Genomic DNA, 114,637 nt, shown 5'->3' on the forward strand with positions numbered 1-114,637 from the left:
GCGGCGACGTTCATGAAGGCGCTGGCCGGCCAGGACTGGGACCTGCTGCGCGGGATTCTCACCGAGGACGTGACCTGGACGCTGCCGGGCGACAACCAGGTCTCCGGAACCGTGACCGGCCAGGACGGCGTGGTCGACCGGGTGCGGCTGATCAGCGGCTTCGGCGTGGACTTCGCCCTGCTGCACGTGCTGGTGAGCCGGGACAACGTCGCGCTGAACCTCCACAACACCGCGACGAGGGGCGAGGTCGTGCTCGACGAGCACCTCGCCACCGTCCTCACGCTGGCGGACGGCAAGGTGTCCCGGATCGAGACGTTCCTGTCCGATGTGGACGGTATGAACCGCTTCTTCGCCTGACGAGCTGCGGGGGATGCTCACGCTGTGACCGGTCTGGTGGCCGAGCTCGGCGTCGAGGACCCCAGCAGCTCGTCACCCTCGCCGACTGCGCGATCAGCCGCGCCGTGCTCCTCAACGACCCTGATTACCGGCGGCACGCCCGTGCCGCCGCGGAGGTCCTCCTCGACCACGCACCCCGCAGTGATCGGAGGTGAGCGGCCGTCAGTCCTGCGGCGTCAGGTAGCCGCGGGAGAACGCGACGGCCACGGCGGCCGCCCGGTCGTTGACGCCCAGCTTCGCATACACGTGCAGCAGGTGCGTCTTCACGGTCGTCTCGCTGATGAAGAGCCGCTTCGCTGCCTCGCGGTTCGTCGAGCCGCGCGCGATCAGCTCCAGCACCTCCAGCTCGCGCTGCGACAACGGTGCCGGAGCCGGTCTGCGCACCTGCCCCACGAGCCGGGTCGCCACGGCGGGGGAGAGCACCGCCTGCCCGCGTGCGGCGGCTTCCACCGCGCGGACGAGCTCCTCCCTCGGCGCCTCCTTGAGCAGGTAGCCGGTGGCGCCGGCCTCGATCGCGGCCAGCACGTGGCTGTCCGTGTCGTACGTGGTCAGCACCAGCACCCGGGACGGCACCCCGCGCTTGGCCAGCTCCCGGATGGCGGCGACCCCGTCCGTCCCGGGCATCCGCAGGTCCATGAGGATCACGTCGGGCCGCAGGCGTTCCCCGGCCGCGATCGCCTCCGCACCGTCACCGGCCTCACCGACCACCTCGAAGCGCGGGTCGGAACCGAACATGCCGCGCAGCCCGTCGCGCACCACGGGGTGGTCGTCGACGATCAGCAGCGAGATCACCGCACACCTCCCGCAGGGATCGCCGGCACCGCCACGGTGATCGCGGTGCCCCCGCCCGGCTCGGACTCGACGTCCAGCCGCCCCGCGAGCAGCTGCACGCGCTGCCGCATGCCGGCGAGCCCGAAACCGCCGTCCGCGGAACCGCCCTTGCGCTGGGCGTCCGGTGCGAACCCCACCCCGTCGTCCAGCACGTCGAGCGTCACCAGGTCCTCCATGTACGACAGGGTCAGGGCCACCCGGCCGGCCCGCGCGTGCTTCGCGACGTTCGCCAGGGCCTCCTGGGCGGTCCGCAGCAGCGCCACCTCGACGTCGGTGTGCATCGGCCGGGCCTCACCGGTCGTGGTCAGCACCGCCTCCACCCGGTTCACCCGCGACCAGCGCCGGGCCACGTCGCCGATGGCGTCCGGGAGGCGCGTCCGCTCCAGCGCGGCCGGCTCCACCGCGTGCACCGTCCGCCGGGCCTCGGTGAGGCTCTCGCGGGCCAGTTCCACCGCGTTCGCCACGTGCCGGCGCGACACCACCGGTTCGTCCGCGGCCTGCTCGGCTGCCTGCAGCTGGGTGAGGATGCCCGCGAGGCCCTGGGCGAGGGTGTCGTGGATCTCCCGCGCCATCCGCTGCCGTTCGTCGAGCACACCGGCTTCGCGCGCCTGCGCCAGCAGCTGGGCGTGCAGGCCCGCGTTCTCCGCCAGCGCGGTCTCCAGCTCGGCGTTCGCCCTGTGCAGCTCCACCAGCGCCCGCTTCTGCCGGTGGTTGCGCCGGTCGGACATCACGTCGGCGGAGAAGGCCGCCGTGGCCAGCACCGCCGTGACCGCGCTGACGGCGGGCCACTTCCACCACTCGTCGGCACTGATGCCGTTCGCCCCGCCCACGTAGGAGATCGCGCAGACCGCGGCCGTGACGACCACGCCGACGTAACGCCACCGGCCCTTGAGGTACTGGAACGCGTGCACGTAGCCGATGAAGGCGAAGAAGCCGAACCACGGCGTGACCAGCACCAGGCAGGCGGTCAACGCCACGAGCCCCGCGTAGTACCAGGCCATCCGCGCGCTGTCGCCGTGCCACTGCGGGTGCGAGGTGTGGAACCACACCACCCACGCGGTGAGCACGGCCGAAAGCACCAGCACCTCCGGCAGGTGCAGGGGAGCGCCCCAGAGCGGTTGCAGCAGCGTGAACACGACGCTGACCACCAGCAACGGGTACGGGAGCAGCTGCAGGACCGCGGTCTCCCTGTGCTCCCAGCGGTCGAACTCCTCGCGCAACTCGGCCTCGACCCCCACCCCGGGAATCATCGCACGACCGTTCCCGGGGCGAGGGGAGCCGTTGCTAGACAACCGCACGCACAGCGCGCACCCGGCGCAACGCCCCCGGGACCGCCCAGCTCGCGGTCGCGGCGATCACCAGTGCCAGCAGGAACTTCGGCACGGGCGCCGCGTCGAGTGGCTGCAAGACCGCCACGACACCGACGATGACGGGCGCGTGCACGAGGTACACGGCGAAGGCGTTGTCGGCGAGGTACCGGCTGAACCGCGACGAGCCGGCGGCGAACCGGGCGAACACCCGCAGCAGCACCAGGACGACGCCGACCGCGAACGCCGACTCCCACAGCGCCAGTGCCAGGTGCGGGAGGTCGTACCCGGCCAGCTCGCCGGCCGCCACGAACCCCCGGTACCCGCCCAGCGCCAGCGGCACGAACGACGTGACCACCAGGACCACGCCGAACCAACCCGTCCGCTGCGGCAGCGACTCCAGCCACCGGCGCCGGTACGCCACGACACCGGCGAAGAAGAGCAGCACGTACTGCGGCAGGTAGGAAGGGCTGGGCAGCCCGAGCACCGGCTCGTCCGTGCCGAGCGGGACGAGGATGCGCCAGCCGTACGTGGCCACGGCGAGCACGAGCGTGAACACGAGCAGATCCCGCCGCCGCAACGGTTGTGACCGCACCGGCGCAGCGGTCCCGCGCAGGTGCAGCGACAGCGCGTATACGAGCGAGAAGATCAGCAGCACCTCCAGGAACCAGGCGGGCCCGACCTCCCAGGCCGTGAAGTAGTAGGCCACGAACGACGGCCGGGTGCCGGCCGGCAGGGCGAGGTAGGTCGGCAGGTCGAACAACGGGCGCAACAGCACCACGAACGCGAGCAGCGGAATCCCGAGCCGCCTCAGCCGCTCGACCGCGAACGCGCGTGGCCCCCTGCGGTCGGCCGCACCGGGCGCGAAGTACCCGGACAGCAGGAAGAAGAACCCCATGAAGAACGACTGGTTGACCACGAGCAGCAGCGTCAACGGCACCGCTTCGGCCTCCGACGCCGGCGGTTGCCAGTTCGGCCAGACGTCGATGGTGCTGTAGGGCGCCGCGCAGTGGTGCACGACCACGAGGAACGTCAGGAAGATCCGGAGGTTGTCGAGGTAGCGGATGCGTGCCGGACGAGAGGTGCGGACGACATCGGACAATGCCATGCGGACAGCCTGCCGCTGCCGCCCGCGCACCGGATCGACCACGCGGACGCGGATCACGGCGGGCGCGGTAGACCCCGTCCATCCTCCGATCGGAGGATGGACGCCGTCAGCACGGCAGGGTTCGACGCTCCTCATCGGACAGCCGCAGCGCACGGGCCAACGCCGGGCACACCTGTGCTGACGGCGTCGCCACCGGTCCCTGCTCGAGACCCGCGGGTGGTTTCATCGACGTCGGAGATGTCACACCGGAGCCCGGTCCGCCGATGTCTTCCAGGGGAGGTCGATCATGGCGAGGGATGCGAGGCGCCGGCCGCTGGCCGGTGGGATCGTCGTGGGGATGTTGTTGCTGCCCAGCGCGGTCAACATCGCCACGGGGGCGTTGCCCGACACCTGGGCCCGGTTCGCCTGGGTGGGCGTGCCGGTCGCGGTCGTGCTGACCGCGGTCCTGGTGGTGCTGGAAAGACGCGCCCGCGCCGAGGCCGCCCCGGAGGAGCCGCGCGGCGGCAACCAGTACTACGTCACCGGCCCCCAGAGCACGCAGATCAACTCCCCGCAGGGCACGGTCAACGTCCAGTACGGCACGCAGCAGCAGCCCGAGCGCCGGGAACCATGACCGGCGACCAGCACTTCGTCACCGGGTCCGGCAGCGTCCAGATCAACCACCCGCAGGGGCCGGTCACCGTGACCGGAACGCCGCCGGCGCACCGGCTCGAGCCGTTCTCGTTCGTCCCCGCGGTGGACCCCGCGCGGCTGGCCCACCAGCCCAGCCGGCTGCTCGACGCGCGCAGCCAGGTCGTGCCGTTCAGCGGGCGCGACGACGAGCTCGCCGCGCTGGCGAGGTGGAGGGACACCGCGGTCGCGCCGATGTCCGCCCTGCTCGTGCACGGCCCCGGCGGACAGGGCAAGACGCGGCTGGCCGCGCGGTTCGCCGAGGTGTCCGCCTCCGCCGGCTGGGAGGTGGCGCTGGCCCGTCACGCGTCCGAGGCGGCTCGGTCCGGCGCGACGTTCGAGCCGCGCACGGCCGAAGGTCTGCTGGTGGTCGTGGACTACGCCGACCGGTGGCCGCACCTGGAGCTCGTCGCGCTCCTGCGGGAGCTGGGGCAGGTGGACAGACCCGTGCGGGTGCTGCTCGTCGGCCGGACGGTGCAGTGGTGGCCCGCTCTGCGCGGTGAGCTGCGGGAGATCGGTGCCGACGTCGGCGACCTCCTGCTGCCGGACTTCGCCGACGGCACTGACGACCGCGAACGCGCCTTCGCCGCCGCCCGCGACCGGTTCGCGGCCGTGCTCGGGGTGTCGGCGCCCGTCGACGAGGTCGCGCGCGGCCTGGACGGCGACGAGTTCGGGCAGGTCCTGACCATCCACATGGCCGCCCTCGTCACGGCCCTGCGCGCGCGGCACCCCGGTGGGCCGGTGCCCGACGGCGTCGAGGGCATCGCCGCGTACCTCCTCGATCGGGAACGCATGGGGTGGGAACGCCTGCAACCGCGTCCGGGGTTCAGGACGACGTCGGCCGACATGGCCCGCGCCGTGTTCACCTCCGTGCTCAGCGACAGCATGTCCCACCGCGACGGCCTCGCCCGGCTCACCCGCCTGCGGCTCGAACCCGCCCAGCAGGTCCTCGACGACCACCGGTTCTGCTACCCGCCGCACGACCGCTCCCGGGTGCTGCAACCGCTCCAGCCGGACCGCCTGGCCGAGGACTTCGTCGCACTCATGCTGCCGGGGCACGACATCACCGGCTACGACCCGGACCCGTGGGCCGGTGACGTGCCCGGCGTGCTGCTCGGTGTCGACGAACCGGACGCGGCGGTGCCGTCGACGGTGGCCAGGACGATCACGGTGCTCGCCTCGGCCGCCGGCCGGTGGCCGCACGTGGGCCGGCAGCTCGGCGCGCTGCTGGGCGAACGCCCCCAGGTCGCCGTCCACGCCGACAGCGCGGCGCTGATCGCGTTGGCCGAGGCCAGGCACGTCGACACGGACGTGCTGCTCGCCGTCGAGGTCCACCTGCCCGATGATCGCCAGGTCGACCTCGACGAGGGCGCCGCCGCGGTCACCGAGCGGCTCGTGCGCGAGCGGGTGACCGACACCGCCCGGCTCCAGGACGTCGCGTCCTGGTGCTCCCGGCTCGGGACCCGCCTGGGGCACGCCGGCCGCAAGCAGGAGGCGGTCCGGTACGGCCTCCAGGCGCTCGCGGCGCTGAGCCGGCTCGAAGAGCTCGACCCGCGGACCTACGGGGTCGACGTCGCGCTGTGCCTGATGCGCGTCGGCGCCCACCTGTCGGACCTCGGCCGGCACGACACCGCGGTCGGCTTCACCGGTCGCGCGGTCGAGCTGCTGCGCGCCAAGACCGAGGACTCGGCCCGCGCCGGCCTGGCACTGGCCCTGTCGAACTACGGCAACCAGCTGCAGAACGTCGGCCAACGCGGGAACGCCGTTGCCGCCGCGGAGGAGTCCGTTGCGCTGCACCGGGTTCTGGAGGGCACCGCCGCCGCGGACCCGCCGATGTTCGCGTTCGCGCTCACCGCTCTCGGCACGAGGCTCATGGCCGTCGGCGAGGACGAAGCGGCGCTGCGGGCGCTCGGCGAGAGCGTGGAGAGGTACCGGAGCCTGGTGGACTCGGCCCCGAAAGCGCACCTGCCCGGCCTCGCACGGGCGTTGACGAACCTCGGCACCGCCTGCTTCCGGCTCGAACGTTCGGCTGAAGCACTCGAAGCCTCCGCGGAGGCCGTGGACATCCGGCGTGACCTCGTCGCGGTGAACCGAGAGGCCTACGCGCCCGATCTGGCGCTGTCGCTGATGAACCACGCGGGTCGGCTCTGCGACGTCGGCCGGGACGCGGAAGCCACGGCCACCGCCGACGAAGCCGTGGCCTCGGCCAGGAAACTCGCCCAAGCCGACCCCGTGCGCCACACAGCCCTGCTCGCCGCAACGCTGTCGAGCCGCGGCAGCGTCTACGCGCAGGTCGACCGCGACCGCGCGGTGGACTCGTTGCGTGAAGCGGTCGCGTTGTACGAACGCCTGGTGGTGAACAACGAAAGCCATCGATCCATGTTGGACACAGCCCTGCGCAACCTGCGAATCCTCGATTCCACACCGGCGGCCGGTGCCTCCCGGACACCGCAGCCGGAGACCGTCGAGTTGTTCAACCGCGGTGTGCTGCTGGAGAAAGCCGGTCGCACGACCGAAGCGGAACACTGCTACCTCGGAGCCGCCGACGCGGGTCTCGCCGAGGCGATGTTCAACCTCGGTCATCTGTACCGCGCCGACGGTCGGCCTGCGGACGCCGAGCGCTGGTTCACCGCCGCCGTCACCGCGGGCATGACCTCGGCGTGCTTCAACCTCGGCGCGCTGTGCCTGCACCAGGGGCGCCGGGACGAGGCCCGCCGGTGGTTCCACGCCGGCGCCGACGCGGGCATGGCGATCGCCATGACGGTGCTGGGAAGCATGTACCGCGACGACGGCGCACCGGCCGAGGCCGAGCGCTGGTTCATCGCGGCCACCGAACGCGGCGAACCGGAGGGCCACTACCGGTTCGGCCTGACCCTGGCGGAACAGGGCCGGCACGCGGAAGCCGCCGTCCAGCTCGCCAAGGCGGCCGAGGCGGGCCACGTCGACGCCGCCAAGGAGCTCGCTGACCACCAGATGCGGCACAACCAGACGCACCAGGCCCACAGGTGGTGGCGCATCGCCCGCGCCGGAAGAGCTCCCGCGCCACCGCCACCGACCGCCGCACCGCAGTCGGACCACCCCCTGGTGCAGGCGGCCCTCGACCGCGACATCCCGACGCACGTCGTCTCCCCGGCCGGTAGCGTGTCCGTGGCGGCGGAGCTGCGCGAAGCCCACGTGAGGCAGCTCCTCGACGCCGGACGGCTCGACGACGCCATCGACACCTACCTGGGCGCCGCACGGGATGCCGAGGCGCTGCTGGCCCACAGCCCCACCGGCTCCGACCTGACCTACAGCCTGCTCAGGCAGCGGGCCGTCGACCTCTCCAGGGCGGCAGCCCTCCAGCAGACCGCGGGCCGCACCACCGAAGCACTCGCTGCGAGCCAGACGGCGGTCACCGCACTCGGTGAGCTCGCGGCCCGCTCCGGTGACACGGCCACCCACGCCCGGGCCCAGCGGATCTTCGCCGCGATCCGCGCCGACGCGCGCACCGAGCTGGACCGGGCCGTCGTCGAGGTCGAGGAGGCCATCGCGACGTTCTCCCAGCTCGGCGGAGCGGACTACGCGGAGGGTGAGCTCCCGGTTGTGCCGGATCGTCCTGAGCGCACTGCGGTCAGGACCGCGGAACTAGGGCCTGTGCCGAGGTCCGTGTTCGCGACAGCCGGGCCTGAGGCGGCCCCTGGGGGCACGGGCGGACAGCCCACGTACAACACCGCGGTATGCGGGCTGTCCGCCCGCACCGCCAGGAACCACCTCAGGCGCGACTCTCATCGAACGGGACCTCGACACAGGCCCTAGTCGTCGAGGCACCGGCCGTGGGGCAGGAGCCCTCCCAGGAAGCTCCCGCCCCCTCCACCCGGCACGCTCGTGACGTACCCGACGAGGCAGGCGTTCTCCGCGACGGGCACCGCGTAGAGCAGGGCCCCGGAAGGCGCGGGGTCGTCCGGGCGGGCGATGCGCACCACGCTGTTCACGAACCCGGCCCGTTCCAGGGCCGTGCGGCGGCGATCCGCGTCGTCGGTGACCGGTGGACGCCTGGAGGGCACGACGCACCTGTCGTTCGGCGCGGAACTGCAGCGCGAGTCGACCGACATGGCGCGCTGAACGTTGTTGTAGACCTGTTCAGCGGCGGTGCGCTGCGCGGAGGTGAGGGGCGTGCGCCGGGCGATGTCGGCCGCGACCCGCCCGCAGTGGTCGTCCTTCTCGTCCTGCGCCGTGATGCACGAGACCGAGGTCCCCGACGACGAACCCGTCGGCCGGTGCCGGGTGCTCAGCCACCACGCGCCTGCGAGCAGGCAGACCGCGAGCGCGAAGCAGACGACCAGCGTGGCCTGGCGGCGCCGTGATGGCATGACCCGTGTCACCGCGGCTCGCGCGGCGGGGCAGCCGGCCCGGTGCGAGCCCACCGGGCCGACGCCCGTGCCCCGAGCAGCAGTCCTGTCGCGACGGTCAGCAGCTGGACACGCTGCACCAGACCGGCACCGGGGTGGTTGACCAGCACCGCGGACAACACCCCCGTCACGGCCAGCAGCACCGCCACCACCCAGGCGCTCCACCAGCGTGTGCTCCGTGCGAAACCCACGGCGGCAACCAGTGCGCTGAGGAACGTCAGCACGCTCGTCACCTGGTGCAACTGATGTCCGAGCGACACCGACCCGCTGCTCTCCCGGGCACGGCACACCATGTCGACGCTTGGCGCGCAGTCCAGGGCGAGCGCGGTGTCGGCGAGGGTCGCGCCCGCGAAGACGAGCACGGCGGCGACGACCAGCCGTCCGCGCATCCCGCGGGCGGCGAGCAACAGGCAGCAGGCGGCCAGCGAGTCGGTGACGCGGAACAGCCACCGGTACGGCTGGTCGTCGGCGAGCAGCTCGCTCACGTAGCTGTCCACTGAGGACAACCCGGTCGGCAGGACCAGCTCCAGCAGCCAGCACGAGTACAGGACCGCGGCAGCGACCAACCACCCGTGCGGCCGGCGGGAGAACAGTTCCCGCATCACGCCCGCCTCATCCTTGCGCCATGCTGTGTCCCGTGGCCAACGTCGTGGGATCGACCCTGCACCTGCTGGTGGACGGACCGGCGGACGCGCCGCCGGTGGTGCTCACCTCGGGCCTGGCCGGCGCTGTCGCCGACTGGGACGCCGTGACCCGCCTGCTCACCCCGTCCGCGCGGGTGCTGCGCTTCGACCGGCCCGGCACCGGCGCGAGCACCCCGTCGTCCGAACCCCCGTCGGCCCGGCGCGAGGTGGCGGTGCTGGACGCGGTCCTCGACGTCGCCGGAGCCCCGGCCGTGCTGGTCGGGCACTCGCTCGCCGGCCTGCACGTGGAGGCGTACGCGCGGTTGCGTCCCCAACGCGTGCGCGGCGCGGTGCTCGTGGACCCCAGCCTCGTCCCGCCCGGAGTCGGCCGCCCGTTCGACCTCTCCGCCGTGTTCGCGCAGGCCCTGCTCCGGGTGGGTGCCGCAGGACCGGCCGCACGCTGCGCCGGTCCGCTGCTCCGGCTCTTCGGCAGGCCACCGGCCACCGCCGCCGTGGTCGAAGAGCTCGCCGGTTATCCCGCTTTGGTCGTGGAGGTGGACGCGTTGCGCACGCACCCGTTGCCGGACGTGCCGTGGCAGGTGCTCACGGCGGGAGGGACGCTGGGCGGTGCGAGGTCGGCGTTGCACATCCTCACCGCCCACGGATCGATGGCCTCCCTTTCCGCTCATGGCCTTCATCGCATCGTGCCAGAAGCGTCGCACATGGTGCAGTTGGACGATCCCGGTGCGGTGGCCGATGCGGTGCGGCGCTGCCTCTCGTCGTCCTGACAGTTCCCGGCCGCGTGTTCAAGATCGGCGTTGCACGCGGCGAGCGGATGCCGGGTCACCGGCGGATCTCGCGCACGGGCATGACGGCGATGTCGTGCATGCGCCAGTCGGCGTCGCGCAGCCGGTGGCTGAGCCGGTCGAGCCGTTCGACGAGGTCGTCGGTGCCGGGCCGGGGTACGACGAGCATCTCGCCGACGAACACGTGGCCTTCTTCCCGCAGCCGGATCCAGGCGTCGGTGACCCAGGGCTGGTCCAGGGCGAGTGCGGTGAGCTGAGCGGGCAGGGGGTGCGGTTGGTCGTCGGTGACGGTGCGGGGCCGGCGGTCCATCAGGTCGGCGACGGCGGTGCGGGTGGTGCGCAGGCCGTCGCGGACGATGTCGGCGGAGATGATGATCGCGGCGACGGCGTCGGCCCACCACAGCCCGGCGCCGATGCCGAGGATGCCGAGGACGGCGGCGCCGGCGGTGAGCCAGTCCGCGCGGTTCATCTCCGCGTCGGCGTGCAGGACCTTGTCGTGCAGTTGTGCGGCCAGCTTCGTCTTGGCGCGGCCGAGCAGGATCGCGGGGACCATGGTGGCCAGCAGGACGGCGATCATCGGCCACCCCAGCCACACCGCGTGGTCGAAGACCTCGATCAACCCGATCGGCGGGCGCTCGCCCTGCACGAGCCGCAGCACGGACTCGACGAGGATGTAGCCGCCGAGGATCAGCAGTGCCAAGGCGGAGGCCAGGAACGCGATGGCCACCGAGCGGTGATGCCCATAGGGGTGTTCCTCGTCGACGGGCCGGTTGCGGTAGCGATCGGCGACCAGGAACGCGATGGGCGGCGCGAGCGCGAGGATGTCCTCCACCCAGGCCGCCTTCATGGCCTGCGACTGGCCCAGCACGACGGCCAGCACGGTGATGGCCACGACGAAGAACGCGACCGTCCACCACTCCAGGCGCACGGCCCGGCGGTGCAGCGCCGCCTTGTCGGGCGGAAGCTCGAAGCTGTCGTGGATCGCGGCCATGTCACGCCCCCTCACGGCGGGCGTCGAGCAGCAGCCGGCGCACCTCGTCGGGCTTCAGGTCCAGCAGGAACCGCTCGACCGTGCTCTGCCAGGCGTTCTCTCCGGCGGGCACCGCCATGACGTGGTCGGCACTGGACAGGTGGATGCCGGAGTCGGTCAGGCCGGCCGCGTCCACCCGCCAGTCCGGGACGACCGCGGCACCGCCGGGGCGTTCGGGAACGTCGGCGACGGGGACGGCGGTCGCGTCTTCGTCGGACAGCAGCGCGGCCTCGGCGCTGCCTTCCCGCACCAGCACCCGTTGCCCGGTGATGTCAGCCGCTGCTCCCGCGGGCACGGCGACGACCATGTCCGTGGTGAGGTAGTCGGTGGTCAGTGCGACGTCCTTCTCCCAGGGCGACTCGGCGTCCAGCCCCGCGACGACGAGGTCGAGGCTGCGTTCGGACAGCGCGGTCATGAGCTCGGCCTCACCGCCGGACACCCACTGCACGCGCGCGCCCAGGCTGTCGGCCAAGCGCTGCACCAGGACCGTCTCGGCACCGCCCGGTGCCTGGTTCCCGTCCGTGATCGTCCACGGCGGGCGGTGCGCGACCCCGACCCGGAGCGTGCCCTCCCGCACCCGGTCCAAGGTGCCGTCGGCGTCGCGCGGCCACTGGCAACCGCCCACCGACACCAGGACCAGGACCAGGACCATCGCGGCCGCTCGTTGCCACACGTGTCGAGCCAGTGCAACCGATGCCATGCGGGTGATGTTGCCCAAGACCACCCCGTTCAACCATCGGATGATCCACTCAGGAACGCCTTTCACAGGCGCAACCGGGATGAAACGCCCGAAAGCGGTGTCTTCTCACCGCAGCCACCGGAACGGCACCGCTCGCGCGGGGGAGAACGCGAGGACCGGGGTCAGGCGGGCACCCGGTAGTACCCGCCCGCCGTGGTCAGCAGGTACGGGTGCAGCGCGTCCGAGGCCAGGCGGGACTGTGCGCGGGCGAAGCCGTCCTCGAAGGACGACTGGAACGCCATGAACACCACACCGGTCTCGGCAGGGGTCTCCTGGTAGATCCACGACCGGCGCAGCATGCGCGGCGCCGGGGTGTCCCCGGTGCGCGGGTTCATGGCGCGCACGTGCGAGTTCAGCGGGATCGCCACACCGTCCGGGTCGCCGGCATAGTCGGGGACGCGGCCGGGCGGGGTGCCGTCGAGCCAGGTGCCGTCCGGGTGGCGGCCGATGATCCTGGCCTGCGCCTCGGCGCTGTCGGCGTCCCACAGCGGGTGGGCCAGCCGGATGACGCGCAGCGCGGCGAGGGTGTCGCCGTCGGGCAGCAGCACCGACTGCTCGTTGGTCTGCCCCTCGACGAAGCCGAACGGGTTGCGCTGCAGGTGTTTGCCGTCCAGCGGCGGGGCGACGTCGCGGTGGACCGGCACCGTCCACACCGGCGTGAGGCCGGGCAGCTCGGCGAGCACCTCGGCCAGCCGGTCCGCGCAGTCGTCCCGGTCGTCCCCCTCGACCTGGACGAACGCGTCGGTGCGGGACCGGTCGCGGTCCAGGGTCTCGCCGGGGAAGTCGGGCATCACGGGCACGTCCGCGAGCGTCGGGCCGAGGCCGACCATCACGTCGTCGCCGCGCACGCCGAGCAACCGCGCCCTGGCGTCCGTCCCCCGTGCCCGCAGCAGGGCCAGCGCCCCGGCCGGACGCGGGGTGCGCAGCACCGGGTGGGTGCCGGGCGGGTCGGTGCCCGGTGTGCCGCAGCCGGACAGGCCCAGGCACGCCAGCAGCGTGCCGAGGCCGGCGCCGACCAGCAGGTCGCGGCGGTCGATCACCGGGCGACCGCGACCACGAGGTCGTCGAACGAGGGGTCGTCGTAGCCGTCGCTGCACCGCAGCACCGCCCCGTCGCCGGTCTCCTCCACGACGATCCCCGCGTTGCCGACCCACGCCTGGTCGACGCCGGCGTCGTCGACCCAGGTGTTCCACATCCGCACCAGCAGCGCCCCGCGCCCTGACCGGCGCACGGTCAGCTCGACCAGCGGCGGTGCGGTGTCGGTCCACAGCACCACCTCGGCGAGCCGCTGGCCGTTGACCTCCAGCACCCCGCCCCTGGCCTTGACCACCAGACCCTCCCGCCGGTCCCGGCGGGCGCCGGTGAACGCGATCCGCAGGGTCTGGCCGTCGGCGGGGTCGGGCAGCTCGTAGGTCATCGTCACGCGCTGCCCGGCCACGTCGAGGGGCGCACCCCGCCCCTCGGCGAACAACTCGCCCAGCTTCTTGGCCATCACAGTCCCTCGTCAGTACCCGGGGTGCCGGAACGGGTCCCTGGCCGCGTGGTCCTGCGGCCAGCGCGGCACGACCCGCTTGCCGCCGTCGCGCATGGGGATCGGCTCGTGGGACAGCTCCATCGACTCCATGCCGCCCTTGTCGGGATTGTAGCGAGTGGGCGGTTGCCCGGACCGCATCCTGGCGAGGTCGGCGTCGGACCACTGCCGGCTCGCGCTGGGGTGCTCCGCGGCGTTCTTCCAGTACCGCGACCGCACGGTCGACCAGGCCGGGTCGTTGCCCGCCGCGGTCTTGGAGTAGATGTCCTGACCGCGCTGCCAGCCCTTCCCGTTCGCCGCCTTCCACCCGTTCTGGATGTCGCGCATGTCCGCGGCCTTCGACAGCCACTTGCCGATCCCGGCGCCGAGCATCCCGCCGAGGCACCCGGCCGCGGCGGCACCGCCGACGCCGCCCCAGCCCCAGTCGACCTTGCGCCCGGACAGGCGCTGCCCGGCGTAGTCCATCGCGGCGTCCATCGCGGCCCCGCCGAGGCAGCCGAGCAGCAGCGGGTTGGTGCCGTTCGGGTCGGTGGCGTTGGCCGGCGAGTTGCCGACGTAGGCGTAGAGGTTGCCGCCGCCCTGGTAGCCGATCGGGTCCTCGGAGATGAACCGGCCCAGCGCGGGGCTGTAGTAGCGCTCGCGGTACTGGAGCAGGCCGGTGCCGTCGTCCTGCCGCCCGGTGAACGACAGGTCCGAGCCGCGGGCGTCACCGGTGGTGGCCGGCACGCCGAACGGGTCGTAGGACTGGGTCGCGGCCAGTGTCCCGTCCGCTCGCCCGAGCGCCAGCGGCGACCCGAGCCCGTCGGTCAGGACGCTGTCGGTGATGCCCGCCTTGGCCCGCCCCGCCCACTTGTCGGTGCCCATGGCGAGCAGCCCGGCCGACAACGTGCCCGCGGCGTCGAGCTCGGCCGCGGCGTTGGCGCCGTCGTAGACGAACCGGGTGGTGGCCGAGCCGACCGTGCGGGTGTCCCGGACCCCGGTGGGGCCGTAGACGTTGGTGCTGGTCAGCCCGGACCGGCTGGTGCCGGTCAGCTCGCCGCGCGCGTTCCACGTGTAGGTGGTGGTGCCGTCGGAGAGCAGGTTGCCGTCGTTGTCGTAGGTCAGCGCCGTGCCACCGGCGGAGACCAGCCGGTTGCCGTTGTCGTAGGCCAGGTCCGACCTGGCGGCCGGCAGGGCCACGTTCGCGAGCGAGCCGGTGACCGAGGTCCGCCTGCTCACCGCGTCGTAGGTGTAGCCGAGGTCGCCCTTGGCGGTGCCGTTGTGGCTGTAGGCGATGCCGGTGACCTGCCCGATCGCGTCCCGGGTGAAGGCCTGCCGCCAGCCGCCCGGCAACGCGACCGCGCTGGCCCGCCCGGCCGCGTCCCGCGTCACGGTGACCGTGTCGCCACCGCGGGTCGCGCCGGTGAGCTGGTCGGCGTTGTCGTAGGTGTAGGTGGTGGCGGGCAGCCCCGGCACCGTGACACCGGTCGTGCGGCCGAGGACGTCGTAGGTGTAGCCGACCGTGCCGTTGGGTCCGGTGGTGGTGGCGAGCCGGTCGAACGAGTCCCACGTCTGGCTGGTGGTGCCGCCCGCCGTGTCGGTGAGCGTGGTGAGCCGGTCCAGGGCGTCGTAGCCGTAGGTGATCTTCGACTGCTGCGTGCCGGCGCCGGTCACCCCGTACCTGATGCTGACCGGCCGGTTGAGCTGGTCGTAGGTCATCTCGGTGCGCAGCCCGGCGCGGCTGACCGTCGCGGTGACCCGGCCGGTGCCGTCGTAGGTGGTGGTGTCGGTGCGGTTGAACGGGTCGACGCGGGTGACCGCCCGGTCGGCCTTGTCGTAGGTCCACGAGGTCGTCTTGCCACGCGGGTCGGTGTAGGCGGTCCGGTTGCCGTTGGCGTCGTAGGTGAACGTGCTGACGCCGCCGAGCGCGTCGGTGACCTTCACCGGGTTGTTCAGCGCGTCGTAGGCGACGAGCTTGCGCGCCCCCGCCGCGTCGGTCCACAGCACCGGCCGGCCGGCCGCGTCGTGGAAGGTCGTCGCGGTGCGGCCGAGCGCGTCGCGCACCCCGGTCAGCGTGCCGGACTCCCAGGTGAACGTGGTGGTCGCGCCCGCGGGGTCGCGCAGGGTCGCGACCTGCCCCGCCGACGTGCGGGTGGTGGTCGTGGTGCGGCCGAGCGGGTCGGTCGCGGTGAGCAGGTTGCCCTTCGCGTCGTAGGTGAAGGTGCTGGTGCGCCCGGCCGCGTCCTTGGTGGTCGTCGGCTGGTCGTACGGCCCCCAGGTGGCCTCGGCCGAGGTGTACTCGCCCGCGGTGTCCGCGAGGCCGGTCGCCTTCACCACCCGGTCCGCGGCGTCGTAGGTGTACTCGGCGCGCCGGCCGTACGGGTCGACCACGGCGTCGAGCCGGTTGCCTGCGCCGCGTTCGTAGGTGGTGGTCCGCGCCAGCGACGTGCCGAAGGCGGTGGTGTCGGTGGCGACCATCCCGGTGGCGGTGAAGGTCACCCGCCGCACCGACCCGTTCGGCTGGGTCACCCTGGTCTCGGTGACCTGGTTCTGCGCGTCGAGGGTGTAGGCGAAGGTGAAGGAGCCGCCGTCGGCGATGTCCTGCCGCGACACCCTGCCGTTCGCGTCGTAGGCGACGCTCAGGTAGGTGTTGCCGCGCCCGTCGGTGATGCCGGTGACCCGGTTCGCGGTGTCGTAGGTGTAGGTGGTGACCTTGCCCGCCGGGTCGGTGACGGTCGCGAGCCGGCCCGCCGTGTCGTAGGTGTAGCCGACCTGGCGGCCGATGTTGTCGCTGGCCCTGATCACGCGGGCCGAGGCGTCGTACTCCAGCCCGATCCAGCGGCCGTTGGGCGAGACGATCTGGGTGACCTCGCCGTTGGCGCCGCTCGGCCGCACGAACGTGACCTCGTTGCCGTTGCGGTCACGCATGGCACGCGGCCTGCTGTACCAGGGGAAGAACCACTTGGTGCCGTCCCGCAGGGTCAGCACCCAGTCGCCGTTCTCCTGCGCGATGGTGGAGCCGGTGTAGCGGCCGGGGGAGCCGACCGCGGCGAACACCGCGTCGCCGTAGCCGGTGCCGGGCGAGGTGCGGACGTAGTGCGCGCGCCCGCCGCCCGGGGTGTAGAGGTCGACCTCCTGGTACTGCTGTTCGGAGGCCAGGTACATGTTGTGGTCGGCGCCGGAGTTCAGCCCGAAGTCGCGGCTGTGGTTGTCGCCCTGCCAGTACTGCCGGTTCAGCGCGATCGGCACCGTGTCGTCGAGGCCGAGATCGGTGTGGGTGTCGGTCAGCAGACCGGTGGACAGGTCGACCGGGTCACCGGAGAGCTTGTCGAGCAGGTCCTGCCACCACGGCTTGTCCGGCTTCGGGTTGCCGCCGGTGTTGAACATCGCGCCGTCGAGGGTCCACAGCTTGGTCTTCTCGTCCGGGATCACCCGGCTGGCGTCCGCGTTGACCTTGCCGTGGCCGTAGACGTACCACTGCTTCTCGGCCGGGTCGTAGTTCCAGAAGTCGACGACGGTGCCGGCGGGCAGCTTGGTGTAGTTCGGGTACACCACGCTCGCGCCGTCCGGGAAGATCGTCGCCCCGCCCGGCTGGACGGTGAAGAACGTCGGCACGATTCCGTTGCGCGGCAACGGGTAGGGCGGCCGGTCGATCGGGATGGCGGTGATGCCCAGCTCCGTGACGACCTTGCCGTCCATGTCGCGCACGACGGTGCCGACCGGGATGTGGACCTCGAGGCCGGGGATGGCCGGCGTGGTCAGGACCGTGTCGTTCGCGGTCGGCGCGGCGAGCTTGACCGTGTGCGCCATGTCCAGCTTGGGCAGCCACACCGGCGCGTCCAGCGGCGTCGTCCTGCCCCGCTCGACCCTGGCGTGGATGCGGAACGTGCCGTACCTGCTCTTGCCGGTGGCCGCCGCGTACCCGTCGACCACGATCATGGTCGCGTTGGCGCGGACACCGGACAGCAGGAACCGGCCGCTCGCGTCGGTGGTGGTGCGGATCGAGTCGACGCGCACCGGGATGCCGGCCAGCGGCCTGCCGTCGAGCCCGAGCACGTGCCCGCTGATCGCGGTGACGCCCTTGGGCGCGGTCAGGTCGGTCACCGGTGTGGCCGGGCCGCGCCGCGTCAGCCAGTCACGGCCGTCGAGGTTGCCCGCGTCCGGCGTCCAGGCCGCGTCGAGCCGGTCGTCGCGGACCAGCGTCGCGGCGTTCGGGGAGGCCGGGTCGGGGTCGACCCGCAGCGAGTCGTCCCGCAGCCGCGTCGGCAGGAGCTGGGGCTTGGTCCTGGTCTCGTGCTTCGGCTCAGCGACGGCCGTGACTGCGGGAGCCTGCTCGGTCCGCTCGTTCTGCTTGGCCTGCTCGGCCGGTGGTGCGACCGCCGCGGCGAGGGCGGTGGCGGTCCGCGCGGTGAAGGTCGTGGCGCCGGTGTTGATGCCGTAGGGGCCGAACCACACCTTGTACGTGCCGGTCTGCGGCAACGTGCGCCCGGTGACCTCGGTGTTCATGTACTGGTCGGTCAACCGCTGTCCGTCCGGCGCGATGATCTGCCAGGCCGCGCCGCAGCAGCCCAGCGAGCCGGAGGTGTTGCTGGACCCGATGGTCACGGCCTGGCCGGCCGTGCCGGAGAAGGTGACGAAGGCGTCCTGGCCGGGGTTGGTGACCGTGACGGTCTTCGCGGTGCCGTCGAGGGTGATCGTGCCCGCGTCGAGGTCGGCCGGGACGGTCCACGCCTTGAAGGTCGTCGAGCCGGTGTTGGTGCCGTACGGCCCGAAGGAGATCTTGTAGGTCCCGGTCTGCGACAACGTCTTGGTGTCGACGGTGGAGTTCATGTACTCGTCGGACATTCGCGTGCCGTCCGGGGCGAACACCTGCCACGCGGCGCCACAGCAACCCAGGTTGGCCGACGTGTCGGTGGACTGGAAGATCACTCGCTGGCCCGTGGTGCCGGAGAAGGTGACGTAGCCGTCCTGGCCCGGGTTGGTGATGGAGATGGTCTTGCCCGTGCCGTCGAGGGTGATCGTGCCCGCGTTGACGTCCGCCGGGACGGTCCACGCCTTGAACGTGGTGGAGCCGGTGTTGGTGCCGTAGGGGCCGAAGGAGATCTTGTAGGTTCCGGTCTGCGGCAACGTCTTCGTGTCCACCGTGGAGTTCATGTACTCGTCCGACATGCGAGTGCCGTCCGGGGCGAACACCTGCCACGCGGCGCCGCAGCAGCCCAGGTTCGCGGACGTGTCGAGGGACTGGAAGATCACGCGCTGCCCGGCGGTGCCGGAGAAGGTGACGTAGCCGTCCTGGCCGGGGCTGGTGATGGAGACGGTCTTGCCGGTGCCGTCGAGCGTGAGGGTGCCGGCGTTGAGGTCGGCGGGCACGGTCCACGCTTTGAACGTGGTGGAGCCGGTGTTGGCGGCGTAGGGGCCGAAGGAGATCTTGTAGGTTCCGGTCTGCGTCAACGTCTTGGTGTCGACGGTGGAGTTCATGTACTCGTCGGAGATCCGCGTGCCGTCGGGTGCGAAGACCTGCCAGGCGGCGCCGCAGCAGCCCAGGTTGGCCGACGTGTCGAGGGACTGGAAGATCACCCGCTGACCCGCGGTCGCGGAGAAGGTGACGTAACCGTCCTGGCCCGGGTTCGTGATCGAGACGGTCTTGCCGGTGCCGTCGAGCGTCAGGGTGCCGGCGTTGAGGTCCGCGGGCACGGTCCACGCCTTGAACGTCGTGGAGCCGGTGTTGGTGCCGCGCGGGCCGAACCAGATCTTGTACGTGCCGGTCTGGGGCAGCGTGCGCGTGTCCACAGTGGAGTTCATGTACTCGTCGGACAAACGCGTGCCGTCCGGCGCGATCACCTGCCAGGTCGCGCCGCAGCAGCCCAGGTTGGCGGACGTGTCGAGGGACTGGAACAGCACGCGCTGACCCGTCGTGGCCGAGAACGTGACGTAGGCGTCCTGGCCGGCGCTGGAGATCGTGACGGTCTTGGCCGTGCCGTCGAGGGTCAGGGTGCCCGCGTTGAGGTCGGCGGGCACCGTCCACGCGGTGAACGTGACCGAGCCGATCAGCACCGACGACGGGTCGGCCACGATCCGGTAGGTGCCGGTCTGGGGGAGCGTGATCGTGTCGAGGGTGTCGTTGGCGTACTTCGTGTCGCCGACGCGGGTGCCGTCCGGTGCGACGAGCCACCAGTACAGGCCGCAGCAGCCGAACTGCGACGACGCGTTCGTGGACTGGACGGTGACCCGGTTCCCGGCCGTGCCGGCGAAGGTCGTGTACGCGTTCTGGCCGGGCTTGGTGAAGGTGACGGTCTTCGCGGTGCCGTCGAGCGGCTGGGTGCCCGCGTTGAGGTCCGCCGGGACCGACCACGCGCTGACCGTGACCGACCCGGTGTTGGCGCCACCCGGATCGAGGAAGACGCGGTAGGTGCCGGTCTGCGGCAGGGTGGTCGTGTCGAGGGTGTCGTTGGGGTACTTGGTGTCGCCGACGCGGGTGCCGTCCGGTGCGACGAGCCACCAGTACAGGCCGCAGCAGCCGAACTGCGACGACGCGTTGGTGGTCTGGATGATGACGCGGCCGCCCGCCGTGCCGGAGAACGTCGTGTAGGCGTTCTGGCCGGGGTTGGCGACCGTCACCGCCTTCGCGGTGCCGGACAGGGACTGCGCGCCGGCGTTGAGGTCGGCCGGCACCTTCCGCACGGTCACCGTGGTGGTGCCGGCGGTGTCGGTGTCGTTGCGCAGGAAGATCGTGCGCAGCCCGGGACCGCTCGTGGGGCCGGTGTCGATCCAGCCGCCGGTGCCGACGCAGCTGCCGGTGGCGGTCTGCCGGTTGCGCTCGTCGTGGACGCGGGCGTACAGGCCGCAGGAGCCGAAGGTGCCGTCGCTGAGCGAGAAGGCGAACCGGTCCCCGTCGGCGGCTGAGAAGTACCGCACCGCCCACTTGCGCGCCGCCACCGGCACCTGGGTCGCGGTGCCCGCGGTGATGGCCGCGGCGGTGTCGATGCTCGCCGGGTCGATGCCGGTGGGCGGCACGACCAGCACGGCCGAGCTGGTGCCGGTGCCGGCCGGGGTGCTGAGCGACACGGTGCCGGTCGCGGCGCCCGGCGGAATCCGGACGGTGAGGGAGCCGCCGGAGCGTGCGGTGACCGCGGCCAGCATCCCGTTGACCCGCACCAGGTTGTTGGCGAACTCGGGGTCGGAGTTGGTCGTGGTGACGGTGACGGTCGACCCGGCGGCGGCGATCTTCGGCGTGACGTCGGTGACGGTCGGCTTGTCGTTGCGGACGACGGTGACCACCGGGCCGGTGCCGGTGCCGGCCGACGTGGTCACGGTGACCGCGCCGGTCGTCGCCGACGTCGGCACGGTGACCGTCAGCCGGTCGGCGGCGGCCGTCTTGACCGTCGCCGTGACACCGTTGACCTTCACGGTGTTGGCCGTCGCGGTGGTGCCGAAGCCCTTGCCGGACACCACCATCGCGTCGCCGGGACGCACGATGCCGGGCACGGTCGACAGGACCGCGACGGCCGGCGTGCCGAGCCGCTCGACCGACAACGGGTTGCCCGCCGGGTCGTAGGTGTACCGCGCGACCGAGCCGTCGGCGCCGACCACGCCGGCGACCCGTCCGAGCGAGTCGTACGCGTAGGTCGCGGGACCGGGTGGTGGGTCGACGAGGGGTGCCGCCGCGCGGGGTGCCGCCACCTCCGTCCTGGCCGGCAGGTCGCGGGGAGCGGCCGCTACCGGCACGCCGGTGGCCGTGACCGCCGAGGAGACCACCGCCACCACCGACACCAGGACCGAGTACTGCCGCAGCCTCGTGTGCACGTCGTCTCCTCGACCGCTCGGCGCGGGGTCTGCCGACTCCCCCCGGAACTATCGCCGGTCCCGCCGCCCGTGTGTCCACTCAAACCGGAAAACCGAGAAAATTACTCGTTTGTCGTAGCGACCGGGACGAAAAAGACCGACGAGGCGGCCGATCGGTTCATCGTGTCCGCCTATGACGAGTTCATCAACGGCTATGGCTGCGGCTTGACAACCGGGCAGGATTTTGTGCTGCTGCACGACATCCGGAAGCTCCAAAGCCCAGGACGAGCGATCCCAACGGGTTTGCTCCACCCCCCGGGTGACGGGCGTTGTCCAGCCATCTGACCGGTGCACCCAGCCGCGTCACCGGTGCCGCACGGTGCACCGGGGCGTGACGATGGTGGAGCCGGTCCGCGGTGGCGCTTCCGCCTGCCCGGACCACCCACACAGCCACAACAAACGGAGTCGTGTCACCGTGCGCACCCTGATCGACCGCACGACCTGGCGAACCCTCCTGGGGTATGCCGAACCACAGCGGCGCACCATCCTCTGTGGAGGGTTCCTCGTCCTGCTGAGCGGTCTCGCCGCCGCCGCGCTGCCGTTGGCGGCCAAAGCGCTGGTGGACCGGCTGGGCTCGGGGGAGGGGGTTGCCGGGCTGCTGGCGTTGCTCGTCGGCATCGCGCTGGCCGGTGCCGTGATCGCGATGGCCGGCGGTTACCTGCTCGAACGTGCCGCGGAGTCGGTCGTGCTGGGGGCCAGGAAACGGCTGGCCGCGCGATTGCTGTCGTTGCGGGTGCCCGCGGTGCAGCGCGCCGAGCCCGGTGACCTGCTGTCCCGGTTCACCGGCGACACGACGTTGCTGCGCGAGGTCTGCACCCACGCTCTGGTCGGGCTCGTCACGGGGTCGGCGACGACCGTCGTGATGGTCGTGATGATGGGGGTGATGGACCTCGTCCTGCTCGGCATCACCCTGGCCGTGCTCGCCGTGGTGGGGCTGCTCGCCCTCGCCGGGATGCCGATGATCGAGAAGGCCTCCCACGCCGCTCAGAGCGCTGTCGGGGAGACGGGCGCGCGGCTGGAGCGCGTGCTCGGGGCTTTCCGGACCGTGAAGGCCGCGGGTACCGAGGCCGTGGAGCTCGCCGCCATCGAGCGGGGTGCGCAGGACGCGTGGCGTGCCGGTGTGCGGTCGGCGCGGTGGGAGGCGCTGGTGCACGGCTTCAACGGCCTTGCGGTGCAGGCGTCGTTCCTCGCCGTGCTCGGTGTCGGTGGTGCTCGCGTCGCGACCGGGGCGATCCCGCTGTCCACCCTGGTGGCCTTCCTGCTGTTCCTGTTCTTCCTCGAAGAGCCGATCGGGCAGCTGCTGCACGCCGGCAGCAAGCTGCAGATCGGACTCGCCGCGGTGCGCAGGCTGGGCGAGGTCGAGCAGCTGCAGACCGAACCGGTCGGCACGGGCACCACCGCCGCGGCACCGGGTGCGGCCCGCGTGAGCTTCTCCGGCGTGCGGTTCCGGTACGGCCCGGACCTGCCGGAGGTCCTGCGCGGCGTGGACGTCGAGGTTCCGCCGGTGGGCCTGACCGCGTTCGTCGGCCCGTCCGGTGCCGGGAAGTCCACGCTGTTCGCGTTGATCGAGAGGTTCTACGAGCCGGACTCCGGCCGCATCCGCCTCGACGGCCGCGACCTCGCGGACTGGGACCTCGCCGAGCTGCGCGCGGGCATCGGGTACGTCGAGCAGGACGCACCGCTGCTGTCCGGGTCGTTGCGCGAGAACATCGTCTACGGCCGCCAGGACGCGACCGAGCAGGAGATCCGCGACGTGGTCGCGCACACCCGCCTCGACGCGCTCGTCGAGCGGTTGCCGGACGGGCTCGACACCCCGGTCGGGCACCGCGGCACCTTCCTGTCCGGCGGTGAACGGCAACGGGTCGCGCTCGCTCGCGCGCTGATCACCCGGCCGCGGTTGCTGCTGCTCGACGAGATCACCTCGCAGCTCGACGCCGCGAACGAGATGGCGATCAGGGACGTGGTCACCGCCGTCGCGAAGACCACGACGGTGCTCGTGGTGGCGCACCGGCTGTCGACGGTGACCCAGGCCGACCGGATCGTCGTGCTGGACGGCGGAACGGTGCGGGCCATCGGCACCCACGACGAGCTGGTCGGTCAAGATCCGCTGTACGCGGAGTTCGCCACCACGCAGCTGCTCAGCGGCTGACCCGGCGGCAGGCTCAGCCGCGGGCGGTGACCGGCAGGCTCAGCCGCAGCCGGAAGCCGCCGTCGGCGGTGGGGCCGGTGTGGAGCGTGCCGTCCAGCAGGGCGGCGCGCTCCCGCAGCCCGACCAGGCCGTGCCGTGCGCTGGGCAGCGCGAGGTGCGGCCGCGTGGGCGGGGTGTTGGTGACGGTCACGGTGAGGTCGGTGTCGTCGTGGCTGATCTCGACGGTGGCACCGGCGCCGGGTGCGTGTTTGCGCACGTTGGTCAGCGCTTCCTGGATGGTGCGGTAGATGGCGCGCTGCACCGGCGGTTCGAGGCCCTCGGGTGCGGTGCCGACCATGCGGGCGTCGATCGCGCTGTTCGCGATGAGGCGCTCCAGGTCGGTCAGCGTGGGCTGCGGGGTGAGCTCGGTGGCCGGGGTACCGGAGGCCCGCAGCAGGTTCACCATGTGCCGCAGCTCGTCGAGCGTGTTCACCGACAGCAGCCGCACGTTCTCGGCGGCCTTCCTCGCCTCCGGGTCAGGCGTGCTGACCTGGAGCGCCCCCGCCTGCACCGCGATCAGGCTGACCTGGTGGGAGACGACGTCGTGCATCTCGCGGGCGAGCTGGTTGCGTTCGCGGGCCAAGATCGCCTCGGCGTCGAGCCGCCGCTCGTGCTCACGGGCTTCCTTGACCTCCTCCAGCCGCAGCGCCAGCTCGTGCCGGGACCGCAGGAACTGGCCGAGCAGGACCGGTGCGAACGCGGTCATCGTGGCGTAGATGACGCCGAGCAGGGTGTAGGTGTCCCAGATGGTCGGAGCGAACTCCGACATGGGGAACGCGAAACCGGCCGCGGCGAGCAGCCAGCACCCCGCGAGCAGCCACCAGTCGCGGTAGCGGCTCGAGACCACGTACAGCGCGATGATCGTGGGGACGATCGCTCCGGGGAAGAGCACCGCCGGCAGCGTCGCCAGGAAGGCCGGCACCGGGACGCGGTGGACGAGCAGGAGAGCGGCGACGGCGACCGCGATGGTGACGATCCCGCCCGGGTCCTCCTCGCTGACCATGGTGAGCACCCCCTCGGCCACCGCGAGTGCGAGCGCCGCCGCGTCGACCAGCCACCGGGGCGGGCGGCGGCTCACCGCTCGGTCCCGTCGAGCAGGCCGGCGCGCTGCGCCACCAGGGCCGCCTGCACCCAGTCGCTCACCCTCATCTCCGCCGTCGCCCTGTTGCCACCCGCGCCGCACGGCAACGGTCTCCGCAGTGAAGGTCGACGTCGGACAACGCCGGGCTCGTCTCGGTGTCCGGCACCACCTGGCCACGGCCGCGACCACAGTCCAGGAGGCCATCGAGGGCGTCGTCGCGCTGCACGCCACCGACCCCGCGACGGTGTACCTCTCAGCGGCCGCACGGCTCATGCGCCCGGCCGTCGCGGAGGTTGAAGACGCGCTGTACCAGGAGCGCATCTGCTTGCGGCTGCTCGGGATGCGCCGCACGATGTTCGTGACAGACCTCGACACCGCGGCTCTGGTGCAGCACGGTTGTTCCGCCGACGTCGCGACGAAGCAACGGCGGCTGCTGGAGAGAGAACTCGGGCAGCAGGGACACCCGGAGAACGTGTCGGAACCGGCGACGTGGCTGACCGAGGTCGAAACCGCCGTCGAGGCCGCCCTGCACAGGCTCGGGTCGGCGACAGCGACGCAACTGGCCGATGAAGAGCCACGGCTGCGCCAGCAACTGCGGATGTTCGAGGGCAAGCCGTACGAGGCGATCGGCAACGTCACCAGCCGGGTGTTGTTCCAGCTGGCGGCGGACGGCCGGATCGTCCGCGGCCGTCCACGCGGCACGTGGCTGAGCACGCAGTACGTCTGGCACCCCTTGCGGGAGTGGGTTCCGGACGGTCTGCGGTCGTGGGAGCCCGACGCGGCGCGGACGGAGCTGGCACGGTTGTGGTTGCGCGCGTACGGTCCGGCGCCGGTGTCGGACCTGCGGTGGTGGACGGGCTGGACGGTCAGCCAGACCAGGAGCGCCCTGGCCGGGGTGGCGACGGCGGAGGTCGATCTGGCGGGCGTGCCGGGGCTGGTGCTGGCCGACGACCTGGAACCGGTACCCGTGCCGGAGCCGTGGGCGGCGTTGCTGCCGAGCATGGACCCGACGTCGATGGGCTGGCAGGACCGCGACTGGTTCCTGGGTGAGCACCGGGCGGCGCTGTTCGACCGCGCGGGCAACATCGGCCCGACGGTCTGGGTGAACGGCCGCGTCGTGGGCGGCTGGGCGCAGCGCGCGAGCGGCGAGGTCGTGCACCGGCTGCTGGAAGACGTGTCGTCGGACGAACGGGAGCTGGTGGAGGAGGCAGCCGGCCGCTGTGCGACCTGGCTGGGCGGGGTCCGGGTGACACCGCGGATGCGCACTCCGCTGGAGCGCGAGCTGGCGGCATGACCGCCGAGGACGTCTCGGCGGGGATCGGCTGCACGGCTCACCGCCGGGTGACGTCGACGACGAGCCGGGTGTGCCGGCGGACCACGGCGCGCGCCTGGCGCTGAGGCTGCTCGGCCTCCCTGATCGCGTCCACCCGCAGCGCCAGCTGCCGGAACGCGACCTCAGCGGTGACGAGTCCCAACTCGGCTCCAGCGCACCGGTGCGCGCCCAGCCCGAACGACAGGACGTCGCGTGGCCCGGTGTCCGGCGTGAGGAACCGGTCCGCCACGAACGAGTCCGGATCGCCGAACCTGCCGGGATCCCGGCCGAGCGCACCGAAGCACACGAGCACCACGCTGTCGCGGGCGACGGGGACACCGGCCAGTTCGGTGTCCTGCGCCGCGACCCTGACGCCGTACTGGACAGGAGGGTCGTACCGCAGTGCCTCCAGGACGAACGACCTCAGCAGTGCGTCGTCGTCGCGCAGACCCGGCAACAGGTCGTTGTGCGCCGCGAGCTGACGCAGGCCGCTGCCGAGCAGCGACGCGGTGGTCGCGGTGCCCGCGCCGAGCAGGAACACCAGGTTGCTGACGAGGTCCCGCTCGTCGATCTGGCTGTGCTCCCTGAGCGAACGGACGAGCGGAGCTTCGCTTCCCCGCTTCGCCAGGACCGTGTTCGTGATGTGGTCGACGAGGTGTGACGATGCCTCTTCGGCGGCTGCGAGCGCCTTGTCCGGCGGGTGCATCTCGTTGCGTTCCAGGAACCTGTCGAGCCAGCCGGCCACCCGTTCGCCGTCGTGCTGCGGCAGACCGAGCAGTTCGCCCATCACGGAGTCGGGGATGGTCGTGAACGACCGGGCGGCGTCCACCACGCCGTCGCCCTCGCCGAACGGCGCTGTGCCGGCGCCGGCGTGCCGCGTGATCATCGGGCGCATCCGCTCGACCTGGTCGGGGGCGAAGAAGCGCGCGATGAGGCGGCGGGCGGGTTGGTTGTCGGGTGCGTTGCGGAAGAGCAGGCTGCGGTAGAGCAGATCGGTCGACGGGACCGTGTACCAGGTGGGCCACAGCCGGTCGGCGTAGTGGCGGTCGGGTACGGGGAAGAGCCTCGGGTTCACCAGGACGTCCACGCACTCCCGGTAGCCGGTGACGAGCAGGCGCTGAGGGGTGATCGGCAGCACCGGCCAGTGTTCGACCAGCTCGCGGTAGTGGCGGTAGGGCGCGGTCCGCCCCTCGGGGGACAGCAGCCGCAGCAGCACGTCGTGAGGACTGGTCACGGCATGCCGTCCCGTCCGCTCAGCACGAGTCCGGACAGTGTCACGAGTGGACTGCCGTCGGCCGTGCCGGCGATGCCGTCGGCGACACCGTCCACATGCGTCACGTGCAGGTGGATGCCGTTCTTCGCCTGTGCTGCCAACGCGAGGTCATTGTGCCCGGTGTGCAGCCTCAGCTCGGCGATCGAGTGGGGCGTCGCGTACCGGTGCGGGGTGTCGATGGCGCAGGCGGTCTGCAACAGGGCGTCGACGAGCAGCCACGGTGTCCGGTGCGCGGCGAAGAACTCGCCGTCCGGGAGCGGGGGTTCCCAGCGAGCCGAGGTCGTGGTGGTCGTGAACCTGAGGTCGCGAACCTGGTCGAACAGGCCCGACATGGACATCGTCGCCGGCGCGCGCCGGACGCTGAGCTGACGGGGCCGGGCAGGCGTGACGGTGCTGTCGGTGGTGCCGCCGACCGGAACCAGAACCTCGACGTGGTGGACACGGCGGCTGCGATGCCCGGCCCGGAGGTGTGATCGGACGGTGACGCGCACGACGCCGGCATCCGGACCCGCCGGCGTGAACGACGCGGCCAGGGTGTACTTCGCAACCTGTGGGTCGACGGCGATGGGAGCCTCGAAGCGGACGTCCAGGAACCTGTCCACGACAGCGCCGCCGGTGAGGTGGCCGGTGACGGCGGCCGCGAGCTCCAGCACGAGCGCACCCGGCACGAGCGCGCGCGACTGCCGCACGTGGCCCCGCAGGTGTTCGTGCCGCGAGAGGTCAAGTCGCCAGACGGTGTCGTCCCGGTCGGTGTGGGACGGGCTGCCCACGTAGGGGAGTCCGGCGCCGTCGCCCACGAGGCCGGGGAACCGCGATCCCGCCAGCCGCCACTCCGCTTCGCCCAGCAGGACCGGTGCCGCGTGCCGCCCGAGGCGGTTCGCCGGCACCAGCGTGGTGAAGATCCGCTGTCCTTCGGCGTCGCTGATCAGGCCGAGCTGCCCGGTCTTCGCCGTGTAGTCGGTGAAACCGCTTCGTGGCCCCAGCCCGGACTCACCCCACAGGCTCCAGCCGATCGCGCACTCGGCGCCCGAGCTGCGGCCGGACTCGTACCGGGCAGCCGCGTTGAGCACGTCGTTGGCCGGTCCGTAGTCGATCTCGCCGGGCAGGCCGAACGCGCCGGCGACGGAGCTGAAGTGGCACCACGCGAGCGGTGCGGGGTCGCGGAACGCCGCCCTGAGGTTGTGGTAGCCCATGACCTTGGTGTCACGCACCCGCCGGAACGTCGAGAGGTCCTTGGCCCTCAGCCTGCGGGCGCCGCTGATCCCCGCGCCGTTCAGCACCAGGTCGATGCGGGGCGTCGTCGCGGTGATCACTGCCGCCGCGCGCCGGACCGCGGCGGGGTCCGTCACGTCGCACCCCAGGTAGTGCACCCGGTCCGCCCCGATCCGGTCGCGCAGGGCCGCGATGGTCGCACGCGCCTCCCGCGACCTGCGACAACGGTCGTAGGTCGCCCGCAGGCCACCGATGTGGGCATCTGGGTCCTCGTGGTGCCTCCTGCGCACGTAGTCGGCGCTGCTCAGGTCACCGATCTCCGCGGACTCAGCAGCCATGGTGTCCGGTTCGGTGCTGCCGAGCAGCCACAGCACCGACGGCGGAGGGTTCATCGCCTCCAAGCACCGTGCGGTGATGCCACGCGCGCCGCCCACCGCGACCACGACGGGGCCGGTGACGGCTGGGTCCTCGACGGCAGGTGACGGCTCTTCGAGCGGGAGAAGTCGTTCCTCCCACCTGACCGCCGGGGCCGATCCGGTCCGGTAGTAGGCGACGGGCAGGCCTCTGCCGCACCCGGACTCCGCGCGAAGCCGTGCCAACGCGGCAGCGAGGCCGACGTCGTCGGTGACCACGGCGAGCACGTGCGCCGCCGGCAGCTCCCACGCGACCGACTTCGCCATCCCGGTCAGCAGCGCGCAGTGCGGATGTGGTGTTCCGCCGTCGAAACGGTCGAGCACGAGGAGCGTGACCGACGAGTTCTCGTGAGCCGGGTCGGCACGCTGTTTCAACGCGACGAAGGTCGCCTCCTGCAGGGCGAGAAGACCCGGACGTGGCGCGTCGGGCCACGTGGCACCGCGCAGGGACGTGATCACGCACAGCTGGTCGCTGACCGTTCCCGCCGAGGTGACGAGGTTCGTCACCGCCTCCTCGTCCCAGGTGGCCGCGGCGTCCGGCACGAGCACGACCGTCACCTCGTGCGCCGCGATGGCGCGCACCTGGCCCGCGATCTCCGCGTCGTCGGTGAGCACCAGCGCTCCGGCGGGCAGCGGATCGCGTTCGGGGAAGCGGGCCACAGCGGGACGTGGCACCAAGCGGAGGTCGTACGGCCGCACAGTCGTCTCCACCGCGTCCGTGGCCGTCATGGCAGCGGTGGGAGCACGTGGACGGTCGGGCCGGACTCCGCGGAGAACCGTTGGGGCAGGGTGTCCCGCACGACGCTCCGGATGACGTCGAGCACCCCGTCCGCGGCGAGGTAGCTCTTGCTCCGGCGTGGCGGTGCCGCCGCGGGTGCGGACGCCAGTTCGGTTCGCACCCGTGCGAGCACCTGCCAGCCGCGGGCGGCAGCGGTTTCGGGACGGGCGAGCGCCACCGCGAACGCACCCTCGGCGCTCTCCCCGCCCTCGCTGACGACCGAGCCGGTGCTGCCGAAGGCATCGGTGTTCCACGCCATCACCAGCGCGAGATCGATGTCGCCCCGGCGCAGGTAGCAGCCCGCGGTGTGCACGGCGGCGAGCCCTGACGCCGCTCCGGCGTCGACCATCATCGTCGGCCCGCGCAGGTTCCTCCGGTTGCTGATCCACCCGAGTGCGATGGACGACATGTGTCCCACCAGGCTGTACGGGCCGATGGCTCGGCTGCGGTCGTGGAGCTCTCGCAGGTACTGCTCCGCAGCCGCCTTCTCCTCGCCGTCCAACGTCGCCGCAAGCCCGTCACCCAGGCACCGCACGGTGGACTCGACAGCCGATCTGCTGACGCCGTACCGGGCGCCGAAGACACCCGTGCGTTCCTCAAGTCCCTGCCACCACGGTGTGTCGTCCCCCGATCCGGCCAGCCGGCCCGCCAGTTCGGCCGCGAGCAGCTGACTCATGTCCAGCTGAGCCGCGACCTTGGGCACGATCAACGAGCTCGCGAACGGAGGAAGCGGGTACGGGGCCTCGAACCGGGTCGTGTCGGCGGGATCGTCGCCTCGGGACAGCCGGTGCGCGACCGACTCGTCCTCCGGCTTGCCCGGCAGCAACGCGCTCCACCGCACCAGCACCAGCTCGTCGCAGGACGCGGGCGGAGCGGACCGCACGGCACGGGTCCGCGTGCCGGGCGGGCAGAGCAGCTGATGTCCGTTGATGCCACCGAGTCCACAGGCGAAGACCCCGACGAACGACCGTTCCTCCGCCGCCAGCGGCACCGGTGCCGACGGCACCCGGACGGAAAGGGAGCGGGCGTACTCCGGCAGCGACGCGTGGTTGGGCTGCCGGGGCACCGTCGACCGGTGCAGGCCGATCGCGGCCTGGATCAGCGAGACGATCCCGCAGGCCATGCCGGTGTGGCCGAGCATCGCCTTGTTCCCCGTGACCCACGGCGTGCCACCGGCGTGGGCGGCGGCGATGGAGCGCAACTCCGTCGCGTCCCCTGCGAGGGTCGCGGTCCCGTGCCCGATGATCCACGAGACCTCGGCGCCGGTGACGCCGTTGACGTCCCCGGCCCGCGTCATCGCGCGAGTCTGGCCCTCCTGGCTCGGTGCGAAGATCGCTTTGCTCTTGCCGTCGCACGCGGCGCCGAACCCGGCGAGCACCGCGAGCACCGTGTCGCCGTCCCGCAGGGCATCGCTCATCCGCTTGAGCGCGACGACGCCGGCGCCTTCGGAGAACACCGTGCCGTCCGCCGCCGCGTCGAAGGCGCGCAGCTGTCCCGTGTGCGACAGCGTGCCCATCTCGCCGAAGTACACCTGGCGCAACGGTCCGTGTGAGCTCACGCCACCGCAGAACGCGACGTCCACCTCGCCGTCCAGCAGGTGCCTGACGCCGAGGTCCACCGAGTACAGCGCCGACGGGCAGATGTTGTCGGAGACGAGCACGTGCGTGTCGGGAGGGAGCAGTCCCTTCGCGGCGCGGACGGCCTGGTGGTGGGGGAGGAACTCGGTGTGTCCGCGGTGCGCGCAGGGGTCCGCTTGCGCGAGCTTCCGCCTGATCGCGTCGCGCCGGTCTCCCGGCAGCCGTGCCGCGGTCTGGGCGGCGAGGGCGTCCGCGGCGAGCGCGAGGTCCATCTCGTAGCTCGTGTCCGTGGACGAGGCGAGGAACAGACCGGTGCGGCCGGTCGGACCGGGCGACGTGGTCGTGACGCATTGATGCAGCGCACGACGCAGCCAGGACACCTGGAGGTCGCCGGCGTCGTCCCCCGGCGCCGCCGGAACCTCGCCGAACCGGGAGCTCGTACGGCTCACCCGTGTCGCTGTGGGTCAACCGCGCCAACGATTCGAGCCCGCGGAACCGGGCGGAGGGCCCGAACACGAGAGGGCCGTCCTGCGCGCGCCTCCACAACTCCTCGACGTCGTCGCAACCCGGCGTCACGACACCGGCGGCGACGACGCAGACCTGGTCGGCGTGCATCGGATCAAGCCGTTTCCCGCGCCGCACCGGCGTCCTTCAGCAGCTGGGCCACCGTGCGGACGGTGATGGTCGCGGGCGACTCGACCTGACCGAGCTCGACCGACCACCGCTGCTGGGCCTTGACCAGCACGAGGTGGTGCTGGAGGGAGTCCAGGCCGAACTCGGCTTCGAGGTCGACATCCGGGGTGACCATGTCCTCCGGGATCTCGAGCGCGGCAGCGTAGCTTTCGCGCAGGTAGGTGGTCACCACGTCGTCTGAGCTGGTCACGGCTGACTCCCTGGGGCTGGTGAGAAGAGTGGTCAACTGTCGGACATCGGTCTCGGTCACGCGTTTCCTGAACGGCGCCCACACCCGCGCCCTGCTGCCGAGGGTCTCGGAGACGAGCCGGGTCAGCGTGTCCTTCAGGCCGCATTCCACGAACTCCGCCACCCCCTCCGAGCTCAGCTCCGTGACGGCGTGGCAGAAGTCCAGCGGCCGCACCATCTGGAGCGCGGCGAGCAGGACGAGGTCGTCGTCGGCTCCCAGCGCACGCCCGAGCACAGGTGACCACACAGCCGTTTTCAGGGGCGCTGACCGGATTCCACGTACGGACTCCAGGTACCGTTCGAACGCGGGGCCGAGCGTGACGTGGTGCTGGGCGTAGGGGCCCGCGCGCAGTGCGGTCACCGTGGTGCCCTGCGCACGGGCGTGGTGCGCCAGCCGTTCGACCTCTTCCGCCGGGCCGGAGAGGATCACCTGCGTCGGGCTGTTCACCGCGGCGACCACGACGCTCCTGGCACCTGCCACGACCGCTGCCGCTTGGCGGGACGACAGCATGAACGCCGCGGTGGCGGCATCGGCGTTTGCGTGTGCCTGCAACGCTTTGGCGCGTTCGCACAACAGGCGGGCGCCGTCCTCGACGGTGATGCCCTCCGCGGCGACCATCGCGGTGATCTCACCGAGGCTGTGTCCGAGCAGGACGTCCGGGCGAAGCCCGAACTCCTCCAGGAGCACCCGGTGACAGCTCAGTTGTGCGTGGTAGGTCTGCATCTCGCTCAACGGGCTCCACGCCGTGGGCTCGGGCTCGCTCAAGATGGACGGCCACCCGAGGTCAGCCGTCACGGCGTCGATCCGGCTCGCGAGCTCGGCCGCGTGCCGTCGACCTGCTGCGTAGTGGGCGAACGGATCAGTGAAGAGCGATCCGAGGCCGGGAAAGACGAATGCGGTCTTCATGGAATCCCGTCATGTCGAACCTCTGCGCTGCTGTGCGGATCGAAGCTGACCTGTCCCGCTGGACGGTATGGCACCAGGACTCCGCCTTCCACGAGCCGTCCCATTCGATGGAACGACCCGTTCCGGCGTGCCTCACCGAACATCCGGATGGGCGTGCCGCTTGATGTGACCGTTCTGCATGACGAAGTCGACGTTCCCGGTGCAGCCGATGTCCTCGAAGGGGTTGCCGGGCATCGCGACGAGGTCGGCGAGCGCGCCGGGGCGGATGGTGCCGCGGTCGGGGGTGGCGAGCAGCGCGGCGGCTTCGGAGGTAGCGGCGCGGAGCGCGCGCAGCTCGCTGATGCCGTTGGAGACCATGGTGGGGAACTCGCGCCAGTTGTCGCGGTGGGGCAGGACGCTGGCGTCGGAGCCGAACGCGATCCGGGCCGCTGAGCCGGCGGGATGGGTGGCGCACTGGTGCAGGCGGTCGGCGTGCGTGCGGAAGGTGTCTCTGAGGTGGTCCGGCTTGTCAGTCCAGAAGTCGTCGTCGTCGAGGTGGCGCAGGCATTCGACGGTGACGAACTGGGTGGGGACGAGCCAGATGCCCTTGTCCGCGAGCACGGTGAGCGTGGAAGGGGTGGCGAGTGAGGCGTGTTCGACGGAGCGGACGCCGGCGTGGGCGGCGCGCAGGACGCCTTCGTCGTTGAACGCGTGGACAGCGGTGGGCATCCCGAGGTCGCGCGCGGTGGCGACGAGGGCGTCGACTTCCGCCTGGGAGTAGGTGACCAGTTCAGGGTCGTCGTGTTCGGAGCCGAACCCGCCGGTGCCGGCGAACTTGATCCAGTCCGCGCCCTGCCGTGCTTCGACGCGGACGGCCTGGACGACCTCGTCGACGCCGTCGGCGAGGGCGCCCAGTTCGACGCCGAAGCGTTCGCCCAACCCGGCGGACTTGTCGCCGTGGCCACCTCTGCCGGAGATGATGCGCGGCGCCACGATCATGCGCGGACCGTCGACGACCCCTTCGCGCTGCGCTTGCTTCAGGTCGACGGTGACGGACGGGGGTGCGCACCCGAGGTCGCGCACCGTCGTGAAGCCGTTGTGCAGCAGGGTCCGCAACGACGTCAGTGCCGCCAGGGTCTGCGCACTGACGGAGGTGTCGGGTGGCAGGTCGGGCACGACGTGGACGTGGCAGTCGATGAACCCCGGAACCAGGGTGCGATCGCCCAGGTCGACCACCTCCGCCCCCCGCGTCCGCGTCGGGCCGACCTCCTCCACGCGGCCTCCTGCGACGAGCACCGAGGTCCGCCCGGAAGGACGGTCGGCGATCCCGTCCCAGAACCGGTCGGCGACCACGATCAAGGGGTTCGTCGCGATTGACATCGATTGCCCTTCACTTTCACCGGTCGACTGGTCGCAGGGCCACTCTTTTGTGGGAATCCGCACCCGGAAAGCGCAGTCCCGGTGGACGTGTTGCTGCTGACCGTAGGCTCCTGCGCCTGTTCGAGTGACGGGTTTCCCTCCATTTCGATCTTACCAATGAATGAGGTGCTCCGTGGTGGATTAGCGGGCTTCCCGTGCGGGCATCACCAATTAAGGGAACTGTGCGGTTGAATTCCGAGCGAAATCGAATACGCGTGAATACCGTGGAGGACGACGGTGGAGGACACGACGGCCGGAGACCGGTCATTGATCTTGGGCGAGAATTCTCTCGACCCGCGAACGGTGGCAGAGGTCGCCTCCCGTGAGCTCCGCGGCGGGATACGGCTGTCCGACGGGGCGGCCGAGCGGGTCGACGGCAGCGCGGCGCTGCGCAGGGAGCTGGTCGAGGCCGGACAACCCCTGTACGGGGTGACCACCGGTTTCGGTGACAGCGCGCGCCGGGTGGTGTCCGCGGACAAGGCGGTGGAGCTGCAACTGGGCCTGGCCGAGTACCACTTGGCGGGGGTCGGTCCGCAGACCCCGCCGGAGGTGGTGCGGGCGGCGATGCTGATCCGGGCCAACTGCTTGGCCAAGGGCGCCTCCGGGGTCCGCCGCGGCCTGGTCGAGCTGCTGCTGTCCTGTCTGGTGAACGACCTGGTTCCCGTTGTGCCCCAGCGCGGTTCGGTCGGCGCGAGCGGTGATCTGACGCCGTTGTGCTACATCGCGAACGTCCTGCTGGGCCGGGGCGAGGTGGTGGTCGGGGGTGAACGGCGACCGGCGTCCGAAGCGCTGCGGGAGTGCGGGTTGACGCCGTGGGAGCCGGAGCCCAAGGAGGTGCTGGCGCTGATCAACGGCACGTCGTTCTCCTCGGCCTTCGCGGTCGTCGCGCTGCAGCGCGCCACCCGCCTGGCCCACGCCGCCGAGGTGTGCACGGCGATGGCCTGCGAAGCCCTCGACGCCGACCGCAGCCACTACGACCCCGTGATCCACGAGCACAAGCCGCACCCGGGGCAGCGGGCGAGCGCTGAAGCTCTGCTGTCGCTGCTAAACCGGTCCGGCCTGGTCGAGGACCACCCCGCGTCCCTGGGCGATGACGACCAGGTCGACGGCGACTACGAGGAGCTGGACCAGCCGATCCAGGAGCCGTACAGCCTGCGGTGCGCCCCGCAGGTGATCGGGGTGCTGCGCGACACCCTCGACTGGGTCGGCCGCTGGCTGGAGGTGGAGATCAACTCGGTGGACGACAACCCGCTGTTCGACACGCGCACGGGCCAGGCCTACAGCGGCGGCAACTTCTACGCGGGCCACGTCGGCCAGGCGATGGACTCGCTCAAGGTGGTGACGGCGTCCATCGGAGACCTGCTGGACCGGCAGGTCGCGCTGCTGGTGGACGAGCAGTACAACCGCGACCTGACCCCGAACCTCATTCCCCGCGTGGACGACGACGACCCGCACGCCGGGCTGCGCCACGGTTTCAAAGCCGCCCAGATCACCTGCTCCGCCCTGGCGGCCGAAGCGCTGAAGAACACCATGCCCGCCACCGCCTTCTCCCGTTCCACCGAGTGCCACAACCAGGACAAGGTCAGCATGGGCACCATCGCCGCCCGCGACGCGCACACCGTGGTGGAGCTGGTGGAGAACATCGCCGCGGTCCACCTGCTGGCCTCCTGCCAGGCGTTGGACCTCCGCGGCGCCGACCGGGCCGCGCCCGCCACGAAAGCCGTGCGCGACCTCGTCCGCGAACACGTGCCGCCGGTCGAGGACGACCGCGGCGTGGGAGGTGACGTCAGCGTCGTCGCACGACTGCTGCGCACCGGGGCCGTCATGCGGACCGGTGAGCGGTGAACGCCGGCCACAGCGCTCTCGGCGCGTCGACCGGCCTGCCGGAGGGCACCGGCGTGACGATGGGCGTGGAGGAGGAGTTCCTCCTGGTGAGCCGCGGTTCCCGGCTGCCGGTCGGCGACGCCGCAGCGGTGCTGGCCGGTGTGCCTCCCGCGGACCTGCCCGGTGAGAGCCGCGTGCTGCACGAGCTGTGGGACACCCAGGTCGAGGCGACCACCGGAATCTGCTCCGACCTCGCGCAGGTGCGCGACGAGCTCACCCGCAACCGCGCCGCGCTGCGACGGTCGGCCCGGTCACTGGGCCTGGAGCTGGTGCCCTCGGGACACCCGCTGTTCGGCGCCGAGACCGCGCCTCCCCGGTGCGACGGCCACTACGGGTGGATGAGCGAGACCTACGCCGGGGCCCTGGCCGACCAGGAGATCTGCGGCTGCCACGTCCACATCGGGCTCGGCGACCGCGAGATCGGCGTCGCCGTGCTCAACCACCTGGCACCGTGGTTGCCGACGCTGCTGGCGCTCACCGCCAACTCACCCTTCCGGCGAGGCCGGGACAGCGGGTTCCACAGCTGGCGGATGATGGTGCTGACCCGCCTGCCGGCCTCCGGCATCCCGCCGTGGTTCGGTTCGACCGCCGAGTACGACGCCGACCTGGCCCGCCTGCGGGAGTGCGGGCTGCTGCCCCCCGACCACGGCGGCCTGCGCCTGGCCCGCCTGTCCGACCACCTGCCCACCGTGGAGGTCAGGGTCGCCGACACCACGGCCACGACCGACGAGGCGGTGCTCCACGCTGCTCTGGTCCGCGGTCTCGTGCGCACCGCGCTGGGCGAGCTGGACGCCGGCCGGGAGGCCCGCCGCCTCGGGGACACCGTGCTGGGCGACGCGTTGTGGGCGGCCGCTCGACACGGCCTCGACGGCCCGGCCGTGGACCCGTGGAGCGGCACGCGCACAGCACCGGGCGCGATGGTGTCCCGCCTGTTCCGGCACGTCGAGGACGCACTGGCCGCGACCGGTGACCTCGACGAGGTGCGCACGCTGCTCCACGCGGTGCTCACCGGCGGCAACGGGGCCATGCGGCAGCGCCTGGCCGCTGTTCCGCACGGCGTGCCCGGCGCGCTCGACCTGCTCGTCCGGGACGCGGAAGGTGGGACACCGCCACCGGCCGGACCGGTGACACCACTCAGGAGGTGAGCGACGTGAACGACGCCCTGCTCGGAAAGCACCTGATCTACACCTATGACAGCGGATGGCGGTACGAGTTGTACGTCAAGAACGCCACCGGCATCGACTACCGCATCCACAGCGGGCCCGTCGGCGGCCGGTGGGTCAAGGACCAGGCCGTCCACATCACCCGCCTCGACTCCGGCGCCCACACCGTGTCCTGGACCGAACCCACCGGCACCTCGGTCGCCCTGGTCGTCGACCTGGAGCACCGCCAGTTGCACGGCGCGATCTTCTTCCCCCGCTGGGTGTGGGACGACCCCGCCGAGACCGCGTGCTTCCAGAACGACCACCTCGACCGGATGACCGCCCTCCGCGACGCCGGACCCACCTACCCGGTCGAGGTGGTCGACGAGGCCGCGCGGATCACCTTCGTCGACCAGCGGGACACCGACGACGACACCGTGATCGACCGCGCACCCGAGGACCTGCCCGACGGGTACGCCGACCGCACGCGGTGAACCGGCCGGCTCAGGCGCGCTGACCGGTCAGGTCCGCGCAGAGCTGGTCGATGAGCTCGGTGGTGACGTGGGGCATGACGGACAGGTGCGCGCGCCCGTCCACGTCGAGCAGGTGCCAGGCGCTCATCGCCTCGTCCTCGGGACGGTCGAACAGCACGACGTTGCCGCCGGGGAAGCGGGTCGGGTTGAGCCCCGCTTCCCCCAGGCGCCGGACCGCGTGCTCGGTGACCTCCAGGCAGTGCCGGACCCGTTCGGCGAGCCCGTCGCGTCCCAGTCCGCGCAAGGCGTACCACAGCAGCAACGGCGACAGCGCGTCCCGGGACCCGCCGATCGTGTCGTCGTCGCTGCCCACCGCCACCCCCGGCCTGCGGATCGCGTCCGCGTCCACCTCGCGCACGAGGACCGCACTGCTGGGCAGGGGCGACCCGATGATCTTGTGGCCGCTGATCGACACGCTGTCCGCGCCGTCGGGGAACGACCAGGGGCGGCGTGGTCGACCGAACTCGGCGAGCGGCCCGCCGAACGCCGCGTCGGAGTGGACGAACACCCGGTCCACCCCCGCGTCGGAGGCGGCCCGCCGGATGCCGGGGATGTCGTCGACAGCGCTCCTGCCGGTGGTGCCGATGGTGGCGACCACGACCGCCGGCACGCCTCTGCTGCCGATCTCGTGCCCGAGCGCGGCGAGATCCAGCACGCCGCGCTCGTCGACGTCCACCGCCACGTAGGGCATGCGCAGGAGCTTCGCGATCTTCGGCATGGAGTAGTGCGCCTCGCGCGAGGCGAACAGCACGCCGTCCGGGTACCGCTCACGCGCCACGTAGGCCGCGAACAGGTTCGCCTCCGTCCCGCCGTGCGCCAGGTGACCGAACACCTCGTCCGGTGACCCGCCGGCGAGCTCGACGAAGAACGTCATCACCGCCTGTTCGAACGGCTTGGTGTCGAGCCCGTACTCGCTCGCCTGGTCAGGGCTGCCCGCGTTGTTGAGGTGCATCGACAGGAACGGGGCCAACGGGCCGTAGTCGAACTCCAGGTTGACCGGAAAACCGGTCATGTGCCGGGAACGCTCTTGGACCGAGGCCGCGAAGCGCTGCAACAGTTCGACGTCCGCGCCTCGGCGGGCGTCGCCGTGCACCGGGATCCGCAGTTCTTCCGGTGAGAACACGAAGACCACCTATTGGGCAGGAGCACCGTCGTCACCGCCGTGCTGCCCGCGCTCGCCCTGCGGCGGCAGACGATGTCGTTTCCGACATGGACCGTGTTCCATCATGCCGGGCGGACGACGGCCACCGTCAGCGCGAAACAGGTGAAATTCGATCCGCCCGTTCACGGACGCGGCTTCACACACCTGCGGCGCCGCGGCGAGGAATGGGCGACCCGTTGCTCCTCGCGGGTGAACCGCTGACCAGACGCTGTCCCGGCTGGGGTGTCCACTTCTGGTCCGAGCCGTTCCGCGCCCTTCTTCGTTCGCGATCGAGGTGGAATCTCGACTTTCGCCGGAAATTGGAATAGATCGACACCGGGGTGCGAGCTTCACCTAATCGAACCTGTTGTTCCCGGTGCGTTCCGAGTACGAATGAACACCGCCACTCGCAATCTTTGGAGGATTCATGTCACCTGTCGACTCAGCCGGCCGCTCGTTCACCCGAAGAGGGCTGGCAGCAGCGGCGCTGACAGCGTTGTTGCTGCCGTTGACCGCGCCGGCGCCCGCTCACGCGGCGTTGGTCAACACCTACACCAACCCCGGCAACTTCACCTTCACCGTGCCGGCCGGAGTCACCGCCGTCACCGTGCACGTCGTCGGGGCAGGCGGCGGGGGCGGTGGCAGTGGTTGGGGGTTCTTCCCCGTGCCCGGACCCGGTGGTGGCGGCGGCGGAGGCGGGGCGAACGCGACCTGCACGCTGGCCGTCACCGCGGGTGCCGTCCTGAAGATCTCGGTCGGTGCGGGGGGCACCGGAGGCGGTCCGCGCGAGGGCGTCTACCAGGCCAAGGCCGGCGCGTCCGGCGGGAGCTCCGGCATCACCATCGGCACGACCGTGCGGGCCAACGGTGGCGGCGGTCAGGGCGGGCAGGGCTCCCTGGGCGACAACACTGGCGGAGTCGGGGGCAACGGGAGCAGCTCGGCGAGCTGCAGCGGCACGGTGGTCACCACAACCCCCGGCGCTGCTGGTGCCACCGGAGGCAACGGTGTGCTGAGCAGCGGCGGAGGCCCAGGCGGTGCGCCCGGTTCGACGGTGCCCGCCGAATGCGCGGCCGGCACCGGACGAGGGGGCAACGGCGCCAACGGCGGTGTGTTCAACGGGTTCACCGGCGACGTCGGCAGCAACGGCTGCGTCGTCCTCAGGTACTGATCCGGCTTTGTCCGGACGAGGCCGCTGACCCTTCTTCCTCGCCGGTGTGGGGCCAGCGGCAGGCCTGACTGATCAGATCCGGTGCGGTAGGCGGGTGCCGGAGGAGTTGAGCACCGTGCCGCCTGCGTCCACTCGGTCGAACAGCTCGGCCGGAACACCGCAGTGCCTCGTTTGTCGCAATGCCAGCCTGTTGACTGCGGGTAATCGCCCGAGAACACTGAGTGTTCCCGAGGTGAGGAGTGGTGTGGTGAAACTGCTGAAGAGGATTGTCCGTCGTCGCTTCGCCAAGCCCGGTTACTACGCCTACCCGGCGGTGTGATCCGGTCCTGTTTCCGGGCCGTCCGCTCGGGCGGCCCGGACCGGGAGCCGTCCGCGTGAGAGACCCGCGGCAGGCGTTGACCGCCGTGGCGCGGTCCGGGGGTGGCGTGGTCGAGCTGCGGCCCGGTACGTGGCTGGTGACCGATCCCGCCACCACCGAGCGCCTGCTGGCGAGCCGGCACGCCCTGACCGCCAGGACCGAGCAGGGCGCGGATGTCATCTCCTGGGGCGAGGACGGCCTGGAGCGGTGGATGGCGGCCCGCCGCGCCATGCGCCCAGGACTGACCGCGGCTGCCGCTGCCCGGTTCGAGCCGACCACCGGCTCGTACGCCCGACGGGCCGTCACCGGGTGGGCGTCGATGACGAGCATCGACGCGATGGCCGAAGCCACCCGCCTGATGGCGGCGGTCAACACCCACTACGTCCTGGGCGAACCGGCGCCGGTCATCACCGCCCTCGTCGGGAACGAGCTGTCGACCGCGCAGCGGACCCGTTTCCCCGTGTCCCGCCGGTTGCCGCGCAGGCAGCTCGCCACGTACACCGCCCTGCGCACCCACCTGCGCGACCAAACGCCGGCCAGAGGACTCGTCGCTGACCTGACCACCGCGGGACTGGACGAGCGGAGCACCACGCTGGCGGTGCGGGCCATGCTGCTGTCCAGCCACCACGTTCCCGCCGCCGCCTTGGCGTGGGCGCTGCACGAGCTGTCCCGGTGTCCCGATCTCCAGCGGAGGGTCCGCGACGAGGCCACCGCACTTCCGGACCCTGGCGCCGCTGACCTGCCCCTGTGCCGGGCGGTCGTCAGGGAAACCCTGCGCCTGCACCCGCCGATCTGGCAGCTGCGGCGCGTCCTGGACGCCCCCGTCCCCGGCTTCCCGGCCGGCGCCGAGGTGCTGTTCAGCCCGTACCTCAACCACCGCGACCCGGCAGTCCACCTCGACCCGGACCGGTTCGACCCCCACCGGTGGACCTCCGCTCCGCGCCCTTCCCCTGGCTCCTACCTGCCCTTCGGGCTGGGGCACCGCTTCTGCCCCGGCTCCCACCTGGCCACCGCCGAACTCACCGTCGTCCTCGCCGCGGTCCTCGCAGGTCACCACGTCCTGCCGCGCCAGACGCCCAAGCCGCTGCGAGGTGTCCTGAACGCACCGCACCGCCTGCGTGTGGCCCTGGTTCCGCGTCCCCGGTGAATCGGTGTTGTCGAAGTTCTTGGTCGCCTGTCCTCCTGCTCACGCGGATGATGACTGGAGAGCGCTCTCCCAAACAGCGTCCCGCTGGGCGCCGGGAAGTGTCAAGAGGGCTCGTTGACATCGCTGACCTGCGTTCGTAACATTCGTCGGCAGGGGCTGTGAGAGCGCTCTCCCGCATCTCTCATCCCCAGTCGACCCTGCAGGAGACGCAATGTCCCGCCTCCGCTCCATCGGCACAGTCATCGCCGTAGTCGTAGGACTCGCAGTCGTGCCGGGCCCGGTCAGCGCCGCGCCCTCACTGCTGTCCCAGGGAAAACCCGCCACCGCCTCGTCGACGGAGGGCGCGGGCACCCCGGCATCCGCTGCTGTCGACGGTGACGCCGGCACTCGCTGGTCCAGCGCGTGGAGCGACCCGCAGTGGCTGCGGGTCGACCTCGGCGCGTCCTCGTCCATCACCCGCGTCGAGCTCGACTGGGAGGGTGCCTACGCCACGGCATTCGAGATCCAGGTCTCCGCCACCGGTGACGCGTGGACGCCGGTCCGCTCGGTCACCGGTGGCACCGGCGGCCGGCAGGGCTTCGACGTCAGCGGCACCGGCCGGTACGTCCGGGTCCACTCGACACAGCGCGCCAACGGTTACGGCGTCTCGCTGTGGGAGTTCCGGGTGTTCGGCGAGCAGGGTTCCACCCCGCAGCCGGGCACCGGGGTGCGGGTGACCGGCTCGCAGGGCAACTGGCAGCTCACCGTGAACGGCCGGCCGTGGACGGTGAAGGGCCTGACGTGGGGCCCGCCCGCCGCGGACGCCGCGCGGTACATGCCGGAGCTGAAGTCCATGGGCGCCAACACGTTGCGCACCTGGGGCACGGACGCCTCCACCCGCCCGCTGCTGGACGCGGCGGCGGCGAACGGGCTGCGCGTGATCAACGGCTTCTGGTTGCAGCCCGGTGGCGGTCCCGGTTCTGGCGGCTGCGTCAACTACGTGACCGACGCGCAGTACAAGGCGGACACGCTCGGCCAGATCCGGCAGTGGGTCACGACCTACCGGGACCACCCCGGCGTGCTGATGTGGAACGTGGGCAACGAGTCCATCCTCGGGCTGCAGAACTGCTACTCCGGCGCCGAGCTGGAGAACCAGCGCGTCGCCTACACCAAGTACGTCAACGAGGCCGCCCGCGCGATCCACGCGATCGACGCCAACCACCCGGTGACCAACACCGACGCCTGGACCGGTGCGTGGGTGTACCTGAAGGCCCACGCACCCGACCTCGACCTGTACGCGGTCAACTCCTACGGCAACGTCTGCAAGGTGCGGCAGGACTGGGTCGGCGGCGGCTACACCAAGCCGTACATCCTCACCGAGGCCGGCCCGGCCGGTGAGTGGGAGGTCCCCAACGACGCCAACGGTGTTCCGGCCGAGCCCACGGACGTCCAGAAGCGCGACGGCTACACCCAGGCGTGGAACTGCATCACCGGCCACACCGGCGTTTCCTTCGGCGGCACGCTGTTCCACTACGGCACCGAGTACGACTTCGGCGCCGTGTGGTTCAACCTGACCCCGGCGGGCAAGAAGCGGCTGTCGTTCTACTCGGTGCAGCGCGCGTTCGGCGGTGCGACGCCGGCGAACACCCCGCCAGTGGTCTCCGCGATGACCGTCCCGCAGACCGTCGCCGCCGGTGCGCCGCTCACGATCGACGTTGCCGCGTCAGACCCAGACAGGGACGCCATCGCCTGGTCGGCGGCGTTCAACAGCAAGTACGTCGACAACAGCGGCGGCCTCGCGAACGCGCCGGTGCGGGTGAACGGCAACCGGCTGACCGTGACCGCACCCGACCGGCTCGGCGTGTGGAAGGTCTACGTGATCGCCGAGGACGGCCGCGGCAACATCGGCATCGAGACGAGGTCCGTCCGGGTCGTGGCACCGCAGCCCGCCGGGGTGGACGTCGCGCGGGGCAAGGCGGTCACCGCGTCGTCGTACCAGCAGGTCGGTGACGGCGCCCCGTTCCCACCGGCCAACGCCGTCGACGGCAACGGCGCGACCCGCTGGGCCACCGACTGGGCCGACCCGCAGTGGCTGCGCGTCGACCTCGGCGCGGTGACGACGTTCCAGCACGTGCAGCTGGTGTGGGAGGGCGCGTTCGGCCGGGCGTACGAGGTCCAGGTGTCCGACGACGGCACGAACTGGCGTTCGGTGTACGGCACGACCACCGGCAACGGCGGCGTGGACTCGATCGACATCACCGCGACCGGGCGGTACGTGCGGCTGTACGCCACCCAACGCGGAACCGGCTGGGGTTACTCGCTCTACGAGCTGGGCGTCTACCGCAGGTGATGCCCGGCGCACCGAACCGGCCCACGGCACCACGTGATCCGGTTAAGGTGCCGGAATGGCGGAGAGCGGATTCGTCGAGATCCACGGGGCCAACCGGGGCAACAACGTGTTCCTGCACCTGTTCGCCGTGGCGTTGATGCTCACCGGACCGATCGTCTACGCGGCCAACGACGGCGGCACCGTCGGCATCGTGCTCACCGCGGTGCTGGTGCCGCTGGGCATCTCCGTGTGGCGCGGGATCGGGCGGGCCAAGCGGCGGCTGCTGCGGCTGGACGAGGTGGGTCTGCCCGCGACCGCCCACGTGCTGACCATGGAGCCGGTCAGCGAGGACGCCACGGTCCGCGTCCGGCTCTGGATCAGCGGCCCCGATGTGCCCGGCTTCGTGGCCGAACACGACGCCAGGTACGACCCGAGCCTGCGGCCGGGCAACGAGCTGGCCGCGACGGTCGACCCCGACGACCACCACGACTTCGAGCTTGACTACTAGGGCTGGGCACGGCCGGAAGCACAGCGGAATGGCATTCTTGAAAGCGCTAATACTATTTTCCGCCCTTTGCGGCTTGACGCTCTCGCTGATCTCGTGACCTGCGGGAAATAAATATTATCGTCTGGACGTCCCTCTTTTGGTCGAGCACTCTGCTGTGCACACCCGGCGCGCCGCCCGCCGTCCGTCGAGAACAGCCGAGGAGAGACGATGAACGGTTGCACCGCCGCCCTCAAGCTGGCATCGGTCGTGGCCCTGGCAGCCGGTCTGGCCGTGACCGCGCCCGTCGCGCACGCCGCACCCGATCCCGGTCAGCTGGCTGACGTCCTCGCAGACCGGCTCGGAGCCGCGAGCGCCGGGTCCTACGTGGACGGGGGAGGAAGACTCGTCGTCACGGTGACCGACCGGGCCGCGGCGGACACCGTCACCGCGACCGGTGCGCGTGCCGAGATGGTCAAGCACAGCGCGGCGACTCTCGGTGCCAGCGCCGCCGTCCTGGACCGCACGGCGCGGATTCCCGGCACCTCCTGGGGGATCGACCCCGCGACCAACCAGGTCGTGGTGTCCGCCGACGCGACCGTCACCGGCTCCGCGCTCACCCGGCTGAGGTCCGTGGTCGGCGGTCTCGGCGACACGGCGCGGCTGGAGCAGGTCGGCGGCTCGTTCCGGCCCACCATCACCGGCGGTGACGCCATTCTCGGCGGTGGCGTGCGGTGCTCGCTCGGGTTCAACGTCAAGACGCCCGGCACCAGCACCGCCTACCTGCTGACCGCCGGTCACTGCGGCAACCTCACGTCCACCTGGAGCACCTCCGGCGGTCAGGTCGTCGCGTCCCGCACGGGAACCAGCTTCCCCGGCAACGACTACGCCCTGTTCCGCTACACCAGCGGCATCAGCCGGCCCGGCTCGGTCAACCTGTACAACGGCTCCCAGCGCGACATCGCCCGCGCCGGCGACCCCGTGGTGGGGCAGACCGTCGGCCGCAGCGGCAGCACCACCGGGTTCCACCGGGGCAAGGTCACCGGCCTGAACGTCACGGTGAACTACGCGGACGGCACCACCGTGACCGGCATGATCGCGACGACGGTCTGCGTCGAGGGCGGCGACAGCGGGGGGCCGCTGTTCGCCGACAACACCGCACTCGGCCTGACCTCGGGTGGCAGCGGCAACTGCGCCAGCGGCGGCCGGTCGTTCTACCAGCCCGTCACCGAAGCCCTCCGTGCCTACGGCGTGGCGATCTACTGACGTCCGCCGTCACTCCACAATGGATTCTTCAGCGTCGAGGAGCGTTCCATGACAGTCAACCGTCGCCGTCTTCTGCTGGGCAGTGCGGCTCTGCTGGCGGGCACCGCGGGTGCCGCGGGTGCGGCCGGTACCGCCGCCGCGGCGCCGGCGGGGTTTCCCGACTACCGCTACCGCAGGCTCGCCCTGGTCAAGAGCAAGCTGCGGTACAACCCGACCGGTGAGCTGATCTTCCCGACGATCCGGGGCACGAAGGACCGCATCCCCGGCGCCAGGGCGGCCTACTACCTGTACTACGCGCCGCACGACGCACCGGGCGGGATCTGCCTGGCCTATGCCAACACCCTCGACGAGGAGTTCACCGAGTACCCGGGCAACCCGATCATCACCCGCAGCTGGCCCGGCGAGTACAGCGTGAGCCACGTGTCCTCCCCGCACGCGATGTGGAACGACGACGTCAAGCGCATGTACCTGTACTTCCACGGCGAGAACACCGTGACCCGGCTGGCCAGCTCCGCCGACGGCATCAACTTCCGCTACGAGAAGGAGGTCCTGTCCACCCGGCTGATGCCCGCGGGCACCACCGAGACCTCCTACGCCAGGGTCTTCCGCCACGACCTGCCCGCACGCGGCGCCCGCTACGTCATGGTCTTCATGATCAACAACAAGACCAACCACCGCGACATCGGCTGGGGCTGGTCACCCAACGCCCGCGACTGGACCTTCTCCCAGACCCCGCTCGTCCGCCACCAGGACGTCGGCGCCATCAACATCGGCGGACCCCACCTGCTCTTCCGCAACAACAGCGCCTACGTCGTCTACAACACCGACATCGGCAGCGGCGGCAACATCCTCATCACCGAACTCGGCCGCGACTTCACCCAGCGCCGTCACCTCGGCGTCTTCCACGACTCCCTCACCGGCGCACCCGACAACGGCCGCTCCGCCGCACCCTCGTTCGGCACCTACCAAGGCCACGAATACATGATCTACGAAGCAGGAGACCGGCTCGCGGGCAACATCGCCATCGCACGAGCGCTCTGACGGCTTCGTCAGAGCCGGGCCGCGAACACCCACCGGTTGCTCGCCAGCGCGTCGTCGGGCTCCGGTCGCGGGCCGCGCCCGAACTCCGCGGTGAAGTCGAACGGGGTCGTCACCCGCGTGACCCAGCCCCTGTTCGCGAGATCACCGGCGGAGTCCGGGCGCGGTTCGGCGTCGAACAGCCTGAGCAGGTCGACGCCGATCCGCTGCCTCGCCGCCGAGTACACGGCGCTGGAGCGGACCTCCGGCCGTTCCACGCCGAGCTTGACCTCGAACGCCATCGAGCTGCCCCGCGCGCTCAGCTCGTCGACGACGTCGATCACGCGCCGTTCCGCGTCGCCGGGCAGGTAGAGCAGCAGGCCCTCGGCGAGCCAGACGCTCGGCGCGGCGGGATCGAACCCCGCGTCGCGCAACGACGTCTTCCAGTCGTCGCGCAGGTCGACCGCGATCGGCACCCGGTGTGCGCGTGACCTCGCACCGAGGTCGTCGAGCACGTTCTGCTTGAAGCGCAGCACCGGGTCCTGGTCGAGCTCGAACACCACGCAGCGCCGCGGCCAGCCCAGCCGGAAGGCCCGCGTGTCGAGACCGGCGCCCAGCAGCACCACCTGTCGTGCCCCGGTCTGCGCCGACCGCAGCACGAAGTCGTCGAGCACCCTCGTCCGCAGGCCGAAGTACCGCCCGAGCCTGCCCCACAACGGGTCGTCGTCGCCGCCCGGGACCGCGTCGAGGCGCAGCGGCCAGTCCTCGCAGGTACCGGCCGCGCGCACGAAGTGCTCGGCGTACTCGTCACGTGCGAGCGAGTCCGGCCGGTGGGTCTCGATGGCACGGGCCGCGGCGACCATGAGGGCGGTGCGCGCGACCCCGTGCTCTACGGTCTGGCTGCCGTGTCCGGTACCCGGCACCTGTCCTGCCTCTCCTGGTCGTGCCGCACCGGCGCCGACCACACGTCCGGGTCGGCCAGCGTCGTCAGCCGGGCGCCGTAGACGGTGGCCATGAACCGCTGGACCGTGTCGTCGGGCAGGTGCAGGCTCGTCGTGCAGTCGGTCAGCACGCTCACGTGGAAACCGTGCTGGAACGCCGTTCGCGCCGTGGTGTCCACGCAGACGTCGGCGTACAGGCCCGCGAACACCAGGTGCTCGACGCCCGTCCGGCGCAAGTGCTCCTCGAAACCGTCGCTGAGGAACGCGTCGAACCGCGCCTGCTTGGTGAACACGCGTTCTCCCGGCATCGGCCGCACCCGGTGGAACTCGGCTCCCCACGTGCCCTCCAGGCACTTGGGACTCTTGCCGAGCACCAGGTCGCGCCGCCGCCAGCTCGGGCCCTGGTGCTCGACGTCGCCGTGGAACCGCACGAACAGCACCTCCACCGCCCGGTTCCTCGCCACGGCGACGGCACGGGCGGCGTTGCCGGCCACCGCGTCCAGCGCGGCGGGGTCGCCCCGGTACCGGGCGGCGACGGCGGGGCCGGTGCAGAAGTCGTTCTGCAGGTCGATGACGACGAGCGCCGTCGTGCTCACGCTTCGCCCGCCGGCACCGGTGCCGCGTGCCGGCCGCGATGACCCGGCTCCCGCAGCAGTTCGAGCACCGCGGCCACCACCTCGCCGGTCGAGTTCCGCCCGCGGAGGTCCGGGGTGCGCACACCCTGGTTCGCCACGGCGGTGAGAGCGCTTTCCGCACGCGCGATCGCACCGGTGGCCCCGGCGTGCCGCTCCGCGATCGCCGCTGCCGCGCGGATCGTCGCCGTCGGGTTGACGATGCCCAGGCCCTCCAGGTCGTCGGCAGAGCCGTGCACCGTCTGGTACTCCACCAGGTTCTGCACGTCGGGGTGCAGGTGGAGGTTCTCGGTGCAGCGGTTCTCCTGGCGCTCGCGGCCCAGCCGGTCGAGCAGGACGACGTGCATGACGTCGGCCCACTCGTTGGACCCGATGACGACGCTGCGGGCGGGCAGTCCGTGCTCGATGATGTTGCGGTTGACCGTGTCCGGCTGCGCCAGCCGCAGGTCCACTCCGTGCCGCGCACCGATGTCGGCCACCCACTCGCCCAGCGCACCGTCGAGCAGGTGGAACTTGTAGGCCATGACGACCTGCCCCAGCGGTTCGCCCGGCCAGTACCGCCTGGCCTGCCGCAGCGCGGCGAGGACGACCTTCTCGGTGATCTCCCTGCTGAAGACGGTGGTGCGGCGCACGACGCCGGGCTCGTGGTGGTTCTCGCCGGTGTAGAAGCCCTGGGCCTGGTCGCGGACCAGGAGCAGCGAGGTGTCCCGGCCGGCGATGAGGTCGACCTTCACCGCCTGCAACCGTTCGCGGACCAGGTACAGCGACTGGGCGTTGATCGCGGTGCGGAAGACCGCGGTCGTGCCCGCGCGTGCCTGTTCGCGGCAGAACTGCTCGTAGTGGTCGGCGTCCTGCCCGGTCAGCAGCCCGACCTCCGCGACCCCGCTCGCCTCCGCCTTGAGGGAGAAGTACGAGTGGTAGAGCCTGGGGGAGCGGACGATGCGGACGTCCCCGAACGTGGTCACGACCCGTTCGAAGACGTCGGCGAGCTCAGGACCGGTGCCGCGGCCGACGGCGAGCCCGATGGTGGGGACCAAGGCGTTCCTCTCCTGCTCGTCGGCCGGTCAGACCCTGCCGGTGACCAGGTGGTCGCCGGGGATGCCGGTCTTCGCGGGGCTGTAGTAGTCCTTGATCCCGGCGACCCAGGTCGACACGGTGATCTCGTCGTCCGGCGTGGGCCCGAAGGCGTCGAACAGCGCGTGGATCGCGTCCTGCTCGAACCCGATCGCGGTCATGAGCGCCAGGAAGACGGGCCGTTCGATGAGCCCGTCGCCGTCCGGGTCGCCCAGGTCGGCGAGCGCCTCGGCGAACTCGCTGATCGTGTGGTCGAACCGCTCCGGCGCCAGCACGCAGGCCGTGAACTCCTCGAAGGTGATCGTGCCGTCGCGGTCGGCGTCCAGCTCGGTGACCAGGGTCTCCCAGTAGCGCTCGAACGCTTCGCGCATCGCGCTCTTGGCCGCCTGGCCTGACTGCGGTGCCGCCGCCACGACGTCGTCCGCCATGATCTCGAAGTCCTCGGCCTGGAGGTGGCCGTCCCCGTTGCGGTCGAAGAGGCTGAAGACGACCGCGACGCGGTCGAGGGCGTTGCTCTGCATTGCTGGACCACTCTTTCCGGGTGAACGTGATCAGGAACCGTGGCGACCGTAGCCCGGAGAAGGCACGCGACTGACCGGTCATGACCACAAAGTGTGAATTTCGGCTGGAGCCGTCCGAATCCCCCGGATGTGGGTGTTGCTCCCGGGTCTCGGCACATCTGGAGCGCATGGTCGTCGTCGGAGGCGCACTGCCGGGTTCTTCCGTTACTGCGAACGATTCGCCTCGCCGCGGTCGTTCTCCCGATCGGGGGGCGGCCTGCGACGCACCGTGCAGGCGTAGACCGGCGCCCTTCGGGGTAGAGGAGGTCAAGTTGCGGACAACCCCACCAGTGAAGGGCACACCGATGAGCGACAAGAACGTTCCCGCCGACGCGGCCGAGCAGGCCGGCGCGGTCCGCGAGAAGGCGACCGCCGTGGCCGCTCAGGTGAGCGAGAAGGCGACCGTCATCGCGGGTCAGGTCGGTGAGAAGGCCGGGGCGGTCGCCGAGCAGGTGAGCGGGAAGGCCGGTGCGGTTGCCGAGCAGGTGAGCGGCAAGGCCGGTGCGGTCGCCGAGCAGGTGAGCGGCAAGGCGAGCGCCGTCGCGGGTCAGGTCGGCGAGAAGGTCGGCGTCGTGACCACGCAGGTCGGCGTCACCGCCATCGAGGCGGTCGAGGCGCTGCCCGAGCCCGTGCGGCAGCGGGTCGAGCAGGGTGTCCGGCAGGCCCGGCAGCACCCGGCGGTGGTCGCGGCCGGTGCGGCGGCGCTCGTGCTGGTGCTGTGGAAGCTGCTGCGGCGGGGGCGGTGAACCGCCACTGACACCGAGGCGGAGTTCGGATGGGCTCACCGCCGGGTGCTGCCGGCGGTCACCGCCGCATCGACCGCGAGGTCGGTCACCAGGGTCATCGGCCGTGCCAGCCGCGCGAACGGCGCGACGAGGCCGACCAGCGGCACCGGTGGTGCCTCGTCGTCCGACTCGATCAGGTGCACCACCAGGTCGCGCCGCCGGAACACGGTGGTGCCACCTGAGGCGACGGTGATGCCGGCGAGCCGCCGGGCCAGTTCGCCGGCGTGTCCCGGCAGCGACTCGTACAGGACCGCCCTGCGCGGCAGCCGGCCGGTGCGGCCGTTGCCGGACGCCACCCGCATCACGGCGGTCGCCACGAACCAGCGGAGCCTCGCCTCGTCGGTCGCGTCGCGGTCGTGGACCAGGTGTGGCCGCAGCCGCTGCTCCAGCGCCTGGATGCGGGGTTGCCCCGCCAGGTGCTGGACGGCCTCCGAGGGCGGGCAGGTGATGTCCACGACCCGCACCACGACACGCCCTGCCATGAAGACCGAGGTGCGCTCCAGCGGCGCCCACCCGGTCTCCGGTCCGCGTTCGGGAAGGGCCGTGCACCGGGAGAGGAGCTCGGCCACGACCTCCTCCGACCCGGCCCGCACCGGGAACATCAACGCGTAGCGGTCCACGGTCCGGCTTCCCGTCATGGCGACCGCCGGGAAGCCGCCGCAGTGGCCGCTGAGGAGCCGCTCGTTCATCGGAACAGCACCTGGTCGACCACGGCCGACAGGACGCCGGGACGGGGTGCGGTCGGACTGCGCCACGCGATGAACCCGTCCGGGCGGATCAGGACGGCGCCGTCGTCGGTGATGCCGCAGCGGCGGGCGAGGTCGCCGGTGGGGTCGAGCAGGGTGTCGCCGATGCGGTGGTGTTCGACCCCGGCACCGGAGGAGGTCGCGTCCGGCTGCCAGCCGGCGCCCGTGACGAGCACCAGGCCGCGTCCCATCAGGTCGACTGTGGACAGTGCGGTGCCGTTGTGCTCCAGGGGAACGTGCGGTGCGCGGCAGCCCGGCGCGGCGGTGGGGTGGTCGGGGTCCTCCACCGGGTGCGGAGCGGGGGTGTCGTCCGCGACGAGAGCGCCTTCGGGGTAGGTGTAGCCGAACATCGTCGCCCGTTGGCGGATGGCGCTCTCGCGCGCGTCTCCCGGTTTGCCGTTGACCAGGCCGTACCGCTCGACGGTCAGCGCGGTGGTGTGCCGGGCCACGGGGAGGCGTTCGGTCTCGTAGGTGGCCGGCAGTCCCGGGCCGGCCACGCCGCGGTGGTGCAGGCCGATCTTCCACGCCAGGTTGAAGGCGTCCTGGACAGCGGTGGCCACGCCGAAGGTGCCGACGGGCGGCATGGCGTGAGCGGCGTCGCCTGCGATGAACGCCCGGCCGACGTGCATGCGGTGGGCGACCTGGCCGGAGATCTCCCACGGCGTCTCGGACACGTGGTCGATGACGATCGGCAGGTCGCCGACGCCGATGGCCGTGCGCAGCAGGTGCACGCACCGCTCCTCGGTGAAGTCGGCGACGTCGTCACCCGGACGCAGGGAGACGGCGAACCGCCACCGCTTCGCGCCGTCGATGGACGTGAGGAACCCGTGCACGGCGGGGTTGCGCACGGTCAGCGCCACGATCTTGCGCCCGTCCAGCGGTTCGCGGAGGTCGGCGTCGAAGTAGATGTTGACCTTGCGAGCCAGGAGGTCCGAGCTGTCCTGCCCGACGCCGAGCATGCGGCGGACGGGACTGTGCGCGCCGTCCGCCACGACGAGGTGATCGGCGCGCACACGTTCTTCCCGCCCGGTGCGGTGGTCGCGCACCACCGCGACGACACCGTCGGGCCCGTTGTCCACCGCCACCACCTCCTGGTGGTAGCGCACGTCCGCGCCGGTCTCGACGGCGTGTGCGCGCAGCAGTGGTTCGAGCTGGTTCTGGTCGATCGCGGCCCACCGGCAGGGGCTCAGCGAGTCGGGGCCGGTGTCGAGGCGGTTGGGCAGCCGCAGCAGTTCCGGCCCCGCCACGGTCTCGGCATGGGCGACGACGGTGTGGTCGGCGATCGGTGACCGCACCTGCCCGATGGCCTCCTCCAGGCCGACGGCCCGGTAGAGCTCCATCGTGCGCGGGTTGAGCGCACGGGCCCTGGGATCGGTCGACGGTTCGGGGTGGCGCTCCACCAGCACGGTCGGCACGCCGTACCAGGAGAGGAACACGGCGGCGGACAGGCCGGTCACGCCGCCGCCCGCGATCAGCACGGGAACGTCAGACATGGCGCTCCCACCGGTAGAACTCCTGCGCCATCGCATCCTTGGGCTCACGCCACGTGTCGGGGTCGTAGGCGGAGACGAACGGGCTCAGCTCCTCGCTGATCCGCCGGAAGCGGGGGTCGTCGCGATGCGCGCTCACCGCCTCGGGCAACGGGCGGTCGCTCTCCACCAGGTGCAGGTAGAGCTCGCCGAACCGGAACAGGCTGCGCCCTCGCACGCCGAGCGCGGTGGGCAGGCCGGAGTGGTCGTCGGAGCCGGCGAACACGGCGGCGACCTCGTCCGCGGCCTCTGGCACCATGCGGGCGACGATCAGTGTGCGGTGCACGCGACCTCCTCGACCTTCCGCTTGATCAAGGACATCTGGACGCGGCTGTTGGCGTTGATGCGCTTGGTCATCGCGGCGTCGTCCACGGGGGCGTCGGGTTTCATCGCGAAGTCCTGCACCCAGCGCATGCGCACGCCCGTGTCCAGCTGTTCGTAGGTCCAGCGGATGTGCATCCGCTCGAACGGCCCGGTCTCGACGCGCCGGGCGGTGACCGTCCTGGTGGCCCGGTCCGCGACGCGCTCGGACACCCAGCTCCACACCCGGCCTGCCTCGTCCGGGTGCATGGTGAGGCGGAACAGCACGCGGTCACCGTCGCGTTCGAGCACCTCGGCCGAGGCGTACTCGCTGAACAGCTCCGGCCAGTGCTCGACGTCGTTGGTGCGTTCCCACACCAGCTCCATCGGCGCGTCGATGACGATCTCGTTCTCGGTGTGCCCGCTCATCCTCAGGCCCTCCCCGGCAGCAGGGCCAGCAGTTCGCGCGGCGACTGGTGCGTCAGCAGCTCGGCGTCCTTGGACACGCCGTGGTCGCGTTGCAGCTCGGCCAGCACGCCCATCACGCCCAGGGAGTCCACGCCGAGGTCGTCGAAGGTGCGGCCGGGGTCCGTGACCTGCTCGCTCGTCACGGGAACCCCGGTGCACCGGCTGATCAGCGCTGCCAGGTCGTCGGGGGAAAGTCGGGTGTCCACGTCACACACCTCCGATGGTCGGTGATTCCGGGTGGCGCAGCACGAGCGCCGAGTTCCCGCCGTACACGCCGCGGGACAGCACCAGGACGGTGCACAGGTCGACCGGACGTGCGGCGCCGGTGACCAGGTCGAGGTCGAACCGGCAGTCGCGCACGCCGGGGGTGGGCGGCACGAGGCCGTGTTCGAGGGCCAGCACCGCGGCGGCGACGTCGAGCACGGCCGCGGCGGCGTAGCAGCGCCCGTACCCGGCTTTGGGCGCGGTCACCGGCACCCGGTTCGCGCGCTCGCCCAGCAGCAGGTGCAGCGCCTCGGCTTCGGCGGCGTCGGCACACGGGTCGGCCATCGCGTCGAGGAACACCGCGTCCACGTCGTCGGGGGTCAGCCCCGCCTCGGCCAGCGCGCCCGTGGCGGCCCGCAGCAGTCCCTGCGCCGACCGGTCGAACCGCCGCCGGCCGGTGTAGGTCGCGCCGTGCCCCGCCACCACCGCTTTCACGGTGGCGCCCCGCTGGTGCGCGGCGCCGGCGTCCTCCACGACGAGGATGGCACCGCCCTCGGCCGGTGCGAACCCGCCGGCCCGCTCGGTGAACGGCTGGTAGGCCGCTGCCGGGTCACCGGACGTGCTGAGCAGCCCCAGCCCGAGCTGGCAGCACATCGCGTACGGGCAGAACGGGGCCTCCGCGCCGCCGACGAGCATGGCCCGCGCGCCTCGGCGCAGCTCACCGCCGGCAGCGGCGAGGACGTCCAGGCCGCCCGCCTCGTCGGCGACCAGCACCCCGGACGGGCCGCGCAGGCCGTTGCCGATGGAGACCTGACCGGAGCACGCGGCGTAGAACCAGGCGATCGACTGGTAGGGGCCCACGTGCGCGGGACCGTTCCGCCACAGCCGTTCGATCTCCCGCTGGCCGAACTCCACACCGCCGCTGTAGCTGGCCGTCATCACGCCGAACTCGAAGGGGTCCACCTCCGCCGGGTGCAGCGCGGCGTCGCGCAGCGCCAGGTCGGCGGCGGCGAGGGCGAAGTGGGTGAACCGGTCGGTCTGCACGGTGATCCGCGGGTCGACCCACCCGGCCGGTTCGAAGCCGGTCACCTCGCCCGCCACGGTGACCGGGTAGGGGTTGGGCTCGAACCGCCCGATCGGTGCCAGCGCCAGCTGCCCGTCCCGCACGGCGGCCCAGAACTCGCCGACCCCGAGTCCGTTCGGGGCGATCACACCGAGACCGGTCACGACGGGCGCCGGACCGGTGGTCGCGGGGCTCACGGCCGTCCCGCTCTCGTCAGCACCACCGCGGACTGGAACCCGCCGAAGCCGCTGCCGACCGACAGCACCACGTCCAGCCGGCGTTCCCTGGCGGTGTGCGGCACGTAGTCCAGGTCGCACTCGGGGTCCGGCGTGTCCAGGTTGGCGGTCGGCGGGACCACGCCGTGGACGAGGGCCAGCGCGCAGGCGGCCAGCTCGATGGAGCCGATCGCGCCCAGCGAGTGGCCGATCATCGACTTGATCGAGCTGACCGGCACCTGGTGCGCGCGCTCGCCCAGCAGCCGGTGGAACGCGGCGGTCTCGTGCCGGTCGTTCTGCCGGGTGCCGGAGCCGTGCGCGTTGATGTAGCCGATCTCCTCTGACGCCACCCCGGCGTGGTACAGCGCGCGCCGCGCGGCCTCGGCCATCTCGACGCCCTCCGTCGTCAGGCCGGTCATGTGGTGGGCGTTGCTGCGGGTGGCGAACCCCTCGACCTGCGCCAGCACCTCCGCGCCCCGGCGGCGGGCGTGGCCGAGCTCCTCCAGCACCAGCACCGCCGCGCCCTCACCGAGCACGAACCCGTCCCGGTCGCGGTCGAACGGGCGGGCCGCGTGCGCGGGGTCGTCGTTGCGCGTCGAGGTCGCGCGGATCGCGTCGAAACACGCCACCGTGATCGGTGAGATGGGGGACTCCGAAGCCCCCGCCACCACCACGTCGGCCCGGCCGTCCTCGATGAGGCGGGCGCCGTGGCCCACCGCGTCCAGTCCGGCCGTGCACCCGGTCGACACCGTCCGCACCGGCCCGCAGGCGCCGACCCGGTCGGCGACCTCCGCGGCCAGCGCGGCGGGGGACAGGGCGCAGTGCAGGAACGGCGAGGCCGCGCCCGCGTCGACCACCCACTGCTGCCCGCGGCGCGAGGTGGCCACGTAGTCCTGCTCCAGCAGCGTCGTGCCGCCCACGGCGGACCCCATGCACACACCCAGCCGCCACGGGTCGGTGACGGGCACCTGCGCCTGTCGCCACGCCTCGTCGGCGGCAACGGCGGCGAACTGGACGTAGCGGTCCATCCGGGCGATCTCCGCGGCGGTCAGGCCCGCGTGCACCGGGTCGAAGTCGCACTCGGCGGCGATCCTCGACCGGAACTCCTCCGCGGCGAACAGGGTGATCGGCCGGGTGGTGGTGCGCCCGGACGTGATCAGCTCCCAGAAGGCCTTCGTCCCGATGCCGCCCGGTGCCACCACCCCCAGGCCGGTGACCGCCACCCGGCGCGTCACGACTCGTGCTCCGTGTCCACGTGCCCCAGCTCCGGCCGGGGCGCCAACGGGGACAGCTGGAACACCACGCGGGCCGGCGACGTCCCGGGGTTGCGGAGGCGGTGCCGCACCCCGATCGGCACCAGGATCGCCTGGTCCGTGCGCACCTCGTGCGGCACGTCGTCCAGGTCCAGCACCACAGAACCCTCGACGACGTAGAGGAACTCCTCGGAGTACGGGTGGTAGTGCTCGTTCACCTGTTCGCCCGGCCCGACCAGCACGACACCCATGAACCCGGAGGTGGCACCGACCGTCGCGGGGCCGAGCAGGACGCGGATGTCGCCACCGCGGCGGGTGTTGGGCGCGGCGTCGTCCTGGCTGACCGCGCGGTGGAGCTGGCCGGTCATGCCACCGCCCCCACCACGCGGTCGGTCACCAGCGACATCGGGCAGGCCTGGTGCACCAGCGGCGCCAGCCTGTCGGCGAGCGGCACGACAGGCATGCCGTTCGAGGACTCCACGAGGTGCACGACCATGTCCCTTCGTAGGAAAACCGTTGTGCCGCAGTCAGAATCCGACCCCGCGGAGGCGAGCAGCCGAGCCACCTCACCGGCCCGGCCCGGCAACGCCCGGTAGAACGCCGCCGCACGGGGCAGGTGACCGGGACTGCCGTCGCGGGAGGCGACCAGGCGCATGACCGAGCCGGCCAGGAAACGCCGCCTGCCGTCGTCGTCGGACAGGTCGCGGTCCTGCACCAGGTGTGGCCGCAACCGCTGCTCCACGGCCTGGATCTGCGGCTGCACGGCCAAGTGCCGGATCGCCTCCCCCGGCGGGCAGGTGATGTCCACGACCCGCACCACCACCGGCCCGACCATGAAGACCGACGTGCGGCTCAGCAGCGGGCGCGCGGCCTGCGGCCGGCCGGGCGGGGGTCCGGCGTAACCGGCCAGGATCTCGGCCACCGCCGCCTCCGACTCCGGGCGCACCGGGAACGTCAACGCATAGCGGTTCACGACTTCGCCTCCAGCAGTTGTCGTACGGCTTCGGTGCCCTGCGCGGTGGTCAGGCGGACGTGGTAGCGCGAGGACTCCCGCGTCGTCGCGCACGCGACCAGCGGGGCCGCCAGCCGCCGGTGGTCGGCGCCGCGCTCCCACGCGTGGAAGTGCGCGGCGCTCGACCACTCGCTGGTGATCATCCAGTCCTCCGGGTCGTCCTCGGACTGGCACAGCTGGTCGCCGAGGTAGCCCTCCACTTGCGACACCTGGAACCTGATCCCCCGGTAGGCGTCGAGGAAGCGGTCCTGCTCCGCTTCCGGGACCCGCAGGCGGAAGACCACCCGCAGCCGGTCGCGTTCGGATGTCTGGTGCTCCGCCGTCGACACCATCTCGTCTCCTCAGTGTGCACAGGATGAACGGGCAACCGCGTAGTCACCGAGCGTTGATCTGCCTGCGCCCGCCAGCAAGCCGGGGTCGGGCGTCAGGCAGAAGATCCACCCGATCGAGAGGACAAACCTCGGGATTCGGTCAGGAAGCCGGGTCCGGCTCGGAGGCGATCCGGCAGGCGTGCGAGGCCACCTCGCGCTCCACGCCCTCGGCTCGCAGCATCCGGAGGCACGTCCTGACGTCTTCCCTCTTGCCCGTCTTCGCGATCTTGCACGCCTTGAGCACGTTGCTGGTCGCCTCGTGCCCGTTCTCCATCACGTGGTCGATGCAGATGCCGGGGTCGGCCTGGGCGGGCGGCCCGATGAACGAGAACAAAGCCGTGGCGGTGAACACCATGCCGGTCAGACCGGCCGCTCGGGACAAACGCGACATCGGGTCGTCCTCTCCTGATCGCGCCGAACACGGCGCTGCGCCGACACCCGGCCGGGCGCCGGTCGCCATCGAGTACCTCAGGACGCGTCCGACAAGCCGATCCGGCCGGCCCAGCCCTCGATCGAGCGCAACGCCGCCCGTTCGAGGGAGGACGCTCCTCGCGGCGTGCGCGGCGGGTTGATCACCACCGCGTTCGGCAGCCCGATCGAGCACGGAATCCACTGCACGGGTGGGGGTTGCCGACGACGGCGGGAACCACTGTCCCAAGAGGATCGAGTGCCAGAGGATGAGCGACAGCACCGCGAGGTGCACCGGGTCCGGTCGCTGCGAAGGACCACCGGGGTGGGGCCGTGCTGGAACGTTTTCCCGCCACCGCAAGGGTTGCCGCAGCGCGGCTGAACGAGCACGCCCCGAGCACCGGGACCCCGTCGCTCAGGACGAGGGTGCGGGCTGTGCGCCGGGGCCGGGCTGGGCCCGGATGTCCCCGATGTCGCCGACCTGGTGCCCCTCACCGCAGCGGATCTCGGTGCCGACCGGTGCGCCGCAGTCGCGGTGGGTCAGCACGACCGTGGGCCCGTCCGGGCTGGGCAGCCAGCGGTCGGCCCAGGTGAGCAGGCTGATGATCGCCGCGGCCAGGTCCCGCCCCTTGCCGGTGAGCCGGTACTCGTGCCGGCCGCGGGAGCCGGCGTCGTGGTAGGCGACCTTGGTCAGGATGTCCTGGGCGGTCAGCTCCCGCAGCCGGGCCGACAGCACGCCGCGGGTCATGCCGGTGTGGCGCAGGAAGTCGTCGAAGCGGCGGGTGCCGTAGAACGCCTCCCGCACGATCTGCCCTGCGCTGCGCGGCACGAGCACGTCCAGGGCGCGTTGCGCGGAGTCCGGGTCGAGCCGCCACGCCTCGCGGTCCCACCGCAGCTCGCGCGCGTCGTCGGCGGACTGCGCCTGCTGTGCGGCGGTGGCACCGGTCTGGTCGGGCTGCATGCGCGCACTCTGTCACAGGCGGCGTGCGCTACCTTGCTGAGTATGGTCAACAGTACTCAGCCCGTGCGGCGGTTCGTGGCGCTGGGCGACAGCCTCACCGAGGGAGTGGGCGACCCCCGCCCGGACGGGAGCCTGCGGGGCTGGGCGGACGTCCTGGCCGGCGAGTTCGACCACGCCTGGCCCGGCCTGCGGTACGACAACCTCGCCGTGCGCGGGTGGTGCGCGCGGCACGTGCTGGAACACCAGGTGGAGCCGGCGCTGCGGCTGAAGCCCGACCTGGTCAGCGTCATGGTCGGCGCCAACGACGCGTTCGACCGGACCGGCTTCGACAGCACGGCGGTCGGCCGCGCGCTGTCCGACACCGTGGCCGCCCTGCGCGACGGTGGCGCCCGCGTGATCATGGCGACCCTGCCAGACATCACCCGCCGCTGGCCGGGACCCGCGAACCTGCACCAGGCGACGCGCTCGCGGTTCCGGCACGTCAACGACCTCGTGCGCACGATCGCGGACCAGCACGACGCGGTCATGCACGACCTGTGGCACGACGAGCGCACCTACGCGCCGCGCATGTGGTCCATCGACCGCGTCCACCCCGGCACCCACGGCCACGCAGGCATCGCCCACACCTTCGCCGAGCTCCTCGTCGGCCGCGCCCGCACGCCCTGGCTCCCCGCCGGACCACCGGTCAGCGCGGCACAGCGGCTGGCCGAGGTCCGTTCGCTGTACGCCATCGTCCGGTCCGACTTCCGCCGCAGCCTGCCCAGCCAGCTCCCACGCGGCCGGTGGGACGCGATCGGCCCGGGCCACTTGACGGGACCGTAGACTGTTGAATTGAAGAATTCTTCAAGTCGACAGGTCGTGGGCCGGTGAACGAGTTCGAGGACAACCTGCTCCTGCGCGTCGAGCAGGCGCAGAGCGCGGTGCGCAGGGCGGTGGAGCAGCAGGACGAGTACGCCGCCGAGATGCACGCGGCGGACCTGGCCAACCTGCGGCGCCTGGCCGCCGAGCACGGTGTGGCGGTCGACGCGCCGCGGGAGGGATGAGCGGTGCCCGTTCCGCTGTACCAGGCGAAGGCGGAGTTCTTCCGCATGCTCGGCCACCCGGTGCGCATCCGGGTGTTGGAACTCCTCCAGGACGGTCCCCAGGCCGTGCGCGACCTGCTGGCCGAGATCGAGGTGGAGCCGTCCAACCTGTCCGCACAGCTGGCCGTGCTGCGCAGGTCCGGCATCGTCACGGCGACGCGTGAGGGTTCGACCGTGGTGTACGCGCTCGCCGGTGCCGACGTGGCCGATCTGATGAAGGCCGCGCGGCGGATCCTGACCGAGCTGCTGGTGGGGCAGAACGAGCTGCTGGAGCAGCTGCGCGAGAACTCCGCGTGAGAACCTTCCTGCCCGCCAAGGCGGACTGGTCGGCCGCGGCACCTCGGGATCTCGTCGCGGGGTTGACGGTCGCGGTGGTGGCGTTGCCGCTGGCGCTGGGGTTCGGCGTGGCGTCGGGGCTGGGTGCGGCCGCGGGGCTGGCGACGGCCGTCGTCGCGGGGGCGCTGGCGGCCGTGTTCGGCGGGTCGAGCCTGCAGGTCTCCGGTCCCACCGGTGTGATGACGGTGGTGCTGGTGCCGATCGTGGCGGAGTTCGGTCCGGGCGGGGTGCTGACCGTCGGGCTGATGGCGGGGGTGTTGCTGCTCGTGCTGGCGGCGGCCAGGGCCGGGCGGTACATGCGGTACGTGCCGGCTCCGGTGGTCGAGGGCTTCACCATCGGCATCGCGGCGGTGATCGCGCTGCAACAGGTGCCCGCCGCTCTGGGTGTTCAGGCCGGGGGCGGGCACAACGTCGTGGTCGGCGCCGTGCGCGCGTTCGGCTCCGGGCCGTCCTGGCCCGCCGCCGCGTTGGCCGGGGGAGTGGCCGTGGTCATGCTCCTCGGCGCACGGTGGAAGCCGGCGATCCCGTTCTCGCTCCTGGCGGTCGCGCTGGGCACGGTGGTCGCGGAGCTGTGGTCCCTGCCCGTGGCGCGGATCGGTGCGCTACCGGCGTTCCTGCCAGCACCTTCACTGTCCTTTGTGGATGTGACGGCGCTGTGGTCGCTGCTGCCGTCGGCGGTGGCCGTGGCGGCGCTGGCCGCGTTGGAGAGCCTGCTGTCCGCGACGGTCGCCGACGGCATGAGCGTGAACCAGCGGCACGACCCGGACCGCGAGCTGTTCGGCCAGGGCATCGCGAACGTCGTCGCACCCGTCTTCGGTGGCGTGCCGGCCACCGCGGCCATCGCGCGCACGGCGGTCAACGTCCGCTCCGGTGCCGGCTCACGACTGGCGGCCCTCGTGCACGCCGTGACGCTCGCCGTGATCATGCTGGCGGCCGCTCCCGTCGTCGGGCGCGTCCCGCTGGCCGTGCTGGCGGGTGTGCTGATCGCCACCGCGGTGCGCATGGTCGAGGTCGGCTCGGTGCGGGTGCTGATGCGCGCCAACCGGTCCGACGCCGTCGTGCTCGCCCTCACGGCGGTCGCGACGCTGGTCCTCGACCTCGTCACCGCCGTGATCCTGGGCCTGGTCGTCGCCGGTGCCCTCGCGTTGCGCGCCGTCGCCCGGTCGGTCCGGGTCGACGAGGAACCGCTCGAACCCGGCGACCACGCCGAGGAGGAGCACGCCCTGCTCGCCGAGCACATCGTCGCCTACCGGCTCGACGGGCCGCTGTTCTTCGCCGCCGCGCACCGGTTCCTGCTGGAGCTGACCGAGATCGCCGAGGTCTCGGTGGTGGTGCTGCGCCTGTCCCACGTGTCCACGATGGACAGAACGGGTGCGCTGGTGCTGCGCGACGCCGTGGAGCGGCTGGAACGCCGGGGCATCACGGTGCTGCTGTCCGGCGTGCGGGAGGAGCACCGCCGGCAGCTCGAAACCCACGGGGTGCGGATGTTCGCGACCACTCCCGAGGCCATCGAGCACGCGCGTGGCCTGCTGCACAGCAACGGAACGCTACCGAGCTGACCTCCGCTGGTTCCGGCGTCCCTGCGCCACCATGAGCGGGATCGCGCGCAGCCCGAACCGCGGGAAGACGTCACCGAACCGGGCCAGCGCCCCACGCCACTTCGGAACGGTGACGACCGGCCGCGGCCTGTCGAGCACACGGGCCACAGCGGCGGCGATGTCGGCGGGCTGCAACAGCGTGCCGGAGAACGACAACGCCGCCGACGGGTCGTCCAGCTTGTCGTAGAGCATCGGCGTCCAGATGCCGTCCGGGCAGATGCACGAGATGTCGACGTCCCGCACGCCCGCCACCCGCAGGTCGGCGAGGGTGCTGAGGCTGAAGCCGATGGCCGCGTGCTTGGAGGCCGCGTACACCGCCTCGCCCGCGACGGCCGTGATGCCCGCCAGCGACACGATGTTCACGACGTGCCCGCCACCGTGACCGCGCATGGCCTCGATGGCGGCCACGGTTCCGTTGATGGTCCCGAGGGTGTTGACCTCGATCATCAGCCTGCGGGTGGCGGCGTCCTGCTCCCACGCCGGCCCGGTCACCAGCACTCCCGCGTTGTTGACCCACACGTCGAGCCGGCCCGCGCGGGCCACGATGTCGTCGCGCGCCGCCTCCACCGCCTCGTGGTCGCGCACGTCGATCACCCGTGCCGCGGCACCGATCTCAGCGGCCGTCGCGGTCGCGGTGGCCTCGTCGACATCGGTCACCAGCACCGTGTAGCCGCGTTGCACCAGCATCTTCGCCACGAGCTTGCCCACGCCGCGCCCGGCACCGGTGACGACCGCGCCCCTCATCGCAGACCCGCCGAGGTCTTCTCCCTGATCATCGAGTCGTACCGGTCCAGCACCGCCATCGCTCACTCCCACCCGGTTCGGTTCACGCCACCGTAAGCGGTGAGCGGTGGAGCAGGGCCCCTGAACCGTTCGGGCTAAAGATCGGCATTCGACGGGCTTGCGGCACTCTGCGGTGACGTGGCCATCACTCCTCCTGACCCGGACGACATCACCAGCGCGGCGGACTTCGTGGCCGGCCTGCGCCGGCTGCGGCAGTGGTCGGGGTACACGTTCCGCCAGCTGGAAGGCAAGGCCGCGGCGGTCGGCGACGTGCTGCCGTCGAGCACCACCGCGACGGCGCTCAACCGCTCCTCCCTGCCCCGCGAACAGCTGGTGTCCGCATTCGTCCGCGCCTGCGGTCTCGACGACGACGCCGTGCGGAAGTGGCTCGATGCCCGTCAGCGCCTCGCGACGGGCATCGAGCCACCTCCCCCTGTTCCCACTCCTCGCAAACGGCGCAGGTTCGTGGTGCCGCTGGCGATCGGGCTCGTGGTGGTGATCGCCGCGACGGCCACCTTCCTGCTGTGGCCGACGGGTCCGCGCAACGGCCGCTCCCTGTTGAAGGTCGGCGACCTGTGCGTGGGCGAGGGCCGCGAGCGCAACGGCCGGACGGACCGCGAGCTGGCGGTGCTGCGCCCGTGCGAGGGCGTCGTGCCCGAGACGTCGCTGACCGAGGTCGCACCGGACACGTTCCAGATCGAGTGGTTCCACCCCAGGCACGGCGTGGGCTGCCTGGGCGTGGACGACGCGAAGCTGGAGGCGGAGGCGCTGGTGTCACCGCACAATTGCACGGGCGCGGCGCACCAGCGCTTCCTGTTCGAGGCCGACGACGACGGCGGTTACCGCCTCCGGCCCGTGCACAGCGGTCTGTGCATCGGGGTGCTGGGCGGCCCGTCGGACCTCGTCGCCGGCTCCGAGCTCGCCCAGCAACACTGCTCCGGCGAGGAGGACCAGCGGTTCACGCTGGTCAGCACCTGACCGCGGACCCGCCGCCCACGAGGTTCTCGTCCCACACCCAGCCGGCCACCGGCTGGTCGACGACGCGCACCCAGGTCCAGGTGTTGCCCGCGCTGTTCGTGACGTAGCAGTGGTAGTGCAGGTTGACCGTGTTGTCGACGTACCCGTCGATGCTGCAGCCCGAGTAGGGGCCGGCGGACCGGATCGGGATGCTCGACTTGGCCGCACGGCCTCGGTTGAAGGTGTCCTTCGCCGAGTGCGAGTGCTGGCTGCACGCCAGCGCGCCGACGTCGGACGCGGAAGCCGAAACCGGGATCGCGACACCACCGGCGGCGAGCGCCGCGATGGCGAACAAAGCCTTGAACGAAGCCATGACCAACCTTCCGTGAGTCGAACCGAACGGCCTCAACCCTCGGACCGGAAGATCGGTCGGCACAACGGAAACGCCTGTTCGGAACAGTTCCGAACAGGCGTTCCCAGCCGGGGCCGCTACCTGACGACCCGGTACCGCAGGTGGTCGACGGCGGGGGAGTGGTGCGTCTCGACGCGTTCGAGCCTGATCGCGGAGCCGAGCGCGCCGAACAGCGGTGTGCCGCCGCCGACGAGCAACGGGACCACGTGCACGAAGATCTCGTCGACCAGTCCGAGCGGCAGCGCCTGCTGCATCACCGTGGCGCCGTGCAGACCGACCCACCGGTCGCCGGCCGCCTCCTGGGCCTGCTCGATCGCGCTCGCCACGCCGTCGGTGACGAAGGTGTAGCCGGGGTGCTCCCCCGCCGGCGCGGTGTGGGTCACGATGAAGCTCTGACAGCCGGGGACCGGGCCGCCGGGACCCCACGCGTCCGCGGTCTTGTCGAACGACGTGCGGCCCATCACCACGGCGCCGCAGAGGGCGACCGCCTCCTCGAGGTACCGGCGGTCCGCGTCGGCCGGGTCCTCGAACAGCCAGTCGTGCAGGCTGCCGGCACCGTCGCCGAACGGGTTGTCGCGACTGGCACCGGGACCGGTGACGCAGCCGTCGAGCGAGATCGACATGTCGCAGATGACGAGTCCCATGGTTCGTGTCCTTCCGCCTCAACCGTGCTCTCGCGGACACGTCGAACGGGCGGAGGTCTTTTCGACAGCCCGAGGACGTTCAGGAACCCCGCCGCTCCAGCCAGTCCAGGATCGCCGCCGTGGTCTCCTCCGGCTTCTCCTGCTGGATCCAGTGGCCGGAGTCGAGGCTGACCACCTCCGCACCGGGCACGAAGTCGGTCAGGTTCTCCAACCTCGCGACCGCGTCCCGATCGCCGTAGATCATGAGCGCCGGCTGGTGGACGACCGGGTCGGCCTCTCCCAGCAGATGCCAGTCGCGGTCGAGGTTGCGGTACCAGTTGACGCTGCCGGTGAAGCCCGTCGACTCGAACGCGGCCACGTAGACGGCCAGCTCGTCGTCGCTCAGCAGCGGCTCGCCGAGCGGCGTCTCCTGCCGGGCGAGGTCGATCAGCGCCATGCCCGGTCGCGGCGCCCTGGGCGGCTCGTTCTTGCGGTAGAGGTTGCGCAGGAACCGGTGCGTGTTCGCGTCGAACACGGCGTCCGCCACGCCCGGCTGCCGGGTGAAGTGGACGAAGTAGAAGTCGGGCCCGAGCACCTCCTCCACGACCTCGACCCACGGCCGGTCGCCGCGCACCTGGTAGGGCAGGCTGAGGCCGACCACCCCGTTCACCCGCTTCGGGTGCAGCAGGGCCAGCCCCCAGACGACGAACTAGCCCCAGTCGTGCCCGACGAACGTGGCGTCCTCGTAGCCGAAGTGGTCGAGGAGCGCGACGAGGTCACCCGTCAGGTGCGCGATGTCGTAGTCCGCCACCCCCGCAGGCCGCGACGAACGGCCGTACCCCCGCTGGTTCGGGACGATGACGTGGTACCCGGCTTCGGCGAGGGCAGGCATCTGGTGGCGCCACGAGAAGGCGTGCTCCGGCCAGCCGTGGCAGAGCACGATCGGCTTGCCCGCGTTGTGCCGGCCTGCTTCGAAGACTTCGAGCTCCACGCCGTTGACGGGGATGAGGGTGGGCTCGGGGAACGCGGTCGGTGAGGTCATGCGGCGATCCTGCTGACCGAAACCGGTCATCCCATGACCGCTTTCCGTGGAAATCTGTCCGGCGTGCGAACCGACCGGCTGGTGGCCGTCCTCCTGCTGCTGCAACGCCGTGGGCAGGTGACCGCAGCGGAGGTCGCGCGCGAGCTGGAGGTCTCCGAACGCACCGCCCGCCGCGACCTCGACGCCCTGGCCATGGCCGGGGTACCCCTGTACTCCACGCAGGGCCGTGGCGGCGGCTGGCGCCTGGTGGGCGGCGCCCGCACCGACCTGTCCGGCCTGACCGCGGGGGAGGCCCGCGCCCTGTTCCTGGTCGCCGGGCCGGCCTCGGTCGCGACCCCGGCCGTGAAGACAGCCCTGCGCAAGCTCGTGCACGCCCTGCCGGAACCGTTCCGCGTGCAGGCCGAGGCGGCGGCGTCGTCGATGGTCGTGGACCCGCGGCACTAGGGGTCGGGCTCGTTCCCGCCACCACCTCGTTCCCTCGACGCGCTCCAGGACGCGGTGATCCGCGGCCTCCAGGTGCGCCTCGGTTACGTCGACCGCGAGCAGGCGCCGACCGAACGGACCGTCCACCCGCTGGGCATCGTCGCCAAAGGACAGTCGTGGTACCTCGTCGCCCACACCGAGGCCGGTCGGCGGACCTTCCGGGTCGATCGGGTGACGTCGGTCGACGTGACCGGCGAACCCGCGCACCGACCGGCGGACTTCGACCTCGCCGAGAGCTGGCGCGAGATCGCCGACGAGGTCGATCGCAAGCGGGCACCCCTGGAGGTGCGGGCGGTGTGCGTGCCTGGCGCGGTGGGCGTGCTCCGGATCGCGTTCGGTGCCCGGCTGGAGGTGGGAGGGGCTGCCGCGGACGGCCGGGTGGAGGTCGTGATCCGCGGGCGGGACGAGCACGTGGTGGCCGGTGAGCTCGCGGGGCTGGTCGAGTGGGTGGAGGTGACCGGTCCTGCGGGTGTGCGGGAGCACCTGGCCGGGATCGGCAGGACGCTGGTCTCGCGGTACGGGTGAGCGGTGAGATCCGGTCGGTGCACGCGCCGGACGACCACAGGTCAGACTTGCCGGTATGAACGAGACCGTCCAGGAGTTCACGCGGCTGCGAGCCGCCATCGAGGGGCACCTGCCCGACACCGCGCCGTTCCGGCCCGGCGCAACCCAGGACGACCTGGACCGGCTCGCCGCCGCGACCGGCCTCGTGCTGCCGGAGGAGCTGTGCGCGCTGCTGCGGGCCTCGGACGGTCAGGACGACCCCGACCAGCTGTACGGCTCGATCAACTACCTCCACTTCCTGCCCGTGGACGAGATCATCGAGATGCACCGGATGCTGACCGAGGTCGTAGAGGACATGGCCACGCCTCTTGAGCAGCCCGCCCACTACCGGTGGACCGTGTGGTCGCGGTCTTGGCTGCCGTTCCTCGCGTTCCAGGGCGACTGCTACCTGCTGGACCTGGAGCCCGGTGAGCTGGGGACGGTGGGGCAGGTCGTGTTCCGGCCGAACGTTCCCGACCTGGGGGAGCCGGTCGCGCCGTCGCTGACGGCGTTCCTCGCGCGTGCCGCTGATCTGATCGAGAGCGGTCGGGCCCGTGTGGAGGAGAGCACGCTCGTCCTTGCCGACCTGTACTGACGTTGGTCGGCGTGCGCTCGCCAGACCGACCACGTCGGGCTGCACGACCACTGCGCACCACGTGACCGTTGCGCTGGGTTGAGGACGATCCCGCCCGGCAGGAACGACAGGGTCGCGTTCTCGACTCGGTCGGACAGCAGCCGGCGTGTCGCGTCCGCACGGCGGGCAACGTCCAATGCGACCATCGACGCCGATCGATGATTGCTTCCATCGAAGACGATCGATAGAGTCTTGCTTCGAAACTCTTCGATGCAAGGAGCCGTGCAGTGAGCGATCACCCGGTCGTCGTCGTGGGCGCCGGTCCCACAGGCCTGGCCGCGGCAGCACATCTGGTCCAGCGGGGCGAGCACGTCCTCGTGCTGGAAGCGGGCGACCGGGCAGGAGCGGCGGTGTCGCAGTGGAGCCACGTCCGCCTGTTCTCACGCTGGGACGAGCTGATCGACCCCGCTGCCGAAGAGCTGCTCACCGCAACGGGATGGGTACGCCCGCAGGTCGACACCTGCCCGACCGGCGCGGACTGGGGCGACCTGTACCTCGCACCGCTCGCCGAGACGCTCGGCGACCGCGTCCGGTTCGGTGCGCGCGTGGTCGGTGTCGCACGGCGTGGCCGGGACCGGGTGGTGGACGCGGACCGGGAAACCGAGCCGTTGACGGTGCACGTCCAAAGCGAGTCCGGTGAGGAGCGCGTCGCGGCACGAGCGGTGATCGACGCGTCCGGCACATGGAGCTCGCCCAACCCCTTGGGCGGCGACGGCCTGCCGGCCAAAGGGGAGAAGGCAGCGCGGATCAGCTACCGGACACCGGACCTCGCAGTGCAGCGCGATCGGTACGCGGGAAAGCGGATCGCGGTCGCCGGAAGCGGCCACTCGGCGCTCACCGCTCTCGTCGCACTCGCGGAACCAGCGTTGGATGCGACGATCGTGTGGCTGCTGCGCCGGGGCTCGGTCGGCACGACGTTCGGTGGCGGAGAAGCCGACCAACTGCCAGCTCGTGGTGCCCTGGGACTGAGGGCGCAGAAGGCGGTGGACGCCGGTCGCGTCGAGATCGTCACCGGGTTCCGCACCGCCGCGGTCGAGCGCGAAGACGACGGCAGGCTGACGCTGGAGTCGTTCGACGGGCAGAAGGTCGGCGGCCTCGACGAGGTCGTGGCGCTGACCGGGTTCCGGCCGGACCTGTCGTGGCTGTCGGAGGTCCGGCTCGACCTCGACCCGGTGCTGCAGGCGCCGACGGGGCTGGCGCCGCTGATCGACCCGAACGTGCACTCGTGCGGCACGGTCTACCCACATGGTGAAAGCGAGTTGCGGCACCCCGATCCGGACGTTTACCTGGTGGGCATGAAGAGCTACGGCCGTGCGCCAACCTTCCTCGCGCTGACCGGCTACGAGCAGGTGCGTTCGGTGGTCGCGCGGATCGCGGGGGACCACGAGGCCGCCGGGCGGGTCGAGCTCGTGTTGCCGGAGACCGGGGTGTGCGGTGGTGCGGGTGTGTTCGACGCTCCCGCCGGAGAGTGCAGCGGCCTTGTCGGCTGACACCACGACGGCGCGGCCCGGCGTCGACCGCGGGGTGCGGCGCGTGCTGGTCGTGCTGTGCACCACCGAGATCATCAGCTGGGGCGTGCTCTACTACGCGTTCCCGGTGCTGCTGCCCACGATCAGCGCGCGCACCGGGTGGTCGCTCGCGGCGATCACGGCCGGGTTCTCCGCCAGCCAGGTCGTGGCGGGTCTGGTCGGCATCCCGGTCGGCAGGTTGCTCGACCGGCACGGGCCGCGCGCCATCATGACCACCGGCTCCGCCCTCGCCGTGGTTGCGCTCGTCGCGCTGGCCAGTGCGCGTTCGCCGGTGTGGTTCTCCGCCGCGTGGCTGCTGACCGGCGTCGCCATGGCCGGGGTGTTCTACGCGCCCGCGTTCGCCGCGCTGACCCGCTGGTACGGAACGCGCCGGGTCACGGCGCTGACCGCGGTGACGTTGGTCGGCGGGCTGGCCAGCACGGTGTTCGCGCCGCTGACGGCCGTGCTGAACGACCGCCTGGACTGGCGTGGCACCTACCTCGTGCTGGCCGCAATCCTCGCCGTCACAACGGTTCCGCTGCACTTCCTGGGTTTGCGGCTGCCGTGGCCCGCGGTCGAGCACGAAACCGTCCACACCCCGTCGGTGGTGGCGCGCAGCAGGCCGTTCCTGGTGCTCGTGGTCGCGATGAGCCTGGCCGCGTTCAGCGTGTACGCCGTCGTGATCAACCTCGTGCCGCTGCTCACCGAACGCGGCATGACGACGACCGCGGCCGCCGTCGCGCTCGGGCTGGGCGGGATCGGCCAGGTGCTCGGCAGGCTCGGGTACGGCAGGTTGTCGGCGCGGACGTCGGTGCGCGTGCGGACCTTGTTGGTGCTGCTGGTCAGCGCGGCGGTGACGGTGGCGCTGGGCGTGGTGCCCGGACCGGCTCTGCTGCTGGTCGCCGGGTCGGTGCTCGCCGGCGTCACGCGCGGGATCTTCACGCTGGTGCAGGCGACCGCGATCACGGACCGGTGGGGTGCTGTCCACTACGGACGGTTGAACGGCCTGCTGACCGCGCCGGTGATGCTCACGTCGGCGGTCGCGCCGTGGGCGGGCAGCGCGCTGGCGGCGTGGCTGGGTGGTTACGCGGCCGTGTTCGTCGTGCTGGGGGTGGTCGGGGTGCTGGCGGCCGCGTTGTCGACCGCCAGCGTGCCGCGTTAGCCGAGCAGTTCGGCGAGCAGGGCGCGCACCCGCCGGTCGATGTCGTCGCGGATCGGCCGCACCGCGTCGACGCCCCGGCCAGCGGGGTCGTCGAGCTGCCAGTCCAGGTAGCGCTTGCCGGGGAACACCGGGCAGGTGTCACCGCACCCCATCGTGATCACCACGTCGGACGCCTCGACGTCCTCGGTCGTGAGCTTCGAGGGCACCTCGGCGGTGATGTCCAGCCCCCATTCGGCCAGCGCCGCGGCGGCGGCCGGGTTGACCTCCTCCGCCGGCGCCGACCCGGCGGAGCGCACCGCGATGCGGCCCATGCCGTGGTGTTGCAGCAGCGCGGCGGCCATCTGTGAGCGGCCGGCGTTGTGCACGCAGACGAACAGCACCTCGGGGGTGTGGGACACGGCGCTCTCCTCGGACCGGAGTTTGTCGATGCGGATCACACCCGCTGTATCGACTTTTGTCAATCCAAGTCGCTATGGTTCACGCCATGACGAGCCAGGACCAGGTGCTGCTCGACTCGACGACCGCCGCCTGCCTGTTCAAGGCGCTCGGCGACCCGATCCGGGTCGAGCTGGTCGGGCTGGTGCGCCGGACGCAGGGGCAGGAGGCGTGCTTCTGCGACCTCGCCGACCAGTTCGACATGCCGCAGTCCTCGCTCAGCCACCACCTCAAGATCCTCGTGCAGGCCGGTGTGCTGAGCAGGGAACGCCGCGGGACGTGGAGCTGGTACCGCGTCGACAACGCCGCGATCGACGCGCTGGCGGCCGTGCTGGCGCCGGGCGGGCCGCTGCGCGACGCCAGCACCTGCTGCGACTGACCCGACCACATCCCGGAGAACCCGTTGAGCACCACTCAGACCGCAGCACCGGACGTGCTGCACCGACTGTCCTTCCTGGACAGGCTGCTGCCGGTGTGGATCGGCCTCGCCGTGGTCGCAGGCCTGCTGCTCGGCCGGTTGGTGCCGGGCCTGCAGAGCGTGCTGGACGCGGTGCGGATCGGCGAGGTGTCGCTGCCGATCGCCCTGGGCCTGCTGCTGATGATGTACCCGGTGCTCGCGAAGGTCCGCTACGACGAGCTCGGCACCGTCACCCGCGACCGGCGGACGATGCTGCTGTCGCTGGTGCTGAACTGGGTCCTCGGGCCCGCGCTGATGTTCGCGCTGGCCTGGACCTTCCTGGCCGACCTGCCCGAGTACCGCACCGGACTGGTCGTCGTCGGCCTCGCCCGCTGCATCGCGATGGTCATCATCTGGAACGACCTGGCCTGCGGCGACCGTGAGGCAGCCGCAGTGCTCGTCGCGCTGAACTCGGTGTTCCAGGTGGTCATGTTCGGTGTGCTCGGCTGGTTCTACCTCGACCTGCTACCCGGCCGGCTCGGCTTGGACACCGCATCCGTCGGCTTCTCCGCGTGGGAGATCGCCAAGTCCGTTCTCATCTTCCTCGGCATCCCGCTGCTGGCCGGCTACCTCAGCCGCAAGCTGGGGGAGCGGTCGAAGGGCCGGGAGTGGTACGAGTCGAAGTACCTGCCGCGCGTCGGCCCGATCGCCCTCTGCGGGCTGCTGTTCACGATCGTCATCCTGTTCGCGCTGCAGGGTGGGAACATCACCAGCCGCCCGCTCGACGTCGCCCGCATTGCTCTGCCGCTGCTGGTCTACTTCGCCATCATGTGGGCCGGCTCCTACGCGCTGGGCAAGGCCGCTGGGCTCTCCTACGAGCGGACCACGACGCTCGCGTTCACCGCGGCGGGCAACAACTTCGAGCTCGCCATCGCCGTGGCGATCGGAGTGTTCGGCGTGACCTCCGGGCAGGCGCTCGCGGGCGTGGTCGGTCCGTTGATCGAGGTTCCGGTGCTCGTCGCACTCGTCTACGTGAGCCTGTGGCTCCGGCGTCGCTGGGCAGCTCGTGCCCAGCTCTGACGTCGTGGTGATCGGCGGCGGGCAGGCGGGGCTCGCTGCTGCCTTCTACCTGCGCCGCGCGGGCATCGACCACGTGGTGCTCGACGCACGACCCGTGCCGGGCGGCGCCTGGCCGCTCACGTGGAACTCGCTGCGGCTGTTCTCCGTCGCGCGCCACAGCTCGTTGCCCGGCTGGCCGATGTCGCCGTTCCCGGACGGTTACCCGACCGCGCAGCACGTCGTCGACTACCTCACCGCCTACGAGAAGCGCTACGACATCCCCGTGCAGCGGCCGGTCCAGGTGCGCGAGGTCGGCCGGGACGAGCACGGCCTGCTCGTCCACACCGACAACGGAACGTGGTCGGCACGGCACGTCGTCAGCGCGACCGGCACGTGGTGGCGGCCGTTCCGGCCGTCGGTGCGGCTGCCTGGGCGTCAGCTGCACACCGTGGACTACGCCGGCCCACAGGAGTTCGCGGGCCGGAAGGTCGTCGTGGTCGGCGGCGGCAACTCCGGTGCGCAGATCGCGGCCGACCTGCTGCCTCACGCCGAGCTGACGTGGATGACCCGCCGGCCACCGCGGTACATGCCCGACGAGATCGACGGCAAGGCCCTGTTCGACATCGCCACCCGCCACGGCGGCGTCGGCGAGCTCGGTGACATCGTCGCGGTGCCGGCCGTGCGGGAGGCACGCGACAGCGGCCTCCTCGTCGCCACACCGATGGATGACGGCGTCCTCGCCGACGCTGACGCCGTCATCTGGTGCACCGGCTTCCGGGCCGCGCTCGGCCACCTCGCACCGTTGCGGCTGCGCGCCGCCAACGGCCGCATCGCCGTCGACGGCACCACCGCGGTCGAGGAACCACGCCTGCACCTGGTCGGGTACGGCAGCTGGACCGGTCCGGCGTCCGCCACGCTCATCGGCGTCGGGCCGACCGCCAAAGCGACCGTCGCGAAGATCGCCGCCTCCCTCGCGTGACGGTCAGACCCGCTGTTCGGCCGGCTCCTGGAGCTCAGCGCGGTGCGCGTCCAGCAGCCGCCGGCGCTTCTCGGCACCGCCCCGCAGCCGGTGCAGGCGGTACGAACCGGGCTTGCGCCCCTCGTCGGCCAGGTGGTCGGGGATGCCCTTGCAGATGCTCTCCTTGACCTTGGCGCCGAGGCTGCCGCCGACGTGCACGCCGACCGCGACGTCGGACCTGGTGGCGAGCTGGAAGATGCCCGCCGCACGGCCCAGGCTGATGCACTGCGCGTAGAAGCCCTGGTGCAGGAGCTCCGGCTGCTCGCCCGCGAGCCGGCTGAGCACGGTGTCGGCGGCGCGCGCACCCGTCGGGATCGCGTTCAGGCAGCTCATCCGCAGTGCCAGACCGGACGGCGCCATGGCGTCCCCGGCCGCGACGACGCGCTCGTCGTCCACGCTCGTCAGCGTCTCGTCGGTGAGCAGCCTGCCCGCCGTGTCGGTGGTGAGACCGCTGCGCAACGCCAGGTCCGGAACGGCGAAGCCCACCGTCCACACGGTGACCGCGCTCGCCAGCTCCCTGCCGTCGGCCAGCCGCACGGCGTCCCTGGTCACCGCCGTCACCTTCGCGTCGCCGCCCTCGACCACGGTCACGCCGAGCGCCGCCAGCCGCCGTGCGACCGCGCGCCGGCCGCGGGCGTGCAGGTACGGGCCGAGAACACCGCCGCACACCAGCGTGACCCGGCGGCCCAGCTCCGCCAGCTCGGCCGCGGTCTCGATGCCGGTGGGACCGGCTCCGACCACCGTCACCGGCGCGGCGAGGGCCGTGTCGGCGAGAACCGAACGCAGCCGCTGCGCCGTCTCCAGCGTGGCGATCGGGAACGCGAACTCGGCCGCCCCCGGCACGTCCGGCTCGGCGCTGCCGCTGCCCACGGCGTAGACGAGGTAGTCGTAGCCGAGCGCCGAGCCGTCGGACAGCCGCACCCGGCGCCCGGCCGCGTCGATGACGTCCACCGCGTCCACCACGAGCCGGACACCCTGCGCCAGAACGTCCTCATAGGCGACGACCGCCGCGTCCGACCCGCCCACCAGCTGGTGCAGGCGCACCCGGTGCACGAACTCGGACCGCGGGTTGACCAACGTGACCGCGACGTCCTCGCGCTGCGTCAGCCGGTTCGCGGCCATGACACCCGCGTACCCGCCACCGATAACGACCACGTGCGTGCTGCCGGCCATGACTGCCTCCTCCGTCTTTCGGGAATCGGCATGGAGACGGCGCGTCGCCGGACTTCGTGACACGACGTGTCCCAGGTCACTTCACGTGCTGACGGCCGGCTGCCGCTGCACACCGGCGAGCAGCACGTGGTCTCGCGTCAGCGGCGGCGCAGGGAGTTCCACACCACGTAGCCCCCCAGCAGCCATCCGGCGGCGAACAGCAGGATCGGCACGACCAGGGGCCACCCGAGCAGCAGGGTCGTCAGCGACGCAGCCGCCGCCAGGACCATGCCCACAAGGCCGTTGCGACTCCGGGGATCCATCGCCCTCCTCACGGTCGATCATCGGGCTTCCCGACGGCTTCACCACCGAAACGCGGTGGCGGTGTCACCTGATGGGTTGGTCATCCGGGTGAGTGCCTGCGCCAGCGTGGATCCGGCACCCGCGGTCCGAAATGATCCGGGCGTGCTGGACAAGATCGCAATCGTGGGCGTGGCGTGTCGTTTTCCCGGCGGGGTCGGCGATCTGGAGGGGCTGTGGTCGCTGCTGGCCGCGGGGCGTGAGGCGGTCGGGGCGCCGCCGCCCGGCCGGTTCGACGTCGAGCGGTACTGGGACTCCAACCAGATGCGGCCGGGCAAGTCCTACACGTTCGCGGGCGGTTACCTCGACGACATCACCGGGTTCGACGCGGACTTCTTCGGGATCAGCCCGCGTGAGGCGGTGTGCATCGATCCCCAGCAGCGGCTGCTGCTGGAGCTGGGTGTCGAGGCGCTCGACGACGCCGGGATCGACCCGGCGGCGCTGGCCGGTACGGATGCCGCCGTGTTCGTCGGCGTGTCCGCGCTGGACTACGGCGGGCAGCAGATGCTCATCCCGTCCGCGGTCGGTCCCTACACGAACTCCGGTGCCGCCCTGTCCAACACGGCGAACCGGCTGTCCCACCAGCTCGACGTGCACGGACCCAGTCTCAAGGTGGACACGGCGTGCGCCTCGTCGCTGAACGCGGTCCACCTGGCCTGCGAGCACCTGCGGCACGGCGGCGGACGCGTCGCCTTCGCCGCCGGGGTCAACCTGCTGCTCAACCCCATCACCTACGTCGGGTTCGCCAAGGCGGGGTTCCTGTCGCCGACCGGGCGGTGCCGCCCGTTCTCGGCCCAGTCCGACGGGTACGTCCGTGCCGAGGGCGGTGGCGTGCTGGTCCTCAAGCGCCTGGCCGACGCGGTTGCCGACGGCGACCGCGTCCACGCCGTGATCGCGGGGTCCGGGACGAACAGCGACGGGCACACCAGCGGGCTGGTGCTGCCCAGCTGTGCGGCCCAGGAAGCGTTGCTGCGCCAGGTCTACGACCGGTTCGAGCTCGACCCGGACGACCTGGCCTACCTGGAGGCGCACGGCACCGGCACACCGATCGGCGACCCGGTCGAGTGCCGGGCGATCGGCGGCGCCCTCGGACTTCGCCGGACCGGCGCGGCGCTCCCGATCGGCTCGGTCAAGGCGAACCTGGGGCACCTGGAACCGGCGTCGGGCATGGCCGGGCTGTGCAAGGCGGTGCTCGTGCTGCGCCACGGAGAAATCCCCGCGACCCCGCACGCGAGCCCGCGCAGCACGGAGATCGACTTCGACGGCCTGGCGCTGACGCCGGTGGAGCGGTCGCGGCCGGCGGAGGGCCGGTTGGTCGGGGTGAACTCGTTCGGGTTCGGCGGTGCGAACGTCCACGTCGTCCTGGAGGAACCACCCGCGGCTCCGCCCGCGCTGCGCGTGGCGACCGCGGTGCCGATCGTCGTCTCGGCGCACACCGAGGCCGCCCTGGCCGACGCGGTGGCCCGGATGGACCGGCGGCTGGCCGACTGCACGGACTTCGCCGACCTCGCCTACACCTCCTCCCAGCGACGGGGGAAGCACGCCCACCGCCGGGTGGTGCTCGCCGCCGACGCGGACGAGGCGCGGCAACGGCTGGCGAAGCAGGTTCCGCCGCAGCGGGCGACCGAGCGGGGCCGCGTCGCCTTCGCCTTCTCCGGTCACGGCGCGCAGTGGGCCGGCATGGCGGCCGACCTCGTCGACACCGACCCGGTGTTCGCCGCCGCGGTCGCCGGGATCGACGCCGTGCTGGCGCCGCTCGCCGGCTGGACGGTCGCCGACGAGCTGCGGTCGGCCGAGCCGCGGTTCCACGACACGAGCGTGGTCCAGCCCGTTCTCTTCGCGGTGCAGGCCGGCATCGTGGCGGTGCTCGCGGAACGCGGCCTGCGGCCGGAAGCGGTGTACGGCCACAGCGTGGGTGAGGTCGCCGCTGCTTTCACCGCCGGGATCTACGACGTGGAGCAGGCCGTGCGGCTGGTGGTGGCGCGCAGCCGGGCCCAGGCGACCACCGCGGGCACCGGCACCATGGCCGCGGTCAGCCTCGGGCAGGACGAGACCGAGGCCCTGCTCGCGCGCTACGACGGGCGCGTGGAGATCGCGGGGATCAACAGCGCGAACGACGTCACGGTCGCCGGGCCGAGGGCCGACCTGCACGACCTCGCCGACCGGCTGGCCGAGCGCGAGGTCTTCTGCCGCCTGCTCGAACTGGACTACCCGTTCCACAGCACGGCGATGGAACCGGTGCGCGCCCCGTTGCTGGCGGACCTGGCCGGTCTGGCGCCGAAAGCCGCCACCGTCGACTTCGTCTCCACGGTCACCGGCGCGCCCCTGGCGGGGGAGCGGCTGGACGCCGGGTACTGGTGGCGCAACGTCCGCGAGCCCGTCCGGTTCGCCGCGGCCACCGACCACCTGGTCGCGGCCGGGTTCGACACGATCATCGAGATCGGGCCGAAACCGGTGCTGCGGACGTACCTGAAGCGAGCGGCGAAGGACAGCGTGCTCGCCGTGCTGCCGACGCTCACCCGCGACGAGCCCGGACCAGCCGCTCTGCTGAGCTCGGTGGAGTCCGCGCTGGCCGCGGGCGTGCCGATCGCGGGGGAACGGTTCTTCCCCCGCCGGGGCCGGGTCGTGCCGTCGCCCGCCTACCCGTGGCGGCGCGAGCGGTTCTGGCTGGGCGACCAGCACACCTGGGGCGGTGCCAGCGCGCCGCCCGACCACGTGCTGCTCGGGGACCGGGTCGCCGTCTCCGACCCGACGTGGCAGACCACCGTGGACCCGGCGCGGTGGCCGTGGCTGGCCGGTCACCGGGCGGCGGGGACGCCGATCATGCCGGCGGCCGGCTACCTGGAGATGGGCTGGGCGGCCGGGCAGCTCGTGTTCGACGGACCGGCGGAGGTGAGGGAGCTGCACATCACCAAGCCGCTGGTGGCTCCCGACGACGAGTCCGTGTTGCCCCGCATGCAGGTGTCGCTGTCCGAAGAGGACGGTGTCTTCCGGGTCGCCACGTGCTCGGCCGAGGGGAAGGTGTGGCTGACCCACGCACGGGGGCGGGTGCGCCGCCGGGTGGCCCCGGCCCCGCCACCGCTCGACCTGGCCGAGCTGCGCGCGCGGTTCGCCGGGAGGGGCGAGCACGTGGACCGGGAGACGCTGTACACCGACGGTGAGCGGATCGGCCTCGGCTACGGCCCCGAGTTCCTCGTCATCTCCGACCTGTGGGTCGACGGCACGGAGGTGCTGGCCGACTACGACTGCGGCCACCTGGACCTCACCGGGTTCCACGCGCACCCGGCGTGGACCGACGTCGCCCCGCAGGCCGCGATCCAGCTCGGCCGCATCCGCCGCGGCCACGTCGCCGACGAGGACTCCTACCTGCCCGTGGCGGTCGGCTCAGCCCGCTTGTGGAGCCCGCCCACCAAGACCGGCGCCGTGCACTTCCGCTGCCGCACGCTCGCGGAGTCCTGGGCCTCGGCCGACATCACGCTCACCGACGACGCGGGCACCGTCCAGCTGGAACTGCTCGACTGCCGGTTCCTGCGGGTCAAGGTGCCCAGCCGGCGCGTGGTCCTGCGCCAGCACACCGAGCTTCCGCGCCGCACCGCGCGGCCTGCCGCCCACCGCGGCGGTGCCCTGCCCGTCGCCCCTGGTCGAGGGGCGGCCGGTCACCGGGTACGCGGAGCTGCGGCGACGGCGGCTCGCGGCGACCGCCGCCTTCACGGTGCGCGCGTTCACCACCATCCTCGACGGCGCGGAGGTGTTCTTCACCGACGACCTGCTGGCCGCCGGAGTGCGCCCGGAGTTCGGCCGCCTGCTCGACCTGCTGACCGGACTCGCCGCCGACCACGACCACCTGGAGTGGCTCGGTGAGTTCCAGGGGCGCACCCGCTGGCGGATCCGCCCCGACGTCGCCGAACCCGCGTTCGCGGGCCTGGTCACCGACTTCCCCGAGCACGTCGCGGACCTGACCCTGTTCGGCCGGTGCGGCCTGCACCTGGCTGCACTGCTGCGCGGTGAACGCGACGCGCTGGACATCCTTTCTCCCGCGCACGGCAGCGACACCCTGGCGCACTACTACGACCTGTCTCCGTCACTGCGGTCTTGCAACCAGGCCGCCGCGGAGGTCATGCGCGCCTTGGTCGAGGCGTGGCCGGCGGATCGTCCACTGAGGATTCTCGAGGTGGGCGGCAGCACCGGTGCGCTGACCGCGGCGTTGCTGCCCGTGCTGCCGGCGGACCGCACGCGGTACGTGTTCACGGACGTCTCGCAGGTCTGCCTCGCCCCGGCCGAGGCACGCTTCGCGCGGTACGACTTCGTCGAGTACCGGACCCTGGACCTCGACCAGCCCGACGTCGAGGCAGGTGGCTTCGACGTGGTGGTCGCCGGGAACGCCCTCCACGCGGCCAAGGACGTGCGTGCGGCGCTGCGCGCGGTGTCGGAGGTGCTGACCGACAACGGACGTCTGCTGTTCGTCGAGGCCCACGACCCGCTGCTGCTCGCCCTGCCGTTCGGCCTGGTACCGGAGTTCTGGTCGATGACCGACCTCGACCTGCGGCCCGCCTCGCCGGTGCTGTCCGCTCAGCAGTGGCGTGACCTGTTGCCGGGCAACGGTTTCCACGCCGCGCGCACGGTCCTCGAAGGCGAGCTGTGCTCGCTGACGACAGCGAGCAGGGTCCCGCGCACCGCTCCGGTGCAGGAGGCGACGAGCGTCGCGACCACCGGCCGTGTCGTGGTCGTCGCCGAGGACGACACCGACGACGGACTGGCCGCGACGCTCACGACGAGGCTGGCGGAGCTGGGCGCCGACGCGGTGCGGACTACCGCCGGCACCGGTACAGCCGACTGGTTCACCGCTTCCGAGACCGATGTGGTGCTCGTGCTCGCCGAGACCGGTCCGGACCCGGCGGCCGCCGTCGAGGCGACCACCCGGCGGTTCGAGCTCGTGCGCGCGCTCGCGGTCAGGTCGGCCGAGCTCCCCCGCAGGAGCGGTGACGCGGCTCTGGCTGGTCAGCCGCCCCACCGGCGTCAACCCGGCGCCCGAGGGGGCCGCGGACCCGGCCGGCGCCGCGTTCTGGGGCGCCACGCGCACCGTGGCCGCCGAACACAGCCTGCTCGGCATCCGGCGCGTGTCGGCCGGGCACGACGTCCCGGTCGACCGGATCGCACGTGAGGTCCTCGATCCGGCGGACGAGGACGAGGTGGTGCTCACCGCGTCGGGCCGGTTCGTGCCGCGGCTGCGCGACCTGCCCGCACCGGCTGCCGACGACCCCGCCACCTCGTACCGGCTCATCGCCCGTGACGCGGGACCGTCCTACGAGCTGGCGTGGGTGGCCGCGGAGATGCCGGAACCCGGCCCCGGACAGGTCGCCGTCGAGGTCCGCGCGACGGGCATCAACTACCGCGACGCGCTGCTCGCGGTCGGGCTGCTGCCGGGCTGGGTGGTGGAGGCCGGCATGACCGGCACGCACCTCGGCGGCGAGTGCGCGGGAGTGGTCACGGCGGTCGGCCCCGGCGTGAGCCGGTACCGGCCGGGTGACCGGGTCTTCGGGTCCGTCGCCGGTTCCTTCGCCTCGCACGTGCTGGCGGACGAGAACCTGGTGGGACCGGTGCCCGACGGGATCGACCTGGTCGCCGCGGCGACCATGCCCGTCGCGTTGATCAGCGCGAGCTACGGGCTGGTGAACCAGGCCGGGCTCGCCAAGGGTGAGACGGTCCTGGTGCACGGCGCCGCCGGTGGCGTCGGGCTGGCAGCCCTCCAGTGCGCCCGCCACCTGGGTGCCGCGGTGATCGCCACCGCGGGCACCGAGGAGAAGCGCGACTTCCTCAGGCTGCTCGGCGTGGAGCACGTCTTCGACTCGCGCAGCCTCAGCTTCGCCGCCGACGTGCTCGCCGTCACCGGCGGGCAGGGCGTCGACGTCGTGCTGAACTCGCTGGGCGGTGAGTTCATCGGGCGCAGCCTGGAGCTGCTGCGGTTCGGCGGCCGGTTCGTCGAGCTCGGCAAGCGCGACCTCTACAGCGACCGCAACGTCTCGCTGTTCCCGTTGCGCAACAACATCAGCTACTTCGCCGTGGACGTCGACCAGCTGGGCAGCCACCGGCTGCAGGAGATCGCCGCCGAGCACGACCGGATCATCGACCACGTCCGGTCGGGAGCCGTCCACCCCATCCCGCACCGGGCGTTCCCGGCCGCCCAGGCCGCAGAGGCGTTCCGGTCCCTCCAGCACTCCCGGCACATCGGCAAACTGGTCGTCACCTTCGACCGGCGGCCACCGGTCGAGCGGGCTGCCCGGTCGAGCGCCTTCGCGGCCGACCCGTGCGGCACCTACCTGGTCACCGGCGGCGCGAGCGGGTTCGGCGCCGAGACGGCGCGCTGGCTCGCGGACCGCGGGGCCAGGCACCTCGCACTGGTGAACCGGCGGGGAGCGGCCGTGCCGGGAGCCGGAGACCTCGTCGCCGAGCTGACCGCGCGGGAGGTGGCGGTGTCCGTGCACGCCGCCGACGTGACCGACGAAGCCGCCATGCGCGTTGTCATCGACTCAATCGACGGCGGTGGCGCCCCGCTGCGGGGCGTGGTGCACGCGGCGATGGTGCTCGACGACGCGATGATCGCGGACCTGACGCCGGAGCGGTTCCGCGCCGTGCTCGCACCGAAGATGGCCGGCGCGATGGTCCTCGACCGCCTCACCGGTGACCACGACCTCGACCTCTTCCTCCTGTTCTCCTCGGGGGCGGCCGTGGTGGGCAACGCCGGTCAGGCCGCCTACTGCGCGGGGAACCTCTTCCTGGAAGCGCTGGCCCGTGCTCGCCGCGCCAGGGGACTGGCCGGGCAGACGATCGCCTGGGGTGCCCTCGCCGAGGTCGGCTACGTCGCGCGCAACGAGACCACGGCCAAGACGGTGACCAGGGCGGGGTTGAACCTGCTGCCGCTGCGCGCGGTGCGCCGTGCGCTGGACGACCTGGTCGGCGGTCCCGAGGTGGCATTGGTGTGGAGCCACGACGGCCAGTTCCTGCGCCGCCTCTACTCCCACCTCACCACCCCGAGGCTCGGCGAGCTGACAGGGGGCGACCAGACCGCTGACGGCGAGGACGAGGACCTGGTCGCCCGGCTGCGGGAGGCCTCGGTGGACGAGGCGGTCGAGCTCGTCGCCGACCACGTCGTGAAGACGCTCGCCGAGGTGCTGGGCGTCGCACCGGACCGCATCGACCGCAACCGGCCGCTGGACCAGCTGGGCGTGGACTCCCTGATGGGTGCGGAGCTGGTCACCAAGATGCGGCGCCGGTTCGGCCGGGAGATCCCGGTCATGCGGGTGGTCGCGAGCACCGGCATCGACGACCTGGCCCGTTCCCTGGCCACCTACTTCAAGACCGAGGACGACCAGTGACCCAGACGACCGTGCGGCACTTCCCGCTCTACATCGGCGGCGCGCTCGTCGACACCGACGAACGCGCGTACGGCATGAGCGTGCGCGCCGTCCTGGACCCCGGCGGGACCACCGCGGCGTCCCTGTTCCGCCTGCTCCGCGAGGGCGCCGAGGAGGAGGTGCACGCCCACCCGCACGTCCTCTGCTCGGTCGCGTTGTCCACGCCGGAACAGGGGCAGGCAGCGCTGCGGGCGGCAGCGGAGGCGGCGGCACGGCTGCGCCTGGTGCCGTTCACCGACCGCCTGGCGTGCGTGGGCGACCTGTACGAGAGGTTCCTGGAGCACCGCGAGGAGCTCGCGCGGCTGATGCGCATGGAGGGGTGCCCGCGCCTGCTGGCGGAGGCGCAGCTCAACGCGGTGCTGCACCTCGTCCGCCCGGAGAGCCTGGAGCTGGCGCGTTCCCTGCTGCGGCAGGAGATCAGCACGCCGCACCACACGATCGTGCTGCAACGCCAGCCCGACGGCGTGGTCTGCGTCGACCCGCCGGCCAACGTCCCGCTGTACGGGCTGATCGCCTCCCTGGTGCTGCTGGCGGGCAACAGCGTGGTGATCCGGGTGCCGCGCAGCTGTGCCAGCTCGCTGGCCCACGCGCTGCACAACGTCATCATCCCGGCATTGGAGGCGAACGGGGCGCCGCCGGGAACGATCAACGTGTTGTGCGCCGACTTCGAGGTCACCATGCGGCAGTGGCTGGACAGCCCGCTGGTGAACACCATCTACTACTTCGGCTCCAGCGCCCGCGGGCTGGCACTGGAACGCGAGTGCGTGGAGCGGGGCAAGCGGGCGATCCTGGAGCTGTCCGGCAACGACGGCCTGCTGGTGTGGCACGACGCCGACCTCGAACATGCCACCGCGGCGCTGGTCGAGTCGTTCTACGCCTCCGGCCAGGCCTGCATCGGCCCGAAGTACGCCGTCGTCCACCCCGCCGTCGCCGACCAGCTGCTCGCCCGGCTGCGGGAGGCCGCGTCCGCGCTGCGCCCCGGTGACCCGGAGGACTCCGACACGGTGCTCAGCCCCGTTCTGCGCGCCACGGCCTTCCGGCGCTGCCTCGACGAGGCGTTGCGCGCGGGCGCCACGAAGGTCTGCGGTGGCGCGCAGATCGACCTGCGCGGCGAACCCGATCCCCAGGGGCTGTTCATCGAACCGACCGTGGTGCGCATCGACGGCTTCGAGCTCGCCGAGACCATGTCCGCCGTGCGCGAGGAGTGCTTCTTCCCGCTGCTGTCGGTGGTGGTGCCGGAGGACGGTCCTGACCTGCTCGACCGCTGCATCGGGTTCCTCAACGGCAACAGGTTCGGTCTGCGCAACTCCCTGTGGGCGGAGAGCCGGGAGGTGGTCGAGCGGTTCACCACGGCGGTGACCAACGGGGGAGTGCTCAAGGTCAACGACTCCCACATGGCCCACGCCCCGTACACGCCGGGGCTCGGCGGCACCGGGGACAGCGGAGGCCCGCACGGTGAGGCCGCCTACCCCTTCCTGCGCGCCAGCCGCCTCCAGGCCGTCGCCATCGCCACGACCAGGACCCACCCCTGGGAAGCCGTCATGGGGGTGAACTGACACGAAGACGACCACCGGCGCACGGGGTTCTCCCGGTGCGCCGGTGGTCGTCGTTCCGAAGTGGTCAGACGGGCAGTGAGTCCGGCACGGGCCACGCACGGCCCCCGCCCGTCGCGGTGAACACCGTGTCCGTGACGGAGAACAACGCAACGCCGAAAGCCTTCGTGAAGGCGTCCACGCCCTCCTTGGTGGGGGTGATCGGGATGTTGCTGCCCTTGATCACGGTCGGCTGACCCGGCGCCCCCGGTTGCACGGACAGCCTCACCGCGCTGACATCGCCGGCGTACAGCGGCAGCTCGCCGACCCACTGGTCGTTGATCTTCAGGAAGGCGAAGACCCGCCCGTCCGGAACCGACCCCCGGATTCCGGCGATCTCCATCCGGGCTTTCGCGTTGCGCAGCACCACCCCGCCCAGCGCACGTCCGGACCCCTTCCCGGGTTGCCCCACCGGGCTGATGGTGCCGGTGCTGTACTCCGGGGGGAGCTTGACGCCCACGACGGTCGTGCCGTCCGCCCCCATGATCGCGGTGGCCGGCGCCAGGGCCTGCACCTCGATCTTCTCCGTCGCGAGCCGCTCGCGCGCCACGTCGGTCAACCGCATCTCACCCAGTCCGTCCAGCAGGGTGAACGCCGCGTCAGCGGTCGGGCTCGCGCTCGCGGACGTCCCTCCGTGCAGCTGCGCGAGAACAGGCGCCGCCATTGCGCCGCTGACAAACATGCGTCGAGTGATCGCCATGATCCCCAGTGTCACGCATTCCGGGGAGAACTTCGCCGCACGTAACTCGAAAGAGGAGGTTCACGTGTGCCGCAACGGGTTTTGGTGCTGATCACCCAGAATCCGCGGCGGGGTGAAGGCCAGCACGTCGGGGAGCGGGCCGTCATGGGGTTCGACGTCGACGAGAACGCTGTGGGCGCTGGGTCCCTGGGACAGGCGCGAGCACGGCCGGTCCGCGGTGAGGGCGTTCGGGTTGCCGTGGCGGTCCAGCGTCCCGCTCACGCCCGGCTCGACCGGGTCCCACCACGCTCCGGTGGACAGCTGCACGACACCGGGCATGACGTCGTCCGACAGGACCGCGCCCGCGAGGCAGCTCCCCCGGTCGTTGTGGACGCGCACGACCATGCCGTCCTCGATGCCGCGCGCCGCGGCGTCCGAGGGGTTGATCGTCACGGGTTCGCGCCCGCGGATCTTCGAGGCGAGGCTGTGGCCGCCGTTGTCGTACTGGCTGTGCAGGCGTGAGGCGGGCTGGTTCGAGATCAGGTGCAGCGGGAACCGGTCCGCCAGCCCGGCGCGGAGCCACTCCACCGGCTCGAACCACGTGGGGTGCCCGGCGCAGTCGTCGTAGCCGAACGAGTCGATCTCCTCGGAGAAGATCTCGATCCGGCCCGACGGCGTGGTCAGGGGGAACTGCCGCGGATCCGAGCGGAGGGCTGCGAAGCTGCCGGGGAACGGTCCGGTCGAGGCCGGCAGCGCGGCGGTGGAGCTGCGCCAGAAGTCGTCGAAGTCCGGCAGCGCGGCGGTGTCACCGAGCTGGGCCTTCGTCTCCTCGTAGAGGTGGCGGACCCAGTCGAGCTCGGAGCGCGACTCGGTGAACTCCTCGTGGTACCCGAGCCGGGCGGCCAGGTCGGCGAAGATGTGGTGGTCGGTGCGCGACTCGCCGGCGGGCTCGCGGACCTTCGGCATCGCGACGAGGTGGGGGTCGGAGAAACCCGCGGCGAAGTCGTCGCGTTCGAGGCTGGTGGCGACGGGCAGGACGATGTCCGCGAACTTGGCCGTCGTGTTCCACCAGGCTTCGTGCACCACGACCGTGTCGGGAACCTGCCACGCGCGGGTCAACCGGTGCAGGTCCTGGTGGTGGTGGAACGGGTTGCCCCCGCACCAGTAGACGAGGCGGAGCTCGGGCAGCGTCAGCCTGCTGCCGTCGTAGTCGATGACCTCACCGGGGTGCAGCAGGGCGTCGGCGATCCTGGCGACGGGGATGAAGTCGGGAACCGGGTTGGGGACCGCGGGGATGGTCCCCACGAACGGGCGGTCCGGAGCGACGCCCGTCGCGTCCATCGTCGCGTAGCCCGCACCCCAGCCGCAGCCGGGCCGGCCCAGGGAGCCCGCCATGGCGGCCAGCACGACGGACATCCAGATCGGTTGTTCACCGTGGTCCGCGCGTTGCACCGCGTAGTTGACCATGATGAGTGACCGCTGCGCGGTGAGGCGGCGGGCGAGACCGGTGAGCACGTCCTGGTCGAGGCCGGTGATCCCCGCGGCCCAGGCCGCGTCCTTGCGGACGCCGTCGAGCTCGCCGGTCAGGTAGGCGGCGAAGCGGTCGAACCCGACGCAGCACCGGCTCAGGAAGTCCTCGTCGTGCCAGCCGTTGACCAGCATCGTGTGTGCGATGCCGAGCATCGCGGCGGTGTCGGTGTTGGGGACGACGGGCAGCCACTCGGCGTCGAGGAACCCGGCGGTGTCGCTGCGGATCGGGCTGACGTTCACGAACCGGACGCCGGCCTCGCGGCACCGGCGCTGCAGGTCCCGCGTCTGGTGCCGGGCCAGCCCGCCGGGGTTGATCTGGCTGTTCTTGAGGGCGAGCCCGCCGAACGCCACCACGAGCTCGCAGTGCTCGGCTATCTCGTCCCACATCGGCATCCGGCTCTGGTAGCTCCACGGGTGCCCGCCGATCACGTGGGGGAGGATGACCTCCAGAGCCGCGGTGCTGTAGGTGTTGCGCGAGTCGGTGAAGCCCCCGCCCAGCGCCAGGAACCGGTGCAGCTGTCCCTGCGCGTGGTGGAACCTGCCCGCGCTCGCCCACCCGTAGGACCCGCCGAACACCGCGCTGTCCCCGTGCTCCGCGCGGACCCGGCGGAGCTCGTCGCTCACCAGCGTGATCGCACGGTCCCAGCTCACCTCGACGAAGGCGTCGGAGCCCCTGGCGGTGCCGCGGTCGCGCGGCTCGCCGTCCAACCAGCCCTTGCGCACGGCGGGGCGCAGCACGCGCGCGCTGTCGTCGGCGGCCCGCACCATCCCGGGGCCGATGGGGGAGGGAGCGGGGTCACCGGGCTTCGGCTCGATCCGCACCAACCGGCCGGACTCGACCACGGCGACGAAACTGCCCCAATGGGTCGCGACCGACATGCGTTGCTCGACCATGCATCACCTCTGCCACCGAAGTTCCCGGCCCGGGACCATGGTTGCTCATGCGGCTGGCGGAGTGATGTAGTGCAAATGGGTCCTGTCCGGCCGCTGCCTCGGCTTCGGGTGCAGCGGGCCGGACGACACGGCGTGGCGGTTATGCGGTGATCTTGCCGAACAGGTGGGCGGCGGGCGCGTGCGGGTCGTCGCCGTAGAAGAACTCCGCGAGCGCCTGGTGGAACTCGGCGCGGTCGAGCCCGCCGGAGCCGTCGACGTCCAGCGCGTCGAAGACGGCGGCGCAGTCCTCGGGGGAGACGTTGCCCGCGAGGCGGAAGATCTCCTCGAACTCCGTGCGGTCGACCCGGTCGTCCCCGTCGAGGTCGATCAGGTCGAAGTAGCAGTCGGCCACGGGTCCGACCTGCTGCGGGTACAGGCCGCGATCGCCCAGCGCCCGCCGGAACCCCTCGGTCATCTCCCGCAGGTCGACCTTCCCGTCACCGTCCTGGTCCATCGGCGCGATCACACCGGTCCAGAACGCCTCCAGCCCCTCGACGAGGTGGCGGGCGGTCGCGGGCTGCAGCGCGGCACCGCGGGCCGCGACGTACCGCTCGCCCATCAGCCGGACGTCCTCGCAGGTGATGACTCCGTCGCCGTCGACATCGGCGCCTTTGAACCACTGCCGGTACTTGAGATCACGAACTTCGGTCATGACGACGCAACCTAGGCAACCCGTTTCGCGAATGCCCGGCGACACGGCTACCGGAAAGGGTGAACCAGCCGACCAGGTGACGCTGCCCCTACGCCGAGGGGCCGTTCGAGCGGCGGGGTCCGTCCGTTACCACGAACAGGTTGAAACGGTTTTGAGTCGATTTTGCGGGGTACTGCTGACCTGTCCACCAGTGTCACGAGGGGAAGTCGGATGTCTCGAATCACCCGCTCGACGGCGGTCGTGCGCACGGCGCTGAACGCGTCGCCGCGCACCCCGGCCAGGTCAGCAAGTACCACCACGCCAGCGTCAGAGGTGAGGCACCCGTGAAGGCGCTGACGTGGCAGGGCAACGAGAAGGTGCAGGTGGTCGACGTTCCGGACCCGCGGATCGAGGAGCCCACCGATGCGATCATCAGGGTGACCTCGACCGCGATCTGCGGATCGGACCTGCACCTGTACGGGGTGCTGGGGCCCTATCTGAAGCCGGGCGACGTGCTCGGCCATGAGGCGATGGGCGTCGTCGAGGAGGTCGGTTCCGAGGCGAGCGGTCACCTCAAGGTGGGCGACCGGGTCGTGGTGCCGTTCAACATCTCGTGCGGGCACTGCTGGATGTGCGAGCGCGACCTGTTCGCGCAGTGCGAGACGACGCAGGTGCGCGGCGAGGGCAAGGGCGCGAGCCTGTTCGGCTACACCTCGCTCTACGGTTCGGTGCCCGGCGGCCAGGCCGAGTACCTGCGGGTGCCGCAGGCCCAGTTCGGGCCGATCGTCGTTCCGGACGGCACGCCCGACGAGCAGTTCCTGTTCCTGTCCGACATCCTGCCGACCGCGTGGCAGGCCGTCCGCTACGCCGACGTGCCTCCCGGTGGCACCGTCGCCGTGCTCGGGCTGGGCCCGGTCGGGCAGTTCGCCGTCCGGATCGCGCGGCTGCTCGGCGCCGGCCGCGTCATCGGCGTCGACCGGGTTCCCGAACGGCTCGCGCTGGCCGAACGCCACGGGGCCGAACCCGTGAACCTCGACGAGTTCGACGGCTCCGGCGAGGTGGCGGCCAAGCTGATCGAGATGGTGGACGGCCGCGGGCCGGACGCCACCATCGACGCCGTCGGCATGGAGGCCCACGGCGGGGGACTGGTCGCCGCGGCGCAGAAGGCCGCTGGACTGCTCCCCGACGGCATCGCCCAGAAGGTGATCGACAAGGTCGCACTGGACCGCCTCGACGCCCTGCACACCGCGGTGAAGGGAGTGCGCCGCGGTGGCACGGTGTCGGTGTCCGGCGTGTACGGCGGCGAGCAGGACCCGATGCCGATGATGGAGATGTTCGACCGCGGGATCCAGCTGCGCATGGGACAGGCCCACGTGCGCCGGTGGACCGACGAGATCCTGCCGCTGGTCCTCGACCCGGCCGATCCGCTCGGCACCCTGGACCTGACCACGCACCACCTCCCGCTCGCCGAGGCCGCGCGCGGCTACGAGATGTTCCGCGCCAAGAGCGACGGCTGCATCAAGGTCGTGCTGAACCCATGACCGGCCGAGTGGTGCTCGTGGTGGGCGCGAGCAGCGGGATCGGGCTGGCCGCGGCGGTGGCGTTCTCCTCCCGCGGCGATGCCGTGGTCCTGGCCTCCCGCAGCGGTGCGGCGCTCGACGCCGCGGAGAAGGCCTGCCGGGCGGTGGGAACCGCCGCGGTCGACGTCGTCGCCGACGACATCGGCGATCCCGGTGGCGCCGGCCGGATCGTCGGGAAGGCCATGGACCTGCACGGGCGCATCGACGTCGTCGTGCACAGTGCGACGGTGATGGGGTACGGGACCGTGGAGGAGATGCCTGCCGAGGTGTTCACCACGGTCGTGGACACCGCGGTGCACGGCACGCTGCACCTGGCGCAGGCGGTCCTCCCCGTTCTGCGCCGCCAGCGCACCGGCGTGTTCATCGGCGTGAACTCGCTGCTCGGCTCCATCACCGTGCCGCAGATGGGCGCCTACTCCACGGCCAAGTGGGGGCAACGCGCCGTACTCCGCACCCTGCAACAGGAAACGCGCGACGAGCCAGGCGTGCACGTGTGCATCGTGAGCCCCGGCAGCATCAACACGCCGATCTACGACCAGGCCGCCAACTACACCGGTCGTGCGGCGCGGCCACCTGTTCCGGTCCTGAGCCCCGAGCGGGTCGCCGCCGCGATCGTCCGCCTGGCCGACCACCCGCAGCGGCACGTCAGCGTGCCGGTAGGACCCGCGAACCCGCTCATCGTCGCCGGTTTCCGGTTCCTGCCCGGCCTTTACGACCTGCTCGTCGGGCCCCTGTTCCGCCTCGCGGCGCTGACGAGGAAGGCGGTGCCGCCCACACCGGGCACCGTTCTCCGGCCGCACCCCGCCGGTGAGGGGACGCACGGGCGCTGGCCCGCCGAACGGTGAAGGTGTGGCCGGCGCGTTGTCCGAGAAGCCGGTAAACGGATCGCCGTCGGCGTGAGTCTTCAAGGGTGATGGCTGACTACGACGACTTCGCCCGAGCACAGCTGCCGCGGTTGCTGCGGTACGCGACGATGCTCACCGGCGAACGGGAACAGGCTGCTGATCTGGTGCAGGACGTGCTGGTCAAGATGTACCGGCACTGGTCACGGATCAGCCGCGCGGACCACCCCGAGCGGTACGTGCTGCGGATGGTGACCAACGGCTACCTGTCCTGGCGACATAGCCGGTCCGCACGTGTGACCGCGTCGGGGGACCTCCCCGACGAGGCACGGGCGGACGACTTCGCGTCGGACCACGCCGCGCGGGAGGACATGTGGCAGCGCTTGGCGCGGCTGCCCAAGCGCCAGCGCGCCGTGGTGGTGCTGCGGTACTACGAGCAGCTGCCCGACTCCGAGATCGCCGGGCTGCTCGGCTGCGCCCAGGCGACCGTCCGCGCACACGCCCACAAGGCGTTGGCCGCACTGCGAAACGGCTTGGTCATCGAGCAGATGGCGGAGGCCAGGGAGACGTGATGAACATCGAGAACCTGATCAAGGACACCTTCACGGCGCGCGAGGCCGACGCACCCGACAGCGACGCGGTGCTCGCCGCAGCGCGCCGGCGCATCGACAGCAGGCGCTCCGCGCTGGGCCGGCCGCTGGTGGTCGCCGCCGGAGCGACCGTGCTGACCCTCGGCGCGGTCACGGCCGTGGTGCTGAACCGGCCGGACCCCGCGGTGCAGTCCCAGCCGATGGCCACCGCCGGTGGAGCCGAGACCCCGGCCCCCACGAGCCAGGCCGCGGCGGCGGGTCTGCGGATGCCCTACTCGCTGGGCTGGCTCCCACCGGGCACGGTCGCCCACCGGGTGCACCGGATCAACGTCGGGTTCAGCGCGGAGGACCCGGCCACGCCCCTGTACGGCGGTGAGTACATGCTGACCGTCACGGCCGGCGACCAGGTGCTGGAGATCGGCGTCCAGCAGTTCCGGATGGTGTCGCTGGACGAGGCGATGTTCAAGTCGGGTCCCGGCCAGGCCGTGACGGTCAAGGGGCAGCGCGGGGTGGAGAGCTCGGTGTCCACCGGGCCGGGCGGGTACGAGCTGTACGTGGCGCACCCCGACGGCGGCTCGATGTACGTGCACGTGGCCGCCGCGCACGGCAGCACCGCACCCGCGCAGCAGCTCGCCGACACCGGCCGCCGGATCGCGGAGAACATCCAGTTCCCCGGCGCGACGACGGTCACCCCGGCGTACGGCCTGCGCGACCTGCCCGACGGGATGCGGATCTGCGCGTTCAACGTCCAGCAGGGCCTGGACCGGTCCCCGGCCATGCCGGAGACCACCACGGGCTACTCGCTGGGCACGTGCACCGTTCAGCCGACGGTCCACGTCAGCAGCGCCGTCGTCGGCGAACCGGCCGGTACGCCGGGGCAGTTCGTGCAGGGCCACGCGACGCGCTACACCGACGAAGACGGCTACCGCCGCCTGTGGGTCCTCGACGCGATCGGGGGAGCCCCGGTCGTCGTCGCCGGCGGGGTGCCCCAGGCCGACCTGTACGACATCGCCAACCGGCTCGTGCTGCCGAGCTGACCGCGGTTCGGTCACCGCGTTCGCCGCGGTGACCGAACGCCGTGGCCCGTCAGGGTTTGAGGACGACCTTCTCGCAGTTGTCCTGCTTGTTCTTGAAGATGTCGAAGCCATGTGCCGCCTCGTCGAGCGGGAGCGTGTGGGTGATGATCCGGGTCGGATCCAGCTTCCCGCTTTCGATGAGCTCCAGCAGCGGCTTCATGTAGCGGTGGACGTGGCACTGGCCGGTGCGCAGGGTCAGTGAGCGGTTCATCCACGCGCCCGCGGGGAACTTGTCGATCAGTCCACCGTAAACGCCGATCACCGAGACCACGCCGCCGCTGCGGCACGACATGATGGCCTGGCGCAGTGCGTGCGGGCGGTCGGTCTCGGACTTGACGGCCTGCTTGACCCGGTCGTAGGCGGAGACGTGCGCGCTGCCGTGCGTGGCCTCCAGGCCGACCGCGTCGATGCACTTGTCGGGCCCGCGCCCACCGGTCAGCTCCAGCAGCCGGGACCGCACGTCGACCTCGTCGAAGTTCACCGGCGTGTAACCCGCCTGCTCGGCCATCTGCAGCCGGTAGGGCTCCTTGTCGATGGCGATGACCTTCGCGGCGCCCAGGACCCTGGCGCTGTCCATGGCGAACTGGCCGACCGGCCCGGCACCCCACACCGCGACCACGTCACCGGGCTGGATGTCGCACATCTCGGCGCCCATGTAGCCGGTGGGCAGGATGTCGGAGAGGAACAGCACCTGCTCGTCGGTCAGGTCCGACTCGATCTTCAACGGGCCGACGTCGGCGAACGGCACGCGCGCGTACTGGGCCTGCCCGCCCGCGTAACCGCCGGTCAGGTGCGAGTAGCCGAAGATGCCGGCGACCGGGTGCCCGAACATCTTCTCCGCGATCCCGGCGTTCGGGTTGCTGTTCTCGCAGCACGAGAACAGCCCGGCCGCGCAGGCGGCACACGCACCGCAGGCGATCGGGAACGGCACGACGACCCGGTCCCCGACGCGCAGCCGGTCCGCGGCGACGCCCGAGCCGACCTCGACGACCTCGCCCATGAACTCGTGGCCCAGGACGTCACCGTCCTGCATGGTCGGCACGTAGCCGTCGACCAGGTGCAGGTCGGAACCGCAGATCGCGGTGGAGGTGATCCGGACGATCGCGTCGCGGCTGTTGAGGATCTTCGGGTCCGGCACGTCGCGGACCTCGACCTTGTTGCGGCCGGCCCAGGTGGTCGCCCTCATGCGCCCGCTCCCTTCTCCAGCTCGGCGTCCGACAGCGGCTGCGCCGGGCGTTGCGGGAACTCCTCGCGCGCCCGCTTGCCCCACGGGGCACCGTCGGACCGGACGACCTCACCGGTCTCCAGCACCTGCTTGAACCGGCGCAGGTCGTCGTCGAGCTGCTGGTGCGGCTCCTCGCCGAAGTACCGGGCGACCGCCTTGCCGATCGCACCGCCCGGGATCTCGTACACCAGTCCGACGTGGACCTCGGTGCTCTCCCCGTCGGGGGCGGCCACGAACCGGACCGTGCCGGCGTTGGGCACGTCGGCGTCACCGGTCGAACGCCAGGCGATCTTCTCGGCGGGCACCTCGTCGGTGATCTCGGCGTCCCACTCGACGTTCGTCCCGAACGGCGCGTCGGCGACCCAGTGGCTCGTCCGGGCGCCGGTGGTGCGGACCTCCTCGAGATGCCCCATGAACGTCGGGAGGTTCTGCAGATCGCGCCAGAACGCGAACACCTCCGCCACGGGTTTGCGGACAGTGGTCGTAGCAGTCAGTTCCACGGATCCTCCTTCGCGTGCCCCGCACCACCGGCACCGGGCCTCACCGGGACCTGACTACCCCTCGGCACTGCGCCTAACCCCGTTGCGGGAGAGGTGACCGGTGCCGCCGTCGCTCCGCGCGGGGATCAGCTCCCGGTGACCGTGACGTCCGCGACGCCCCAGAAGCAGTTCGAGTCGGCCCGGGACTGCGTCGTGCCACCGAGGTAGTTGTTCTGCCAGTTGCCGTAGTACGTGAGGCCCCAGGTGCACTTGACGACGGACCGCCAGTTGGTGCCTTGCTGGCCCGTGCATTCCACCAGGCCGTCGCCGTCGGCGGCGGCCAGTGCCTTGCAGCTCAGCGCCCCGTACTGGAACAGGGTCCCCGGCGCGAGGGCCGAGGCCGCGGGCGACGTGACGAGGGAGACCCCGGTCAGCGTCGCGGCGACGGCCGCGGCGGTGGCGAGACGGCGGGTGAGGTGCCGCATGGCTTGCTCCTTCTCCGATCAGCGGTGGCGGGGGTTTCCGCGACCGAACCGATCGTCGCGCAGGGGAGCGGCACGCCCCAGTACCACTGCTCGACCGCTCGCGGTGCACCACTTCGCACGCGAGCCGGTGGGCGGTGGCGAGCAGAAGGCCTACGGCAGAAGGGCCGTCACCACTCGGGTGACGGCCCTTCTGTCCTGGCAGGACGGTTCAGCACGCCCTGACGACGGCGGTGTGCGCCTTGCCGCCGAGGTCGAGGATCGTCACCGTGCGGCTCCCGGCGGGCACGCGGACCACGTAGGTGCCGGGTTCGACCGGGTAGCCGAAGTAGCTGCCGGCCGGTGCGGCCGAGGTGCCCGCGATCATCGCACCGCTGGTGCGGTGGATCGTCGTGGAGACCGCCGTGCCGCAGTTGTTGGAGATGTAGATCTTGCCCTTGGTGGCGGCGGTGGCGGATCCCGCGCCGAGCACGGAGATGAACAGTCCTGCGGTGGCCAGACCGGTGAGAATCCGCCGGGCGGTCGTCATGGTGCTCCTCCAGCTGTTGCGGGCGTTCCTCGCAAGGTATCCACCGGTGTGGCGGCGCACAGTCGGTTGAACGACCGACATCTCGATCAGCGTTGTTCCGAGGTCGCGGAGGCGAGCTGGTCCGCGACGTCGCCGGGCACGTGCAGCCCTCCGTCGCGCAGGTCCGTGATGAGTTGAGCGGTGAGCGGGTCGTGGGGGCCCGCGGTCAGGGCGACCAGGCGGCGTGTCCACCGCGGTTCGAAGGAGCGGACCACGCCGGTGAAACCCGCGGTGATGGCGCTGACCGGCACCACGGAGAGCCCCAGGCCCGCCGCTGCCAACTGGGGCGCGTGCGTCGTCACGGCGGTGCGGGCCACCACCGATCCCCTCAGGTCGGCGTCGAGGTTGCTCTCGATCCACGCGCCGAGGTTGTTCTCCGGCGTGAAGTGCACGAAAGACCGGCCGTGCAGGTCGTCCTGCCGGATGGCGGGCTGTGCGGCCAGCGGATGCCGGACCGGCAGTGCCACCACGATCTCCTCTTCGGCGACCGTGGTCTCGTGGAAGCCGGTGGCGCCGAGGTCGGGCACGAGCAGGACGTCGGCCTCCCCGGACTCCAGCGCGGCGAGGGCCGGCTCCGGGTCCGTGCTCTCGCGGAAGGCGATCGTCACGCCGGGCCGGTCGGCGTTCCACCGGGCCAGCACCGGTGCCAGCAACGCCACCGTGAGGCTCTGCGCGCACACCACGCGGACCGTGCCTCCGGCGGCCTGACCCACCGCACGGGCGAGGCGGACCGCGTCGTCGGCGGCGGCCACGGCCCGGCGAGCCTCGGGCAGCGCGGCGCGTCCGGCGGCCGTGAGACGCACTCCGCGGCGGTCGCGGATCAGCAGGGCGGTGCCGGCCTCACGTTCGAGGGCGACCAGTTGGTGCGAGATCGCCGGCTGGGACAGGTGCAGGTGCTGCGCGGCACGCGTCACCGAACCCAGGTCGGCCGCGGCGAGCAGGCATTCCAGCGCGCGCAGAGTTGGCATAAACAAAAGTTATCACCGTGGCAAGTTATATCGATCCTGCGACGGGAAGTGTTCTTCCTGCACCACCGTTGGACCTGACATGTCATCAGCATTCGTCACCGGCGGGTCCGGTTTCATCGGAAGTGCCCTGATCCGCCGCCTGGTCGCCGACGGCCACGCGGTGTCCGCCCTGGCACGCAGCGACGCAGCGGCCGCCGCCGTCGAGCGCGCGGGCGCCACCGCCGTCCGGGGAGACCTCCTCGACCCCTCCACCTGGGCCCGTCCCGGCGACACCTACGACGTGGTCTTCCACCTCGCCGCGGAGACCGACCTCGCGGCGAGCCCGGAACGGCACCGGCTCGTGACGGTGGACGGGACCGCAGCCGCCCTGGAAGGCGCACGCCGCGTGCACGCCCGCAGGTTCGTCCACTGTGGATCGGAAGCCGCGCTGCTGGCCGGTGACCCCCTGGTCGACGCGGACGAGACCGCTCCGCTGCGCCCGGACTCGCCCGCGGCCTACTCCGCCACCAAGGCGCAGGCGGAACAGCTCGTCGCGGAGGCCTCGGACGACCGGCTCGGCACCGTCGTCATCCGCCCGCGGTTCGTGTGGGGACCGCACAGCAGCCTGATCGGCGCGATCGTGGCGGCGGCGCGCGAAGGCCGGTTCGCCTGGATCGAGGGCAGCAGGGTGCGCACCGACGTGACCTACGTCGACAACGCCGTGGAAGGACTGGTCCTCGGCTGGTTGCACGGCCAGCCAGGAGAGGCGTACTTCATCACCGACCGCGAGCCGGTGGAGCTGAGGTCGTTCCTCGAGACGCAGTTCCGGCTCCACGCGGTGGAGCCGTCGGTACCGGATCTCGACCTCCCCACGGCCGTGGAGAACGTGCCGGTGCCGTTGCTCTGGTTCTTCTCGCAGCCGTGCACTGTGGACACGGCGAAGGCGGTGGCGGAGCTGGGGTACCGGCCCGTGATCACCCGCGCCCAGGCGCTCGCCACGACCGGGGCGGTCAGCTCGGCATCTGACGCACAGTGACGACCATTCGCCCCGCTTTCGTTGGTTGTGCTGCTTTCGTCCGAATAGTGGGCTACGTCAACCGTGAAGAGCGCTGAACCGCTTCACGCCAATGGCGGGCGAACGGGCACGACGACTCTCCTTACGTTGGGTGGCGGAACCCCGAGGTTCCATTCTTCGCACCCTGCAAGCGAGGAGAACCCATGTTCAAGAAAGTCGTCCTGTCCGTCGCGCTCGCCGCGGCCACAACCGTCGTCGCACCCCTGACGGGCCAGGCGTCGGCCGCCGAGGCCCCGCCCACCGCGGCGGCGGTCACCGTGTACTACGACACCAGCAGCGCCCCCACGTTCGCGAGCGCCATCCGGCAAGGCGCGGCGAACTGGAACGCGCGGGTGTCCAACGTGAAGCTGGTGGAGAACCGCAGCGCGGCCACCCTGCGCTACCGCGAGGGCAACGACCCGCGCGGTTCGTACGCCTCCACCAACGGCCACGGCAGCGGCACGATCTTCATCGACTACACGCAGGCGCGGCAGTACTACGTCACCCGCATCACCGCGCACGAGACCGGGCACGCCCTCGGTCTGCCCGACCACTACAGCGGCCCGTGCTCGGAGCTGATGTCGGGCGGTGGCCCCGGCACGTCCTGCACCGTCGCCTCGCCCAACGCCACCGAGGCGGCTCGGGTGAACTCCCTGTGGGCCAACGGGTTCGCCGGCACCTACGAGTGGAAGGTGATCTACGAGCAGATCCCCGTCCACTCCTGATCACGCACGACCGCGGGGCCTGGGTCTCCTGTGGACCCGGGCCTCGCGGGCGCTGTGCGTCCATCGCGACGACCTGTGTGTCACCGCGAGACGGAGATGTTGAACTTCGCGGTTCCCAGGGCCCTGACGGTCGAGAAGAACAACGGAGCGACGTGCTCGGTGGCCAAGGCGGTGTGGACGCCGCCCAGGTCCAGGACGCTGCTCCCGGGCCACCCCAGGTCGCCGAGCAAGCCCGTGACCACGGTCTTGGCCGCGCTGTCGTCGCCGCTGAGGAAAACGGTCGCCTGGGACACCGACGCCAGCGGGTCGACCATGATGGTGAAGTTCATCGTGTTGAGCGTCTTCACGACACGGGCCCGTGGGAAACGCGCCTGCACCTGCTGGGCCACGCTGTCACCGGGGTAGGCCATCGTCATCTGCGGGGTGAAAGCGGCCGAGGGGTCGAGCACGATCTTCTCGGCCAGCACGTCCTCCCCGATGTCTTCCAAGGCGGCGACCACGGCCGTGCCGGGGATGGCGGTGACGACCACGTCGCTGGACGCGACGGCTTCGCGCGGGCTGACCGTTCCCTCTTCGCCTGCGCGCGTCCGTGATCCGTAGACCACGTGGTGACCGGTGGATGCCAGTCGTGTCCCCAATGCGGAACCGACCTTGCCCGTGCCGAGGATCGCGATGTTCATGGGTTCCTCCTGAGGTGGTCTGACGAGCGACATGCGGGGCTGCGGTGTCGACCGCGGTCCGCACGTCGCGGGCTACTTGGTCTCGACCTGCGCAAGAGGCGTCTTCCGGCTCTCCAGTGCCTTCACGGCGATGTCCCAGGACATGTCGCCGGGGAACAGTTGGGACCGCAGGTAGGACCACACCAGCGCCCGCAGCGCGGCAACCCGTTCGGGGTTCTCGTCGGAGGTTTCCACGGCGTCGTAGCCCGAGATCCCGCCGAACAGGTGCTGTGCGCCCAGGAGGGTCAGCAGCGTCTTGTTCCCGCCGGGGCTGTGGGTGTAGGCGTCCCAGCGGTAGCTGAGCCGGGAGGAGAAGTGGGGGTTCAGGTCCTCGTCGCCGGCGATGACGAGCGCGGCACCGGTCATCTGCCCGAAGTCGATGTGCTTCATCATCGGGTAGTGCTCCGCGGCCCACGGCGAGAAGTGCTCGTCGGCGATGCCAGGTCCTCCGATCACGACGCCGGCCTTGACCCTGGGGTCGGAGAGGTCCTTCTCCCGGGGGTCGTCCGGGTCGGACACCTGCGAGCCCAGCAGCAGTGAGACCGTGTGGCCACCGGCCGAGTGCCCGACCGCGGCCACCTTCTCGGTGTCGACACGGCCCGGGAGCCCCGGAATCGCGGCGATGACCTCCTCCAGGTGATCGAGGACGATCCGCATGTCGACGGCGCGGTCGCGCCAGAACAGCGGCGCGTCGGGCAGGTCCTGGTCGCGCAGCCCGAGCACCGTGGAGTCCAGGTGCGTCGGCTGGACGACGACGAACCCGTGAGCGGCCCAGAAGTCCGCGAGGGGCCCGTAGCCGCGCAGCGAGGAGAGGAAGTTGGTCATGCCGTGGCCGTGCGAGAGCAGCAGCACCGGCAGGTCGGTCCCGGTCACGGGCGCCGAGATCTTGATCTCCAGCGGCACGGGCCTGCCCGGCACCTCCAGCGAGACGGGACTGCAGCTGAGGACGGGGGTGGGGTCGCTGACCGGGAAGCCGGCGGCGTCCGCGTAGGACGTGTTCATGGTGTTCCTCTCAGGCGGTTCGTCCGTGAACGCGTTGCTCGACGGACTCGGAGGGGTGATCGACTCCGACCGCCCGGCAAAAGATTGCCATGGACGGCAAGTTTGCACAAGACGGCATTTTAGCCATGGGAAGCATGTATGCTGAGGTGCACGCAGGCGGTGGTCAACGGAGTGCGGGAGGGGTGCGGGTGGCCAGTGACGGTCCGGGGCTTCGGGAGCGGTCCAAAGCACGACGCCGGCGGTTGATCCTGCACACGGCTCTGCGTCTGTTCGCCGAACACGGGTACGAACGGACCACGATCGCCGACATCGCCGAGGCGGCCGAGGTCGCGCCGCGGACCGTGACGGGCTACTTCCCGTCGAAGCTCGACTTCATCACCGAATGGCCCGCGTCCATCGAGCAGCGGATCATCGCGCTGCACCGGGAGGACCCCGCGCTGGAGTTCATCGACCTGGTGGACAGGTGGTGGCACGACCTGCGCGACAACGTCGACCAGGAGGAAGCCGCGCTCACCCGCGCCATGGCCCTGGCCAACCCCGGCGTGGTCGCCATGGCGGAGGCCGAGGTCTCCCAGCGAACTCCCGGAACCGGCTTCCCCTTCGACGGAACCGGTCGTGACGACCTGTCGGGAGCCGCGGGCCGAGCCGCGATCAGGGGTGTCAACCAGGTGTTCCTCCGCGGTGTCGCCGAGGACCGCATGACCGACGAGCTCCACGACGACCTGCTGAACCTGATCCGTGCCATCGCCGACAGCACCGACGTCGGTCACGGTTCGCTCAAGCTGGACCCTTAGGTATCGGGACCTCCTGGCATTCACCTCAAAGTGTTCGAGTCACCCTCGCATTCCGTGGGCGGATGCGGATGGTGGCCTTTTCGGACCGTCTTCGACACCGTAAAGAGTGCAATACCGCAACCTTCACGGGCAAAGACCGGAAACCAGTGGCGGTTTCGGCGGCTCGTTGTTGATGTTCGGTAATTCGTGACTCCGGCCTGGGAGCTGGAATTCATGGAGTTCACTCTTGTGGGCGTATTTGTGTGTTGTTTCTGCGTGGCAGCGAATTTTCGCGCTTTCATGTCCTCAGGTCTCCCGGTACTCGTCACATCCAGGAGGACAAGGAAATGGGTAGATCCACATTCGCGATCACGGCATCGGCCATCGCGCTGACGACCTCGTGGTTGCTCGTGACCGCGACAGGCGCGGCGCAAGCGGAGGCAGCGTACGACGGCATCGCCATGTACAAGCAGGAGAAGACCCAGTGGTGCTGGGCCGCCTCGGGCCTGACGATCGCCAAGTACCAGGGCGTCGGCAGCACGCAGGCGGACTTCTGCACTCGGGCCCAGCCCTACTACGGCTGCAACAACCAGCCTGCCACGCTCGACGACATGGCCAGGGGCTGGCAGAGCCTCGGCATGGCCCACCCCGGCTCGGGCCTGGGCAGCGCGGCCTCGTTCAACCAGATCTACACCGACGTCAAGGCCTCCCGCCCCATCGGTGCGCGCATCGGGTGGACCTCAGGCGGGGGCCACATGAACGTCGTCTACGGCTTCGACACGTCGAACAACACCATCGCGGTCGCCGACCCGTGGCCGGACACCGCCACCTACACGTGGTGGAACTACAACGACTACGTCAACAACAGCTCGTTCAAGTGGACCCACTCCCGGATCGGCATCTCCCGTTAAGGCAGGCATCATGTGCGAACCAAGAACGGTCTGGCGGCGGGCTGCTTCGCGCCTTTCCCGCCTGACCGCGGTCCTGGCACTGGGCGCATCCGCGCTCCTGTCCGTCGCGGGCCCCGCCCACGCGGCCCCGGCCGAGGACCCGCTCCCGGTGGACATCCCCGACTACCAGGCCGCTCTCAACGCCGTGAAGTCGGCCGACGTCCGCAACGCCGTGTGCCGCTTCCTCGCCGTGCCGGTGCCCCAGGGCGGGTCCCAACCCGTGCAGATGGTTCCGGACAAGGCCAATCCGTGCGAGGGCATGCCCGCCTTCACGATCAAGGACCCGCTGGCGGTCAGCGAGATCACGCCGGGCTTCGTCGCGGGCACCTCCCCGCCGATCGCCACGGAGGCGGTCAAGCTGGCCCGCCTGGTGTCCTCGCTGAGCAACACCGTCAACGACCGCCAGGCCACCGTCATGCTCGCCCCCACACAGGGCGGCGGCTGGCACTTGGCGGCGGTGCGCGAGGGCGACGACGAGGCCGAGTACGCCGGCAAGGCCGGTGCGGGGGTCCTGGTGTTCTCAGAGCCGCAGATCCGCGGCTGGTACCAGCTGAAGCTCACCACGGTGGAGCCGCTCAACGACCAGGCACGGCAAGGACTGGGCGGCAAGTCGTCCATGTCGCTGAGCGAGTACCAGAAGCTGGTCAAGGCCCGCTACGCCGACAAGCTGCCCGCATCGGATTACGACACCAAGGGGATGTCGAGCGGCTACGGCATTGCAAGCGGAACGGACAGCACGTCGTCCATCGCGCCGTTGCTCGTCGGCGGTTCGAGCGCGGCGCTCGTGCTCGCGGGCGGCGCCTTCTTCTTCCGGCGCCGGCGCAACAACGCTGGGTGATTCTTCGGCTCGGTCTCGGTGGACACGGCAAACGACGTCCGGGGCTGCCATGAGCGTGCGTTCGGAGCTACCGGTTCCGGTCGTGCCGCCTGCTCCCGGAAGTACTGAGTGCTCACCCGTCGTGTGATCGCTGTACGCGTTCGTTCAGGGCTGTTGACCTGCGCTTTGGTGCAGTTGGGCGCAGTTCAGGTCGATCCAAGGCCTCCTCCTGTGTGAACTATGGCGATGAGACCGCGCTGACCTGCGGAGATACGACTCCTGCAGGTCGGCGCGGTTCCGTTCGAGTCCATTGAGGACCGTCCCGGTGCGGTTCAACGCATGGAGCTGCTCCCAATCTGCTCCCACGCCGTGCTCCTCAAAGCTCATCGGCTCTGCCTCGCTTGGGGCTGACGTACACGCTCGGCGGCACAAGAGCACGTTGCACAAGCTCAACTGTTTGGCTCGATGCTGGTTCGACCAGGTGCCGGTGCCATGGCATCCTGGGCGAGCAGTGGATGTCGCCGCTGGCGGGGATCAACTCGAAGCCAGCGGTGAGATTCGAATGCATAAGGCGGAGGCGGAGTTCTTGTTGGAATTCGGCGGACCGAACGTGGAGATCGGTGAGTAGCCCGTGGGGCAAAAGGGTCTGGTGGGCGTCCGTACGCGGGCGCGGTCGGGCGCCCGTTGATGCGCCGTCGTCATGTAGACCACCAGGCTGTCATAGATACAAGAGGGGTCATCGGGTGCTTTCGACCAATGAGATCGACGTGATCAGAAGAGGGTGCAGTGAGCTTGATGAAACCGGGCTCACCGTGTTCTCGCTGGCCGCGGTGCACCGCGTGCTCCCGGTCTACCAGGTGTACACCGAGATGAACAAGACTGTTCGGGGGCATGGTCCGGCGCACGACGCGCTCGTGGCCATCGCTCGGTTGCTCCGGAGAGAGGGAGGCTTGACTCCCGAGAAGGTCAGGCCAGTTGTCGACGCTGCTCTGGCGGGTTTGAAGTCAGACCTCTCCAAGATCAACAGGCGAGCGGAGCTCAATTTTCCGGAGGCGGTCACGGTGGAGGTGATCGCTGCTGTGACGGCAGCCCTGAACGGATGGAAGACCTCGTCATTCGACGAATGCTTCCAGGCTGTGATGGGCGCCTTGGAAGTCGACTCCCTGTGGGCTGAGGAAACTGTAGACGAGGTGGTTTCGTGGGAGCGATTGGCAACTCAATTTCAGCAGCAGGTCCGCGACCTCGATGAGCTGCGCTCAGTCGAACCGGCTACCGCTGTAAACATCTATAGAACCGTTTCCTATCGATCTGAGCGTGAAGGGATGCCATATCTAGACGGCATGGAAGAGCTTGCGAAGTGTTCGCGCTGAGCTGGCTGGATCAATGGCGACGCAGTATGAGCTGACCCATCAATCTGGTTAGTGCGCGGCCGCACCGCTTTGCGTTGTGACCAGATGATCGTCAGACACGTGATTTTTTCTCCGTTTGATCGGGACCTGTTGATTCCAGTCGACGAGACTTGCCGAGTCTGCGCACGGGGTCGTCAGCGTGCAGTCTTTCCACGTCGTCGATGTCCGCTCATCGGCATGAGCGTGCGTTCGGAGCTACCGGAGCAGGTCGTCTCGCCTGCTCCCCGAAGTGCTCAGCTGGGCGGTATCCGCCGTACCCCTCCGTTCAGTGCCGTTGACCTGCGGTTGAGCGCAGGTCAGGTCGGTTCGACGATTCCTTCTGTGTGAACTATGGCAGCGATACCGCGCTGACCTGCGGAGATACGACTCCTGCAGGTCAGCGCTGGTCCGTTCAGGTCCGTTGTGAACCGATCAGGCATGTTCAACGCACGGAGTTGCCCCAATCTGCTTCCGCTCCGTGCTCCCAGCGCTCATCGACGTTGTTTGGCCTGAGGACGGCCCGCACGCTCGGCGGCATGAGCGGATGTTCGTGATGGCGCGAACGATGTACTCCTGTGGCGTCTGCGAGGTGGTGGCAGGATCGGTTGGGTGGCGATCCCGCCACGGCTCACCACTGGTGGGCGACGTCCACGACGATGCGGTCGGTCAAGGTGAACACCCGGAACGGCAGGCGTGCGCGGACACCCAGCCCGAGGTCGGTGGTGCCCTCCCAGGACCCGGCCCAGGCCACCTGCCGGAACGTCCGGTAGCCGACCACGTCCGCGACCTCGGCTGGGTTCGCCGGCTCGTGCGTCGGGTCGAAGTTCTCGTCGTAGGACGGCGAGTACGCCATCACGAACAACTTCGCCCCGCCGCGCAACGGAACCGGCTCACCTGACCCGACGTAGGTCACCTCGTCGGTGTAGCGCACCCAGTAGCTCCCGTCGGTCAGGCGGGTGTCGATCACGAGCCGGTCGAAGCACTCGTGCTGTCCGGAGCGAATGCCGGTCACGGCACCTCCGGAACCGGTGAACACGGTCTTCAGCCCCGACCCCCAGTCCACTGGCGCACATGCGGCGGCACCGGCACTCGCCGGCGCCATCACCGCCGTCGCCACCAGCGCTGCGGCTGCTGCCAACGCTAATTTGCGCATGATGTTCCCTCTCCCCTTGGGCCTCCCCAGCCCGTTGCAGACGAGACGCTCAGTCCGGCCACGAGGTTGTCCGGTCATCCGGAGCGTTTGAGGAAGTCACTCGCACGGTTCTACGCCGCCGTCGGAGACTCCGTGCTCACGTTGGTGAAGCTGTGCTCCACCAGTAGCGGCCTGCGGCAGACGAGTCACCGACGCTACTCGGCATGAGCGCGTCTTTGCTCGGCACTCGATCAGCAACATGAGAGTGCAGTGGCTCAGACTTCTGCCGGAAAGAAACCTGGATCGTCGTCATCCGATTGAAGGACCGTGTCGATCACGCAGGTCCGGCAGAACCCGGTGACGACGGTCATGCGGTGCGAGACTGTGGAGGGCTTGAACCGGCGCACTTTCTGCATTCAGCGCACGTGCAGCTCGATCTGCGCGTGAGCGCACTTCGAGACACTGGTGTCGCGGCCGAGGTAGGCGGAAGTCGTTGCCAAGTGAGCCGAAAAGTATGTCCGAGGCACCGGGCCGTTGCACTGACGAAGAAACACTCGTACTGGAATCACCTTCGACTTCAATTTTGCGCTCAATCCGCCTGGGATTTCGAAGAAGCAATGGGACAACATCGCGATCCAGGAGTCAGGGTTAGCGGAGCCGCGATCATCCGCAGGATGGGTTGCCGCGAGGTCTCCTGCTGGATGGTGGCTTGCCGGGTTCGTGACCTGCGTGATCACGGTGCTGTGATTCGGGTGTTCGATCTCCGGGCGCCACGACGAGCTCCTCCAGCGACGCCTCAAACGCCTGAGGGCTCAAGACGAATGACCGCTGAGGTGAGGTGTTGCCCGTCTGCCGCGAACGGCGCCGACCGTTCAGGAACCGGCGACCGAGTCGAGGAGGTTCTTGGCTACGTCGCGGAGTTTGACGTTCTCGTGCTGCGAGCGCTGCACGAGCATCGTGAAGGCTTCGTCGGCGCTGCAGGAGTGCACGGCCATCAGCACACCTTTGGCCTGGTCGATGACGGCCCGGGAGGCGAGGGCCTTCTCCAGGCTGTCGATGTGGTCTCGTGAGCGTTGCCAGCGCTGGGCGCTGGCGATCGTGACCGACGCGGCTGTCGTGAACAGCCGCATGAGCCCTTCGTCGAAGGGGTCGAAGGCCGCGGCCGTGTGGCTGTAGATGTTGAGTGAACCGAGGTGCTTTTCGTCGGAGGAGTTCGAGGAGGGCAGCAGCACCGGCACGGACAGGTAGGCGCGGATCGCGTGCGCCGCGGCGGCTGCCTCGAACTCCGGCCACTCGTCGAGGTGCTCGCCGACGACAGCCCGCACAGGCCGCAGGGTGCGCGCGGACTCCAGGCACGGGCCCCGGTCAGCGGCGTACTGCTTCTCGTCGACTTCGATCAACTCGGGGCTCGTGGAGGCGGCAGTGCGCGGCCGCGCCGGATCCATCAGCGACACCGTCACCGAGTCGGCATCCGGGATCGCCCTGCTCGCGGTGTCGGCCAGCCTCTGCAACGCGTTGTCGAGCGGCTCCTCGTCGGTGAAGTAGTCCCGCAGCACCGTCACCGCCTCGGCAGTCTCGTCGAGTCTGCTCAGGGCATCAGGACGACTACCGCCGCCCGGCTCGGCCGCGGACGTCTCGGACGCGTTCGTCTCATCGGCCATGCCGCCGCACCTCGTAGCTCAGAGGAACTGATCTACGGCGCCGCTGCTTGACGTCGTCAGGGCATGGTACGCAATGATCACGACACAACCACGGCCAACGGGCCGCGCGAGCGAACCGGAACCGGCGCGGGGAAGCTGCACAGTTTCAACTGTCCCCGCGCCGGAGCCGGCCGGCCCGCCCGAAAGCGGCCCACCGTGTTCACGCGCACGTGCTACGGCGCCCCTTCCATACCCCTGCGGCGCTGATCCAATCCTGCGTTGATCAGATCGACGCAGAAATCGCAGCTTCCGCCGGACCGCACAGCGGCTTCCTCGTCGCGGCAGAGGCGAGTCATGACCGTCACAGCCCGCCGTTGGCCACGTCGATCGTGAACCGCTTCACCACGGCCGCGTCCCGCGCCTGCAGCGAGTCGGGCAGGCCGAATCGGTCGCGGCCGAGGGAGGTCACGGCGTCAGCGCTTCGACGGAGGACACCGCCGGCGCCGGTCCGGTTCCGTTGAGTGGCCGGTCGCCCCAGCCCGTGGCGCCGAGGAGGGCGTTGTTGCGGCGCCGGATGGCGGCGGGGACGGTGGTGTTGTAGACGGTGATGAAGTCGATTTCGTCGTCGGCGGCGCTGGCTTCGTCGAAGGTGTGCAGGACGGTGAACCAGACGTTGAGCAGGCCGCTGAAGTGAACGGTGAGCCAGGTCAGTTCGACGAGCATGCCGGTGGCGTAGGCGTTGTGGTAGGCGGGGGTGCCGGTGCCGGGGTACTGGTCGAGGCCGTGGGCGGTGATGGCGGCGGGGGCGTGGTCACGCAGGACGCGGTGGGTGTCGCGGACCTGGTCGTCGGTGATGGCGTGGGGGTCGGCCCGGGTGGCGGCGGCCAGTCGCAGGCACGCCAGGTGCAGGTCGGTGTAGGGCGGTGCGCCGGGGCGGTCGAAGGTGGGGTTGCCGTGGTCGTCGACCAGGTGCAGCAGCATGGCCTCGGCCTGCTCGGCGCGGGTGTCGGGGTCGGGGTGGGGGAGAAGTTCGGACAGGGTGTTGTAGCCGATGACGGTGTGGTGGGTCATGGAGTAGCGGCTGCGGTTGAGCAGGCTGACGACGTTGATGACCAGTTCCTTGGTGACCCGGTCGAGGAAGCCCGAGGTCGGGTAGCGGACGGTGCCGCCCTGTGCGGTGTCGGGGTTGGGGATCTCGGTGAGCACGCCGGCGTCGAAGATGACCGAGTTGGCGTACGGGACCTCGGTGATGGCCAGCGCGGGGTGGTGGGCCATGGTGCGGAACAGGTTGCTGGGGATGCCCCAGGTGGCGATGCTCAGCTCGTAGGCCGCTTCCACCTCGGCGTTCATGCCGGCGCGGGGCAGTGGCGGCACGCGGGTGCCGGTGGTGGGCAGGACGAGTTCGTCAGCCATCGGTTCAGTCCTCCGAAGTTTTGGGACGCAGGCGTCTCTCGGGCGCAACCGGTGGGGACTCGTGGTCACGGGAACGTGAGCCGGACCAACTGGGGGTCGTGGTCGCTGACCTGGTCGGCGAACTCGGCGTTGACGTGGACGATGTCGTAGTCGTAGCCGCCCGCGACCAGGCTCGGGCTGAGCAGGACGTGGTCGAGAACTTGGGCGTTGCCCTGGTAGATGTAGGTGTAGCGCTCCGCTTCGGGCAGGGTGGCGGGCAGGTCGGTCAGACCGAGGTCCTGCAGCGCCCGTAGCGGTGGCGAGAACTCGGTGTCGTTGAAGTCGCCCGCGAGCACCAGTCGTGCGTTCGGGTTGCCGTCCAGCAGCCGGCGGGCGAACTCGCCCAGCAGGGCGGTCTGCTCGCCGCGCGGGACGCGGCTGGGTGTGCGGGGCGGCTGGAAGCGGCCGAAGGTGGGGTCGTCGCCGCGCTGGGAGCTCAGGTGGTTGGCCACGATGACCAAGCGGGTGCCGCGGAAGGTGAACTCCCCGGCCAGCGACTTCCGGGTGTCGGTGAAGGCGGGGTGCTCGGGCTGGATGCGGCCGGGGCTGACGGTGAGCGTGCCGTCCGGCGCGACCTGGACCGGTGTGGTCGCGGTGCCGCCGGGGCGGTCGACGAAGGACAGCCCGATGTCGGTGCGGAAGAGGAACCCGACCCGGATGTTGCCACCCGGCACGCCGCCGTCGGCGTGGTCGAGCGGGTCGATCTGCCGGAAGGCGTAGCGCGGGCCGCCGGCGGCGGTGATCGCGTCCACGAGGCTCTGCCAGGTGCGCCCGGCGGTAATGACGCCGGTGTCGGCCGGCCCGTCGTCGTCCTGGACCTCCTCGACGACGACCACCGCGGGCGAGGCGAGGTGGGTCGTGATGGTGCGCGCGAGCTCGGCGAACTTCTCGGGCGGCGACACCACCGAAAGGTTCTCGACGTTGAACGTCGCGATCGTCAGCTCGTCGGCCACCGCGGGCCGCGCGGTCTCCCGGGCCAGGCCCGCTGGGTGGCGGGTCGAAGAGCACGTGGCCACGATCTCGTAGGCGCCGTAACGGTAGTCCAGGACACCGCAGGCCCGGGAGAGCCGGTCGCCGACGTCGATGCCCGCGGGGATGGCGTCGGACACGGGCCCGGAGACCAGGCCGAGCCGTTCCGGGTTGGGGTCGTGCTCCCGCACGGGCAGCGCGCCTCGATCGGCCAGGATCGAGGCGTCCACGCCGTCGTCGGCCACGACGGTGACCCGCCTGCCACCGGAGAACTCCAGTGCCGGGGACACCGCGACCGGCTCGTCCACCCGCACGGGCATGCCCTCCAGCGACTCGTAGAAGTCCAAGCCCTGGGTGTCGGGGTCGAACGCGGCGCTGTGCTCGACGTCGCCGACCACGTCGTCCTTGACCACCTCCCGCGGGGGAACCCGGCCGGACCCGCCCAGCAGGACGGGTGCGGGCACCGGGTGACGGCCCACCACGGCCACCGCTGCCGGACCGCCGATGCGGGTCACCGACAGGTTCGCGTTGGCGGGGGTGTCGCCGCCGTCGCGGTGCTCCTGCACGACGCCGGCGACCCGCACCAGGTCACCGGCACGCGGGACGGGTGTGTCGACGGCGACCTGGACCGCCTCGGAGGTGGCCGGATCGGCGTCGGGGGTGAGCGAGTGCAGCCAGAACAGCCCGCGTCGGGCGTCGCCGGCCACGACCACGCCCCGCCTGACGGTCACCCGCTGTCCTGTCAGCGGCGACCGGTGCCCGCCGCCCTGCACGTCGTGCACGTCCACCACCGGTGCCCGCAGCGGACCTGCCGAAGCCCCGACGAAGGCCGAGGCCGGGGCCGGGCACAGCACCACAACCGCGCCGAGAACGAGCGCCGGCGTTCTCACCGTGTCGCCTGAGCGGTGGACTCGAGCGGCTCGCGCGGCAGCACCAACTCCGGCAGCGTGCCGTACGGCCACGCCACCTCTGCGCGCGCCCGCACGGGCGCAGTCGCGCCGTCCAGCACCGACCGCGCCCGTGCGGTGGTGTCGAGGACCTCGTAACCGGGCAGGGTCTGCTGTTCGGTCTCGGCGAGGCTGAACGGGCGGCCGTCGAAGAACCCGGCCATCTCCTCACCGACACCGTAGGCGGGGTCACCGCGGCGGGCCTGGTTGAGGCGGTGGTGGATGTTCCACTCGTCGTGGGCGCCCAGGCTGAACGCGGTGCTCACCCGAGTGCCGTAGTAGACCAGGAACCTCCGGCGCCGCGCCTCGTAGACCACCGCGTCCTGGGGCTGGCTCGGATCCAGCGGGCGGCGCCCGCCTGTGCCGTCGTCGACGGTGGCGAAGTCGAGGTAGAACTGCGGATCGGTGGCGTAGCGGCGGGCGAAGTAGCCCTCCATCCGGTCAGTGAGCGATTCACCGCCGCTGCGCAACGAGAAGAACTCCCGCGCGTCGGTGGGGCCGAGGAAGTAGTAGGCGTCGAACGCGCCGCCGAGCTTGAGGTCCCTGCGGGCCGAGTCGGCCAGGTAGTCGTCCTCGATCAGCACACGGGACCACATGCGCATGTAGTCCCCGCCCGTCGGATGGGTCTGGGCCAGCAGTTGTTCCAGGGTCAGGCCGGGGTACTTGTCCTGCAAGGCCGCGATGTGGCGGGTGATCAGACCTGTGCCCTGGCGGGACTCCAGCTGGTAGGCGGCCGGGTTGAGGAAGAAGAACCGTTCGCCCCACTGCTCGGTGAGCCTGCGGGCGGTGTGGTTGGCGATGTCGACGTTGGTGGCGAAGTACCCGCCGCCGCGGGAGCTGATCGGGCAGCTGAGGTAGACCACCACGCGGCCCTCGGCCTGGGCGCGCGCCAGGTCGGACTTGATCAGCGCGGTGTGCAGCTCGAACACGTCGAACCACGCGCCGGTGTGCCAGGTGAACTTCATGATCGGCCGCTCCGGCACCGGATACCCGGTCTCGGTCTCGGGCTCCGCGGTGCCGTCCTGGGCACGCAGCAGCGACGCGGGGATCGTGGTTCCGGTCACGGCGCCGCCACCTCCTCGACAGGACGCTCGCCGTCACCGAGGTCGGCCTGGCGCAGCACCGCGGTCAGGGTGCCGCTTCCGGGGATTCGCGGCTGCACCGGCGTCAACCGGCCGTAGGGGTCGGCCCAGAACACCGACGTGATGTCGGGGAAGTTCTGCCGCAGCCGGGCCACGGCCTCGTCCACACCGTCGACCGACCGCATCTTCTCCGGCAGGCACACGTAGCCGCCCTGCTCGGGGGGAACCAGACCGCGCACGAGTTGGCGCATCATCACCTGGTCGCGTCGCGAGGCCACCGGATCGTCCTCGGCGGGCGGCTGGGAGGGGTCGAGCAGGATCGCCGACCCGCCGCCGCGCGTGGACACCTGGTCGATCTCGGGCACCAGTCGCCACAGCTGCTGAGCCTGGTGGCTCTGCAACGACCCGGCCAGGTTGGCCTCGACCCCGCGGTAGTGGCAGTAGTCGACGAAGAACCTGATGTCCTCCAACGGCAGGATGCCCTTGCGCACCAAGGCCTCCGGCCCGGTGCCGGTGACGTCGTACCGGTTGAAGTCCACAATGGAGGAAACGTCTGCCCCGGTGGGCTCGGTGGTGTCGACCAGGCCGACCCTGGCCACCTTGAACAGGATGCTGGTGTCGAGCATGATGCCGTCGGCCCCGGCGTCCGCGGTCGCGTCGACCATGTTCTTGATCGCTTCCCGGTCGGTCCGCTCGGCCGGGGTGATGCCGAACTCCGAGTGCGGGAACGGCTCGTTGATCTTCACCCTGGTGGTGTCCGACCACTCCGGCAGCACACCGGCCTCGATCAGCTGCTCCAGGTCGGGCCGTTGCGGGAACAGCGGCCCGCCGTCGGGACCGGTCAGGTACTGGTGGTAGTCCAGCAGATCGATCGTGCCCTCGACCGGTGAGTCCGCCGTGACGGGGGAGAACTCCCGCAGTGCCACCAGTTCGCGCACCACCAGCGGATTGTCCCGGCGTTCCCGCCACAGCACCAGGTCCTGTGCGAACAGCACCGACATCACCTGGCTGTGGCTGAACTGCTCGGTGCGGTTGAGCGTGCGCACCACCTCGGTCAGCACGTCCTTGAGGACCGGCAGGTGCATCCCGTCCAGGCCCACCTTGATGATGTTGCACGGGTGCACCCTGGTGCCCATCGACACCGCCACCCCCAGCGCCGCCTGGGACGCCTTGCCCGCGATCTCGTACGGCGACTTCTCCACCGCGTGTCCGCTGTCGGTGCGCCGGAACAGCAGCTGGTCCTCGCCGATGTTGGTGCTCAGCTGCACCTCCTGATCACGCGTGTAGTTCAGCACCGCGTCGGAGATGTCCATGATGGCCTGCGGCTTGATGTTGCCCAGCGCGCTGCGCGGATCCTCGCTGTCCACGATCCGCGCACCACCCAGCACCGCCTCCCGCGCCTCCTGCGGATCGAACACGCTGACCAACAACTTCCTGTTGTGCTGCCGATCATGTGCGTTGTCCTGCTTCGCGTTCACCATCGTCGAACACGCCTCCATCCGAATCGGACCTCGATCTGATGCAAGCAACCGCCACCGTCGAATCCAATACGGCATCGGACCGGCCATGCCTTCGTGTCCCGGAATCCTTCTGGAGACACCGGCGCCGCCACGGGCGGTAAGCCGGCTTCGGACCGGTTCACCTGCCAGAGCGCATCGCACGCCGGTGGGATGATGTGAGGGGCCACCAAGCCTTGGAAACGACCGCCGCGGCTGCCGATGCCGCGGTCAGGGGGTTCGCTGGGACGGGGTGGCGAGCACGGTGCGCTGGATGGCCACGGCGGCGGCGCCGCGGGCCCAGAGCGTCGGGTCGTCGTTGATGAACCGCAGGTCGATCGGTGAGGCTTCGGCGTGGCGGGCTTGGGCGATGCCCGCGCGCACGCGCGACTCGGCGACCTGGGCGAGGCGGATGCCCTCGCCGGTGAGGATGACCCGCTCGGGCTGGGCGATGTTGGCGACGGCCGCGATCAGCGTGCCGAACGCGTGCGCGGCCCGGCCGACGATCTGGTCGGCGACCGGGTTGCCGGCTTCGGCGAGGTCGAGGACCTCGTCGTAGGTGACGGGCCGGCCCAGGGTCAGGGCGGCCTGCGACCGGATGGCGTCCGTGGTGAGCAGGGCCTTCACGCAGCCGCGGTGCCCTTCCGGGCAGGACGGGCCGAGCGGGTCGACGGGGAAGTGCCCGAGCAGGCCCAGCCCGGAGTCCGGGCCGCTGACGAGGTGGTCGTGGATCACGAGCCCGCCACCGACACCGGCGCCGATGGTGAGCACGGCGAAGCTCCGCACGTCCTTGCCGTCGCCGAACCAGTGTTCGGCCTCCAGCAGGGCGTCCAGGTCGTTGGACACCACGGTCGGCCTGCCGGTGGCCGCGGCGACCGCCGCGCCGAGGTCGACCTCACCCCAGTGCAGGAACACCGCCCGCTGCACGTGGGTGAAGTCGCGGACGACGGCACCGATGCCGATGCCGATCGCGGTGACCGGGCGTGCCGGGTTGTCCAGTGCGGCGACCAGCTCGGCGATCTTGGCCACGACCGCTTCCGGGCTGTGGTCGGTGATCTCGACGGCGGCGCTGTCGAGGATGTCCGCGCGCAGGTTCGTCAGCACGCCGTAGGCGCGGAAGCCCGCGAGCTTGATGCCGATGAACCGCTGCACGTCCGGGTCGACGTCGAGGGGTTGCAGCGGTCGTCCGCCGCCGCGCAGGTTCGGTGTCTCCACCTCGCGCAGCAGGCCGACGTCCATCAACGGCTTGGTCAGCCGCGTCAGGCTCGCCGTCGACAGGCCCAGCCGGTCCGCCAGCTCCGAGCGGGCCAGTGGGCCGTGGAGCAGCACCTCCAGCGTCACGCGGCGGGCGGAGGGCAACAGGGGTGCCCAGGGCGATGCGGCGTCGAGCACCGTGCGCTCCTCGTCGGGGGTCGGGGGTAACCGAGCCGCAATAGTATCGCCGCAAAACTCCCTGACAAGACCTCCTGCGTGACAAAAACGTGACTAGCTGCGGGTTGACGGGTTACAGTCAGGTCGCCCTTAATGTTGCGACAAAGAAAACCCCGGTAGGCGACGCCGCCGTCGCGACTCTGGAGGATCGAGATGCACAAGCACCCCTTGAGGCTGGTCACCGCAGTGGCCACCGCCTTGGCGCTGGTGATGACCGGGTGTTCGAGCGGGGGTGACTCCGGTGACCCGAGCACGCTCAAGGTGTGGTGGTGGGAGACCGACGACAGCGCGCTGTCGATGGCCTGGAAGCAGGCCGTCTCGATCTTCGAGAGGGAGCACCCCGGCGTCACCGTCAAGCAGGAGCTGAAGACCTACGAGCAGATGCAGCAGTCCGGGCAGCTCATCCTCGACTCGAACGACACCCCCGACGTGCTGGAGTACCTCAAGGGCAACGCCACCGCCGGCGTCGTGGCCAAGGCGGGCCTGCTCACCGACCTGACCGAGGTCTCCCAGACCCGGGGCTGGAAGCTGGACAACTCCGCCCAAGACGTCGGCCTCTACGACGACAACGGGTTGATGGGCTCGGGCAAGCGCTACGGCATCACGAACTACGGCGAGTACGTCGGCGTCTGGTACAACCAGGACCTGTTCGCCCAGCACGACGTGCAGGTGCCGACGAACATGGCCGAGTTCGAGAAGGCGCTGAAGACCTTCGCCGACAAGGGCGTCACGCCGCTCGCGCTCGGCTCGGCCGACTATCCCGGCCCGCACCTGCTGTACTCGCTCGCGCTCTCGCACATGAACGAGCAGTCCCTGGCTGCCTACCAGCGGTTCAAGGGTGAGGTCGACTGGTCGGCCTGGGAGAAGGCCGCCACGACCATGCGCCAGTGGGTGGACAAGAAGTACATCAGCACCGACTCCACCGGCATCCCCGCGCAGGACGCGGGCAACGCGTTCATCGCCGGCCAGTACCCCATGTTCGTCTCCGGCACCTGGTGGGCCGGGCAGATCGCCGAGCAGCCCAAGTTCAAGACCGGCCAGTTCCTGTTCCCAGGCAACAAGCTGCACCCCGGCTCCGGAGGGAACCTGTGGGTCGTGCCCGCGAAGGCGAAGAACAAGGACCTCGCCTACGACTTCCTGCAGATCACGCAGCGGCCCGAGGTGCAGAACCTGCTGGCCGACAAGGGTGGCGTGCCGGTCGCCGCCGAGCCGGGGGCGGCGAGCTCGGCGATGGGTCTGCTGGTCGGCGACCGGTTCACCGAGCTGCTCTCCGGCGACGACGGCGGGTTGGCCCTGTACCCGGACTTCCCCGTGGCCGGGCTCAACGACGTCCTGGTCGCCAACACCACCAACCTCGTCGGCGGTGACGCCAGTCCGCAGCAGGTGGTCCAGGCGATCAAGGCCGCCTACGACGCCGGCAAGCCGGCCGCCTAGAAACCGGCCGGGCCGAAAGGATCGCCATGTCCACGCACATCAGCGCGCCCCGCCGGGCACGCAAGGCAACGTCCGAACGCCGGGGCGGCTACTGGTGGTACGTCCTGCCGGGCGCGGCCGGGTTCCTGGCCGTCGTCGCCGTGCCGTTCGGGATGAACCTCTGGTACAGCCTCACCTCCTTCCGAGGCGTCGGCGAC

General features: G+C 71.2%; 103 protein-coding genes and 2 pseudogenes (2 of these 105 only partly in view). 46 read left to right on the top strand and 59 right to left on the bottom strand.

The window, feature by feature from the left end; all coding sequences use genetic code 11:
* Positions 1–357 carry the 3' portion of a nuclear transport factor 2 family protein gene (locus ACVDFE_RS24925; protein ID WP_360388496.1) on the top strand. The gene continues 30 nt to the left of window position 1, outside the view, so 357 of the gene's 387 nt are visible here — the last part of the coding sequence; the start codon falls outside the window, past its left edge; it ends in the stop codon at positions 355–357.
* Between the two features lie 201 nt (positions 358–558).
* On the opposite strand, the gene ACVDFE_RS24930 is transcribed toward ACVDFE_RS24925, so the two are convergent.
* From ACVDFE_RS24930 to ACVDFE_RS24940, 3 genes are read right to left on the bottom strand one after another with little or no spacing between them, the layout of a single operon-like run.
* A complete protein-coding gene (locus ACVDFE_RS24930) occupies positions 559–1,188 on the bottom strand; it encodes a response regulator transcription factor (RefSeq protein ID WP_360388493.1) in 630 nt (209 codons plus the stop codon).
* Positions 1,185–2,477, bottom strand: coding sequence for a sensor histidine kinase (locus ACVDFE_RS24935; RefSeq protein ID WP_458432068.1), 1,293 nt, complete (start codon positions 2,475–2,477; stop codon positions 1,185–1,187). Before ACVDFE_RS24935 ends, ACVDFE_RS24930 begins: the two co-directional genes overlap by 4 nt.
* A 34-nt stretch (positions 2,478–2,511) precedes the next feature.
* Positions 2,512–3,699 (bottom strand): acyltransferase family protein, encoded by a 1,188-nt coding sequence (locus tag ACVDFE_RS24940; protein ID WP_458432070.1) that lies wholly within the window; start codon positions 3,697–3,699, stop codon positions 2,512–2,514.
* A 229-nt stretch (positions 3,700–3,928) separates the two neighbouring features.
* Between ACVDFE_RS24940 and ACVDFE_RS24945 the strand changes: the two genes are divergently transcribed.
* Together ACVDFE_RS24945 and ACVDFE_RS24950 are read left to right on the top strand one after the other, a co-directional pair.
* Positions 3,929–4,255, top strand: coding sequence for a hypothetical protein (locus ACVDFE_RS24945; RefSeq protein ID WP_360388485.1), 327 nt, complete (start codon positions 3,929–3,931; stop codon positions 4,253–4,255).
* Positions 4,252–8,106 carry a hypothetical protein gene (locus ACVDFE_RS24950; RefSeq protein WP_458432072.1) on the top strand — a complete coding sequence of 1,285 codons (3,855 nt, stop codon included), beginning with the start codon at positions 4,252–4,254 and terminating at the stop codon, positions 8,104–8,106. The genes ACVDFE_RS24945 and ACVDFE_RS24950 overlap by 4 nt, the downstream gene beginning before the upstream one ends.
* Here ACVDFE_RS24950 and ACVDFE_RS24955 read toward each other — a convergent pair.
* On the bottom strand, positions 8,103–8,660 hold the full coding sequence (locus ACVDFE_RS24955) for a hypothetical protein (RefSeq protein ID WP_458432073.1): 558 nt from the start codon (positions 8,658–8,660) through the stop codon (positions 8,103–8,105). The two genes, ACVDFE_RS24950 and ACVDFE_RS24955, sit on opposite strands and share 4 nt — an antisense overlap.
* Positions 8,661–8,668: 8 nt before the next feature.
* Positions 8,669–9,301 (bottom strand): DUF998 domain-containing protein, encoded by a 633-nt coding sequence (locus ACVDFE_RS24960; RefSeq protein WP_458434393.1) that lies wholly within the window; start codon positions 9,299–9,301, stop codon positions 8,669–8,671.
* Between the two features lie 23 nt (positions 9,302–9,324).
* Between ACVDFE_RS24960 and ACVDFE_RS24965 the strand changes: the two genes are divergently transcribed.
* Complete coding sequence (locus ACVDFE_RS24965; protein ID WP_458432075.1) at positions 9,325–10,110, top strand: alpha/beta fold hydrolase; 786 nt, start codon at positions 9,325–9,327, stop codon at positions 10,108–10,110.
* A gap of 55 nt (positions 10,111–10,165) precedes the next feature.
* On the opposite strand, the gene ACVDFE_RS24970 is transcribed toward ACVDFE_RS24965, so the two are convergent.
* The 5 genes from ACVDFE_RS24970 to ACVDFE_RS24990 all read right to left on the bottom strand — a co-directional run bounded on the left by ACVDFE_RS24970 (position 10,166) and on the right by ACVDFE_RS24990 (position 21,210).
* Entirely contained in the window at positions 10,166–11,119 is a 954-nt protein-coding gene (locus ACVDFE_RS24970) for a cation diffusion facilitator family transporter (protein ID WP_360388474.1), read from the bottom strand.
* 1 nt (position 11,120) lies between these two features.
* The gene (locus ACVDFE_RS24975; RefSeq protein WP_458432076.1) at positions 11,121–11,858 is read right to left on the bottom strand and encodes a substrate-binding periplasmic protein; all 738 of its coding nucleotides are present in this window, start codon (positions 11,856–11,858) and stop codon (positions 11,121–11,123) included.
* 161 nt (positions 11,859–12,019) lie between these two features.
* Entirely contained in the window at positions 12,020–12,937 is a 918-nt protein-coding gene (locus tag ACVDFE_RS24980; protein ID WP_458432077.1) for a Dyp-type peroxidase, read from the bottom strand.
* Complete coding sequence (locus ACVDFE_RS24985) at positions 12,934–13,389, bottom strand: hypothetical protein (protein WP_458432079.1); 456 nt, start codon at positions 13,387–13,389, stop codon at positions 12,934–12,936. Before ACVDFE_RS24985 ends, ACVDFE_RS24980 begins: the two co-directional genes overlap by 4 nt.
* 12 nt (positions 13,390–13,401) lie before the next feature.
* Positions 13,402–21,210 carry an RHS repeat-associated core domain-containing protein gene (locus ACVDFE_RS24990; protein WP_458432080.1) on the bottom strand — a complete coding sequence of 2,603 codons (7,809 nt, stop codon included), beginning with the start codon at positions 21,208–21,210 and terminating at the stop codon, positions 13,402–13,404.
* 454 nt (positions 21,211–21,664) lie between these two features.
* Here ACVDFE_RS24990 and ACVDFE_RS24995 point away from each other — a divergent pair, with 454 nt between their 5' ends.
* Complete coding sequence (locus ACVDFE_RS24995) at positions 21,665–23,398, top strand: ABC transporter ATP-binding protein (RefSeq protein ID WP_458432082.1); 1,734 nt, start codon at positions 21,665–21,667, stop codon at positions 23,396–23,398.
* Between the two features lie 13 nt (positions 23,399–23,411).
* Here the strand turns inward: ACVDFE_RS24995 and ACVDFE_RS25000 are convergent, their stop codons facing one another.
* Positions 23,412–24,515: a sensor histidine kinase gene (locus tag ACVDFE_RS25000; RefSeq protein WP_360388457.1), complete on the bottom strand. Its 1,104-nt coding sequence runs from the start codon at positions 24,513–24,515 to the stop codon at positions 23,412–23,414.
* A gap of 121 nt (positions 24,516–24,636) precedes the next feature.
* Between ACVDFE_RS25000 and ACVDFE_RS25005 the strand changes: the two genes are divergently transcribed.
* The gene (locus ACVDFE_RS25005; RefSeq protein ID WP_458432084.1) at positions 24,637–25,812 is read left to right on the top strand and encodes a winged helix DNA-binding domain-containing protein; all 1,176 of its coding nucleotides are present in this window, start codon (positions 24,637–24,639) and stop codon (positions 25,810–25,812) included.
* 37 nt (positions 25,813–25,849) lie between these two features.
* Here ACVDFE_RS25005 and ACVDFE_RS25010 read toward each other — a convergent pair whose 3' ends face one another.
* The 5 genes from ACVDFE_RS25010 to ACVDFE_RS25030 form a co-directional block, all read right to left on the bottom strand.
* Complete coding sequence (locus tag ACVDFE_RS25010; RefSeq protein ID WP_458432085.1) at positions 25,850–27,064, bottom strand: cytochrome P450; 1,215 nt, start codon at positions 27,062–27,064, stop codon at positions 25,850–25,852.
* Positions 27,061–29,457: an SDR family NAD(P)-dependent oxidoreductase gene (locus ACVDFE_RS25015; protein ID WP_458432086.1), complete on the bottom strand. Its 2,397-nt coding sequence runs from the start codon at positions 29,455–29,457 to the stop codon at positions 27,061–27,063. The genes ACVDFE_RS25010 and ACVDFE_RS25015 overlap by 4 nt, the downstream gene beginning before the upstream one ends.
* The gene (locus tag ACVDFE_RS25020) at positions 29,454–31,532 is read right to left on the bottom strand and encodes a beta-ketoacyl synthase N-terminal-like domain-containing protein (RefSeq protein WP_458432087.1); all 2,079 of its coding nucleotides are present in this window, start codon (positions 31,530–31,532) and stop codon (positions 29,454–29,456) included. Before ACVDFE_RS25020 ends, ACVDFE_RS25015 begins: the two co-directional genes overlap by 4 nt.
* A gap of 170 nt (positions 31,533–31,702) precedes the next feature.
* The gene (locus tag ACVDFE_RS25025; protein WP_458432088.1) at positions 31,703–32,911 is read right to left on the bottom strand and encodes an acyltransferase domain-containing protein; all 1,209 of its coding nucleotides are present in this window, start codon (positions 32,909–32,911) and stop codon (positions 31,703–31,705) included.
* A gap of 132 nt (positions 32,912–33,043) precedes the next feature.
* Entirely contained in the window at positions 33,044–34,270 is a 1,227-nt protein-coding gene (locus ACVDFE_RS25030) for an amidohydrolase family protein (protein WP_458432089.1), read from the bottom strand.
* 342 nt (positions 34,271–34,612) lie between these two features.
* Between ACVDFE_RS25030 and ACVDFE_RS25035 the strand changes: the two genes are divergently transcribed.
* The 3 genes from ACVDFE_RS25035 to ACVDFE_RS25045 are packed head-to-tail and all read left to right on the top strand — an operon-like array spanning position 34,613 to position 37,829.
* Positions 34,613–36,154: an HAL/PAL/TAL family ammonia-lyase gene (locus tag ACVDFE_RS25035; protein WP_458432090.1), complete on the top strand. Its 1,542-nt coding sequence runs from the start codon at positions 34,613–34,615 to the stop codon at positions 36,152–36,154.
* The gene (locus ACVDFE_RS25040; protein ID WP_458432091.1) at positions 36,151–37,338 is read left to right on the top strand and encodes a carboxylate-amine ligase; all 1,188 of its coding nucleotides are present in this window, start codon (positions 36,151–36,153) and stop codon (positions 37,336–37,338) included. The genes ACVDFE_RS25035 and ACVDFE_RS25040 overlap by 4 nt, the downstream gene beginning before the upstream one ends.
* A complete protein-coding gene (locus ACVDFE_RS25045; RefSeq protein ID WP_458432092.1) occupies positions 37,335–37,829 on the top strand; it encodes a phenolic acid decarboxylase in 495 nt (164 codons plus the stop codon). Before ACVDFE_RS25040 ends, ACVDFE_RS25045 begins: the two co-directional genes overlap by 4 nt.
* A 10-nt stretch (positions 37,830–37,839) precedes the next feature.
* On the opposite strand, the gene ACVDFE_RS25050 is transcribed toward ACVDFE_RS25045, so the two are convergent.
* Positions 37,840–38,991: a histidine decarboxylase gene (locus ACVDFE_RS25050; RefSeq protein WP_458432093.1), complete on the bottom strand. Its 1,152-nt coding sequence runs from the start codon at positions 38,989–38,991 to the stop codon at positions 37,840–37,842.
* Positions 38,992–39,030: 39 nt separating this feature from the next.
* Between ACVDFE_RS25050 and ACVDFE_RS25055 the strand changes: the two genes are divergently transcribed.
* The 7 genes from ACVDFE_RS25055 to ACVDFE_RS25085 all read left to right on the top strand — a co-directional run bounded on the left by ACVDFE_RS25055 (position 39,031) and on the right by ACVDFE_RS25085 (position 46,781).
* Positions 39,031–39,231 carry a hypothetical protein gene (locus ACVDFE_RS25055; protein ID WP_458432094.1) on the top strand — a complete coding sequence of 67 codons (201 nt, stop codon included), beginning with the start codon at positions 39,031–39,033 and terminating at the stop codon, positions 39,229–39,231.
* Between the two features lie 205 nt (positions 39,232–39,436).
* Positions 39,437–40,177, top strand: a complete 741-nt coding sequence (locus ACVDFE_RS25060) for a glycine-rich domain-containing protein (RefSeq protein WP_360388410.1) — start codon at positions 39,437–39,439, stop codon at positions 40,175–40,177.
* A gap of 374 nt (positions 40,178–40,551) precedes the next feature.
* Positions 40,552–41,682, top strand: a complete 1,131-nt coding sequence (locus ACVDFE_RS25065; protein WP_458432095.1) for a cytochrome P450 — start codon at positions 40,552–40,554, stop codon at positions 41,680–41,682.
* Positions 41,683–41,893: 211 nt separating this feature from the next.
* Positions 41,894–44,011 (top strand): discoidin domain-containing protein, encoded by a 2,118-nt coding sequence (locus ACVDFE_RS25070; protein WP_458432096.1) that lies wholly within the window; start codon positions 41,894–41,896, stop codon positions 44,009–44,011.
* 55 nt (positions 44,012–44,066) lie between these two features.
* Positions 44,067–44,498 carry a hypothetical protein gene (locus tag ACVDFE_RS25075; RefSeq protein ID WP_458432097.1) on the top strand — a complete coding sequence of 144 codons (432 nt, stop codon included), beginning with the start codon at positions 44,067–44,069 and terminating at the stop codon, positions 44,496–44,498.
* Positions 44,499–44,705: 207 nt separating this feature from the next.
* On the top strand, positions 44,706–45,740 hold the full coding sequence (locus ACVDFE_RS25080) for a S1 family peptidase (RefSeq protein WP_458432098.1): 1,035 nt from the start codon (positions 44,706–44,708) through the stop codon (positions 45,738–45,740).
* A gap of 48 nt (positions 45,741–45,788) precedes the next feature.
* Positions 45,789–46,781 (top strand): hypothetical protein, encoded by a 993-nt coding sequence (locus ACVDFE_RS25085; RefSeq protein WP_458432099.1) that lies wholly within the window; start codon positions 45,789–45,791, stop codon positions 46,779–46,781.
* 8 nt (positions 46,782–46,789) lie between these two features.
* On the opposite strand, the gene ACVDFE_RS25090 is transcribed toward ACVDFE_RS25085, so the two are convergent.
* From ACVDFE_RS25090 to ACVDFE_RS25105, 4 genes are read right to left on the bottom strand one after another with little or no spacing between them, the layout of a single operon-like run.
* The gene (locus ACVDFE_RS25090) at positions 46,790–47,680 is read right to left on the bottom strand and encodes a class I SAM-dependent methyltransferase (protein ID WP_458432100.1); all 891 of its coding nucleotides are present in this window, start codon (positions 47,678–47,680) and stop codon (positions 46,790–46,792) included.
* On the bottom strand, positions 47,647–48,294 hold the full coding sequence (locus ACVDFE_RS25095; RefSeq protein WP_458432101.1) for a cysteine hydrolase family protein: 648 nt from the start codon (positions 48,292–48,294) through the stop codon (positions 47,647–47,649). Before ACVDFE_RS25095 ends, ACVDFE_RS25090 begins: the two co-directional genes overlap by 34 nt.
* Positions 48,291–49,367 (bottom strand): isocitrate/isopropylmalate family dehydrogenase, encoded by a 1,077-nt coding sequence (locus ACVDFE_RS25100; protein ID WP_458432102.1) that lies wholly within the window; start codon positions 49,365–49,367, stop codon positions 48,291–48,293. Before ACVDFE_RS25100 ends, ACVDFE_RS25095 begins: the two co-directional genes overlap by 4 nt.
* Positions 49,368–49,394: 27 nt before the next feature.
* Positions 49,395–49,925 (bottom strand): EF-hand domain-containing protein, encoded by a 531-nt coding sequence (locus ACVDFE_RS25105; protein WP_458432103.1) that lies wholly within the window; start codon positions 49,923–49,925, stop codon positions 49,395–49,397.
* Between the two features lie 344 nt (positions 49,926–50,269).
* Here ACVDFE_RS25105 and ACVDFE_RS25110 point away from each other — a divergent pair, with 344 nt between their 5' ends.
* Positions 50,270–50,710, top strand: a complete 441-nt coding sequence (locus ACVDFE_RS25110) for a hypothetical protein (RefSeq protein ID WP_458432104.1) — start codon at positions 50,270–50,272, stop codon at positions 50,708–50,710.
* A gap of 35 nt (positions 50,711–50,745) precedes the next feature.
* Here ACVDFE_RS25110 and ACVDFE_RS25115 read toward each other — a convergent pair whose 3' ends face one another.
* The 13 genes from ACVDFE_RS25115 to ACVDFE_RS25175 all read right to left on the bottom strand — a co-directional run bounded on the left by ACVDFE_RS25115 (position 50,746) and on the right by ACVDFE_RS25175 (position 59,279).
* Complete coding sequence (locus ACVDFE_RS25115) at positions 50,746–51,438, bottom strand: SchA/CurD-like domain-containing protein (protein ID WP_458432105.1); 693 nt, start codon at positions 51,436–51,438, stop codon at positions 50,746–50,748.
* Entirely contained in the window at positions 51,435–52,988 is a 1,554-nt protein-coding gene (locus ACVDFE_RS25120) for an FAD-dependent monooxygenase (protein WP_458432106.1), read from the bottom strand. The genes ACVDFE_RS25115 and ACVDFE_RS25120 overlap by 4 nt, the downstream gene beginning before the upstream one ends.
* On the bottom strand, positions 52,981–53,310 hold the full coding sequence (locus ACVDFE_RS25125) for a TcmI family type II polyketide cyclase (RefSeq protein ID WP_360401041.1): 330 nt from the start codon (positions 53,308–53,310) through the stop codon (positions 52,981–52,983). The genes ACVDFE_RS25120 and ACVDFE_RS25125 overlap by 8 nt, the downstream gene beginning before the upstream one ends.
* Entirely contained in the window at positions 53,295–53,753 is a 459-nt protein-coding gene (locus ACVDFE_RS25130) for an SRPBCC family protein (RefSeq protein WP_360401044.1), read from the bottom strand. Before ACVDFE_RS25130 ends, ACVDFE_RS25125 begins: the two co-directional genes overlap by 16 nt.
* Positions 53,754–53,755: 2 nt before the next feature.
* Complete coding sequence (locus tag ACVDFE_RS25135; protein ID WP_360401047.1) at positions 53,756–53,998, bottom strand: acyl carrier protein; 243 nt, start codon at positions 53,996–53,998, stop codon at positions 53,756–53,758.
* Position 53,999: 1 nt separating this feature from the next.
* The gene (locus ACVDFE_RS25140; RefSeq protein ID WP_360401050.1) at positions 54,000–55,256 is read right to left on the bottom strand and encodes a beta-ketoacyl synthase N-terminal-like domain-containing protein; all 1,257 of its coding nucleotides are present in this window, start codon (positions 55,254–55,256) and stop codon (positions 54,000–54,002) included.
* Positions 55,253–56,509: a beta-ketoacyl-[acyl-carrier-protein] synthase family protein gene (locus ACVDFE_RS25145; RefSeq protein ID WP_360401053.1), complete on the bottom strand. Its 1,257-nt coding sequence runs from the start codon at positions 56,507–56,509 to the stop codon at positions 55,253–55,255. The genes ACVDFE_RS25140 and ACVDFE_RS25145 overlap by 4 nt, the downstream gene beginning before the upstream one ends.
* Positions 56,506–56,895: a cupin domain-containing protein gene (locus ACVDFE_RS25150; protein WP_360401056.1), complete on the bottom strand. Its 390-nt coding sequence runs from the start codon at positions 56,893–56,895 to the stop codon at positions 56,506–56,508. Before ACVDFE_RS25150 ends, ACVDFE_RS25145 begins: the two co-directional genes overlap by 4 nt.
* On the bottom strand, positions 56,892–57,500 hold the full coding sequence (locus tag ACVDFE_RS25155) for a SchA/CurD-like domain-containing protein (protein ID WP_360401059.1): 609 nt from the start codon (positions 57,498–57,500) through the stop codon (positions 56,892–56,894). Before ACVDFE_RS25155 ends, ACVDFE_RS25150 begins: the two co-directional genes overlap by 4 nt.
* Positions 57,497–57,871, bottom strand: coding sequence for an antibiotic biosynthesis monooxygenase family protein (locus ACVDFE_RS25160; protein WP_360401062.1), 375 nt, complete (start codon positions 57,869–57,871; stop codon positions 57,497–57,499). Before ACVDFE_RS25160 ends, ACVDFE_RS25155 begins: the two co-directional genes overlap by 4 nt.
* A gap of 139 nt (positions 57,872–58,010) precedes the next feature.
* Positions 58,011–58,301 carry a hypothetical protein gene (locus ACVDFE_RS25165; protein ID WP_458432107.1) on the bottom strand — a complete coding sequence of 97 codons (291 nt, stop codon included), beginning with the start codon at positions 58,299–58,301 and terminating at the stop codon, positions 58,011–58,013.
* 77 nt (positions 58,302–58,378) lie between these two features.
* On the bottom strand, positions 58,379–58,528 hold the full coding sequence (locus ACVDFE_RS25170) for a hypothetical protein (RefSeq protein ID WP_458432108.1): 150 nt from the start codon (positions 58,526–58,528) through the stop codon (positions 58,379–58,381).
* 205 nt (positions 58,529–58,733) lie between these two features.
* A complete protein-coding gene (locus ACVDFE_RS25175; RefSeq protein WP_458432109.1) occupies positions 58,734–59,279 on the bottom strand; it encodes a winged helix-turn-helix transcriptional regulator in 546 nt (181 codons plus the stop codon).
* Between the two features lie 42 nt (positions 59,280–59,321).
* Here ACVDFE_RS25175 and ACVDFE_RS25180 point away from each other — a divergent pair, with 42 nt between their 5' ends.
* The 4 genes from ACVDFE_RS25180 to ACVDFE_RS25195 are packed head-to-tail and all read left to right on the top strand — an operon-like array spanning position 59,322 to position 62,256.
* Positions 59,322–60,101, top strand: a complete 780-nt coding sequence (locus ACVDFE_RS25180; protein ID WP_458432110.1) for an SGNH/GDSL hydrolase family protein — start codon at positions 59,322–59,324, stop codon at positions 60,099–60,101.
* A 44-nt stretch (positions 60,102–60,145) separates the two neighbouring features.
* Positions 60,146–60,322 (top strand): hypothetical protein, encoded by a 177-nt coding sequence (locus ACVDFE_RS25185; protein WP_360401077.1) that lies wholly within the window; start codon positions 60,146–60,148, stop codon positions 60,320–60,322.
* A 3-nt stretch (positions 60,323–60,325) separates the two neighbouring features.
* Positions 60,326–60,658 carry an ArsR/SmtB family transcription factor gene (locus ACVDFE_RS25190; protein ID WP_360401080.1) on the top strand — a complete coding sequence of 111 codons (333 nt, stop codon included), beginning with the start codon at positions 60,326–60,328 and terminating at the stop codon, positions 60,656–60,658.
* Entirely contained in the window at positions 60,655–62,256 is a 1,602-nt protein-coding gene (locus tag ACVDFE_RS25195; RefSeq protein WP_458432111.1) for a SulP family inorganic anion transporter, read from the top strand. The genes ACVDFE_RS25190 and ACVDFE_RS25195 overlap by 4 nt, the downstream gene beginning before the upstream one ends.
* On the opposite strand, the gene ACVDFE_RS25200 is transcribed toward ACVDFE_RS25195, so the two are convergent.
* Positions 62,245–63,039, bottom strand: a complete 795-nt coding sequence (locus tag ACVDFE_RS25200; protein ID WP_458432112.1) for an SDR family oxidoreductase — start codon at positions 63,037–63,039, stop codon at positions 62,245–62,247. The genes ACVDFE_RS25195 and ACVDFE_RS25200 overlap by 12 nt on opposite strands.
* A gap of 177 nt (positions 63,040–63,216) precedes the next feature.
* On the opposite strand from ACVDFE_RS25200, the gene ACVDFE_RS25205 reads away from it, so the two are divergent.
* Positions 63,217–64,056: an RICIN domain-containing protein gene (locus tag ACVDFE_RS25205; protein WP_458432113.1), complete on the top strand. Its 840-nt coding sequence runs from the start codon at positions 63,217–63,219 to the stop codon at positions 64,054–64,056.
* Here the strand turns inward: ACVDFE_RS25205 and ACVDFE_RS25210 are convergent.
* The 4 genes from ACVDFE_RS25210 to ACVDFE_RS25225 form a co-directional block, all read right to left on the bottom strand.
* On the bottom strand, positions 64,046–64,408 hold the full coding sequence (locus ACVDFE_RS25210; protein WP_360401092.1) for a hypothetical protein: 363 nt from the start codon (positions 64,406–64,408) through the stop codon (positions 64,046–64,048). The two genes, ACVDFE_RS25205 and ACVDFE_RS25210, sit on opposite strands and share 11 nt — an antisense overlap.
* Before the next feature lie 116 nt (positions 64,409–64,524).
* The gene (locus tag ACVDFE_RS25215; protein ID WP_458432114.1) at positions 64,525–65,091 is read right to left on the bottom strand and encodes a dihydrofolate reductase family protein; all 567 of its coding nucleotides are present in this window, start codon (positions 65,089–65,091) and stop codon (positions 64,525–64,527) included.
* A 79-nt stretch (positions 65,092–65,170) separates the two neighbouring features.
* A complete protein-coding gene (locus tag ACVDFE_RS25220; RefSeq protein WP_458432115.1) occupies positions 65,171–65,731 on the bottom strand; it encodes an alpha/beta fold hydrolase in 561 nt (186 codons plus the stop codon).
* A gap of 48 nt (positions 65,732–65,779) precedes the next feature.
* A complete protein-coding gene (locus ACVDFE_RS25225) occupies positions 65,780–66,112 on the bottom strand; it encodes an alpha/beta fold hydrolase (protein ID WP_458432116.1) in 333 nt (110 codons plus the stop codon).
* Positions 66,113–66,175: 63 nt separating this feature from the next.
* On the opposite strand from ACVDFE_RS25225, the gene ACVDFE_RS25230 reads away from it, so the two are divergent.
* From ACVDFE_RS25230 to ACVDFE_RS25250, 5 genes and pseudogenes are all read left to right on the top strand, one after another.
* Positions 66,176–66,556: a helix-turn-helix transcriptional regulator gene (locus ACVDFE_RS25230; protein ID WP_458432117.1), complete on the top strand. Its 381-nt coding sequence runs from the start codon at positions 66,176–66,178 to the stop codon at positions 66,554–66,556.
* A 45-nt stretch (positions 66,557–66,601) separates the two neighbouring features.
* Positions 66,602–67,120: pseudogene (locus tag ACVDFE_RS25235) on the top strand (helix-turn-helix transcriptional regulator); the annotation flags it as partial.
* A gap of 55 nt (positions 67,121–67,175) precedes the next feature.
* On the top strand, positions 67,176–67,733 hold the full coding sequence (locus ACVDFE_RS25240; RefSeq protein WP_458432118.1) for an SMI1/KNR4 family protein: 558 nt from the start codon (positions 67,176–67,178) through the stop codon (positions 67,731–67,733).
* Positions 67,734–67,999: 266 nt separating this feature from the next.
* Entirely contained in the window at positions 68,000–69,262 is a 1,263-nt protein-coding gene (locus ACVDFE_RS25245) for an FAD-dependent oxidoreductase (protein WP_458432119.1), read from the top strand.
* The gene (locus tag ACVDFE_RS25250) at positions 69,252–70,442 is read left to right on the top strand and encodes an MFS transporter (RefSeq protein WP_458432120.1); all 1,191 of its coding nucleotides are present in this window, start codon (positions 69,252–69,254) and stop codon (positions 70,440–70,442) included. Before ACVDFE_RS25245 ends, ACVDFE_RS25250 begins: the two co-directional genes overlap by 11 nt.
* Here the strand turns inward: ACVDFE_RS25250 and ACVDFE_RS25255 are convergent.
* Positions 70,439–70,840, bottom strand: coding sequence for an arsenate-mycothiol transferase ArsC (locus ACVDFE_RS25255; protein ID WP_360401113.1), 402 nt, complete (start codon positions 70,838–70,840; stop codon positions 70,439–70,441). The two genes, ACVDFE_RS25250 and ACVDFE_RS25255, sit on opposite strands and share 4 nt — an antisense overlap.
* 86 nt (positions 70,841–70,926) lie before the next feature.
* Between ACVDFE_RS25255 and ACVDFE_RS25260 the strand changes: the two genes are divergently transcribed.
* From ACVDFE_RS25260 to ACVDFE_RS25270, 3 genes are read left to right on the top strand one after another with little or no spacing between them, the layout of a single operon-like run.
* On the top strand, positions 70,927–71,256 hold the full coding sequence (locus ACVDFE_RS25260; RefSeq protein WP_458432121.1) for an ArsR/SmtB family transcription factor: 330 nt from the start codon (positions 70,927–70,929) through the stop codon (positions 71,254–71,256).
* Between the two features lie 24 nt (positions 71,257–71,280).
* Entirely contained in the window at positions 71,281–72,354 is a 1,074-nt protein-coding gene (gene arsB, locus ACVDFE_RS25265) for an ACR3 family arsenite efflux transporter (protein WP_458432122.1), read from the top strand.
* Positions 72,341–73,312: an ArsO family NAD(P)H-dependent flavin-containing monooxygenase gene (locus ACVDFE_RS25270; protein WP_458432123.1), complete on the top strand. Its 972-nt coding sequence runs from the start codon at positions 72,341–72,343 to the stop codon at positions 73,310–73,312. Before arsB ends, ACVDFE_RS25270 begins: the two co-directional genes overlap by 14 nt.
* Positions 73,313–73,315: 3 nt before the next feature.
* Here the strand turns inward: ACVDFE_RS25270 and ACVDFE_RS25275 are convergent, their stop codons facing one another.
* Positions 73,316–74,524: an NAD(P)/FAD-dependent oxidoreductase gene (locus ACVDFE_RS25275; RefSeq protein WP_458432124.1), complete on the bottom strand. Its 1,209-nt coding sequence runs from the start codon at positions 74,522–74,524 to the stop codon at positions 73,316–73,318.
* A 137-nt stretch (positions 74,525–74,661) separates the two neighbouring features.
* Entirely contained in the window at positions 74,662–74,826 is a 165-nt protein-coding gene (locus ACVDFE_RS25280; protein ID WP_360401129.1) for a hypothetical protein, read from the bottom strand.
* A gap of 142 nt (positions 74,827–74,968) precedes the next feature.
* Here ACVDFE_RS25280 and ACVDFE_RS25285 point away from each other — a divergent pair, with 142 nt between their 5' ends.
* The 4 genes and pseudogenes from ACVDFE_RS25285 to ACVDFE_RS25300 all read left to right on the top strand — a co-directional run bounded on the left by ACVDFE_RS25285 (position 74,969) and on the right by ACVDFE_RS25300 (position 83,831).
* Positions 74,969–78,724, top strand: coding sequence for a type I polyketide synthase (locus tag ACVDFE_RS25285; RefSeq protein ID WP_458432125.1), 3,756 nt, complete (start codon positions 74,969–74,971; stop codon positions 78,722–78,724).
* A 256-nt stretch (positions 78,725–78,980) separates the two neighbouring features.
* Positions 78,981–79,457: pseudogene (locus ACVDFE_RS25290) on the top strand (class I SAM-dependent methyltransferase); the annotation flags it as partial.
* A 385-nt stretch (positions 79,458–79,842) separates the two neighbouring features.
* On the top strand, positions 79,843–82,236 hold the full coding sequence (locus ACVDFE_RS25295) for an SDR family NAD(P)-dependent oxidoreductase (protein ID WP_458432126.1): 2,394 nt from the start codon (positions 79,843–79,845) through the stop codon (positions 82,234–82,236).
* Positions 82,233–83,831, top strand: a complete 1,599-nt coding sequence (locus ACVDFE_RS25300) for an aldehyde dehydrogenase family protein (protein WP_458432127.1) — start codon at positions 82,233–82,235, stop codon at positions 83,829–83,831. The genes ACVDFE_RS25295 and ACVDFE_RS25300 overlap by 4 nt, the downstream gene beginning before the upstream one ends.
* Positions 83,832–83,895: 64 nt before the next feature.
* Here the strand turns inward: ACVDFE_RS25300 and ACVDFE_RS25305 are convergent, their stop codons facing one another.
* The 3 genes from ACVDFE_RS25305 to ACVDFE_RS25315 all read right to left on the bottom strand — a co-directional run bounded on the left by ACVDFE_RS25305 (position 83,896) and on the right by ACVDFE_RS25315 (position 87,661).
* Entirely contained in the window at positions 83,896–84,531 is a 636-nt protein-coding gene (locus ACVDFE_RS25305) for a hypothetical protein (protein WP_458432128.1), read from the bottom strand.
* 96 nt (positions 84,532–84,627) lie between these two features.
* Entirely contained in the window at positions 84,628–86,970 is a 2,343-nt protein-coding gene (locus tag ACVDFE_RS25310; protein ID WP_360401141.1) for a molybdopterin-dependent oxidoreductase, read from the bottom strand.
* 139 nt (positions 86,971–87,109) lie between these two features.
* Positions 87,110–87,661 carry an EF-hand domain-containing protein gene (locus tag ACVDFE_RS25315; RefSeq protein WP_360401144.1) on the bottom strand — a complete coding sequence of 184 codons (552 nt, stop codon included), beginning with the start codon at positions 87,659–87,661 and terminating at the stop codon, positions 87,110–87,112.
* 323 nt (positions 87,662–87,984) lie between these two features.
* Here ACVDFE_RS25315 and ACVDFE_RS25320 point away from each other — a divergent pair, with 323 nt between their 5' ends.
* The 4 genes from ACVDFE_RS25320 to ACVDFE_RS25335 all read left to right on the top strand — a co-directional run bounded on the left by ACVDFE_RS25320 (position 87,985) and on the right by ACVDFE_RS25335 (position 91,689).
* Positions 87,985–89,181 carry a zinc-dependent alcohol dehydrogenase gene (locus ACVDFE_RS25320; RefSeq protein ID WP_458432129.1) on the top strand — a complete coding sequence of 399 codons (1,197 nt, stop codon included), beginning with the start codon at positions 87,985–87,987 and terminating at the stop codon, positions 89,179–89,181.
* The gene (locus ACVDFE_RS25325; protein WP_458432130.1) at positions 89,178–90,065 is read left to right on the top strand and encodes an SDR family NAD(P)-dependent oxidoreductase; all 888 of its coding nucleotides are present in this window, start codon (positions 89,178–89,180) and stop codon (positions 90,063–90,065) included. The genes ACVDFE_RS25320 and ACVDFE_RS25325 overlap by 4 nt, the downstream gene beginning before the upstream one ends.
* Positions 90,066–90,133: 68 nt before the next feature.
* Positions 90,134–90,634, top strand: coding sequence for a SigE family RNA polymerase sigma factor (locus ACVDFE_RS25330; protein WP_360401153.1), 501 nt, complete (start codon positions 90,134–90,136; stop codon positions 90,632–90,634).
* A complete protein-coding gene (locus ACVDFE_RS25335) occupies positions 90,634–91,689 on the top strand; it encodes a hypothetical protein (protein ID WP_458432131.1) in 1,056 nt (351 codons plus the stop codon). The genes ACVDFE_RS25330 and ACVDFE_RS25335 overlap by 1 nt, the downstream gene beginning before the upstream one ends.
* A 49-nt stretch (positions 91,690–91,738) precedes the next feature.
* On the opposite strand, the gene ACVDFE_RS25340 is transcribed toward ACVDFE_RS25335, so the two are convergent.
* The 5 genes from ACVDFE_RS25340 to ACVDFE_RS25360 all read right to left on the bottom strand — a co-directional run bounded on the left by ACVDFE_RS25340 (position 91,739) and on the right by ACVDFE_RS25360 (position 95,450).
* Positions 91,739–92,914, bottom strand: coding sequence for a zinc-dependent alcohol dehydrogenase (locus tag ACVDFE_RS25340; RefSeq protein ID WP_360401159.1), 1,176 nt, complete (start codon positions 92,912–92,914; stop codon positions 91,739–91,741).
* Positions 92,911–93,453, bottom strand: coding sequence for an SRPBCC family protein (locus tag ACVDFE_RS25345; RefSeq protein WP_360401162.1), 543 nt, complete (start codon positions 93,451–93,453; stop codon positions 92,911–92,913). Before ACVDFE_RS25345 ends, ACVDFE_RS25340 begins: the two co-directional genes overlap by 4 nt.
* A gap of 125 nt (positions 93,454–93,578) precedes the next feature.
* Positions 93,579–93,917, bottom strand: coding sequence for a hypothetical protein (locus ACVDFE_RS25350; protein ID WP_458432132.1), 339 nt, complete (start codon positions 93,915–93,917; stop codon positions 93,579–93,581).
* A 208-nt stretch (positions 93,918–94,125) separates the two neighbouring features.
* A complete protein-coding gene (locus ACVDFE_RS25355) occupies positions 94,126–94,443 on the bottom strand; it encodes a hypothetical protein (RefSeq protein WP_458432133.1) in 318 nt (105 codons plus the stop codon).
* A gap of 86 nt (positions 94,444–94,529) precedes the next feature.
* Positions 94,530–95,450: a LysR family transcriptional regulator gene (locus ACVDFE_RS25360; protein WP_458432134.1), complete on the bottom strand. Its 921-nt coding sequence runs from the start codon at positions 95,448–95,450 to the stop codon at positions 94,530–94,532.
* 79 nt (positions 95,451–95,529) lie between these two features.
* On the opposite strand from ACVDFE_RS25360, the gene ACVDFE_RS25365 reads away from it, so the two are divergent.
* Positions 95,530–96,465 carry an NAD-dependent epimerase/dehydratase family protein gene (locus ACVDFE_RS25365; RefSeq protein ID WP_458432135.1) on the top strand — a complete coding sequence of 312 codons (936 nt, stop codon included), beginning with the start codon at positions 95,530–95,532 and terminating at the stop codon, positions 96,463–96,465.
* A 182-nt stretch (positions 96,466–96,647) separates the two neighbouring features.
* Positions 96,648–97,208, top strand: a complete 561-nt coding sequence (locus tag ACVDFE_RS25370) for a snapalysin family zinc-dependent metalloprotease (protein ID WP_360401177.1) — start codon at positions 96,648–96,650, stop codon at positions 97,206–97,208.
* 80 nt (positions 97,209–97,288) lie between these two features.
* On the opposite strand, the gene ACVDFE_RS25375 is transcribed toward ACVDFE_RS25370, so the two are convergent.
* Together ACVDFE_RS25375 and ACVDFE_RS25380 are read right to left on the bottom strand one after the other, a co-directional pair.
* Entirely contained in the window at positions 97,289–97,888 is a 600-nt protein-coding gene (locus tag ACVDFE_RS25375; protein WP_458432136.1) for an NADPH-dependent F420 reductase, read from the bottom strand.
* A 72-nt stretch (positions 97,889–97,960) separates the two neighbouring features.
* A complete protein-coding gene (locus tag ACVDFE_RS25380) occupies positions 97,961–98,929 on the bottom strand; it encodes an alpha/beta hydrolase family protein (protein WP_360401184.1) in 969 nt (322 codons plus the stop codon).
* Positions 98,930–99,171: 242 nt separating this feature from the next.
* Here ACVDFE_RS25380 and ACVDFE_RS25385 point away from each other — a divergent pair, with 242 nt between their 5' ends.
* The 4 genes from ACVDFE_RS25385 (at position 99,172) to ACVDFE_RS25400 (ending at position 102,839) form a co-directional block, all read left to right on the top strand.
* On the top strand, positions 99,172–99,723 hold the full coding sequence (locus ACVDFE_RS25385; RefSeq protein ID WP_458432137.1) for a helix-turn-helix domain-containing protein: 552 nt from the start codon (positions 99,172–99,174) through the stop codon (positions 99,721–99,723).
* Between the two features lie 326 nt (positions 99,724–100,049).
* Entirely contained in the window at positions 100,050–100,613 is a 564-nt protein-coding gene (locus ACVDFE_RS25390) for a papain-like cysteine protease family protein (RefSeq protein WP_458432138.1), read from the top strand.
* Between the two features lie 10 nt (positions 100,614–100,623).
* Complete coding sequence (locus tag ACVDFE_RS25395; RefSeq protein ID WP_458432139.1) at positions 100,624–101,490, top strand: LPXTG cell wall anchor domain-containing protein; 867 nt, start codon at positions 100,624–100,626, stop codon at positions 101,488–101,490.
* Between the two features lie 722 nt (positions 101,491–102,212).
* Positions 102,213–102,839: a hypothetical protein gene (locus ACVDFE_RS25400; protein WP_458432140.1), complete on the top strand. Its 627-nt coding sequence runs from the start codon at positions 102,213–102,215 to the stop codon at positions 102,837–102,839.
* 646 nt (positions 102,840–103,485) lie between these two features.
* On the opposite strand, the gene ACVDFE_RS25405 is transcribed toward ACVDFE_RS25400, so the two are convergent.
* The 7 genes from ACVDFE_RS25405 to ACVDFE_RS25435 all read right to left on the bottom strand — a co-directional run bounded on the left by ACVDFE_RS25405 (position 103,486) and on the right by ACVDFE_RS25435 (position 112,967).
* Positions 103,486–104,010, bottom strand: a complete 525-nt coding sequence (locus ACVDFE_RS25405) for an AMIN-like domain-containing (lipo)protein (protein WP_458432141.1) — start codon at positions 104,008–104,010, stop codon at positions 103,486–103,488.
* Between the two features lie 851 nt (positions 104,011–104,861).
* Positions 104,862–105,650: an ANTAR domain-containing protein gene (locus tag ACVDFE_RS25410; RefSeq protein WP_458432142.1), complete on the bottom strand. Its 789-nt coding sequence runs from the start codon at positions 105,648–105,650 to the stop codon at positions 104,862–104,864.
* A 444-nt stretch (positions 105,651–106,094) separates the two neighbouring features.
* Positions 106,095–107,042 (bottom strand): hypothetical protein, encoded by a 948-nt coding sequence (locus ACVDFE_RS25415; RefSeq protein WP_458432143.1) that lies wholly within the window; start codon positions 107,040–107,042, stop codon positions 106,095–106,097.
* Positions 107,043–107,107: 65 nt separating this feature from the next.
* Positions 107,108–108,940, bottom strand: a complete 1,833-nt coding sequence (locus tag ACVDFE_RS25420) for an endonuclease/exonuclease/phosphatase family protein (protein ID WP_458432144.1) — start codon at positions 108,938–108,940, stop codon at positions 107,108–107,110.
* On the bottom strand, positions 108,937–110,061 hold the full coding sequence (locus ACVDFE_RS25425; protein WP_458432145.1) for a hypothetical protein: 1,125 nt from the start codon (positions 110,059–110,061) through the stop codon (positions 108,937–108,939). The genes ACVDFE_RS25420 and ACVDFE_RS25425 overlap by 4 nt, the downstream gene beginning before the upstream one ends.
* Positions 110,058–111,497 carry a (5-formylfuran-3-yl)methyl phosphate synthase gene (locus ACVDFE_RS25430; protein ID WP_458432146.1) on the bottom strand — a complete coding sequence of 480 codons (1,440 nt, stop codon included), beginning with the start codon at positions 111,495–111,497 and terminating at the stop codon, positions 110,058–110,060. Before ACVDFE_RS25430 ends, ACVDFE_RS25425 begins: the two co-directional genes overlap by 4 nt.
* Before the next feature lie 309 nt (positions 111,498–111,806).
* The gene (locus ACVDFE_RS25435; protein WP_458432147.1) at positions 111,807–112,967 is read right to left on the bottom strand and encodes an ROK family protein; all 1,161 of its coding nucleotides are present in this window, start codon (positions 112,965–112,967) and stop codon (positions 111,807–111,809) included.
* A gap of 192 nt (positions 112,968–113,159) precedes the next feature.
* Here ACVDFE_RS25435 and ACVDFE_RS25440 point away from each other — a divergent pair, with 192 nt between their 5' ends.
* A complete protein-coding gene (locus ACVDFE_RS25440; RefSeq protein ID WP_458432148.1) occupies positions 113,160–114,440 on the top strand; it encodes an ABC transporter substrate-binding protein in 1,281 nt (426 codons plus the stop codon).
* A gap of 26 nt (positions 114,441–114,466) precedes the next feature.
* Positions 114,467–114,637: the beginning of a carbohydrate ABC transporter permease gene (locus ACVDFE_RS25445; protein ID WP_360401952.1), read on the top strand. Its footprint extends 777 nt past the window's final position; 171 of the gene's 948 nt are visible here — the first part of the coding sequence; the start codon lies at positions 114,467–114,469; its stop codon lies off the right edge, out of view.

The sequence above is a fragment of the Lentzea chajnantorensis genome, assembly GCF_054300775.1.

Bases quoted from the DNA above. Each gene is read 5' to 3' on its own strand.
- ACVDFE_RS24935 (WP_458432068.1), bottom strand. From the start codon at position 2,477: ATGATTCCCGGGGTGGGGGTCGAGGCCGAGTTGCGCGAGGAGTTCGAC.
- ACVDFE_RS25175 (WP_458432109.1), bottom strand. From the start codon at position 59,279: ATGCAGCCCGACCAGACCGGTGCCACCGCCGCACAGCAGGCGCAGTCC.
- ACVDFE_RS25365 (WP_458432135.1), top strand. From the start codon at position 95,530: ATGTCATCAGCATTCGTCACCGGCGGGTCCGGTTTCATCGGAAGTGCC.
- ACVDFE_RS25080 (WP_458432098.1), top strand. From the start codon at position 44,706: ATGAACGGTTGCACCGCCGCCCTCAAGCTGGCATCGGTCGTGGCCCTG.
- ACVDFE_RS25305 (WP_458432128.1), bottom strand. From the start codon at position 84,531: ATGGCGGCGCCTGTTCTCGCGCAGCTGCACGGAGGGACGTCCGCGAGC.
- ACVDFE_RS25390 (WP_458432138.1), top strand. From the start codon at position 100,050: ATGGGTAGATCCACATTCGCGATCACGGCATCGGCCATCGCGCTGACG.
- ACVDFE_RS24950 (WP_458432072.1), top strand. From the start codon at position 4,252: ATGACCGGCGACCAGCACTTCGTCACCGGGTCCGGCAGCGTCCAGATC.
- ACVDFE_RS25325 (WP_458432130.1), top strand. From the start codon at position 89,178: ATGACCGGCCGAGTGGTGCTCGTGGTGGGCGCGAGCAGCGGGATCGGG.
- ACVDFE_RS25310 (WP_360401141.1), bottom strand. From the start codon at position 86,970: ATGGTCGAGCAACGCATGTCGGTCGCGACCCATTGGGGCAGTTTCGTC.
- ACVDFE_RS25115 (WP_458432105.1), bottom strand. From the start codon at position 51,438: ATGAACGAGCGGCTCCTCAGCGGCCACTGCGGCGGCTTCCCGGCGGTC.
- ACVDFE_RS25275 (WP_458432124.1), bottom strand. From the start codon at position 74,524: ATGGCCGGCAGCACGCACGTGGTCGTTATCGGTGGCGGGTACGCGGGT.
- ACVDFE_RS25380 (WP_360401184.1), bottom strand. From the start codon at position 98,929: ATGAACACGTCCTACGCGGACGCCGCCGGCTTCCCGGTCAGCGACCCC.
- ACVDFE_RS24970 (WP_360388474.1), bottom strand. From the start codon at position 11,119: ATGGCCGCGATCCACGACAGCTTCGAGCTTCCGCCCGACAAGGCGGCG.
- ACVDFE_RS25070 (WP_458432096.1), top strand. From the start codon at position 41,894: ATGTCCCGCCTCCGCTCCATCGGCACAGTCATCGCCGTAGTCGTAGGA.
- ACVDFE_RS25130 (WP_360401044.1), bottom strand. From the start codon at position 53,753: ATGAGCGGGCACACCGAGAACGAGATCGTCATCGACGCGCCGATGGAG.
- ACVDFE_RS25440 (WP_458432148.1), top strand. From the start codon at position 113,160: ATGCACAAGCACCCCTTGAGGCTGGTCACCGCAGTGGCCACCGCCTTG.
- ACVDFE_RS25210 (WP_360401092.1), bottom strand. From the start codon at position 64,408: ATGGCTTCGTTCAAGGCTTTGTTCGCCATCGCGGCGCTCGCCGCCGGT.
- ACVDFE_RS25075 (WP_458432097.1), top strand. From the start codon at position 44,067: ATGGCGGAGAGCGGATTCGTCGAGATCCACGGGGCCAACCGGGGCAAC.
- ACVDFE_RS25200 (WP_458432112.1), bottom strand. From the start codon at position 63,039: ATGAGGGGCGCGGTCGTCACCGGTGCCGGGCGCGGCGTGGGCAAGCTC.
- ACVDFE_RS25215 (WP_458432114.1), bottom strand. From the start codon at position 65,091: ATGGGACTCGTCATCTGCGACATGTCGATCTCGCTCGACGGCTGCGTC.
- ACVDFE_RS25340 (WP_360401159.1), bottom strand. From the start codon at position 92,914: ATGAGGGCGACCACCTGGGCCGGCCGCAACAAGGTCGAGGTCCGCGAC.
- ACVDFE_RS25225 (WP_458432116.1), bottom strand. From the start codon at position 66,112: ATGACCTCACCGACCGCGTTCCCCGAGCCCACCCTCATCCCCGTCAAC.
- ACVDFE_RS25030 (WP_458432089.1), bottom strand. From the start codon at position 34,270: ATGTCAATCGCGACGAACCCCTTGATCGTGGTCGCCGACCGGTTCTGG.
- ACVDFE_RS25405 (WP_458432141.1), bottom strand. From the start codon at position 104,010: ATGCGCAAATTAGCGTTGGCAGCAGCCGCAGCGCTGGTGGCGACGGCG.
- ACVDFE_RS24945 (WP_360388485.1), top strand. From the start codon at position 3,929: ATGGCGAGGGATGCGAGGCGCCGGCCGCTGGCCGGTGGGATCGTCGTG.
- ACVDFE_RS25110 (WP_458432104.1), top strand. From the start codon at position 50,270: ATGAGCGACAAGAACGTTCCCGCCGACGCGGCCGAGCAGGCCGGCGCG.
- ACVDFE_RS24960 (WP_458434393.1), bottom strand. From the start codon at position 9,301: ATGCGGGAACTGTTCTCCCGCCGGCCGCACGGGTGGTTGGTCGCTGCC.
- ACVDFE_RS25165 (WP_458432107.1), bottom strand. From the start codon at position 58,301: ATGTCGCGTTTGTCCCGAGCGGCCGGTCTGACCGGCATGGTGTTCACC.
- ACVDFE_RS25105 (WP_458432103.1), bottom strand. From the start codon at position 49,925: ATGCAGAGCAACGCCCTCGACCGCGTCGCGGTCGTCTTCAGCCTCTTC.
- ACVDFE_RS25180 (WP_458432110.1), top strand. From the start codon at position 59,322: ATGGTCAACAGTACTCAGCCCGTGCGGCGGTTCGTGGCGCTGGGCGAC.
- ACVDFE_RS25370 (WP_360401177.1), top strand. From the start codon at position 96,648: ATGTTCAAGAAAGTCGTCCTGTCCGTCGCGCTCGCCGCGGCCACAACC.
- ACVDFE_RS25360 (WP_458432134.1), bottom strand. From the start codon at position 95,450: ATGCCAACTCTGCGCGCGCTGGAATGCCTGCTCGCCGCGGCCGACCTG.
- ACVDFE_RS24975 (WP_458432076.1), bottom strand. From the start codon at position 11,858: ATGGCATCGGTTGCACTGGCTCGACACGTGTGGCAACGAGCGGCCGCG.
- ACVDFE_RS25315 (WP_360401144.1), bottom strand. From the start codon at position 87,661: ATGACCGAAGTTCGTGATCTCAAGTACCGGCAGTGGTTCAAAGGCGCC.
- ACVDFE_RS25350 (WP_458432132.1), bottom strand. From the start codon at position 93,917: ATGCGGCACCTCACCCGCCGTCTCGCCACCGCCGCGGCCGTCGCCGCG.
- ACVDFE_RS24985 (WP_458432079.1), bottom strand. From the start codon at position 13,389: ATGGCCAAGAAGCTGGGCGAGTTGTTCGCCGAGGGGCGGGGTGCGCCC.
- ACVDFE_RS25375 (WP_458432136.1), bottom strand. From the start codon at position 97,888: ATGAACATCGCGATCCTCGGCACGGGCAAGGTCGGTTCCGCATTGGGG.
- ACVDFE_RS25120 (WP_458432106.1), bottom strand. From the start codon at position 52,988: ATGTCTGACGTTCCCGTGCTGATCGCGGGCGGCGGCGTGACCGGCCTG.
- ACVDFE_RS25410 (WP_458432142.1), bottom strand. From the start codon at position 105,650: ATGGCCGATGAGACGAACGCGTCCGAGACGTCCGCGGCCGAGCCGGGC.
- ACVDFE_RS25085 (WP_458432099.1), top strand. From the start codon at position 45,789: ATGACAGTCAACCGTCGCCGTCTTCTGCTGGGCAGTGCGGCTCTGCTG.
- ACVDFE_RS24955 (WP_458432073.1), bottom strand. From the start codon at position 8,660: ATGCCATCACGGCGCCGCCAGGCCACGCTGGTCGTCTGCTTCGCGCTC.
- ACVDFE_RS25060 (WP_360388410.1), top strand. From the start codon at position 39,437: ATGTCACCTGTCGACTCAGCCGGCCGCTCGTTCACCCGAAGAGGGCTG.
- ACVDFE_RS25240 (WP_458432118.1), top strand. From the start codon at position 67,176: ATGAACGAGACCGTCCAGGAGTTCACGCGGCTGCGAGCCGCCATCGAG.
- ACVDFE_RS25150 (WP_360401056.1), bottom strand. From the start codon at position 56,895: ATGACCGGCCAGCTCCACCGCGCGGTCAGCCAGGACGACGCCGCGCCC.
- ACVDFE_RS25260 (WP_458432121.1), top strand. From the start codon at position 70,927: ATGACGAGCCAGGACCAGGTGCTGCTCGACTCGACGACCGCCGCCTGC.
- ACVDFE_RS25025 (WP_458432088.1), bottom strand. From the start codon at position 32,911: ATGAAGACCGCATTCGTCTTTCCCGGCCTCGGATCGCTCTTCACTGAT.
- ACVDFE_RS25015 (WP_458432086.1), bottom strand. From the start codon at position 29,457: ATGACGGCCACGGACGCGGTGGAGACGACTGTGCGGCCGTACGACCTC.
- ACVDFE_RS25395 (WP_458432139.1), top strand. From the start codon at position 100,624: ATGTGCGAACCAAGAACGGTCTGGCGGCGGGCTGCTTCGCGCCTTTCC.
- ACVDFE_RS25160 (WP_360401062.1), bottom strand. From the start codon at position 57,871: ATGGTGTCGACGGCGGAGCACCAGACATCCGAACGCGACCGGCTGCGG.
- ACVDFE_RS25355 (WP_458432133.1), bottom strand. From the start codon at position 94,443: ATGACGACCGCCCGGCGGATTCTCACCGGTCTGGCCACCGCAGGACTG.
- ACVDFE_RS24965 (WP_458432075.1), top strand. From the start codon at position 9,325: ATGCTGTGTCCCGTGGCCAACGTCGTGGGATCGACCCTGCACCTGCTG.
- ACVDFE_RS25330 (WP_360401153.1), top strand. From the start codon at position 90,134: ATGGCTGACTACGACGACTTCGCCCGAGCACAGCTGCCGCGGTTGCTG.
- ACVDFE_RS25415 (WP_458432143.1), bottom strand. From the start codon at position 107,042: ATGGCTGACGAACTCGTCCTGCCCACCACCGGCACCCGCGTGCCGCCA.
- ACVDFE_RS25335 (WP_458432131.1), top strand. From the start codon at position 90,634: ATGAACATCGAGAACCTGATCAAGGACACCTTCACGGCGCGCGAGGCC.
- ACVDFE_RS25280 (WP_360401129.1), bottom strand. From the start codon at position 74,826: ATGGATCCCCGGAGTCGCAACGGCCTTGTGGGCATGGTCCTGGCGGCG.